The organism is Noviherbaspirillum aerium, from assembly GCF_008929045.1.
GTDB classification, from domain to species: Bacteria; Pseudomonadota; Gammaproteobacteria; order Burkholderiales; family Burkholderiaceae_D; genus Noviherbaspirillum; species Noviherbaspirillum aerium.
The window spans coordinates 1-115,343 of record NZ_VFAH01000012.1; the positions used below are offsets into that span (position 1 = coordinate 1).

A 115,343-nucleotide genomic window follows, 5' to 3' on the forward strand; every position below is an offset into this window, starting at 1 on the left:
TGCTGACCATCCCATCAACCGCATTGATGACCTGTTGCCTTGGAACGTTGCCGGCAAACTCCCGTCCTTCAACGCAAACGCATAACCCTAACGTCGCCGTCAACCACGGCTCTCAGCCGACGCTTACGGTCAATCACCTCTGGCAATTTTGTACTTTGTACTATCTATTGGCGCGTGGTGTCCGTCCCAGTAGACAGACTTGATATCGAGGCTAAACCTTGAAGTTCTCCCATAAATATGGGATGCGCAGGTGAAAGGAAACATTATTGCAAGGCTCAGGCTGCGCAGCGACGGGATGCGGAATGGACACCCCTTGCGAGTCCGGCTACAGTTACCGGTCTTCCCTTTGGGACACCAGAATTGCCGAGACTTGTATGAGCACCGAACAGGCCGCCCTTCCAGAAATTGAACTCCACGTTGTCGATGATTCGTCGAATAGGCTCAACGAGGTCGTTGCGCCATTGTGCCTAGAGATAAAGGCAGATAGCACCATCGGTTATGCGGCAATTCAAAACAACATCCCGGTTGTACGCAGCCTCACTATTACCAATTCAAGCGGTGTTCCTTATGAGAACATTGACGTTCTCATATCATGCTCGTCCGCCTTCGCCGCACCGGCAAGACTGCGGTTCGAACGGCTTGCGCCGGGGGAAAGTAGGAGGATTGCGCCTTTGGACCTCAAACCTGACCACGCGTATCTCGCGCGGTTGGACGAGTCTGAGCGAGCCACTATCTCAGCGAAGACATCCGTAGATGGAAGCGAAATTGGCGAGACCTCGCACAGCATTGATGTGCTTGCGTACGAGCAATGGGCGGGCACACGTTCGCTGCCAGAATTGCTTGCTGCATTCTGCATGCCTAATTCCAGCGTCGTCGACCAGCTGATTAGCAAAGCTTCGGCGTTACTACGGGGCACGAACGCAGATTTGCAGATAAGCGGATACCAAGCCAAAAATCGTGAAAAGGTCTGGAAGCAGATATCTGCTCTCTATAGCGCCATCATCGCCGAGAACCTGCACTACTCGAATCCGCCTGCCTCGTTCGGAAACGACGGCCAGAAGATTCGCACTCCCGAACGCATCTTGGACGGACGGGTAGGCACCTGTCTCGACCTAACCATGCTGTTTGCGTCTTGCCTTGAGCAGGCCGGCATCAATCCGGTCGTGCTTGTAAAAGAGGGGCATTCGTGGGTCGGCGCATGGTTGGTCGATACATGCTTTCCGACCGCACTGGTGGACGACGTGCAGTCTGTCCGCAAGCGCGTCAAATCGGGTGAGTTTATTGTGTTCGAAACAACAGGGGTGGCGACTGGCCAGAAGCCGTCCCTGCGGTGGGCGTGCTCGACGGGGGAAGAATATCTCAATGAAGAGACAACTTTCCTGTACGCGGTAGACATTCGCCGCGCCAGAGAAGTGCAGATTCGCCCTCTACCGTCGCGCTCAACCAAAGGCGACCAACCGGTCCAAATCGCAGACTTGGCGCCTCCAGCAATTGAGGACATGCCAACGCTGCCTCCGTTGGACCCTCTGGCAGTGCCAGCTATCGAAGTCACCGTCCCAGATACCCCAGAGGGCCGTCTCGCAAAGTGGAAGAGCAAGCTGCTCGACCTAACCTTGCGGAATAAGCTACTCAACTTCAAACCGACGAAGACTTCGTTGCGGGTCATTTGTCCGGACCCGAATGCTCTTGAAGATAGCCTTTCTGAAAGCAAGGAATTCAAGATTCGACCGTTGCCGCAACTGATGAGCGGCTCTGATACACGTGAAGCAGCCGTTTTTACAGAACGAAACGGTGCTACTCCGCTTGATGCTCTTGCAGCGGATGCTCTTGGCCGTCACGAAATCATCGTTGATGTGACTGAAGAGAGCCTCGAAGGACGACTTGTCGAAATCTTCCGAGCGGCTGGTACCGGTTTGGAGGAAGGCGGCGCGAACACGCTGTTCATGGCGTTCGGCCTCCTGCAGTGGCAAGAAGACAAGGACGCCGAAGCACAGCATCTGGCACCTATACTCCTCGTTCCTGTCACGCTGTCCCGGCAAACAGTGCGCAGCGGTTTCCGCCTTACGCGGCATGACGACGACGCCTTGGTCAACCCTACGCTCGTCCAAAAACTCTGGCAAGACTTCAACCTGAAGCTGCCATCATTTGATGTCTTACCCTCCGACGATAAGGGCATCGATGTCGGCAAAGTGCTCCAGACGTTCCGATTGCACGTGGCAGAGCTGAAAGGATGGGAGGTCAAAGACCAAGTCCATCTCGGTATTTTCTCCTTCACAAAGTACTTGATGTGGAAGGACCTCCAAGACCGGCATCAGCAATTGCAGGCGAACAGCGTTGTTTCCCATCTCATCAACAATCCAGGACAAGCATTCGCTGGAGACGATATCGGTTTCGAGCCAAGCACTCTTGACCAAACCCATCGACCACAGGACCTGTTTGCGCCGTTGCTATCTGATTCGTCGCAGCTACGCGCTATTTGCGTCGCCAGTGATGGCAAGAACCTTGTAGTCGAAGGTCCTCCCGGAACGGGTAAGAGCCAGACAATTACCAATCTTATCTCCCACCTTCTGGCGACAGGAAAAACCGTTCTGTTCGTGTCAGAGAAAATGGCGGCCTTGGAAGTTGTGCATCGCCGGCTGAATTCTCTTGGGCTTGGAGCCTTCTGCCTGGAGCTTCACTCTTCAAAAGCAAAGAAGGCCGAAGTGCTCAAGCAGCTAGGAACAGCACTTGACGCGGCGAGCTCGAAGACCGTCAAGGAATGGGAAGTCGAGGCGGAGCGGTTGGGAACGCTTCGCCAGGAACTGAATGGTGTAGCAACTGCTCTGCATCGAATCTATCCAAATGACCTAACAGTTTTTGAGGCTATCGGTACTTGCATTCAGTATGGCAGCAAGCGCCCAGCGCACCTGAGCTGGACGGACGCCAACACTCATAACCGCTCTGAACTTGAAAAATTACGCGAGACTGCGCGCCAGATGGCCGCACTTGCAAGCCAGCTTTCTGACCTTCGTACTCACCCGTTGTCGGCTATTGGACGGGGTGACTGGACCCCCAGTTGGCAACAGGAACTGTTAGACGCTGCTACGACGTTGGAAAAAGCTGTTTCTGACCTCCAGGCCGGTGCTAGTGACACGCTCAAGCTCTTCGGGTTAGATGGGTCGCTACTTTCGCTACGCGACTTCGAATCGTTCGACCGCCTTGCAGATACCCTCATCCGGGCACCAAAAGTGCCAGCGGGAGTTGCAAAGGCGGCTCACGACGAGTCCGCCCGAGCCCGACTAGGGATACTGCGTCAGCATGGCGTAGCCCGTAAGGCCGCTTGGGATTCACTGGGTGGAGCGTATCGCGAGGATGTCGTCTCTTTGAACGCCGCAGAGATAAAACTTCAGTGGGCCGAAGCCCAATCTACCTGGTGGCCGAAGAAATGGTTCGCAAAACGGTCTGTTACTTCCAGATTGCGATTATTCCGTAATGACCAGAATCGACCAGGGGAAGGCGATGTTGCGTCGTTACTGGATGCACTTACAAAGGTAAATGCAGAAGACAAAATACTGGACTCCATGGCAGGCGAGGCATCCACTCTATTGCAGGAACAATATTTGTCGTCCAAGACTGACTGGGAGGTCGTGGCCGAAAGTGCAAAGTGGGCCGAAGAATTTGCAGATGCGGTCGCCCGCATGGCAGGAAGCGACCCGGAAGCGGCGCGAAGCTTGCGGGAAAAGCTACAGCCTTTCGTTACAGAGAACCGTTCAATGCTCAAGGGAGACGGGGCCGTCGGTGCCCACCTTGTCAGGTACCTAGATAATTATCGGGATTTGTTGTCAAAAATGCAGCTTATCGTAGAGCTGGGCAGCTGCGAGCCCGGGCTTGGCCTAGACCCTGTCGCACCGGCAGTTCCTTCTCGTCTCCTAGGCATCCTTCAAGGATGGGGTCGAGCACAGCGACAGTTGCAACCTTGGTGCCTGTGGCAGAGCTCCCGTTCCAAAGCAATTGCTCAAGGACTACAGGGACTGGTCGCTGCACTTGAGGGCGATGAGGTTTCGTTGGCCGAGGTGCCTGAATATTTTGAATACAGCTACCGGAGCTGGTGGGTCAAGAAAGCAATCGACCGCGAACCCGTTTTGTGCACGTTCTCGAGCGCCGACCATGAGAGGAAGATTTCAGAGTTTCAGGCAGCAGATGCACGCTTCCAAAAACTGACGCAGCAGTATGTCGCAGCCAAGTTGGCTGGACACATCCCCTCGATGGGCCTACTTGTGCCTGGGGTAGAGTCGGAAATGGGAAAACTACGTCGCGAACTTCAGAAGCAACGCAAGCACATGCCAATCCGTCAGCTTGTGCAGAACCTGCCGACTTTGCTGCCAAAGCTAAAGCCATGTCTTCTGATGTCCCCGCTCTCCGTCGCCCAGTACCTCGACGCGGCTCATGCGCAGTTCGACGTCGTTGTATTCGATGAAGCATCCCAAATTCCGGTCTGGGATGCGGTAGGAGCCATCGCCCGCGGAAAACAGCTGATTTGCGTTGGTGACCCGAAGCAGCTGCCACCGACGAACTTCTTCAATCGCGTGGATGATTCAGGCGAGGGAGTTGGGGCAGATGACATTCAGGACTTGGAAAGCATTTTGGACGAGTGTTTGAGTATAGGCATGCCAAAGCTTGGGCTGAACTGGCACTACCGGAGCAAACATGAGAGCCTCATCACCTTCAGCAACGTAACGTACTACGACAACAGACTGGTCACGTTCCCATCGCCCGTTACCGAAGACCGGGGCGTTCATTTCGAGCATGTAAAAGGGGTGTATGACCGCGGCGGCTCACGAACGAACAGGGCTGAGGCCGATGCCATAGTAAAAGCTATCGAGAAGCATTACCTTGACCCGGCAAAGCGCCACCAGACCCTCGGCGTCGTCACGTTCAACCAAGCGCAGCAAAGTCTCATCGAAAAGCTGCTCGATGAGCGTAGGCGAGCATCCGCTCAATTGGACCAGGCAATTGCACAGGGAGGTGCCGAGCCGCTGTTCATTAAGAACCTCGAAAACGTCCAAGGTGATGAGCGGGATATTATCTATTTCTCAATCACATACGGCCCTGATGCCTCTGGCAAGGTTAGCCTCAACTTCGGACCGCTGAACCTCGAGGGCGGCCACCGCCGCCTGAACGTCGCGGTCTCGCGTGCACGTCAAGGCGTCGTCATCTTCAGTACCTTGCTACCGGAGCACATCGACCTGTCCAAAGTTCGTGCGGCTGGCGTGCGGGACTTGAAAAACTACCTCGAATTCGCAATTCGCGGCCCAAGAGCTCTTGTGGAGCAACGCATACCAACTGGGCTTGAGCCTGATAGTCCATTCGAGCGTGAAGTAATTTCTGCACTTCGTGAAAAGGGATGGGAAGTGCATCCGCAAGTCGGGGTATCCGGCTACCGGATTGATATTGGCGTCGTTGACCCTCGCGCGCCTGGCCGATACATCCTGGGCGTTGAATGCGACGGTCGAACCTATCACTCAGGTGCGACGGCTCGCGACCGCGATAGGCTGCGGCAGAATGTATTGGAAGGACTGGGCTGGAAGCTACATCGTACATGGTCCACAGACTGGTGGCTGAATCCCGAAGAGCCGATGCGCAAGCTCATTGCGAGGTTGGAGCAATTGGTTGCAGAGGAGCCCGAACTAGCCGACGCGGCTAATGAAGCCTCCATGCAAGTGCAGCCTGACAGCACGGACGGCGTAACGACAGACATCCAAGATGGTAATGCTGAGCACGTGGTCGAGGCTCAGACAGAAGAGAAGAGCGCTCTGCAGAAATACCAACCCCTTTTGCTTGAAAAGAGCAACTCTGACTTGTTCTATGAACTCGATTCAAACAGCAAGCTTAAAAAGCAACTGCTGGACATCATCAATCAGGAAGGACCAATTGCGGAACCAGTGCTGTTCCGTCGAGTATCCCGAGCATGGGACTTGGCCCGTATTGGCCGCCGCATAGAAGAGCGCCTGAAGTTGCTGGCGCCAACTCATCTTGGGCGAACGACTGATGGCGCAACGTTCTACTGGCCGGAAGGGATGGAGGCAGAGTATTGGAACGGATTTAGAGTGCCGGGAGACGATGGTGACTCTAAGCGTGCCCTGGACGAAATATGCGTGGAAGAGCTAGGCAACATTGCCATATTTGTTCTATCCCAGTATGGCAACATGCCTAAGGAAGACTTGTACCGCGCGGTTTGTAAGTTGCTCGGGATTTCAAGAGTAACAGGGGAGGCGGAAGCGCGGCTTCAGAAAATGTTTGCAAACGGACAGGCAATACAGCGAGTAACCATTGACAACGGAACTGCATCGCTACGTCGCGCATAAACTTGGCAGCGTTAATGGTTGCACTTAACGGATTGAACACGAGTCGGCAGAGATACGTTCTCTGTGGCAGCGGCAGGTATCCGTGAGCTCCTAGCAAGGTGTATCTGGCCCTCGGTACTACCATCAAGGTGGCTGGTAGCCAAGCGGCATTCCGTGCGGTGGACTTTGATGCCAATCTGGCTGTGACCCGGGCTGCTCTGGGTACTGCTGCGCGGCGCGTTGCTTTGCTGAGTGCGATGGGTCGATAGGTGCGAAAGCGCACTCGAGCATTTTATACAATTGCGTCAAGAGCGAACTTGAGGAAGCTTCGAAGGTAATAAGGTTTGACACCATAGTAATCCCGGCACTCGCTCTTGGCTGGTAACAGGGAGGCCCTTGGTCAACGACCACGCGCAGGAAAGAAGTTGGGCATGGTTGCTGGCTCAGCATTGCTTAGGCCGCTTATCCCAGCAAACCACCGTCCGATTAGAGCAGCCGACGTTGCTCGCGCAGTTCTCAAGCGGGTGCCACCGGCCCAAGGCGTCGAAATCTTGCTTTCGGGCGCAATGCAGAGCAGAAAATGACTTCTGTACTGAAGCGCACTGTAAGGCGCCTTTCGCACTTGTGAAGTCTGGCGTCTGACGCTGAATAACAGCAGTTACCAGGTGCTGCTGTCGAGTGTTCTTCCCTTCCAGTCAGTATCCTGCAATTTATGTTCTAGAAATTTATTAACTGCGGATTCTTATCATAGCGTACCGTCAATTTTCTTCTACTCTTCAAGAGCGTAAGTACCTTTTCGCTGCTGCCATTGCGGCATCAACATCTTGAGAGAGCCTATGACCGGCCTCAGCGCTGGAGTACCCCCGCGAAATATCAGCCAAATATCTATCGTTAGCTGCTTTCAGAGCATCTAAACACGTCTGCGCCTGTACACGGTTCATTGTCTTTTTGAGTTCGGCGACTTCTTCAAAAGCAAGATTAATATAAACATTCAATGATTCTTCAGATATATGACCTGTAATCTCCATCACTTTCTTTTTGAAAGCCTCAGCACTGAGCAACATCTTACGAAAATCATCTTTCTGTTCGAGCTCGTGAGCAAGGATTAGTCGAACGAATGACTTGGTAATGAACCTATGCCGCATCATATGGGGGCAACACTGTACAGAAATTTTTGCCGTTTTTGCAAGGACGCTAAATTCCTGTGTAATAGTATTTGGGACTAAACCTTTCCCGTTTTTGCAATTTATGATGAATAGACCATGTTCTTTATCATCTTTGATACCTAATGTTTCTAAATAGCGCTTTCGGGCCTTTCCATATGACTCAAGAAAATTAAGTGTAATTTCATCTATCGGAACTTCACGTTGTTTGTAGGTACTATTTCTGCTCTTAACAGTACGAAACCTCAGTTGCGGAATATAATCCTCTACACCATTCGTAAGCGCTTTTCTCCTCTCTTCTAACACTCTACGAACGTCGCTTGTTCTTAAGAGAATCAACTCCATACGTCGCAAGCCGAGGCTCTCAAAGAGTTCAAGCATTGCAAGCCGCCGTAGACGTAAAAAGTCACTTTTACCTAATTGGTCGGTAGCTCCCCTCAATAACGTAAGCTGTTCGTCTGTCGTAGGAAGGCGTATTTTGTCAGGTTCAGCGAGAGGAAAAGAAGGGTGAGTCCATTTTGTCCCGATTATGATGTTACCTCTCGGACTTCTCCTCTTATATTCAGTTTTGTAGCCCTTTATCCTAAGATTACGCCCTACAAAGAAGGGGTCATCGTAGTACTGTTCACCTACAAAATTCAAAAACTCCAACCAGACCACACCGATTTTCTCAACCTGCGTCGCATTTCTCGCATTAACTAATTCACCTTTTCGGTAAGTCTTTTCAGCTTTGAGACCACTAACCGCTAAGGCGAAATCCGCATCGATAAGCTGGATAAATCCCTTATTGTTATTCGCGCAATAACGTATCAATGGAGTAAGGTAAGCTGCATAAGTCGCAAGTGTACCGCCTCTCCCTTTGATTGAATAACCTTGGGCGTAAAGCCATTCTAAAAATAAATTAACTTCTATACACCAACTACCATTTGGCCACATGACAAACGTAAGTGACTCATTAGCCGCGTCGCAAGGCTGGCCTGTCTCCATGGTGCGGAGATATGAAACGAATTGCGAGCCGGAAAGGGAGTAGAGTTGCCTATTCATTTTCAATTATTTTTATGCGTGACTTCACTCTAGCCATAGCGACGATAGCACGCAACTCTACTTCTTCAGCAGCACAGCGTGCAACGATTGACGGTATTTTTGACTCTTTTGCGTATGACCTTGCATTTTTCATAGCTTTGAAAAGCGCCCTGGTGACATTCCAGAGGTCACCCAAAAGCAAGTCATTCTCATCTTTCAATTCACTGACGCGTAGAGCGAGAGAGGAACGTGTTACTTTCCTTGGGCGATGACTCAATTCGTGTTTTTGAAAAGCTTCAATACAAAGCTTTCGCATATCATCGAGCCACTGAAAACCTCCTGAAAATAATAGACCTGCATAGTCTTTAACAGTGTTCAATGATGATGCATTTATTCCATCCTCCGGGCGCTGCATTGCAACCATCCTATGTTGAGATTTAAGCGCTTCTTTGAGTGCGACATCGGCTATAAATAGCTTAGGGTCAAGTAGTACACCTTGAAAAAGTCTGTAGGTATGGTAGACAGAGTACAATTGTTTCAAAACATTACGAGCCAAAGTGGGAGATACTCCTCGTTTGGTCTCTATAATTTTACTACTAGCAGATTTTGGTTTACGAACCTTTTGAAGGGCGTTATTCGCTTGGTTAAAGACATGATTCAGTTCGATGAATGTTTCCGTTAAGTAGAATTCTTCCTTTTCAAACGTTTGTACATTGTGAACGTGCTTGGAACTGAGGGACGTCTGGGCTTCCACGCGGCTTATTTCATCAAAGACAGTAATCAATTGCGTATCGTCGACGTACGCTTGAGGTCTATCTACAATATCAAGGAGAATGCACAGCAGCTTCGTAATTGCATGGTTTAATTTAGTCTTAGATGTCATCGTTATCTCCCCATACTATGATTCCCAACTTACAATCAGTCTCAGTCCCGACGTTTAAGAAGACAGGTTGTATTTCAACAGAACCTTCAGCCTGAAGATTTTCAAGATAATTAACATACGTATGGAACGACTTATCATCAATTATTTCGAAAGCAGGCACCTTAAATTTATCATTTAAGAATTCATTCAGGCTCCTACATTCAGAACGCCCATCCCTAGCCATAAGAGCAACGGCAACCGACTTCATTGTGCGCAATACAGCGCCTGGGATGAACTCAGACAAATAGTTATACACTTGCTCAGGGTCAACCTGACGAAGAAACCAGCGTAACGTATCCATTCCAGCAAACGCACAACATACAAAGAAAAGCATCGCAAACGCGCGACGGAGTTGGTGTTGCCGGATGTAATATCGACGACCGTCTCTTGTAAGAGGAGCATTAATATAATCATGAAAAATGTCCAAGCAGAGATTGTAGTAAGTATAAGATTTAAAAAAACCACCACGTATGCTCGGAGTGTCAAAGAGGTTAGTGCCGGTCCCTAAGCCTTCTTTATTAAGACGGAAATGCAATTTTTGTATAGTCTTTATAACATCGACAGCGACGAGTGGTACTGGTCGCTCGTCAAGTCGTCTCAAGTCGCCATATCCAGATTTCCGGGTCAATAGGCGTAGCCAACTCTCAGTCTCGTCAAGGCAGTCTAACGGCAGGTCAGTAAGCTCGCCATTACGCGCCGCCATTAACAGTCCTACGATGAATTGCATTGCTCCATATAATGCATGGACCAATTCCATTAGACCTTGCTTATCATCCCTCATTCTCTTGTAGTAGTTTTCGCTACTACGTTTACTTTTCTTCTTCTTATTACCGTTTTCAACAACAGTCATTTGCCACCGCAGACTCCAGTACTTTACTCCTAGGATACGAGTATCGTTGGCCAGAAAAGGTAAAATCGAATTTTCGGTCGCAAATTTTTGGATAGGCGTATCCGCAGCCTTTGCCGCTTTCAACACATTTACGTAGCTTTCTAATAGGTGTTCGGCATGGGTGTAAAAGAAGGAAATCGCGTTCTTGAGCGAATTAATGACATAATCAGGCGGAACGGTTTGAAACCGGCCAGGTTCTTTCAGCTGGATAGCATCGTAAAGTCGATATGCTCCGAAATCATCAAATGACTTTTCCGGTATACCGATGCCGACTTCTGATAGTAGCTTGAATGATATTAAAGTATTTTTATATGATGAAAAATGTTGTTCAGAGATAGAATCCTGTAACCCGCCAGTTGTTACAGGTACCGCAATATGTTCTTGGAGATACTTGTCAAATGGTTCTAAGCAAAGCTCCTCTGGAATAGACTTTCTGAGAATTTTCCCGAGAAGCGTATTTGCATAGATTATCTCCGAAATCTTTCTTGTATTTATACTGAGCCGATAGGGTTTTTTGTCCGGTGTCGGGTTGTACATTCCGGAAAGGTATAACGCAGCCCGACCACGTAAAATATCTTCATCGGTAAGGCCTTTCAATGAAAAGTCAGTCGGCGGCACATGTAGGGTCCTTAAGGCCGGCTCTCGTTCTAGCGCCTTTTTGTAATCGCTATCGCAGATGTTTTTGCTTTCTTCCTTTATATAGGAAGCTAACCGTTCTTCCCATTGGTAGATTGAACTAACGATAGCATTACGCGATGCTATTTTTACTAGCAACGACTTTAGGTCAGTGCCAATTATAGAACGGAGACCATGGTCTTCGAGCCTTAGCGCTTCAGCATTAAGGAGAAAATAGTCCGTAAGTTGGAGTGCACGACGAAGTCTATCTTTGTATATAGGAATATCTGGCTTTCGTCTTCCATTGACGAGGGGATGAGTTTGGAGGCAAAGTAGATAATAAATGTCTTCAAGTAGTTGGCTATTTCGTGCTGCCGTAAGCATTTCTCCTGACGGTAACCTAATTTCGAAATCAATTACTATTGGTTCGCTATCTCCAAATTGAGCTATCATCTGTGGTGCGCCAAATGGGCTCTTAAGCCACCAACTGGAATGTCTAATATCTACTAGGCGGTCATTGGCTATGTCAGCATAGCTGTGTTGCAGATTTAGACTAATCATAGAGTATTGGCTCCATAACTGTAGAGTTGGCGTCCTCCTTCGCTGCACGCAACGCCTGGCTGATAGTGGGATTCATCCCATTCTGCTTCTCAATATACGCAACTACGTGGTCACCTAATTCAGACCAAAACATAGCAGTTGCATTTACAGTGTACTTGGCATTTTTTACCGCGTTAGAAATATTAATTAGAGCTGTTAAGTTTTCTTTGTTTGCGTTAAATACGAAATTGCCGTCGCTTCTCTCTGTCGATTGCTCACTGTTAACTTTCACTGCTGTGGAAAGCTTTGTAATATTAGGAAATGCGTTATTCACTAAAAAAGTATCAAGTTCTTCTACCGTTTCAAAACCGGTTGCCTTCATTAAAAACGGCGTGTCTTTTACTGCCTCAATCACCAAACGTAGCTGAAACGCTCGAATCCATCGATTGCGGAAGAAAGCGACAAATTCATTGGGTAAGTAGCGTGACAATAACCCAGGTAAGTGCTCCTCGTGACCAAGAGCCTTTGCCATCGCAGCTTCGCTTCGTTTTTCTATGAAAACTGTTAATGCTTTAGTTGACCTTACCGCTCGTAAGGAGAACCGATTCACGTATTTGACAGCATGCTCATGCGGCATTCCGCAATTTTCTGAGAACTGCGCCACCAATGCATTGATATTTTTTTCTTTATGATGAATTGGCGCGAAATCCCTTATGGGCATAGGTTTTCTAAAACCACTCCCAGAGATGAATAGCATTTTCCAGCCTGTGTCACCATGCTTAATCATGTACTCACGATAACTTCGTGTTACTGCCAACAGCTTCAATACAACTCGAAGTGACTTCCTGGTAAGCTTTATTCGTTGTTGTCCATGCTTTTTTCCTTTTCTGTATTTAACTCCAATAAGGTACCAGCCGTCGTTAGTTCTTCGTAGTCCAGATAGCCTTTTGTATTTATCGAATAATGTCAAGTGTTCAAGGAACGAAGGTGTAATTTGTGGATGCTCTGCAATTAACAGAGTGGCAAAGGAGAGAAGTTCTAGGCTTGTTGGCAAACCAAGCTCGTATGCAGTTTCGCGAAGACCGTATGGGTAACGCAATTGTAGATTTGGTACTTCATAAGTAGTTTGATGGCCGAAATGTTCGTAAGAAGCAGATGCGATTTCCAGATAACCTGCAACGTCAGCATCTACTAATGAACCAACTGTGTATGCATACTCAGCACTCTTCGCTTTGACACTGCCTGCAAGTGCTAATGCTTTTCGGCGGCGATGACGTTGCATAAGCAAGGCCACCTCGGTGTTCGCCCAAGTAACAGCTGTCTGTACTGATTCTGGAATGGCTTTACATAAAAATTGAAGTGCTTCGTTGTCAGAACATCCAAGAGGAACAATAACAAGTAACTCTTCTAAAGCACCAGAACTTAACGTGGAAGTGCCATCCTCGCTGGCCGTTACATTCTTTTTATCTGGACCAGGAAAAGCTCCGTATTGAGGTGCAAAAATAGATGGTGTTAGGAATTCCGTAGCTATGGATACCCACTGGTTGGCCCAGTTAGAGATTATTGTAGTTTCTAAGCACGTGCTTTTGCGCTCTTCACTATGATGAAGCCAGAAATCGTTCCAGAAATTAGTTACAAAGACTCGATTTTTAAGCGATGCTGGTGTAATTCCCGGATATGTTTCAATATAATCGGCAAGCTCTTTAATTACCGGGATTTTATCGGACCGTCGAGCTTCGTACCAACTGCTAAGTACAGTATAAAAGGCATCCGTTGTTTCTATTCCCAATTTTTCATAGATTTTGCGAAGCGGTATCCAATATAACTTCCCATGTTGGTTGAACGTGGGCCACGCACGCCAAATACTCTCTGCATGAGGCGATAACTCCATACTGTTGAATTTACGAACTAATACTGCTATTTCGCTCGGTACCGAAGTTGCGCTAAGGGGAATCTCTCTGCCGTTGAGCATTCCGGGGTTTATTGTTTTCATCAATAGTGTCCAAGTACGTGAGTACTTGTACCGTGTTGGCAGGGTCACATCAATGAAACGTGGTGAGTTAAGTGCTCCTAGCATTTCTAGATAAATTGAAATAAAGCTGCCCGACGTGAGGCTACTTAGCGTGAGGGTTTTTTCTGTCAGTTGCAAATAGCACTCGAGCGCCGTAATAAGCTGTGGATACCTTTTTTCACGGTAGTCATTATTGAGCATGCTAGCTGCGCTTCGAAAAAGCGCAACTGCTTCTTCCGTAATGTGCTGCAGAGGGTAATCTCTGTAGGGCGAGCCTATGTCAACTATAATGCTTTGTTGCTCTGCCCTGCTTAAAAACGGTATGTGCTTCATGATTTGAATCCGCTTCACAAGTACTAATATTATTAACTACCGTTAACGATAATCCAAAATCGCCCTATCTTGTTAAATAATTTTCTTACTGAAAAGTTCAGTAAATATATGAATTTAAAGAAAAATAAATTTTTTTTAAATAGGTAAAAAACATTATAGCTTCAGTAAATTCGTCCAATCACTGCAGAGCTCTATCTCATTGATATTCCTAGTGGTCTCTGTGTTTATCCTAAAGATTCGAGAATCAGTGATGACCTAATTGTGATTTTCAAAGTATTCACATTAGCAGCCGTATTTAACACTGCAACGTGTGGGTCTGTTGTGAATCTAAGACAGTTATGAAAAACGAAGTAATTTGGTTGTGAATTGGGCAACTGGCAGGTCGGACGTGACCGCATGCAGCGTGTCTGGCGTCGCGAGGGGCTCAAAGTACCGAAGAAGCACCGACCCAAGGGGCGGTTGTGGTTCGACGATGGCTCTTGTGCACGCTTGCTCCTGCAACACCGTCATCATGTCTGGAGCTATGACTTTGTGCCTCACACCACTGAAGATGGCCGCAGCCTGCGGCTGATGACGCTCGTCCACGAGTTCTTGCGCCAGTGTCTGGCCATTAAGGTAAGGTGTCGACTCAATGGCATGGACGTCATCGAAACGCTGGCTGACGCGATGCTGGAACATGGCATTCCGATGCACCTACGGTCGGTTAATGGACCAGAAATGACGGCGAAAATTGTATGTGACTGGCTGGTCAAGGTTGGGACGAAAACACTTTTCATTGAACCTTGGAGTTCCTGGGAAGATGGCTATTGTGAGTTCTTCAATGGCAAGCTGCGTGATGAGCTTTTGAATGGTGAGCTGTTCTACTGCATTAATGACGCCCAAGGCGTGATTGAGAACTGGCGTCGTCACTACAACACGCAGCGCCCGCACTTATCGCTGGGATACCGGCCGCCTGCGCCCGCCGCTTACTGAGCGGAGCCCGTCATATCTGCTCTACCTGAAAACCTGCAGTAGACTTCACCTCTCTGAAAAGAACTGGGCTGGAATATCGGTCACGTCATTTCATTAGGCACGGACTTGGCAATTATGCAATTAAGTTGCTTTCAGCCCGTTCTTTTAGGAACAGTTTTCCACTTTGCGTTCAATTAAGGCAAACTATTCTTGGTTAGGCTGTCTCTATATTTCATTGGCGACAAAATTATGCCTTTGTCGACGGCTACTTACCTGCTGAGCCAGCGGTAACAGTACCCCAGTCTGGCCGGTAAACAGTGCAAGCGAATGCGTGATGCTTCAGACTTTGGTGCTATCTCTGCACTGCCGCGTATTCTTGTTTTCGACTATCGTTTTGCCGTTCTGCCTACACGTAGCGATAGGCCGTAGCCTACCACGGTACAACAGCAGGCTATTTTGACTCTAGACACGAAAACAATCTATGGGCCATGCCATGCTGATTCACATAGTGCACCGATTTTGAGGTCTATCCCATACGGGCGATGTTTCGCTACATACCATACGGGCCGCGATTTCTATTGCTTTGTTCCGAAGCCAAGAATCACTACCCGATGTCTTCCAACTTGGCTGACTGTTATCTAGTTATGCCGGACGGTGATTCTGCGGTTCGTACTGATGGCAGATAGAGCTACCTGTGCAAATTTATTGCAATGACAATATTTAAAGATGTCAAAACATAATGGCTATACCTGACAGTTATCAAAGTATTGGGTCGATATTTTTTCAGTGACGAGCAGCATTCCACGAGGGTTCTAGTGCTGTTGACAACTTTCGCAAAAAAGCTAACCGAGGAGCTCATGGCGGTCCATGCAGCCGAGCCGGTCAGCTCCAGCACATAGAGCGGAATCAGGAAGGCCAGCGTCCATGAGCAGGTTGTCGTGGCAATGTAGGAAAGGATGAGCTTGATCATCGCGCACTCATCATGACGGGTTCGCCGATGCCGTGGCGATGTTGTACGGCGCCGCCGCATACCTGGCAATCGGGATCGCGTTCCCAGGTTTCGGCAATGCCCACCGATAGATCATCGAAGCTGAATTCCTTGAGCTTGCCGGTGAGCTGCGGCCGCTGGCAGCCGGTGAGGTACTTCACCGCCTCGCTGACGATCATGCCGGCGGTAACCGCCACCAGCGTGACAAAGGCAGGCGCTGGCCGTTCATAGGTGATGTCCTGTTCCTTGGACATGGCCGAGATCCGCCTGACGGTGCCGTTCTTTGAACGGGCCGATGTGAGCCAGCAGGCTTCGCAGCCGCTGATGCCGGGGTCGACCGAAAAGAATACCGAGCGCCGCACATCGAGGCCGCCGGAAATGAAAGGGATGCCGTGCCGTACGCAGGCGGCATTGAGCCAGTCGCCGATATAATTGGCCGGCTTGTCGGCGACGCAGATCACGATGTCATGGCCGCGAACCACGCCGGCCACATCCTCCGTCGATTGCAGGCGAAGCCTGTGCGTGCGTATCTCCATGCGGCTGTTGAATTCGAGCAGGCGCTTCTTTGCGGTCTCCACTTTTTCCGAGCCGATGTCGCTTTCCTTGTAGAGGATCTGGCGATTCAGGTTGGAGAGTTCGATTTTGTCGAAGTCGAGAATGGTGAGATGACGTATGCCCAGCGCGGCGAGATCGAACAGGATATGCGTCCCCAATCCGCCGCAGCCGAGCACGCAGACGCGCGCATCCTGCAGCTTTTCCTGGAAGGCGTACTTGTTGTCGCCGAAGGCCGCCATCGATCCGAAGAAATCCAAGTTGCGCGAGAAGCGGGTGCGGTCTTCCGCGTCCAGCGCGCTCGGCAGGCTTTCCTCCGGAACTTCCACCAGCCTGTGTTCGATGAAGTCCTTCACCGCGTTGCGTAACGCGCTTTCCTGTGCGGCGGGCTTCTGCGACAGGACATGGCCGATGAGGCCTTCGGCGTCGCGCGTGCCGTCGAGAGCGGAGGTCAGCAACCATATCGCGCCGTCGGGGTCGGGCAGTTTCGCGTATTGCCCGTTGAACTGCAGCACGACCTGTTCGGAAAGCCGATAGGGTATGACGGTGGGCTTCAATCTCAATTTCATCTCGTATCCTCGCTGCTTGAAAAACCCGGGGAAGCGTGTTCCCCGGGAACCCGAGTTACCGCTTTTCCTGCTTAGCCGACTTGATGGACGCCGGCGACCGATGCTTTTTCAAAAGTCATGATGAACTCCTTCATGAGGTGGATGATGTGCCGATGGCGCAATGCCCATCGGCCCCTGCAGTGCACAACGCGGCCGGGATGTGAGTGGAAGCTTAGCGGCGTGCCCGCAGATGCCCAGTGTTGAGTCCCGCGGAACTGAGCTGCGTCAAACACTGTGTTGTGAAAGAAAAGGAATGCACCGTCTTGTATCTAGCGGCTAGATTGACCAACGACGTATTGGAAAAATACTTAGGTGATCTGTAGGTGTTACCGGCATTCGTGGCCGATGCCATGCAAGCGCGAGAGAAAATCTTCATGCCGCGCAAGCAGTGCATGCCTTCCTGTGTATGCCAGTATCTGTACCTGCGCCATTACCGCATGTGTAGCGGCCGTCGGGAAGCGATGGGAAGTGTCGGAAAGTGATGGGGAGATGGGGAGATGGGGCAGAGGGCCTATGGCTGCATGGCAGGCATGCCGTGACATGATGCCGCCATTGACGCACTGAAACCGCTGCGGATGTCGCTGCGGGTGCGCAAACGCGGGGAAGTGCGAAGCCGGCGCGGAGCCGGCTTCGCCTGTCCGCATCAGATATCGAAGAAGACGGTTTCCTCGGGCCCCTGCAGATGGATATCGAATCGGTACACCACCTGGCCATGCTGTTCGCTGCGCTGGGCGATCAGCGTCTTGCGCCGCACTTCCCATTCGATCAGGTTGAGAACCGGATCCTTCGCATTGGCCTCGGTCTCGTCGGAGAAATACATCCGCGTATTCAGACCGATATTGATGCCGCGCGCGACGATCCACAGGTTCACATGCGGCGCCATCGGCCTGCCGTTGCGGCCGACGACGCTGCCAGGCTTGACCGTGTCGAAGGCATAGACGCCGGTCTCGAAATCCGAGCAGGCGCGTCCCCAGCCGCGGAAATCCTTGTCGAGCGGCTTTTCCTGTCGGTCGGCCGGATGGTTGTACTTGCCGGCGGCATTGGCCTGCCATATCTCGATGAGCACGTCGCGCACCGGCGTGCCGGAGCCGTCGAACACCCGGCCTTCGATGCGGATGCGCTCACCCTGCGTATCGGGGCCGGCGAGCACATTGGTGAAGTTCTTTTCAAAGATATCGAAGCCGGCGGCCTTCGGCGCCAGGCCGATGTGAACGTAGGGCCCGGCGGTCTGCGACGCGGTTTCCTTCAACTCGCTGAACTGGTTGATCTTCATTTGCCCTCTCCCTGGACGCGGTTTTCAAAGAGCGTGGCGCGGCGGCCGCGCAGCACGATGTCGAAGCGGTAGGCGAGGCTGTCGAGCTGGATGAAGGCACTGCGGTCCAGCTGCGCGATCAGGCCGCGCACCGATTCCTCGTTGCCGATCGATTGCAGGATCGGGCACTGCGCGATCAGCGGATCGCCTTCGAAGTAGAGCTGCGTGATCAGGCGCTGCGCCCAGCCGTCGCCCGAAATCGCATAGTGGATATGCGCCGGGCGCCAGTCATTGATGCGGTTGCGCCAGGGGTAGGGGCCCGGCTTGATGGTACGGTAGTAGTAGTAGCCGTTCTGGTCGGTCAGCATGCGGCCGCAGCCGCCGAAGTTGGGATCGATCGGCGCGATGTACTGGTCCTTCTTGTGACGATAGCGGCCGCCGGCATTGGCCTGCCACACTTCGACCAGCGCATTCGGCACCGGCCGGCCGAGTTCGTCGAGCACGTAGCCGTGAACGACGATGCGCTCGCCGATCGGCAGGCCGTCCTTGGCGTAGTTCATGATCAGGTCATTGTCGAGCGGGCCGAGTTCATCGGGGCTGAACTGTGGACCGGTGATCTCCGACAAGGAGTTCTGCAGCGAGATCAGGGCGTTGCGCGGCGAGCGCAGCACGCTGGTCTTGTAGCCGGGGGTGAGGGCGTCGGGATGCACGCTGCGGTCGCGCTGCATGAATTCGCCGAACTGGTCGAGCAAGCCGGGCATGAAGGGAGTCTCCTGTAGAAGGTGGAAGGCATGAGCCATGCTCAAACAACAAAACGAGCCGCCAATTTATCTCTGAATATTATTCATGTAAATTGAAAATATAACGAAAATTTCATAACATGCGGTTATGGAAAAAGACAATTTCAGGCTGCGCATCCGGCTGCGCCATATTCACTGTTTCCTCGCGATCGCCCAGGAGGGCAATCTCGGCAAGGCGGCCGAACGGCTGCGTCTCACCCAGCCGGCGATTTCCAAGACGCTGGCGGAACTGGAGGATATTGCCGGCTGCAAATTGTTCGAGCGAGACCGCCAGGGCGCGCGCCTGACGCCGCGCGGGGAAAACTTCCGCCGGCACGCGCTCGGCGTGCTGGAAGCGCTGGATGCGGTGAGTGATTCCATCGGCCTTGACCCGCGCCCGGAAGGTGCGGTGGTGAACATCGGCGTGCTGCCCAGCGTGGGCGCCGACCTGATGCCGCCCGCGCTGGCCGCATTCCGGCGCAGCCATCCGCAAGCCCGCGTCGCCATCCGCACCGCTGCCAATGCCCCGCTGCTGGACATGCTCAAGGGCGGCGAGGTCGACTTCGTCCTAGGCCGCATGGCCGATCCGCAGATGATGGTCGGCTTGTCCTTCGAGTTGCTGTATGTGGAGCCGCTTGCGCTGCTGGTGCGCGCCACGCATCCGCTGACTGCCGCAGCCGGCGTGTCGCTGGCGGATGTGGTTGCCTATCCCCTGGTGATGGCGCCGCCGGGAACGGTGCCGAGGCACCATACGGAAAGCCTGCTGCAGGCACATGCCCTGGAACTGCCCCTGCACCGCACCGAGACCATGTCGGTCTCCATCGCGCGCCAGATCGTGCTGCAGACGGAGGCGGTATGGTTTGCGCCATCGGGCACGGTGCGCGACGACCTGGCTGCCGGCACGCTGCAATCCCTGCCGGTAGGTACCAAGGGCACTGAAGAACCGGTCGGCCTGCTGCAGCGCAGCGATGCCGCGATGGGTCATGTCGCGGCGGATTTCATTCGGGTGTTGCGCGACATGGCGGCGAGCCGGCGTCCGGCATTGACCGGCCACTCCGGCTGAACATGCCCGGTATGGTGGCGGAAAATGCGGCGGTTGCCGGCGCCGAGCCCGGGCATGACAACGGATGCTCAAGCACTCAAGCACTCAAGCACTCAAGCTGTAGCCGATTTTTCGCATGCATCGATCGGCGGCGATCCTTTATTTCTCCTCGTCATGAGAAGGGGCGCAGCAATACGATCAACGCGATTTGTCCAATGCGGATTGGACGGTCCTGATTGCGCATATGATCAGAAAGTTCCATAAAAAATATACATATTTTGTACACTAATTGTCTGCAAGCGTACTGAAGCCGCGCGTCGGAAGGAAGACAATGGTTGCCATACCCGCCATGTTGAATTGGCTTCGATCTTGCCAGCCCCCTCCAGACATGTTGAAGACAGGCGAGTAAGCAAGAGCGAGGCAAACAGCAATGGTGTGGAAGCGCGTTTCGGCTTGAAGCGCTTCAAGCGCTTGAAGCAACAGACGAGGGCAAAGCAACGGCTGCCGGACGTCGGCGCCGGGGCAGCCATCGAGCAGGACTTTGTTCATTCATTGACGTCGCCGGCACGGCGCGTACCGGTAACGTTCGAATCCGAAAAGCCAAAATGAATCAACAGACATCTTCGTCCAGATACGATCCCAATCGTTTGCTCAATACCTTGATGGCGCGCCTGTCGCTCAAGAGCGACAGGGAGCTGAGCCGGACATTGCATATCTCCTACAGGCTGCTTGAAAAGATCCGCAGTGGCGCCCTCACCATCAGCCCGTCAATGCTGCTCTGGATGGCGGAATGCGCGCAAACCAGCATCGAGGAATTGCGCAGCATTCTCGGAGACAGGCGAAGCAGGGCGCGGATGAGCTTTGTAAAAGCGACGTGACATTGCGTTAGCCATGCAAGGGGCTTGATTCCCGTATCGGGCCTGTCAATCGGCTGTCCACGGTCGGCTGTGGGCTGCTGGCTACCGGCTGCTCCTCGCCGTCTTGCGACAGGCCCGTTCGCTGGGTTTCCTTGCAGCTATCCCTATTCCATTCCAACAGCCGCCAGCCTGAATGGCGGACAACGCAGAGCACACATGCACTCAGTCTCCTTGAGAGAAACAGCGACGAATCTGGTACGCAGGCCGGTCAACGGCATTGTCATCACCGCAAGCGGACGTTCTATTCCCCAACCGCCGTGGATCATTCCGGATGATCCGGCAACCACGGCTGCCTATGATCAATGGCTCATCGACCAGAGCAGGATCGAGGCGGTCGACACCGGCGAGGAATGGATGATCTGCAGGCTGGCCGGCCTGGATGCCGGCTTCATGGATCCCTCGCTCCGTCATCTGTTGAGCGACTTCCTTTTCGGCCTTCCGGAACCCGAGTTCGAAGCGCGGCACCGGACGGGTTCGTCGCCGGAGGAATAGCCGCGCGCCATGAAGGCAGCGTTGAGGATGTACGGAAACAGCCAGTCCGGAACAGGCATCGCGCGGAAAATTTCGTGCGCAAAAATTTGGCACTTCATCGAAAACCTTTTCCCAGCTTGCTGTCTTAGCAACAGAGGCCGCCAAAAAATCGATACTTGGGACGGCCAAACTTCTCATGCCTGCCCCACGTCATTGCATGTCATTACATGAGATGGCGCGGGCCTGGCATTACTTATCCTGGAGAATTGCATGTTGGCGATGAATTACCGAGGACCGTACCGCGTCCGCGCGCAGCACAAGGAAGAACCCGAGATCGAGCATCCGAATGACGCGATCATCCGCGTCACCCGCTCCTGCATCTGCGGCTCCGATCTGCACCTCTATCACGGGCTGGTGCCGGATACCCGGGTCGGCATGACCTTTGGCCACGAGTTCACCGGCATTGTCGAGGAAGTCGGGCCGTCGGTGCAGAACCTGAAGGTGGGAGATCATGTGCTCGTGCCCTTCAACATCTTCTGCGGTTCCTGCTTCTTCTGCCAGAAGGAGCTTTACAGCAACTGCCACAATACCAATCCGGAAGCCTCGGCCGTCGGCGCCATCTACGGTTACGGGCACATCACGGGAGGATATGACGGCGGGCAAGCCGAATTCGTACGCGTGCCCATGGCTGACGTCGGCCCGATGGTGATTCCCAAGGACCTGCATGTCGACGACGCGGTGCTGCTCACCGACGCCCTTCCCACCGGATATCAGGCGGCCGAGATGGGCGACATCCAAGAGGGCGACACGGTGGTCGTATTCGGGGCCGGACCGGTCGGCATCTTCGCCGCCAAATCGGCCTGGCTGATGGGAGCGGGGCGGGTGATCGTGGTCGATCATGTCGAATACCGCCTGGAGTTCGTGAAGAATTTCGCTCAGTGCGAAGTCGTCAACTTCAAGGAAGTCAACGACATGGCCGAACACATCAAGCGGATGACCGACTGGCTGGGCGCGGATGTCTGCATTGATGCGGTGGGCTGCGAAGCGGCCGGCAACGCGATGCAGCAATTGACAGGGCGCTACATGAAGCTGCAGGCCGGTTCCGCCACGGCGCTGCATTGGGCGATCAATTCGGTCCGCAAGGGCGGCAACGTATCCATCGTCGGCGTCTACGGCCCCACCTTCAACGCCGTCCCGATCGGCAATGCCATCAACAAGGGGCTGACCCTGCGCATGAACCAGGCCAGCGTCAAACGGCATCTTCCGCGGCTGATCGAGCATATCCGGGCCGGACACATCGAGCCCAGGAAGATCATCACTCATCGGGTCCCGCTTGAGGACGTGTCCGATGCCTACCACATCTTCTCCAGCAAGCTGGATAACTGCATCAAGACCATCCTGGTTCCGCCCGGCGTATCCGGCATCGGCCTGGTGCAGTAAGCGTAAATCGGACAACAATCGAGGAGCCCAGCATGGAAGAGCACGCCACGCACCAACACAGCGACTATGATGGCGATCATCGCCATCCGCCCGCAAGAAAACCGCGCGAAGCCTATGCGCACATACCCGGATGGGGAGCGGACCTGGACCACAAGAACAGGCCGGCCTATCCGATGGAGCGCACTCCGCCCCGCCTGGAGAACGTGCATTGGACTCATCCGGAGAACCAGCCCGTCAACGTCAAGGTGTACCACTCGACCGAACGTCCCGGCCTCACGCCGGTGTTCGGCACCAGCACGCCGCCGACCGGAGTGAGCGGCAAGGTCCGGGATGTCGCCTATAAACTCAGCGAGAACGATATCCGGCACTGGCTCCTGCTGTTGCTTGCGGACCGCATCAATGTCGTCGAAGGCATAGGCCAGGACCTGATGCAAGGCCATGTTCCCAACGTCTTTGCGGAGATGGGGGTGCGTGCCGAATACGAGCACAATCCGGCGGGACTGGCGCGCAAGGTGCTGATCGCCTCGGCCGTGATCGGCGCCGGTTACTACCTGCTGAAACGAAACAGGCAAAAGCGGTACGGAAGCCCGCCCCAGCTGCGCGCGCAGCAGGCCGAACTCGACTTTGACTGATTGCTGTTGCTGACCTTAGTCATGGGGGCTCCGGGATGAGCCGGCCGGCGGCGCCTCCGCCCGCCGGCTGCTGAATCAATTGGAAAGGCGAGGATCAAACGGGCTAACGTGAAGATTTTCCTGTTCAGCGCCATCCGATCCGATGCCCACGAAAACATTGCCGTCATTATCGGTGCCCGACAAACGTTGGTCGGTACGCACCTTTCTGATCTGGCTCGTCCTCGCCTGCCTGTTTCCGGGAGTGATCGGTGCCGTTGCGCTGTTCGTGCATCAGTACCGCGAAGGGCGCGCGCAGCAGGAAACAAATACGATCCAGACAGCGCGCGCGCTGGTGCAGGCCATTGACAGCCAGCTGGAAAAAAGCCGGGTGGTTGCGCAAGCGCTGTCGATCGAGGACTCCCTGCTTCGCCATGATCATGCGAAGTTTCACAAGGCGGCGCGCGAGGTGCTGGCCCTGTCCGGTATCGGTGCGAATGTGGTGCTGCGCGACAGCAAGGGACAGCAAGTCGTCAATACCGCCGTAGAGTTCGGCCAGCCATTGCCCCGGCAGCAGGTACCGCAGCAGGTGCAACGGACAATTGACACCGGCAGGCCTACGTTCTCGGATCTCTTCATCGGGGTTCCCCTCGGGCGCCCGATCATGAGCGTCAATGTCCCGGTCATGATCGATGGGCTGCCCGCCTACGTGCTGGGCGTCGGCATCCTGCCGGCGCAGTTCAACGCCGTCCTCAAGGCGCAGAATCTGCCGCCCGGCTGGATTGCGGCGGTCTTCGACAGCAGCGGCACCATTGTCGGGCGCAGCAGGGCACCCGAGCAATTCGTGGGCAACAAGGTGACCGCTCCCTTGTTCCAGGCGATCCTGAAGACGGGCGAGGGATCGATTGAGGCCACGACGCAGGAAGGCTTCGCCGTCGTGTCGGCGTATAGCCGCTCTTCCGTGACGAACTGGGGCGTGGCGATCGGCATTCCCCTCCAGTCCCTGGTCGATGCGCTGCTGGCACGTCTTGCGATACTGGCCGCCGGAGTCGCCGCGCTGTTCGGCATTGGCCTGGTGCTGGCGTGGTTCATGGGAGACAGGATTGCCTATTCGGTGCGGGCGCTGATGAAGCCCGCCGTGGCCCTGGGGCGCGGAGAGCCGCCCAATGTGCCAGAACTGCATTTCCGCGAAGCGGCGGAGGTCGGCTCGGCTATCGACCGTGCTGCCAAGCTGTTGCATCAGCGTTCGGCCGCTCTCGAGGCGCGTGAAACGGAACTGGCTCAAGCGCATGCCCACTTGCGCAATGTGATCGACAGCTCGCCCGCCCTGATCTACCTGAAAGACCTGGATGGCAATCTGCTTCTGGTGAACAGGATGTATGAACAGCTGATCGGCGCTCCGGCTTCTGCCCCTGGCGCCGAGGATGCGCCCCGGAAGGCGATGATCCGCATGCCGGCGCCTGTCCCGGCCAGGTCAAGCGGCATGGGCACGATAGACAGTGCGGACATCAGGGTGATGGAAGGTGCCGGCATCGTGCAATTCGATGAGGACATCAATACGGTGGACGGCGTCCGGCATTTCGCGGTTTCCAAGGGGCCGCTGCGGGATCCCGCGGGCCGGGTGATCGGCATCTGCGCGGCGGCTGTCGATATTACTTCCCTGAAAGTGGCGGAAGCGAAAGTCCGCGTACTGGTGGAGACACTGGAAAGGCGGGTCGAGCAGCGTACCGGAGAATTGAACCAAGCCAATGCGCGGCTGGTGGAAACGAACGCCCGCCTGCAGGACGCCAACGGCCAGCTGGAAGCCTTCAGTTATACGGTGGCGCATGACTTGCGCGCGCCGCTGCGCGGGATTCAAGGCTTCGCCGATGCGGTAAGGGAAGACTTCGAGGACAAGCTGGATGACACCGGCCGGGATTATCTGCAGCGCATCTCCAGGGCAGCCGAGCGGATGGAACGTCTGATTGATGATTTGCTGTCATTCAGCCGCCTGTCGCGCATGGAGCTCGGTCTCGGCACGGTGAGCCTTGATGACGTCTTTGCGGAAGTGCTCGCCAATCTTGCTTCGCAAATTCAAGCGAGCGGCGCGCGCGTGATGCTTGTTCCCGACCTTCCGCATGTCAGGGCCAACAAATCGGCATGCCTCCATATCTTCCAGAACCTGGTGTCGAATGCCATCAAGTTTGCGAGGCCCGATACGCCGCAGCTCATCAGGATATGGACGGAAGCGCCGAACACTGAACAAAGCCCGATGCCATTGGTCCGAATATGTATTGAAGACAATGGAATAGGCATTCCTGCCGCGCAACGGGAGCGCATCTTTAAACCGTTTGAACGCCTGCATGGCATTGACGAGTATGCGGGGACAGGAATAGGTCTTGCCGTGGTCGAAACGGCAGTCCGGCGCATGCACGGTCACTGCGGAGTCGAATCCGAAGTCGGCGCGGGGTCGTGTTTCTGGGTGGAGCTTCCTGCTGTGCATGCGGAGGACTGATGATTCATGAACGTAACATTCTTTTGGTGGAGGACGAGGAAGACGACATCATTCTGATCCGGCGCGCATTGCGAAAGGGTGGAGTCGACGCGCCGATCGACGTGATACGTGACGGCAACGATGCCATGGACTTTTTCGGCAGGGAGGGCAAATACGAATCCCTCCAGCCTGTGCCGTTTCCAACCATCATCCTGCTGGACCTGAAGCTTCCCGGCAGGACCGGCTTTGAGATTCTCGAATACCTCAAGCGCCACGACAAGCTGGCATTGCTGCCGGTGATCGTGTTCACCAATTCGGCGCATGACAACGACATCAGAAAGGCCTATGCGCTTGGAGCGAATTCCTATCTGAAGAAGCCATACACCATGGCGGCGACGACCGAGTTGTTGCGGGCGGTCAGCCACTATTGGCTGGAATGCAACCAGCGTCCTCCGGGCGCATAAAACAATAAGGGAATAGAGGTTGGCATGGCGAATGAACCGATTCATGTCCTTCTGATCGACGATAGCGACGACGACCGCATGCTGGCAAGGCGCGCCATCGCCGGCAGCTTTCCGGATGCGGTGTTTACCGAAGTCGCCACGGCATCCCAGTTCGAACAGCAGGTGGATCAGCGTTTCGACTGCGTGATCACCGACTACCGGCTCGGCTGGGGAGACGGCTTGACCAACCTGAAGCGTCTGAAGGAAAAACATCCCGGACAGCCGGTCATCATGTTTACCAATACCGGCAGCGAGGACATCTGTGCTGCGGGGATGAAAGCGGGCTTATCCGACTATATCGTCAAGCGAAAGCAGGAGTTTCCGAAGCTTCCCGCCGCGGTACACACCGCGCTGGAACTGGCCGCGGCCCGGCAGGCGCTGCAGGAGCGGGAAGCGCGCATCGAGGAACTGTTCGAACGCGAACAGGCCGCGCGGCAGGACGCCGTGCGCGCCAATCATCTGAAGGATGAATTTCTGGCGACCGTGTCCCATGAATTGCGCACCCCGTTGAGCGCGATCCTGGGATGGGCGCACATGCTGCAGCTCGGACGGCTCAGCCGGGAAAAGGAAATCGAGGCGTTCGCCGTCATCGAGCGAAACGCCCGCACCCAGGCCAAGCTGATCGACGATATCCTCGATCTGTCGCGGATCGTATCCGGCACGCTGCGGATCGATCTGAGCCCGCTGGATATGCTTGCCACGCTGCGGGCGGCGCTGGATACGGTGCAGCCTGAAGCCAATGCGAAGGCGATCATCATCACGACCCAGTTCGATCCGATGCCGCCCCAGATACGCGGAGATGCCGCCCGCATACAGCAGGTTGTATTGAACCTGCTGACCAATGCCATCAAGTTCACGCCGGCAGGCGGCACGGTCCATCTCTCGCTTGAGAGAGCCGCGTCGAATCTCCAGATCAGCGTGCGCGATAGCGGGATCGGCATCGACCCGGATTTCCTGCCTCATATATTCGATCGCTTTCGGCAGATGGATATCGGTCCGACGCGACGGCATGGCGGTCTGGGCATTGGCCTTTCCGTCGTCAAAAGCCTGGTGGAAATGCATGGCGGCTTTGTACAGGCCTTCAGCGAGGGAACCGGGAAAGGCGCGCGCTTTGTGGTGAGCTTTCCGGTAGCGGTAATGCGCGAACAGTCGCGTTCCAGAACGGAAAACAGTGAAGGCAGGGACAACTCGGCCTACGAGGTATTGAATGGCCTGCGCATCCTGGTCGTCGACGATGATCCGGACACGCTCGATATCATGCGGCATGTCCTTGAACTATATGGAGCGAATGTGACCACGGTCGGCAGCGCCAGGGAAGCGCTTCAACTTCTGGCGCAGACGAAATTCGATGTCCTGCTTTCCGATATCGGCATGCCCGACGAGGATGGCTTCAGCCTGATCAGGAAAATCAGAAGCTCGACCGGAATCAACCGCGACATTTCAGCTTCCTCGGTAACAGCCTTCGCGCGAAGCCAGGACAGGGAGAAAGCCCTGCTGTCCGGGTTCGACGCTCATCTGGTGAAGCCGGTGGAACCGGGTGAACTGATCGCCGTGGTGCTGTCGCTGGTGAAGCGCAGAATCCGCAAGCCGGGCTGAGGGCGAAATGAACGACATGGGCGAATAAAAGCGGATTGCTCATGCGTGTATGGTCGTTTCGGCCTGCCTCGGTTGCATGGCTGCATTGCTCGTCGCTGGTAGGCCCGCCGACCGGCGCTCCTCCTTGCTGTGCATTCCGAGACAAACCCATTCTTTCGTGCACTGACCTGTAATCCGCTCTAAGCTTTCGCGCGGAATCTTGCCGATCGATGTACATTGATGGACACGCAACCTGGATTGGAGGCCGGTGCATGTTTTCGCATGTTTTTGTCGGTGTGAATGACTTTGAACGGGCGCTTGCCTTTTACGATCCGCTCATGAAAGCTCTCGGCATGCGGCCTCGCTTTTGCGACCGCGAAAGGCCATGGGCAGGATGGCAGCCGGAAGCCGGGCCGCGTCCGCTTTTTCTGATCGGCAGACCGTATGACGAGCATCCCCACGAACCTGGAAACGGGCAGATGATCGCGTTTCTTGCGGAAAGCCGAAGTATCGTGGACCGTGCGCATGAACTTGCTCTGGCCAATGGCGGAGTCTCCGAAGGGCTGCCGGGGCTGAGGCCTGAGTATCACGAAAACTACTACGGGTCATACTTTCGCGACCCCGATGGCAACAAGCTTTGCGTGGCTTGCCACGCGCCCCAGGTGGAAGCCGATTCGGTTCAACACGGTTGACCCGGTACCGCGGCAGGAGCGATGCGCATGCATGGGGGCACGGGTTTGCACACCTTGCTAACGCGTGACTGTGTGACTGTGTGACTGTGTGACTGTCGCCAGTTCAGTGCGTGCTGTCGATCAGATTGATCGGATAATCCTTCTCCACGAGTGGATCAAGCGGAATGTACACGGTCAGCGTCGTGCCTTCGCCGGGGCCGCTGGTAATGCGGAACTCGCCGTTGAGCGCATGGATGCGTTCTTCCACGCCCACCAGCCCGAAGGAGTTCCCTTGCTTGCGGCGTTCGGGGGCGATGCCGATGCCGTCGTCGGTAATGCGCATGACCAGCCGCTTGTCTTCCCGATGCAGTTCAATGATCACGTGGCTTGCCTCGGCATGGCGGATCACATTGGTGAGCGATTCCTGCAGGATGCGAAACAGCGAAGTCGCGCGCGCATCGTCGAGCGTAAATTCGTTTTCATCCATCAGCAGCTCGCAGGTGATGCCGCTGCGGCGGCGGAATTCCGCCACCTGCCATTCGATGGCCGCCGTCAGGCCGAGATCGAGAACGGCCGGACGCAGATTGTTGATGATCGTGCGGACCGTCTTGACCGTGGCGTCGATGTGATTGAGCGCGCCGCGGACCTTCTCGTTGAGCCGGGGATGCGAATCGCCGGTGCGGGCGTCGAGCATCGATACATCGATGCGCAGCGCCAGCAGCGTCTGGCCGAGTTCGTCGTGGATTTCGCGGGCGATGCGCTTGCGCTCCTCCTCCTTGACGCGGTCCTGATACGCGGTCAGGTCGCGCAGCAGTTCCTGTGAGCGCTTGAGGGCTTCCACCGTATGCTTGCGGTCGGTGATATCCATGATCGTGCCGCACAGCAGTGACCGCCGGTCATCCCGGCCGAAGCGGGCGATGCTGTGCACCCAGCGCATCGATCCGTCGAGCCGCATGATCCTGTGTTCAGAATCGAATTCCTTGCCATGGCTGACCGCATGTTCAATACCCTGCCTGATGCGCTCCCTGTCGTCAGGGTGAATGCGGCGCAGGAAGTCTTCAAACCTGGGGCCCTCGCGGAAAAGGCTCACGCCGAAGATGCGATAGGTTTCCGCCGACCAGCCCATGCAGGCATTGCCCGGGTCGAGCGTCCAGCTGCCCAGCCTGGCCATCTGCTGGGCTTCGGCGAGGCTGGCTTCACTGGTGCGCAGGTCCTTGGTCATCTCGCGCGCCAGTTCCACCGCGCGCCGGCGCGCTGTCATCATGGAGTAGTAAATGGAAAACAGCAGGGTCGATGCCACCAGGCCGCCGACCAGTACGATCCAGGCCAGCGAAGTATCAAAGCCATTCAGCATCAGGGACCGCGCCGCCGTGATCTCCGCCTCCCAGACACGGGGGCCGACCGTCATCGACACGCGCTTGAGGAAAAGGTCGCCGGCTGAGGCGCGCATGCCGGATGCCTTGTCGTCACGGCGTTCGGCGCTGTCGAAAATCAGCTGCGGCGCCTGCGGTGCCGACGCGCCCGGGCGCTCGCTGGTGGTCCCGACATCGTATAGACGGATGCGCATGGTATCGAGCATTTTCTTGTCGATCGCGCCGAGCATCAGCTTGTTGATGTCAAAGCCCGCGCCTACGGAGCCATAGTAGGCGGCCCGCCGCTCCGCCACATTCCTGGTAGGCATGCCGCGCCGGTACACTGGCATGCGCATCGCCAGGCCGACATGGCTGTGCGGCCCGGAAATGCGGATCAGCCTGCCGGAAGATATCAGCTGGCCTGAATCGCGGGAGGTAGCCAGAGCGCTCGCAGCCGCCGTATTGGCAGCCATGTCGACGCCGAAAGAGACCCTATTGCTCTCCATCGGTTCGATGTAGGTAAGAATGTTGTATTCGTCACGCTCGCCGGCAGGAGTGACTGCGAATTCAGGATATCCGGTGGGCGACACGCTGGTGTCGCGCCGAACGGCGGCCTCGAACCCATCCTTTTCGGAACGAAGCAGATAACGGCTGAAATTCAGATTGGTGATGCCCGGGAAGTTGCTATCGAGCTTGAGCTCCCGGATGTAGTCGCGGAATTGATCCCGGCCGATGTTATCGGCGGTATAGAACAGGGCGGTGGTTCCGCGCAAGACATCGATATAGGAACGTACCCGGTTCTGGATGGCGAGCTGGGTATTGTCCGCGAAATACTCGAACTGCGACTGCGCCTTGTCTTCGACGATCTGGGTAACCAGGATGTGAAGCAGCAGCGAACCGGTAACCCCAAGCCACCAGGCCGGCGAGGTCAGCAGGGAAATCAAAAAACGGCGTGAGATACGCATCTTGCCCATAAAAATTCGTTCATCTGCTTGTACTGCTTTGCATTCCTGCCGATCCCCGATTCGAATGCCCGCCTGCGCCCGGCACTGCACCTGTCCTTTTGCCACTGCAATCTTTCAATACGCAGTGTACGGACATTCTTGTCCTGCCGCATCCATGAACCGCAGCAAAACCCGGACGGGACACATTCCGTTGGCATTCGGATAATGCCGGAAGCCTGTGTTTCCCCGATGCTTCGTCTTGCAAACCAGCCGCTGCACCGTTACTCCCCATAACCTAACAATATATTGTTCTACGGAAATATGGCGGGCGGAAAGTTTGAGTTGCGTCAATCCCCGTGCGCGTCTGGAAATCAGACGCAATGATATATTTTCCTTCTTGCAATTGCTCGCTTGTCAATATTTCACCATCCCGTTGCGGAAGACAGCGCCCGATCAATCTCCTTATCTCCTTGGAAGGCCGAAAAATGAATCTGCAAACGACCGATCAAAAGACCGTGGAACAAATAATCGAGGCGGTGTTTGCCCTTGATCTCGACCCGATCAAGTTCAAACTGATGGATGCCAAGGAAGGACACGGCTGGACGCGCGAGGAAGCCGACCGCCATGAACTCGAATACCGGCGTTTCCTCGCCCTCGTCGCCAAATATCCCGGGGAAGCCATTACGCCGGATACCAATGTCGACAAATTCTGGCACGGCCACATTCTGGACACCATGAAATACGCCGAGGACTGCGAGCAGGTTTTCGGCTATTTCCTTCATCATTTTCCGTACTTCGGCATGCGCGATGACGAGGATGCCGCCAACCTCGCCGAAGCCGCAGCCAAGACCCGCAGCCTGTACCAGCAGGAATTCGGCCATCTCGATGCTGTCGACGCAAGCTATTGCGCCCGGGTTGCGCAGCCCGCAAGCGCGTACTGCGCACGCGCCGCGCATGGCTTGCCTGAAGCACATCAAGCAGCTGCGGCGAATGCCGCTTCTGCGAGCAATGCCTACTGTGCCCGCGTGGCGGTGCCCGAAGTTCATCGCGCATCCTATTGCGCCCGGGTGGCTGCTCCGCAGCAGTCTTACTGCGCCCGCGTCGCCAAGCCGGATTCAGCTTACTGCGCCCGCGTTGCTGCGCCGGCCGCAGCCGATGCATCGTATTGCGCCCGCACCGCCGCGCCAACGGCAGCGCCGGCCTATCTGGCCAAGGTGATCGGCAAGGGCCGTCCGACGCTTGCATCCGGCGATACCCTTTGATGCGCTGACGCGCTGGTGCCGTGCGGACGCGCCGGCCGGGAGGCATCGCTTCCGGTCGGTACGCCGCGCACCGCAAGGATTGCAAACACCCAAACATCCAAACATCCTGATCGCCGATCAGGTCTCTTCCAGACGAAGAACGATACGATTGCGCCCCTGGTTCTTGGCCTCGTACAAGGCCAGGTCGGCGCGGCGGAGTGTCTCCGTCATGTCGGCTTCGCTTTCCCGGTACTGCGATACGCCGCCGCTGATGCTGACGGCAAGCGGACCGTCAACCGTATCGATCGTCAGTTCCGACACCGTCTTGCGCAAGCGCTCAGCCACCTGGACCGCCACTTCGGGAATGGTGTTAGGCAGCGCCATCACGAATTCCTCACCGCCGAAGCGGGCGAAGATATCGGCCTGGCGCAAGGAATCCCGGCAAGTCGAGGTGAGCATCAGCAGCACCTTGTCGCCGGTGGCATGGCCATGGGTGTCATTGATGCGCTTGAAGTGATCGACGTCGATGGTGATGACCGACAGCGGAAAATGGTGACGCCTGGCAGCGCTTACCATTCTCGGCATGGATTCGAAGAAGAAGCGGCGATTGTAGGCGCCGGTCAGCGGATCCGTGATGGCCGCAAGCCGCAATTCCTCGCTCAGTTGCTGCAGTTCGGCATGTTTCTCTTCAAGCGCGCGATGCGCCTCCTCGAGCGCCAGGCGGGAACGCTCGCGTTCCCGGATGCGATAACGCCACTGGGCCGCATACAGGAGGGAAATCGCAAGCAGCGCCAGGGTGCCGGCCGTCATGGCGGCGATACGGCGCGCGTGCAGTTCGGCGGCGTTCATCGGCACGAGAACGTGCACGGTCCATTGCGCGTTGTCGAGCATGTGCGACTTCTGATAATAAGACACTTCCTCCACGCCGCGCCCCTTCCTCGGGACCTGGGTGATGCTCACCATGCGTCCATCCCCCGCTTCGCGCCCGGCGCTCCCTGCCACCGTCATCGGCAGCGGCGGCTTCAGCACGCCTTCATACTGCCGCGAGGCCGCCAGCCGCGAGCGGGCTTGCTCAGTGAGCGCATGGAGGGAGCGGTATTTCCAGTCGGCTTGCGAGCTGAGAAATATCACCCCGTTTTCATCGGTGACAAAGACCTCGACCTCGTCGGTGGCATCATGCCAGGCCTGGTCAAGTTCGCTCATGTCGATTTTCACTACCGCCACGCCGGCCGGGACGGTGCCGGTGCGCACCGGTTCGGACAGGTAGTACCCCGGCATCAGGCTGGTGGTGCCCATGCCGTAGAAGCTGCCCCTGCCGCCCGCTATCGCTTCCTTGAAATAGGGACGGAACGCATAATTGTGGCCGATGAAGCTCTGCGGCTGATTCCAGTTGCTGGAGGCAATGACCAGTCCATTGCGATCGAGCAGGTAGATCACGGCGGACTTCGCGTTTGCATTGAGCTGTTCCAGAAACTGGTTCGCCTGTTGCGTCCGTCCGGCTTCCTGCCGGGAGCGGAACAAGTCCACCACCTGCGGATGCGAGGCAATCATCCCCGGCAGATAGCTGTACTTTTCGGTCGGCGCGAACAGCGCCGTTCTGGCCGCCGCCAGGCGCATGTCCGCCCTTGATTTGATGTCGGCGGTCTCGTGGCGCAGGCTCCATGTGTAGCTCGCATAGGCAACCAGCGCGATGACAATCGCGCAGAATGCGGCATTGCGCAAACGGACTGCAAAGTCCCGGTTCATGGCGTCGGCGCCCTTGGCTTGTCGGCTTTCATTGGCGTGTGGCGGTGCGTTGATGCGTTGATGTGCGTTGGTACGATTGCGCGGTGACGCATTGGCGCGTCACGGCTTCAGGCGGCGCGCCTCCAGTATCCCGGCTGCGCATATACGGACCTGAGCATGTCGATGAAAAAGCGGATCTTGGCCGGCAGGTGCCGCTGCTGGGGATAGACCGCCATGATGTCGTAGTTGTCGAGTGCGTATTCGTCGAGTACGGTAATCAGTTGCCCCGAAGCCAGTTCCGACTGGATTTCCCAGGTGGAGCGCCACGCCAGCCCAAGGCTTTCGCAGGCCCAGCGGTGCAGCAGTTCGCCATCGTTGCAATCCAGGCTGCCGTTGACCTTGATTGTCACCGGTTTGCCGTTCTGCTGGAAATACCAGCCGCGCTGCTGTCCGCCCTGCAGGTTGAACGCCAGGCAATTGTGGTGTTCCAGGTCTTCCAGCGTGCGCGGAATGCCGTTGCGCTCGAAATATTCAGGCGTGCCGCAGACCACCCGCCGGTTGCTGGCCAGCTTCACCGCCACGAAATTCGGATCGATCGCGCCGCCGATGCGGATGCTCAGGTCATAGCCCTCGCGCACCAGGTCGACCACGCGGTCAGTCAGGTTGAAGGAGATCTGCACATCCGGATTGGCGGCAATGAAGGCCGGCGCATGCGGCGCCACATGCTTGCGGCCGTAAGCGGCCGGCGCCGACACCACCAGATGGCCGGTGGCCTTGTGGCGGCCTTCGGCAATGATCTTTTCCGCATGGTCGAGATCGCCCAGCAGCTTGCGGCAATGGTCGAGAAAGACCGTGCCTTCCTCGGTCAGGGTCAGATGGCGCGTGGTGCGGTGCATCAGCTTGACGCCGAGACGCTTCTCCAGCGCATCGATGCGGCGGCCCAGCATGACCGGCGTGATGTTCTGTTCCAGCGCGGCACGAGCCAGGCTGCCCTTTTCAATGACGTCGACGAAGGCTTCGATCTGCTTGAACTTGTCCATGGCGGCAATAGGAAAGACGGTCTGAAGTCGCCTTGTAGTGGAAGGAGGAAATAACTGTAACTTGTAAAAGTCCTCATTATTCCATATCAGGAGTATCGAATAAAGCGATTATTTGTGTTCTTATCAAACAATATGTTCGCCTATAGACTCGGTCCATCGAATTTTGACTGTGTCCAGGAGGATGTATGGCAAGGATGACCGCAGCGGAAGCGGCGATTCACGTGTTGGAAAAGGAAGGCATTGCCCAGGCGTTCGGCGTGCCGGGCGCGGCGATCAACCCGTTCTATGCAGCATTGAAGAAGCGCGGCAGCATCAAGCATATTCTTGCGCGCCACGTGGAAGGCGCGTCGCACATGGCCGAAGGCTATACCCGCGCCAAGCCGGGCAACATCGGCCTTTGCATCGGCACTTCCGGCCCGGCCGGCACCGATATGATCACCGGACTGTATTCGGCCCAGGCGGATTCCATTCCCATCCTGTGCGTGACCGGCCAGGCGCCGCGCGCCCGCCTGTACAAGGAAGATTTCCAGGCGGTCGATATCGAATCCATCGCCAAGCCGGTGACCAAGTGGGCCGTCACCGTGCGCGAGCCGGCACTGGTGCCGCGCGTGTTCCAGCAGGCTTTCCACCTGATGCGCTCGGCGCGCCCGGGCCCGGTGCTGATCGACCTGCCGTTCGATGTGCAGATGGCCGAGATCGAGTTCGATCCCGACACTTACGAGCCGCTGCCGGTCTACAAGCCGTCCGCCACCCGCGCGCAGATCGAGAAGGCGCTGGCCATGCTCAATGCAGCCGAGCGCCCGCTGATCACCGCCGGCGGCGGCATCATCAATGCCAATGCATCGGAGCTGCTGGTGGAATTCGCCGAAGTCACCGGCGTTCCGGTCATCCCGACGCTGATGGGCTGGGGCGCGATCCCCGACGACCATCCGCTGATGGCCGGCATGGTCGGCCTGCAGACCAGCCACCGCTACGGCAATGCCACCATGCTGGAATCGGACTTCGTGCTTGGCATCGGCAACCGCTGGGCCAACCGCCATACCGGTTCCGTCGATGTCTTCACCCAGGGCCGCAAGTTCGTGCATGTCGATATCGAACCGACCCAGATCGGCCGCGTCTTCGGCCCGGATCTCGGCATCGTGTCGGATGCCGGCGCGGCGCTCAAGCTGTTCGTGGAAGTGGCGAAGGAATGGGCTGCCGCCGGCAAGCTCAAGGACCGCAAGAGCTGGGTATCGTCCTGCCAGCAGCGCAAGCGCACCCTGCTGCGCCGGACCAATTTCGACAACGCGCCGATCAAGCCGCAGCGCGTCTATGAAGAGATGAACCGCGCCTTCGGCCGCGACACCTGCTATGTCAGCACCATCGGCCTGTCGCAGATCGCCGCCGCGCAGTTCCTGCATGTCTACAAGCCGCGCCACTGGATCAACTGCGGCCAGGCGGGCCCGCTGGGCTGGACGATTCCGGCGGCGCTCGGCGTATGCGCCGCCGATCCGGACCGCCCGGTGGTGGCAATATCCGGCGACTACGACTTCCAGTTCATGATCGAGGAACTCGCGGTCGGCGCGCAATTCAACCTGCCTTACCTGCATGTGGTGGTGAACAACTCCTACCTTGGCCTGATCCGCCAGTCGCAGCGCGGCTTCGACATGGATTATTGCGTGCAGCTGGCCTTCGAGAACATCAATGCGCCGGAACTCAACGGCTACGGCGTCGACCACGTCGCCGTGGTGGAAGGGCTGGGCTGCAAGGCGATCCGCGTGACTAAGCCGCAGGATATCCAGGATGCCTTCGGCCAGGCGCGGGCATGGATGCGCCAGTACCGCGTGCCAGTGGTGGTCGAGATCATCCTCGAACGCGTGACCAATGTGTCGATGGGCACCGAGATCAACAACATCAGCGAGTTCGAAGAACTGGCGGAAAAGCCGGAGCATGCGCCGACGGCCATCGCCCTGCTGGATTGAGGAGGAGAGCAGATGACGAAGTTAGCAGCGAACCTGACGATGCTCTTCAACGAGCATCCCTTCATGGAGCGTTTCGAAGCGGCGGCGCGCGCCGGCTTCCGCGGCGTGGAGTTCCTGTTCCCGTATGCCTTCCATGCGGACCAGATCGCCGACAAGCTCAATGCCTATCAGCTCGACCTGGTCCTGCACAATCTGCCGGCGGGCAACTGGGAAGCTGGCGAGCGCGGCATCGCCTGCCATCCCGACCGTGTCAGTGAATTCCGGGAAGGCGTCGATGAAGCGATCCGCTATGCGAAGGTGCTCGGCACCAAGCAGCTCAATTGCCTGGTCGGCAAGCTGCCCCAGGGCGTGAGCCGCGAACAGGCGCGCGAGACGGTCGTGGGCAATCTGAAGTATGCGGCCGACATGCTCAAGGAGCACAAGCTGCATCTGCTGATCGAGCCGATCAACGACTTCGACATTCCCGGCTTCTTCCTGACGCGCACCCAGCAGGCGATCGACCTTATCCGCGATACCGGATCGGGCAACATCTACCTGCAGTACGACATCTATCACATGCAGCGCATGGAAGGCGAGATAGCCAACACCATCAAGGCCAACCGCGACATCATCCGTCACATCCAGCTGGCGGACAATCCGGGGCGTTTCGAGCCGGGCACCGGCGAGATCAACTACCGCTACCTGTTCAGGATGCTGGACGAGATCGGGTATGAGGGATGGATCGGCTGTGAATACAAGCCGAGGGCGGGGACGGTCGAGGGACTGGGCTGGCGTCAGGAGCACGGGGTTTGAGGGGTGAGGGCGGTTGCCTAGACAGCAGCAGGACTTGCCATCACCCTCATCCCCGGCCCTTCTCCCGCCCGCGGGAGAAGGGAGCCAAAACCTGCAACCGCTCCAGACAATCGGAGAACAAACCAATCGGGATCGGGCGCGATGCGCTTCGAATCTAAAACAAGACAATGGAGAACAACATGGCAAAAATCGGTTTCATCGGACTCGGCATCATGGGCGCGCCCATGGCAGGGCATCTGCAGGCGGGCGGCCACAAGCTCTACCTGCATGACCAGAAAAATCCCCCGTATCAGCTGATCGAAGGCGGCGCCACCGTCTGCACGTCCGGGTCGGAAGTCGCCAAGCGCGCCGACATCATCATCGTCATGGTGCCGGACACGCCGCACGTCGAAGCCGTGCTGTTCGGCGAGAACGGCGTTGCCGCCGGCCTGGAAAAGGGCAAGATCGTGGTCGACATGAGCTCGATCTCGCCGATCGCCACCAAGCAGTTCGCCAGGCGCATCAATGAACTGGGATGCGAATATCTCGACGCACCCGTTTCCGGCGGCGAAGTCGGCGCCAAGGCGGCTTCCCTGACCATCATGGTGGGCGGTTCGGAGAGCGCGTTCAACGACGTCAAGCCGCTGTTCGAACTGATGGGCAAGAACATCACGCTGGTCGGCGGCAACGGCGACGGCCAGACCACCAAGGTGGCCAACCAGATCATCGTCGCGCTCAATATCCAGGCCGTGGCCGAAGCCTTGCTGTTCGCCTCCAAGGCGGGCGCCGATCCGGCGCGCGTGCGGCAGGCGCTGATGGGCGGGTTTGCGTCGTCGCGCATTCTTGAAGTGCACGGCGAGCGCATGGTCAAGCGCACCTTCAATCCCGGCTTCCGCATCGAACTGCATCAGAAGGATTTGAACCTTGCGCTGCAGGGCGCCAAGGCGCTGGGCGTGTCGCTGCCCAATACCGCCGCCGCCCAGGAACTGATGAACGCCTGCGCCGCCAACGGCATGAGCGGCCTCGACCACTCGGCGCTGTGCCGCGCGATCGAGCTGATGTCGAACCATGAGATCGCCAAGGGCTGATTTGCGTACAATAAAGCTCGCCTTGTCCATTTCCTGAAAGCAGCCAACATGCCAGATATCAACGCCCGCCAACTCCTGCTTGACATGTATGCCGCCGCCGTCGGCGCGGTCAGTGCCGACAAATGCCTGCCCGCCTTCCTGCCTGCGCCTTCGCCGAACGGCAGGACGCTGGTGATCGGCGCCGGCAAGGGGGCGGCGGCCATGGCCAAGGCGGTCGAGGAGCACTGGCAGGGCGAGATCGGCGGCCTGGTCGTCACCCGCTACGGTCACGGCGCCGATTGCCGCAAGATCGAAGTGGTGGAGGCGGCGCACCCGGTGCCGGACGAAGCCGGCCGCCGCGCCGCCGGCCGCATGATGGAAATGGTGAAGGGCCTGAGCGAGAACGACCTGGTGCTTTGCCTGATTTCCGGCGGCGGTTCGTCCTTGCTGGCATTGCCGGGAGAGGGCATTACCCTGGAGCAGAAGCAGGCGGTCAACAAGGCGCTGCTCAAGAGCGGTGCCAACATTTCCGAAATGAACTGCGTGCGCAAGCATTTTTCCGCCATCAAGGGCGGACGCCTGGCGCTGGCCTGCGCACCGGCGCGCGTCGTCACGCTGCTGATTTCGGATGTGCCGGGCGACGACCCCGGCGTCATCGCCAGCGGCCCGACGCTGCCCGATCCGACCACCTGCGAACAGGCGCTGGCGATCCTGCGCAAGTATGCGATCGAGGTGCCGGACAACATGCTCAAGACACTGACTTCCGGCGCGGGAGAGACACCCAAGCCGGACGATCCGCGCTTCGCCCGCAACAGCCATCATGTCATCGCCACCGCGCAGCAGGCGCTGGAGGCCGCCGCCGACGTTGCCCGTGGCGCCGGCATCACGCCTTACATTCTCTCGGACGAAATGGAAGGCGAAGCGCGCGATGTCGGCATGGTGCATGCGGCGCTGGCGCGGCAGGTGGCGCTGCGCGGCCAGCCGTTCCAGAAGCCCTGCGTCATCATTTCCGGCGGCGAAACCACGGTGACGGTGTGCGGCAAGGGACGGGGAGGGCGCAATGCGGAATTCCTGCTCAGCTTCGCCGCCACGCTCAACGGCCTGCCGGATGTGCATGCGATCGCCTGCGATACCGACGGCATCGACGGTTCCGAGGACAATGCCGGCGCCGTCTATCAGCCCGATTCCGTCGCACGCGCGGAAAAGCTCGGCAAGCGCGCCCGCGCCATGCTGGACAACAACGACGGCTACGGCTTCTTCGATGCGCTCGGCGACCTTGTCGTCACCGGGCCGACGCGCACCAACGTCAATGATTTCAGGGCCGTTCTGATTCTCTGAGCTTGACCGGTCCGGCATGCGCCGGACCTTCCTTCTTGGAGCGTCTATCAAACTGCCGCTTGCCGCGTTGCACCCCCTTGCCATCGGCATTTTGATAGACGCTCTTAAGCTTTTGACCCGCCACTCCCGGTCTTCGCCGGGAGCAGGCCCTCTTTTACCCGTTTGGAAGCAACATGACCCGACGTCAACGCAAGGCAAAAATTGTCGCCACTCTCGGCCCCGCCAGTTCATCCAAGGAAGCGATACAGGCGCTGTTCGAAGCAGGCGCAGATGTGTTCCGCTTCAACTTCAGCCACGGCACGCATGAAGACCACCGCAACCGCTACGACATCGTGCGCGAAGTCGAGCGCAGCGTGGGCCGGCCGATTGCCATCCTTGCCGATCTGCAGGGGCCGAAGCTGCGCATCGGCCAGTTCGCCGAAGGACGCGTGACGCTGGCGGCGGGCGATGAATTCCGGCTCGACCGCAACCCGGCGCCGGGAAGCCGGCAGCGCGTCTGCCTGCCGCATCCGGAACTGTTCGAAGTGATCACCGCCGGCCAGTCGCTGCTGCTTGATGACGGCAAGCTGAAGCTGCAGGTACTCGATAGCGGCGGCGACGCCATCTTCACGAAGGTGGTCAACGGCGGCGTGCTGTCCGACCGCAAGGGCGTGAACGTGCCCGATGTGGTGCTGCCGATTCCCGCGCTGACCGACAAGGACAAGCGCGACCTGGAATTCGCGCTCGCGCTCGGCGTCGACTGGGTTGCGCTGTCGTTCGTGCAGCGCCCCGAGGATCTGCTGCAGGCGCGCGATTTGATACAGGGCCGAGCCGGCCTGCTGGCCAAGCTGGAAAAGCCGGCGGCGCTCGATCGGCTGGAAGACATCGTCAAGGCCTCCGACGCGGTGATGGTGGCCCGCGGCGATCTCGGCGTCGAACTGCCTCCCGAGCGCGTGCCCGGGGTGCAGAAGCGCATCCTGCGCAGCTGCAGCAGGCAAGGCAAGCCGGTGGTGATCGCCACGCAGATGCTGGAATCCATGATTTCGGCGCCGGTGCCCACCCGGGCGGAAGCCTCGGATGTGGCCACCGCCATCTATGACGGCGCCGATGCGGTGATGCTGTCGGCCGAATCGGCGAGCGGCGCCTATCCGGTGCAGGCGGTGGCGATGATGGACCGCATCATCACCGAGGTGGAACGCGATCCGCAATACCGCAGCGTGATCGATGCGCACCGCGGCGAGCCGTTGCCGACGCGGGGCGATGCGATCTGTTCGGCGCTGCGCAGCGTGACGCAGATCATCGGCGCGCAGGTCACGATTACCTACACCACTTCAGGCCATACCAGCCTGCGGGCGGCGCGCGAGCGCCCGGCGGCGCCCATCCTGAGCATCACGCCGCACCTGTCCACCGCGCGCAAACTGGCCCTGGCCTGGGGCGTGCACACGACGGTAAGCCCGGATGTGCGCAGCGTAGACGAAATGGTTGCCGCGGCATGCCGTACCGCCTTGCGCGAGCAGTTCGCGCGCCCTGGAGACCTGGTGGCGATCGCGGCGGGCATGCCGTTCGCCGAATCCGGGACCACCAACCTGCTGCGGATTGCGGAAGTATGGGAGCAGACCGTATAGCTGAAACGGCATTCTTCATGAAACTCCGGGACGGGTGTGCCGATCAAATCACGCTCGGCTCGCGCGCTGTTCACATTGCACTGGTTTTCCATTGACGATCGGACGCGCGGAGTCCTTCATGATAAAGGGAATGCCATGGCAAGCAGCCTTCTAGCCGTACTTGACGATATCGCCTATCTGCTTGACGACGTTTCCGCAATGAGCAAGCTCGCCGCGAAGAAAGTCACGGGCGTATTGTCCGATGACATTGCGGTGAATGCGAACCAGGTGTCCGGCTTCGCATCGAGCAGGGAATTGCCCGTGGTGTGGGCTGTTGCCAAGGGTTCCTTTCTCAACAAGGCCATTCTTGCGCCGCTGGCGCTTGCCATCGTGGCCTTCGCGCCGTGGGCTCTCACGCCGCTGCTGATGGCTGGCGGGGCGTTTCTCTGTTTCGAAGGCGCCGAAAAGCTGTATCACCGATGGCTGCGCGATCCGGCGGAGATCGAAGCGCGTCGCCAGGCGCTGGTCGATACGGCCGTGCATTCGCCGGCCGATATCCTTGCAATGGAAAAAGGCAAGATACGCGCGGCGATACGCACCGACGCCATTCTGAGCGGGGAAATCATCGCCGTGTCGCTGGGCACGATGCAGGGCGCGCCGCTGCTGGAGCAGGCGGCATCGCTGGCCGTCATTTCTGTCGTGATGACGGCAGGGGTGTACGGACTGGTGACAGCCATCGTCAAGCTCGACGATATCGGCATCCATCTTGCCTCCGCAAGCGGGACAGGCATCCTCAAAGCCGCCAGGCATTCATCGGGACGCATCCTGCTCCTTGGCGCTCCCTATCTGATGAAGTCGCTTTCGGTTGTCGGAACGATCGCCATGTTCCTGGTCGGCGGCGGCATCATTACCCACGGCATCCCGGCTTCGCACGACATCATCGACAGCCTTGTCCACGGTAGCAAAGCCGCAGGACTGCATGCAGGCGCGATGACCGGCGTCGCCGATGCCTTCGTTTCCCTGCTGGCGAACTTCGTTGTCGGCATCCTGGTCGGTACCGCGGTGCTTCTACTCCTGGCGCTGGTCAGGACGCTGAGCGGGCACGCCCGTCGCGGCGCATGATTAACGATCTGGCATGCTGCGCAGCAGCGAGCGGATTCCGCCGAACGGCGTTCGTCAATAACAGTCTCAGGCGGCAATCTTGTATGAAGGACGCAATCGTGCTCTTCGGTCTCCGAGAATGCTGCGCAATTCGTCGCTGCTGGTCTGTGCGCATTCCGCCATCCAGAGCAGCATCGAAGGACTGATCGTGAGATCGCGACTGCGGATCTTGTGCAGCAGCTTGGAGGAAATATTCAGTTTGCTGGAGAGTTCCTTGTCGCTGTTGAGACCCAGGCGTTGCATCAGGCTGTCGAGCAGGCGGTCGGGGTCATAGCTGGAAAACTTCTTGTCTTGTTCCATGGTTTCTAATTGTCAGTAGAGATGAGTCTGCCGCCAGTCCTCGATAAGGACCGGCCTTCCATGAAATGAACCGGTCGTTCATTCCTTGAAAATTAGAATAGGCAAAATGACAAAGGTTCGCTACCGCCGCATCAACGTCGCCTGTCGCAGATCATGGGCGTCGGGCAGGCACCGGCGGTATGTATGGAAGCATACATACCGCCGATAAACGGCAGGCCGCCGCATCCCGGATTCACCGGCTCATCTCCAACCCGCAGATGCAGGTTCGCCTTACTCGAACGGCGGCTCGTCCCACCAGGGAAAGAATGGAGGCATGTCGGCGGACACCTTGTTGGGGAAGGCCGCCGGCCGCTTTTCCAGGAAGGCGGTGACGCCTTCCCGGGCGTCGGCGGATTGGCCGCGCGCCTGGATGGAACGGCTGTCGATGCGATGCGCATGCATGGGATGCGGAGCGGCCGCCATGCGCCACAGCATCTGGCGGGTCAGGGCGACGGATACCGGTGCGGTGTTGTCGGCGATCTCGCGCGCCAGCGCCTGCGCCGCGGGCAGGAGTTCATCGGGCGCGTGCAGCGAGCGCACCAGACCGCGCGCCAGCGCTTCCTCGGCACCGAAGACCCTTCCGGTCGTGCACCACTCGAGCGCAGTCTGCATGCCGACCAGGCGCGGCAGAAACCACGACGATGCGGCTTCCAGCGTGATGCCGCGCCGTGCGAAGACGAAGCCGAAGCGCGCTTCGGTGGAGGCCAGGCGCATGTCCATGGGCAGCTGCATGGTGGCGCCGATGCCTACCGCGGGGCCGTTGATGGCGCCGATCACGGGTTTCAGGCTCTGGTAGATGCGCAGCGTATTGGTGCCGCCGCCGTCGCGGTACACATCGCCTACCTTCAGCGATTCCCGCGTGAGATCGCCGGGATTGGCCTGGCGGTCGAAGGTGGCTCCGCCGGATGACAGGTCGGCGCCGGCGCAGAATCCCCGTCCTGCACCGGTCACGATCACCACCCGAACGCTGTCGTCGGCGTCGGTCTCGTCGAACAGCGCAATGAGTTCCTCGCGCATCTTTGCGTTGTAGGCATTGAGCTTCTCGGGACGATTGAGCGTGATGGTGGCAATTCCCTTGTCCACGCTGTAGAGGGTGGTTTCCAGTGTTGGCAATGGCATGGTTGTCTCCGTGGCATGAAGGCCGAATGTGATTGAAGGCGGCTGAAGCCGGTGGCCATGCAAGCTTGCCGCCATCCGGCGGCATGGCTTTGCAAGGTCAGGGTCGGGTCAGTAGCGGTTGCAATGGCGGTGGCAGCGGCAGTGGCCGCGGTCAAGCCTTGGCTATGTGGCGCCAAGCATGGAGGCGAGACGCTGGCGTATCAAACCTTCCGCCTCGGCCATGATGCGGTCGATGAGTTCCCTGACCGTGGGAACATCGCTGATGAGGCCGGCCACCATGCCGCAGGACCACGCTCCCGCGTCCATGTCCCCTTGCTGCATGATGCGCGGATATACGCCCGCGACTTCATCAGCGATATCTTCGAATTTCAGTTCGGCGCCAAGGCTGCGCTCCTTTTCGAGCAGGCGTTCCACGGCGGCGTTGGCAAGCACGCGTTCGGTGTTGCGCAGCGGGCGCATGACAAGCCGCGTGTCCAGTTCGCTTGCCGCCACGATTGCCTGCTTGACGTTCTCATGCACCGGAGCCTCGCGCGTGGCGATGAAGCGCGTACCCATGTTCATGCCGTCGGCGCCCAGCGCCAGCGCGGCCACCAGCGATCGGCCGTCGGCCATGCCGCCGGAAGCCACGAAAGGAATGGAGAGTGCTCCGGCCGCGCGCGGCAGCAGGATGAAGTTGGGCACATCATCCTCGCCCGGATGTCCGCCGCATTCGAAACCGTCGACGCTGACGGCATCACAGCCGATCGCCTGCGCCTTGAGCGCATGGCGGACCGCGGTGCATTTATGAATCACCTTGATGCCCGCTTCCTTGAGGACCGGCAGCCACTTCTGCGGATTGTTTCCCGCCGTCTCGACGACCTTGACGCCCCCATCGACGATGGCCTTGATGTAGCCCGGATAATCCGGCGGGGTTACCGAGGGAAGGAAAGTGAGATTCACGCCAAAGGGTTTGTCCGTCATGTCCGCGCAGCGCCGTATCTCGTCGGCAAGGGCGGCGGGAGTGCGCTGGGTCAGGGCGGTGATGATGCCGAGCCCGCCGGCATTCGAGACCGCGGCGGCGAGCTGCGCATACCCCACATAGTGCATGCCGCCCTGAATGATGGGATGCTGGATGCCAAACAGTTCGGTGATTCTTGTCTTCATGTGTCTCCTCGCGAAAGCAGGTTGTCGTTATCGGCCGGCATGGAGACGGACAGTTTCGGACATCCTGTGGCGTCTCGGCGAACCGGGCTTGTTCTCGTCAGATGATATCCCAAGCCTTCAAGCCGCGTTTCTGGCAGCCGCGCCATCGGGCTCGATGGCGTCGGGCGCCGTGTGACTGCCGATCGAAGTGCGCGGTCTGCGTTTGCCCGCGGAGGTTTGAAATAGGTCAAGGATCAAACGGCGTCGTGCTGCTTGCCGGCCAGGGCTTGCGCATGTGCAAGCGGCGATGCGGTTAAAATAGCCGCTTCGTTTCCAGCCCCGCATTCTTCGGCTTCACGCCGGAAGCCCCATATCCGATATTTTCGCCAGACAAGGTTTGCCCCTCATGAAAACGCGCAACTACTTGGCCTTGATGGTTGCATTTATCCTGGTGCCGGCTCTCATTTCAGCCGGATGGGGACTCTCCCTGCTGCTCCAGAAGGAGCGCGAAGGCCAACTCAAGCTCGTCGAAGCGAAGGCCGCCGCGATCGCACTGGATATAGACCAGAAGATTGCCGACATGGAAGGCGCCTTGAGGGTGCTGTCCTACACGAACCATATGCGTACAGGCGACCTTGCCTCCTTGTACGAACTGATGAAGAACGTAAACAAGGATCCTGACTCCTATACCGTACTCTACGGTCATGACGGCAGGGTGATGATGAGTACGCTGGTCCCGTTCAGCACCTCATTGCGCAATATTTCATACGAGTGGGTGCCTGAAGCGATTGCCCGGCAAAAGGTGACCGTATCCAACCTGCGTCTGGGGAAGGTGTCCAATGCGCCCGTGGTATCCGTCAACATGCCTGTCGTTACTGATTCGGGCGCACAATACCTGATGAGCCAGGTAATCACGCCCAAGCATTTGAACATGCTGTTGAGCGCCCATGCCAATCCGAGTTCGTGGGTCCTGGGAATCGTCGGGTCGGACGGCATCAGCATTGCACGGAACCGGAACGCCGCCGCACTTGTCGGCAAGCCGGTTGCTGCGGCCTTGCAGCAGGCAATGCAGGAGCGATACAGTGGCCGGATCACCAATCTAAGCCGCGACAATATTCCGGTCTACAGCATCTTTACCCGCACCGAACGCACGAACTGGGCGGTGGCGATCGGTGTGCCGGAAGCGGAGATCGAGGCTCCCGCACGACGGGCCGCCGCGTATGGCGCGCTTGCCGCGGTATTGGTATTCGGCCTGGCGGCATTGGCATTGTTCCTGCTCGCGAGGCGCCTGACCGGCGCCTTCAACGATGCCGTGGAAGCCGCCGACGTGCTAGGCCATGGCGGCGTTCCGGAAATGAAGCCGTCATCCGTGCAGGAAGCCTATGCGCTGCAGACCGCACTGCACCACGCCGGAAGCCGCCTCGCCGCCGAGAGCATGAACAGGAAGGCGCTTGAGCAGGAAAGGGAAATCCTCCTGTGCAAGGAGCAGGAAGCCAGGCGCCTGGCGGAAGACCAGAACGCCGCCAAGGATGATTTCCTCGCGATGCTCGCGCATGAACTTCGCAATCCGCTTGCACCCATCAGCGCGGCGGCACAACTCCTCAAGCTTGCCGGCCCCGACGACAAGACCGTGCGGCGCGCCAGCGACATCATCGAGCGGCAGGTCGATCACCTGACGGAGCTCGTCGATGATCTTCTCGATGTATCCCGAGTCACGCGCGGCCTGGTCGAACTGGAGAAGAATAGGGTCGACATCAAATCGGTGCTGGGCGATGCCGTCGAACAGGCGCGTCCCTTGATCGAATCAAGGCAGCACCGGCTCAATATCCGCATGGATGCCGGCCATGCATTGGTCTTCGGCGACAGGACGCGCCTGATTCAAGTGGTGACCAATCTCTTGAACAACGCCGCCAAGTACACACCGCAAGGCGGCGAGATCCTGCTGGCCATCGATGTGACGCCGGACCGGGTACGCATCAGCGTGACGGACAATGGCATGGGCATCGAGCCGTCGCTCCTGCCTCATGTCTTTGACCTGTTCAGGCAGGGAAAGCGTACCCCGGATCGTTCGCAGGGCGGCCTGGGGCTTGGTCTGGCACTGGTCAAGAGCATCATGGCTCTGCATGGAGGCAGAGTGGAAGCCCACAGCGACGGTTTGGGCAAGGGAAGCACATTCAGCCTTGTACTTCCGCCCTATGACAGCGGCGATGTCGCCAATTTGGAGGCATCGAATTCAGGAACGGTGAAACACCCGGTCAAGGCCACGCAATTGCTGATCGTGGACGACAATGCCGACGGCGCCCGCTCGCTGGCGTCGCTGCTGGAGGCAAAAGGCCATCAAGTGCGGGTGGCAACCACTGCGCAAAGCGCCCTTGCGGCGGCGAAAGAGAAGGCGGCCCCGCTTTACATTCTCGATATCGGCCTGCCCGACATGGATGGCTATGAATTGGCGCGCCGCCTGCGCGCGCAGCCGGAAAATCAGAACGCGGTCATGGTGGCATTGACCGGATACGGGCAGGCGCATGACAAGGTGCTCTCCATGGCGGCAGGCTTCAATTACCATTTCGTCAAGCCGCTCGACCTGGCGCGACTCGATAGCATCCTGGCCGATCTTGCGGAGAGAGCCATGCTGCCGGATTGAGCAGGCGCCCGTCGCCGGCATCATGATTGACCGCCCCGCCGCTCCATGCGCCGCAGCAGATCCGACCAGCCCGGTTGTTAGCGAACGCAACGGGATCGCGTGCTGCAATTGCCGGGCTTGCCTTACAGGGTTTAATGGGATGGGCATTCCTCATGACAGGCTCAAGCGCCTCGCCGTTGCTCCAGACTGTCTGCGAGACGATGGGCTATGTTCATTTGGTTTTAATTCACTTTAATTCCGTATGAGTTTAATCCGCGACAACCGGCTTCATTCCCATCTTTATGGGATTGGCGCACAATCGATTTAAAGGAGAATGCCATTGCTGACGATGAATAATGACTTCCTGTCATGTCGGCAATGCGACAGTGAACTGGCGAAGCCTTCCTCTATTCCGAGGCCGGAGCGCGATGGTTCATTTTTCATCCCTTTATCATTGAACCGGAAATGCTCAAGAATCTGAAGATCGGCAGGCGGCTTGGACTGGCTTTTGGCATGTTGTCCCTGCTCATGGCAGCGGTCGTCGCTTTTTCCCTTGTTCGCATGGGGGCCATCCACGACGCGGTTGAATTCCAGAACAAGGTCCGGACCGAGAAACTTGAACCGCTGTATGCGGCGCGGGAGGCGCTGGCCCAAACCGGACTATCCGCCCGCAATGCGCTCGCGATTGCGGATAATGCCGAAGCGGCAAGGGAGCTCGACAAGCTCGACGCCTTCAAGGCGGTTTATCTGGAACAGCTGAAAAAAGTTGCGCCCCGGTTCCAGGGCAACCAGGATTTTGAGAAGGTGAGCGCAGGCTTGCTGGCCATGGCCGACGAACTGAACAAGGTCCGCGTGCTGCGCGGCGAGGCGACCAATGAAAAACTCGCCGCCTTCATCGCCAATGAATGCCGCCCGCTGCGCAACCGCATCGTCGAGGACATGGAAGTGCTGCTGAAGTCGGTGCAGAAGGATGTGGATGCGGCCAGCCGCTCCGCTGACGATCTTTTTGAAAAATCCATGTTGCTGGTCATTGCGGTCGGCGCCGTGCTGCTGGCCGCAACCGCGGTCGTCGGCGTGATCATCACCTCTTCGATCACCAGGCCGCTGGCACAAGCCGTCAGCGTCGCCGAGGCCGTCGCAGCCGGAGACCTCACCAGCCGCATCGAGGTGGTCTCCAGCGACGAAACCGGCCAGCTGCAGCGCGCGCTGAAACAGATGAATGAAAATCTGCTCAACATGATCGGCGCCGTCAGGGCTGGTGCGGACACCATCGCCTCCAGTTCGCAGCAGATCGCTTCCGGCAATCTCGAACTCTCCGGCCGCACCGAACAGCAGGCGGCGTCGCTGCAGGAAACCGCGTCGTCGATGGAAGAGCTGACTTCCACCGTCAAGCAGAATGCCGACAATGCGCGGCAGGCCAATCAGCTTGCCGCGTCGGCATCCAGCGTCGCGGCCAAGGGCGGCGAGGTGGTTGCACAGGTGGTGGATACCATGGAGTCCATCAATGCATCGTCCCGCAAGATCGTCGACATCATCAGCGTGATCGACGGTATCGCTTTCCAGACCAACATCCTTGCATTGAACGCGGCGGTCGAAGCCGCACGTGCCGGCGAACAGGGTCGCGGTTTCGCAGTCGTCGCTTCGGAAGTTCGCAACCTGGCCCAGCGCTCCGCCGGCGCCGCCAAGGAAATCAAGCAGCTCATCAGCGATTCGGTGGACAAGATCGACGCCGGCAGCCGACTCGTTACCGAGGCCGGCAGCACGATGGAAGACATCGTGGCGAGCGTGCAGCGGGTCACCGGCATCATGTCGGAAATCATGATGGCCACCGAACAGCAGAGCTCGGGGATCGAGCAGGTCAATTATGCCATCACGCAGATGGACAATGCCACCCAGCAGAATGCCGCGCTGGTGGAAGAGGCGGCGGGAGCATCGCAGGCCATGCAGCAGCAGGCGGCCAATCTGGCCGGCGTGGTGAGCGTATTCAAGCTGGATGGCGCACATCCGGTCCGGCCGTCGCCTGCGGGCACCTCTTCGCATGCCACCCCGTCGCCCGCTCTGCCGACGCACAAAAGGCTGCTGCCTGCACAGTCGGTATCATCTGACAGCTGGCAGGAATTCTAAGCCTGTTCACACTTCGCCCTCCCGGACGAAGTGTGAACACAGCCTAGAGCGGTTCCATCCTGGCCTGCCTGTCGGTCCCCAACAGATTGTCGCTGGCACCGCGTCGTCACGCCTTGTTCCAGCGGCAATCGGCCTCGGCCGGGCCGGAACCGTTTCAGACTCCCGCCAAATCCCGCCAAAGAGTCCAGCGGCAGGATGCCGAGCGTTATGGCAATGGCTTGTTGCATGACTTGCATCCTTGTCGAAGCGCCGTCACGGCCGCCGCCGCCGGACACGGGCAACGGCCGTCCCGGGACCGACCCGGCTTATAGCAGGTGATCCAGCAGCTCCGGGCCGAACACTTCCCGGTGCAGCCGATGCGCCGGAACGCCCGCTTCGATCAGCGCCCTCCACTGCGCCTGCATGAAGCCGATCGGGCCGCAGAGATACACATCGGTCTCTTCAAGCGGCCATGCGGGCAGCTTGCCGAACTCCATCCTTCCTTCATGGACGCCGTCAGCCTCGTCATCGGTTGACTCATAGAAGCTGACGACGCTCAGATTCGGCATGCATTTCCGGGCTGCCGCGATATCGGCGCGGTGCGCATGCAGCGCTTCGCTGCGCGCCGCGTGTCCAAAGACGACCCGCCTTGACGGATGTGCCTGCGCAATACGGTTGAGAACCGAAATCATCGGTGTGATGCCCACGCCCGCCGACAGCAGCACGACGGGTTGATCCGATTCGCTATCCGGCGTGAAGTCGCCGAAAGGATGCGAGATCGCCAGAATGCTGTTGCGCTCGATGTTGCGATGTATCCAGTTCGAGACTTCGCCGGCCGGCGCGGCGGCATCGCCTTGCTCGCGCTTGACGGAGATGCGCAGCCGATCGGATGCCGGCGCGTCGGACAGGCTGTACTGGCGCAGCTGCTGCCGCCCATTGCCGAGATCCGCGCGCACGCTCACATATTGCCCCGGCTTGAATGGCGGCACCGGCTTGCCGTCCAGCGGCTGCAGCAGGTAGGACCTGACGTCGTCCGATTCCCTGACCACCTCGATCACGCGCATGTCGCGCAGTTCGCCCGGCGATACCCCGGCATCGGCATACAGCTTCCGTTCCGTGTCGATCAGCAGCCGTGCCAGTGCGCCGTAGGCTTCGTCCCAGGCGGAGAGCAGCGGAGCGGTAGCCGCATCGCCGAGTGTTTTCTGGATCGCGCCAAGCAGATGGCGGCCGACGATGGGGTAATGCTCGGCACGAATGCCCACCGAGACGTGCTTGTGAACGATGCGGCTGACCACGGGACCAAGCGCACCCGGGTTGCCGATGTTCGCCGCATAGGCGAAGACCGCGGCGGCAAGCGAGTTCTGCTGCGCGCCGCTTGCCTGGTTTCCCATATTGAACAGATTGGTCAGTTCCGGATGCGCGGCAAACATGCTGCTGTAAAAGCTTTGCGTGATGGTGCTGCCGTGCTCGCGCAGGACGGGTACGCTGGCATCGATATATGGACGTGCTTCGGCCGAGATCATGATTTCCCCTTAAATGTACAAATGGAATGCCTATTTATTGACGCATGACGAATTCGTGGCGAACTGGTGGAATCGGGCAAGCCCAATCCAGCAGCATCGGCATCGCACGCGTCTTGCTGTCGTCGCAGCGATTCTATCAAAGTTGCATTTAAAATGCATCTTTAAATTTGCAATCTCCTTGCTACCTGTCGCGGAGCCCTGCTGATGTCATCTCCGCCATTGTCCGTGCCGGCCGAGCCCGGTTCAGGTAATCAACCGGCCGCCAGGCGTATCAGCTGCTGTGCACGCTCGGCGATCGGCGACGCGTAGCCTGCGCGCCTCACGATGCCGATTTGCCGGTCCAGTCCTTCTATCAATGCCGGCCGCATGATCACATTGCCGGGCAGCGTCTCCGGGCGTACGCCCCGGGTATTGATCATGCTGAGCAATTGCGTCTGCGAGACGATCAGGATCAGGCTGTTCAGGGTATCCGCCTCCACCACCATGCGGGGTCGCGGCAGGCCGCGCGCCGTGAGCGCCCGTTCCATCTGCGAGCGCGTCAGCTCATGCCTGCGCGTGCCTGCCCACGGATATTTCACCAGCTCCTCCAGCGGCAGCTTGCGGCGCGCGGCAAGCGGATGCGACTTGTTGAGCATCAGTGCAACCGGATCGTCATACAGGCTTTCATGTTCGAGCGGCGGCGCCACGTACTCGGGGATGGGACACACCGCGAAATCGACTTCGCGGCGGCTGACGGCATCGATCAGCGCGGCGCTGAACGCGGTCGTGAAACTGATGTGCGCGGCGGGCCGTTCCGTGATGAGCTGCGGCAGCAACGCGCGGATTGCAAAGTCGGTGGTGGCCGGCGTGACCCCCACCCGCAGCAGCCCGGCCTGGTTGCCGCCGAGATCGCGAGCCTCCTGCACGGCGTTGTCGAGGTCGCGCGATACCGCCTGCAGGCGCTGGTAGAGCGCACGGCCGGCATCGGTCAGTTCGACGCCGCGTACGGTACGGATGAGCAGCGTCACGCCCATCTTCTTTTCGAGGCGCTGGATGGCCTTGCTCAGCGCCGGCTGCGATATGCCCAGGCGTTCCGCAGTGCGTGTGAAGGTGCCGGAAGCCGCAAGCGAAAGGAAATAGTCGACGTCGTCATTCAGCATGGGCCATTCCTGCCGGTTATGGAAATTGATGCCGCAGTTATTTTACTTTATGGATGGAGGGAAGCCATAGTGCCGTTATCAGCTGGAATCCCGGCTTGTCCGCAAGAATTTCTTGCCACTGGTGCGGCCTTGATCGGAGTCCGGCCAAGGCCGCGCTGCGAAGAACGGTGCGGAATAAATAACGAAACAGGCTCGCGGCGCCATGCCGACGTTGCCATGTCAACAGGAGATCCTCATGCCGAAAGCTTTCACCCGCCGCCAGTTCCTGCAGACGAGTGCCGCCCTCGTGGCCGGTTCGGGCTTGCCCTTTCCACGCGAGGCGTTTGCGCAGGACAACTGGAACGCCGGCGAAGTCGTGCATCTGCTGCCGACCGCAAACCATGAACGCGTTCTGCTCAAGGCCTCATTCCGGCAGCCGCTGAAGGAAGCGCCGGTACTGAGCGCGGGCGGACGCGAGGTCAAGGGGCGCCGCTCGGACAGCTTCGGTCGCTTCTGGCAGTTCGATGTGAGCGGCCTGCAGGCCGACACCGCGTATGCGCTGCAGATCCTCGACAGCCGGGGAAGGGGGCTGTGCGCCCCATGGCCGCTCAAGACATTTCCCAAGCCGGATGCGACTCCGGAACGCGTACGCCTGCTGGTCTACACCTGCGCCGGCGGCGATCCGCAAGCACGCGGCCCCGGCGGCATGGAAGTGTTCCGTTCGCTCGCCATCCGTCATGCGCTGCTTGAGCGCGGACTGGCGTTCCAGCCCGATGCCATTATCGCCAACGGCGACCATGTCTATCAGGATCAGCGTACCTGGCTCGAAAGCAATCATCCGGGCATCCGTCAGGCCGCGGCTGACTTCTACAAGGATATCGGCAGGTTCGACACCAGCCTGCCGGTACTCGGCACGGACAACGAGCGCATATTGAGCACGGTGGTCGATCCGCAGATTGCGCATCTGTACGGCACCCGGTTGCGTTCCACGCCGGTGTTCTTCATGATGGACGACCACGATTACTTCGAGAACGACGAGGCGGAAGACAACTTCATTACCTTCCCGCCGGACCATTTCGACCTGAATCTCGGCCGTACCGTGCAGGACATGTATTACCCCCAGTTCCTGCCGGATGCGAGCCGTTCCGCGATGCTCCCGGGCACCGGCGCCGGCGACCGCGCCGCGGGCTTGTCGGAATGCTTCGGCACGCTGCGCTACGGCAAGCTGCTCGAAGTGCTGATGTATGACTGCGGCCGCTACATGGATCTGAAGGACCGGCATGCCGGGCTGATCCCGCCCGAGGCGGAGAAATGGCTGCTCGACCGCACGCGGCATTCCGATGTCCGCCATCTCGTGCACATGCCGTCGACGCCGTTCGGCTGGTCGGCAGGCAAGTGGCGCGAATGGTATCCGGATGTGGTGGTCTCCGACGAGATCATGGCCGAGTCGGCGAGCGCCGTTTCGCAGCGCTTCGGTGGCGTGCGCGGCAGCAATCTGAGGCTGAGCACGGAAAGGCGGAAGTACATGTGGCAGTCGGGCTGGTACCAGCAGCACCAGCGCATCGCCGGCGCTTTATCGCAGCAGCAGCGCGCGGCCATCATGATGTCGGGAGACCTGCATGCGACCGGCTGGGACCGCCTGCTCAAGAGCGGCGATCTCGACCTGCGCGCCAACCCGATTCATCTTGTCCTGAACGGGCCGCTCGGGACCGGCATGGCGGGCTGGCCCAGCGGGCCGCGCGGGCTCGGACCCGCCGCGCCCGGCGCGCTGACGCTGGAGCGCAATGCAAGGCCAATGGAGAAGAACGGCTTCAGCATCATTGATGTCACGCCGGAAAAACTGGTGTGCCATCTGTTCGCCTGGCGCGAACCCGATCCCTTCGATGCCATCCGCACGCTGCAGCCCTACGATGTCGTTGAAATCACCCGTCCGCGCACCTGACACTGGCAACCCATCATGAATCCTCATCGCTTGAACGCATCCACCGCGGCTCTCTCGGCTGCACTGGCCCTGACCACCTTGCTTGCAAGCCAGGCCGCTCCAGCCGCCGAAGCACGACCCGCCGAACCTGTGACGGCGGAGTCGAACCGCGCCTGGCTGAGCCGTCTGCCATTCTCCGACACCCAGGCATTCGAGGACGCTAGTCGCGGCTTCATTGCGGCACAGGATTCCCCGGTCATCAAGGCCGCCGACGGCCGCGTGGTATGGGACGGCGGCGCCTATGCCTTCCAGGAGGACGCGGAAGCGCCGCCTACCGTCAACCCGAGCCTGTGGCGCCAGGCGCGCCTCAACAATGCGGCGGGCCTGTTCAAGGTTGCCGACCGCCTGTACCAGATCAGGGGCATGGACCTGGCCAACATGAGCATCATCGAAGGCGATTCCGGACTGATCGTGATCGATCCCCTGCTGTCGGCGGAAACGGCACGCGCCGGCCTGGACCTCTACTACGCGCACCGCCCGCGCAAGCCGGTGGCGGCCGTTATCTATACCCATTCGCACGTCGATCATTTCGGCGGGGTCAAGGGCGTGATCGATGCGGCCGACGCGGCTTCCGGGAAGGTGAAGGTCATCGCGCCGTCCGGCTTCCTGGAAGAAGCGGTGAGCGAGAATGTCCTTGCCGGGAATGCGATGAGCCGGCGCGCGCAGTACATGTACGGATCGCTGCTGCCGAAGTCCGCGACAGGGCAGGTCGATGCCGGGCTCGGCAAGGGACTGTCGCGCGGCACCATCACCCTGATTGCGCCGAACGACAGCATCGCCGAGCCGATCGAGCGGCGCCGCATCGACGGCATTGACATCGAATTTCAGCTGACGCCGGGCACCGAGGCGCCGGCCGAGATGAATCTTTATTTTCCCCAGCTACGGGTGCTCAATATCGCGGAGAACGCGGTGCATACCCAGCATAACCTGCTGACGCTGCGCGGCGCCAAGGTGCGCGATGCGAAGACCTGGTCGTCGTATCTGGGACAAACGCTCCTGCGATACGGCCGCGATGCGCAAATCCTCATCGGCCAGCATCATTGGCCGACCTGGGGCAATGATCGCGTCAACGCCCTGCTGGGCGACCAGCGCGACATGTATGCCTATCTGAACGACCAGGCATTGCGCCTTGCCAATCACGGGCATGCGCCGATGCAGATCGCCGAGCGCCTGCAGAAGCTGCCCGAACCGCTGGCCAGCCGCTGGTATGCGCGCGACTACTACGGTTCCATCAGCCACAATGTCCGCGCGGTGTACCAGCGCTATCTCGGCTTCTACGACGGCAATCCCGCCAGCCTCAACCCGCTGCCGCCGGTGCAGGCCGCGCGCAAGACCGTTGAGTGGATGGGCGGGCCGGAGGCGGTGCTGGAAAAGGCGCGAGCGTCGTACCGGCAGGGCGATTATCGCTGGGTGGCGCAGATCGTCAATCAGCTCGTCTTTGCCGACCCGGACAACAAGGCCGCGCGAGAATTGCAGGCCGATGCGCTGGAACAGCTCGGCTATCAGTCCGAAAACAGTACCTGGCGCAATGCCTATCTCACCGGAGCGCAGGAACTGCGACACGGCGTGGCGGCCGTGCCCCGCCAGGGCACGGCATCCGCCGACCTGGTAAGGGCGCTGACGGTGCCCATGTTCTTCGACTATCTTGCGGTTCGCCTGAATGCCGACAAGGCAGCCGGAAAAACGATGTCCATCAACTGGATCTTTACCGATGTGAACGAGAGGTATGCAATGACGCTCAGCAATGCCGCATTGACTTACCTGGCCCAGGCGCAGCACGACCAGCCCGCGGTCACCGTCACCCTGGCCAAGACCGTGCTCGACGGCATCGGGTCGGCTCGGCTGTCACTCGGCGATGCGGTGAAGCAGGGTGCGGTCAAGGTGGCAGGCGATAGCGCCGCGCTCGGCGCCCTGTTCGCGATGCTCGATACGTTCTCGCCGAATTTCCCGGTCGTGACGCCGGTTGTCAACGACGCCATAGCAGCGCGGTGAAACCGGACAGAGGAAGGGGCAGGGCGTTTGGCCATGCGTTCTGAAGGAAGGTATTGGCAAGGACGCGGGGCGGCGGCAGAAAGATCTGCATGCTTCATGCACCGTAGAGTGCTTTCGCCCTAACAACACTGAAAACACCGAGGACACTGACGGCACTGGCCATGCCATATCCACGCTCCTTGGTCAGCCGGATTCCGATGTGAAAAAGAAAAGGTCCGTGTCGTTCAGACACGGACCCTATAACGTACCGAAGTACCTGAAAATCAGCTGTGGCCGCGCGCCTGGTTGCGCAGGCCCTTGACCTGATCATGGTTCTGCATCACGCCTTGGTACTGCCGTTCGACGACGGAACGGACTTCAATCGGCAAATCCTTGGCCAATGCGTTTTCATAGCTTCTTTTCGCTACATCTTCGCCGCGCTCGCATTCATTGAGGATCGATTCGTCATCCTTGCCGGTGATGGCGGACTTGATGTCCACCCAGCGGCGGTGCAAGGTGCCGGCCACGCTGGAAGAGGTTTCGGGCGAACCACCGTACTCCTCGACGATATCCTGCAGTTCGGCTGCCGCCGTGGCGCAGCGATGAGCGCGGTTGGTGAAATAGGATTTAAGCTCCGTGCTCGAAATGTCTTCGGCGCAAGTACGAAACCCCTCTTCGCCATCCTTGCAGGTTTCGATCAGGTCGTTCAGTGTGGAAATAACTTCGTTCTTGTCCATGATGGCTCCTTTTCAGTTGCGTAGAGGTGATGTCTATTAGTGCAACATTCATGCAGGCAAAATGCGTTGCATGGCTATGCACAGTGATACTTTGGCAAGGGAAAAGTTCGCATAAATGATCTCGTTGGAATGTTGAACGATGCGTGAAGGAGAAACAGTCGCAAGGCGGCCGCCTCGTATCCGCGTTTGTTTCGGTCCGCCAACGGAGTCGTCTAAGCCGATGCTTGATGAGCTTGGGGGAGGGTAAGCGATTACTGCTTGGGAGGAGGCATACGCGAGCAGAGCAAAGATTCATCCTGCGTCAATATGCAACTATGTTGCACAAAATGGAAGCTTCGTCTAGACTTGCCAGATGCAACACAGTTGCATATGCGGGCTTTGCGTAAGCCGTCATGGCACCGGGAAGTTCACTCGAAGAAATGCAAATGATTGGCGACGACCAAGGGTGCTTGATGATGCTGACTCCACAATTTGGCTGCCCGAACGAAGAAGGACGGGCCGGACGACGCCATATATTTTTTGCTCTCAAATGCAACTAAGTTGCATTGATGGCCGAAATAATTCCTGCGACGGGGAAATTCATTACGTTCGACTCAAGGCCTCGGCTCGACATACAGACACTGAAGTCGCCAGCCGTTACCCGACTTTCGGATCGGTATCCATGGTGCGGTTCAAGCTCGCACGCCATGAAGAAGATTCGTCGACCTGACAAAGCCTATTTGTATTCAACATTAAACATGGGAGAGTTCATGACACACGATAATCTGCCGTCTCGTCTTGCCTTTTTGAGTCTGGCGTGTATGGCCTTAATGGCTGGATGCGGCGGTGGCAGCGGAGGCGGCAATGCGGAGAGCCACGCGAATTCCAGCATCGATACCGCAGGAAGAATTGTTATCGCCGAGAGTGGAAGCAATGCCCTGCGCGTGCATGATCTGGACAGCGGCGGCGTAGAAGCGACCCATCAGCTGGATCATCCACCGTCCGCCCTGCATGCGAGTCCGGGTGGACGGTATGCGGTGGCCTTTCAGGGTACGCAACACCAGGTTCAGTTTGTTGATGGCGGCATATGGCAGGAAGACCATGGCGACCATCATCATGATTACAAGAATGCTTCGCGGCTGATGTCGTGGAAGCTGGCCGGTATTCGGCCATCTCATTATGATGTCCAGACAGGCAGGCAGGCCAGCATATTCTTCGATGGGGATGCCAATGCAAACCCGATCCGAACCGCCGGTATGCGCTTGATCGATGATGCCTCCATTGCAGCCGGCAGTACGTTGGCGGCCTTGAATCTGCAACAGCCAATACACGGGTTTGCGGAGCCACTCGATAACAAGCTACTCAGCGTTCATCGTGCAAGCGATGCAATTGATACGTTGCCCACGCATCTGAATCTGTATCTGCGCTCGGGTGCAACATATGCATCGCAGCGCTTGCTTTCCACACGCTGCAACAGCATGCATGGCAGCTATACGTCCGGGCCCTATACGGCGGTCGGTTGTGCCGACGGTGTACTGCTGGCCAGGCACGTCTCGGCCAATGATGTCGCCGACCAGAAGATTACTGCACCAACGCGCATCAGCACATTGGTCGGACATCCCAAGGCACCGGGGCAATTCATAGGATTCGGAAACAACGGTACCGCACCCGCACCGGTAACGACGCTTTTCTATGGCATTGACGGTGAACGAGCGGTCGCTACACCAATCACCCCGACGGGATGGGCCGCGGGAAACATTCAGCGAGCGAATGGCTTTGATCGCAGTGGCAACCGCTTCTACATACTGGATAACCATGGAACGCTACATGTCATGGCGCGCACTGGCACTACGTGGAACACGGCGGCGACGATTGCCGCGGCGGTACCCGCCATGCCGACTGCGGCTCCATGGCCAACGATTACCGCGAACGGCGCACGGGACGAAATCTACATCACCGATCCGGTCGCAAGACAATTGCTTGTACTCGATTCCCAAACCGCAGCGACGAACGCTCGCCGCGATCTTGGCTACGTCCCGTCGAATGCACTGTGAGTGGGAATTGCGCAATGAAGAAAAGCGTACTTACCGCACTGGCGGCGAGCGCCGTCGCTGGCGCACAAGCACAAGCCCAGGCACAAAGCCAAGAGAAGGGCTGGGAACTCGGCGCGGTGCTGGATGCGGCATACACCACGCGCTCGCTGGCTTTGGGACATCGCGAACAGGGCCTGGCGCTCGGCCACAGTGATGCCATCGCACGGGGGCCGCTGGGGCGGCATCTCAGTGCGCAGCTGGGCGCGGTGGCGCACCAGCATGACGGCAAGATCGAATTCGAGATGGAAGAGGCATGGGTGCAAACCCGTAGCTTGCCGGCCGGATTTCAGGCGCGCGCAGGCAGGTTTGCATCACAGATCGGCTATCTGAATGAACAGCATCCGCACGCCGACGATTTTGTGGAGCGCCCGTTGCTATACCGTGCGTTTCTGGGCGGTCACTGGTTCGATGACGGCGTCCGTCTGAACTGGACCGCGCCTGCGCCGTTCTACCTGAGCTTCGGAACCGAAGTGTTCCGCGGCCGCCAGCTGGTTCAGGAGGCCGCGTCGGCGCGCAGCCCTGGCGCTGTTACGCTGAGCATGAAAATCGGCAACGATATCGGCAGGTCGCAGAGTTGGCAGCTTGGCGCTTCTTATCTTCATAACCGCCGCGAAGCAGCCATCGAAGAGGAGCACGGGCATGGGGAAGAATCTCATGCCGGGGAAAGCGATCACGGTCATGGCCATGCGCATGCACACGGCGCGGCGCTCAGCGGCAAGAAGATGTGGCTGCTGGATGCGGCGTGGAAGTGGGCTCCGGACGGTAACAACCGGCAGCAGCAACTAAAGCTTGTCGGCGAATATGCCCGGGTGACGAAGCCCAACAGGCATGCAGGCAATTCGGACTACCACGATGCCTTGTCGCTAAGTGCGGTATGGCGGTTGTCGCAGCAATGGGAGCTGGGCGCCCGGACCGATTGGCTCAGGGCCAGGGTGCCGCATGGCGATCACTTTCACAACGGGCGACTGCGCGAGCATGCATTGATGGTTGCCTGGAAGCCCGCCCACAGCCAGGCATGGCGCCTTCAACTCACAACCCAGCCGCGTGCAGAAGAATTCGAGAACCGATCGAGCAAAACTGTACAACTTCAATACGTCTTGAGTTTCGGAGCCCATGGTGCGCATTCTTTCTAACTGGACCTTACTGCTCGCGGGCGCGGTATGCGCACCTGCGAGCGCCTTCACGGTGTTTGCCTGCGAACCCGAATGGGCTGCGCTGACACGCATACTCATGCCCGGAGCGACCATTCATGCCGCAACGCATTCCCGCCAGGACCCTCATCACATCGAGGCAAGGCCTGCACTGATCGCACAGCTGCGGGCCGCCGATCTTGCGGTCTGCACCGGTGCTTCGCTGGAAGCTGGGTGGTTGCCGGCGTTGCAGCAGCGCGCCGGGAACGCGAAGGTGCAAGATGGTTCTCAAGGCATGTTCTACGCGGCGTCGCAAGTCGAGCTGATCGATGCGCAGCCGGGCGCCGGGGGCAATCCTTTTGCCGGAGACATCCATGCCGAGGGCAACCCGCATGTGCATGCCGATCCCCGCAACCTGGTGAAGATATCGTCGGGACTTGCGGAGCGCCTTCAAAGGCTCGTTCCCGCCGAAGCGCAGCAGATTCGGCAGCGTCAGCATCAGTTCGCCACCGCCTGGAATCAGCGGATCAGCGATTGGGAGCGGCGTGCCGCGCCGCTGCGGGATAAAACGGTGGTGGCGCAACATACTACGTTTGGCTATTTATGGAAATGGCTCGGTCTGAAACAGATCGCGGATCTGGAACCGAAACCCGGGATGGCGCCGACGCCCGGCCACTTGCAGGGTCTGTTATCAACGCTTCAGGCACAGCCTCCGCTTGCGATCATCACCGCTGATTACCAGGATCCGCGGGCAGGACGCTGGCTTGTCGGCCAGCTCGGCAACAAGGCGCCGCTCGTCACCTTGCCGTCGACCGTCGAGGATGAGCGAGCTCCGGACGCGCTGGAGCAATGGTACGAACAACTTCTGCATTCACTGCTCGAGGCAAAGGCACGCTGATGGAATACTGGTTCCTGGCGCCGGCCGCCGCCTTGTTATTCGGCTTGCTCGCACTGGCGCCGCTCGGTTCCCAGGTATTGGCGCGCGGCGTGGTCTTCATCGATCTGGCTGTGGCTCAGGCCGCCGCAGCGGCAGCATTGGGCGCGACTGCCTGGCTCGACCATCCGGGGCTTATCGCCGTTCAGCTCGCCGCCGCGATGGGGGCCCTGTCCTGTGCGGGCCTGGTCGCGGTGCTGGCACGGATGTGGCCGCAGCAGCGCGAAGCCTTGATCGGCCTCACCTATGTTGCCGGGGCATGTCTTGCCATGCTTGCTGCCCGTAGCGACCCGCACGGTCGAGAGCACCTCTCCGAGCTCCTGGCTGCGGATGTGTTGTGGGCCGGATGGACGCAGGTGGCAACACTGGCAACTTGCGCGGCAGCCGTCATTTTCGTGCAGCGCAGGTGGCCCATGCTGCTCGGCAAGGATCGAATCTTCTTTCCGTGCTTTGCGCTGGTGGCGAGCATGGCGGTGCCGACATTGGGTCTGTTGCTGGTGTTCGCCTGCCTGATCGGGCCGGGCCTGTGGCTGCGGGCCGGCTTTTCAATGGCACAGTGCCTCGTGGCCGCCATGGGCGCAGCCGGACTCGGACTGCTTGCTTCATGGTGGATCGATGCGCCCAGCGGCGCCTGCGTAGCGCTCGCTCTCGCCGTATGGGGCGTGTTCAGTGCATTGTTGAGAAAAAGATCGTCGAAACAAGAAGCCGGCATCAGTGAATATGGACCGGGGCGACCGGGTTGATCCAGATCGCGATGTATGAATTCAAACCACCGCTTGCCAGAGACCGGCAGGCTGAACGGACAAGGCCAAATTGCGCCGAAAGGAAACGATGATGAATAGGCTGATTACCAGTGCTGACTATTGCGGCATGACCGCTTCCCTTCTTTGCCTCGTACATTGCGTCGGAACACCGCTGCTCCTGTTGATGTTTCCCATGATTGGATTCTCGGAGAGTGACGACTTGGTGCACCGTGCGATGGCCATTCTTGTCGTGATACCGGCCGTTCTGGCCATACTTCCAGGTTTCAGGAAACACCGTAACTGGTCGGTCCTGTTGACGGGGAGTTCCGGCCTGGCCTGTTTCATTGTTTCCGTCCTCGTTATAGGACCGCATTATGGCGAGATGGCCGAACTCGTGTTTGCAACGATCGGGGGTGTACTGTTATTCACGACTCATTACCGGAACCATCGCTTCTGCCGTTGCTGCGTGAACGAGGCCGGCCAATAGGGAGCCGGAAAGTCAAATCAAGTCGAGTTGCATGCCGAAGCACATGTTTCGGTTCAAGGAGCATAGCCAGTTCGATCAAGAGATCGAGAATATGCGCAGCCGGGAAAGCCTTATGGCGATGTTGAACCCCTGCAGGCCGGCTTTCCATGGCGACTGGGAACCGCCATTGCGCATGGAAAGAGTCGGCAGGGCGTTTCAAGCACCGGTGCGTGCCGCACTGGCGAGTTGCAGCGCGAGGCCCTGATGGCGCTCGATCAGCGAACCGGTTTCTACCGTCGTGCATAAGCCTTCCCGCACGACCACGCGACCATTGATGACGCTGTGCCAGACATTGGACGGTGTCGAAAACACCAGTGCCGCGACCGGATCGTGCAATGCGCCCGCAAAGCCGATCTGGTTCAGATTGAACATCACGATATCGGCGGACATGCCGGGCTTCAGCGCACCGATATCATCCCGGTTCAGCACCTTGGCTCCGCCCAGCGTTGCAATCTCCAGCGCCTCGCGCGCGGTCATGGCGTCGGGGCCGAAGCCTACGCGCTGCAGCAGCATTGCCTGGCGGACTTCGCCGAGCAGATGACCAGAATCATTCGATGCGGAACCATCGACGCCGAGGCCGACCGGCACGCCGGCGTCGCGCATCTTGCGCACCGGCGCAATGCCCGACGCGAGCCGCATGTTGGAACAGGGACAGTGCGCGACGCCGGTATGGCTGCGCGCGAACAGCGCGATGCCGTCGTCGTCGAGCTGGACGCAATGCGCATGCCATACGTCGTGCCCGACCCAGCCGCAGTCTTCCGCATACTGCGCGGGCGTCATGTTGAATTTCTCGCGGCTGTAGGCGATGTCGGTCTGGCTCTCGGCAAGGTGGGTATGCAGCGACACCCCATAATGGCGCGCCATCGCCGCCGATTCGCGCATCAGGTCCTTCGATACCGAAAAAGGCGAGCAGGGCGCGACCACGATGCGCTGCATCGCATGGCGGGACGAGTCATGCCAGGTTTCGATCAGGCGCTGCGTATCTATCAGAATGGCAGCCTCGTCTTCGACCACGCGGTCCGGCGGCAGGCCGCCCTTGCTCTCGCCCACGCTCATCGAGCCGCGGGCGGCGTGAAAGCGCATGCCGATGCGCTGCGCCGCCTCGATGCTGTGATCGAGCTTGCAGCCGTTCGGATAGATATACAGGTGATCGCTGCTGGTCGTGCATCCGGACAGCAGCAGTTCCGTCATCGCGGTCAGTGTTGAGACTTCCACCATTTCCGGCGTCAGATTGGCCCAGATCGGATAAAGATTCTGCAGCCAGTTGAACAGCTCGCCATTCTGCGCGCCGGGTATGACGCGCGTCAGGCTCTGGTACATGTGATGATGCGTATTCACCAGGCCGGGCAGCACAACGCAGCCTCCGGCGTCAATGACTTCATCTGCCTGCTGCGGCAGGGTGTCGGTGGTGCCGACCTGCTCGATCACGTTGCCGCGCACGAAGATGGCGCCGTCGGCGATTTCGCGGCGGGTGTCATCCATCGTCACGAGGACGCGGGCATGTTTGACGAGGAGGGTTTTGCTCATGAAATGACCTTCGCTGGATTGATGCATTCCTTGTGCTCGTGGCCGGTCATCCCCGCAACTTGGAGAAAGGAAATCCGGGCCGGTGCACGATCTGCCATGCGGCTACGAGCATGCTAGCGGAAACTTGAATGATGCACATGGGAACAGGTGAATAGACAAGCTATGCCTAGGCATATAACGGCGATCCAGGCAGGGCGGCAAAAGTGATTTGACGTGTCTATCACCCTTCTCCAGCCTATGGGAGAGGAAACGAAATACAAATGCGACAAATGCGACAAACGCGCCGGTTTTGTTTGAGGATTTCTGCTGGTTCGCTGAGTGGTGCGAACTAAAGATCTGCTGGTCGAATGGTGAACGAGCATCACGCCGCTACTGCGTCAACAATGCGCGCAAGGCGCCGGCCTGGCTGTGCTTTTCCTTGCCTCGGCATGACTTCGCCGATGTGCCTTCGACAAATTTCCAACTCGTACCGCTAGCGAGCCAGCAGCGACTTCGCCGTGGTCGAGATCAGCTCCCGCAGCCATTTGTGTTCCGGCGCCTGGTGTACGCGTTCATGCCAGAGCTGATAGAAGCGCATGGCGGGAAAGGCGATGGGCACCTTGAAGGTTTTCAGCGGCAGGTTCTTTTCATAGAAACGCATGAATTGACGACCGGTGGTCAGCACCAGGTCGCTACGCGTGAGCATGTAGGGAATCAGGCCGAAGTAGGCCGACTCGACCACCACGTTGCGATGCAGGTTCTGCTTCGCGAGGAAGGATTCGATGACGCCGAAATACCCGGCCAGCATCTGCGACGGCGCCACATGCGGCAGCGACAGGTAATCCTCGACCGTCATGTCGTCCGGTCCGGTGCGCAGCGCGTAGGCGCAATCGGCGCGCATGATGCAGGCAATTTCGTCCTCGAACAGCTTCGACATGTGCAGATGCTGCGGCGGCTCTTCCCAGTTGGCGATCACCACGTCGAGTTCGCCGTCGGACAGCAGGCGCAGATAATCGATTTCCGGACCGAGGCTGTAGATCACGACGCGGCTTTTCGGAGATTCCCGCCGGACGCTGGCGACGATATTGGGCAAGAACTGGCTGTCCAGATAATCGGGCGCGGCGATGTGAAAGGTGCGCGCCTCATGCTGGGGCGAGAACGCGGTCTTCTGGGAAAACAGCTTTTCCGTCTCGTCCAGGATCTTCTTGGCCGGCTGCAGCAGGCTTTCGCCATGCTGCGTCGGCACCATGCCGCGCGCGCCGCGCACCAGCAAGGGATCTCCGGTGAGTTCGCGCAGCTTGCGCAGGGAAGCGGAGATCGACGGTTGCGGCTGGTTCAGTTTCAGGGCGACGCGCGAGACATTCCTCTCCGACAGAAGCAGGTACAGAATGCGGATGAGATGAATATCCAAATGATCTGGCAAGCCTGACATTGCGGTCTCTATATTGAGTTCGGTATGCGAAATATACTTGATGCCGGATGCTCCGGGCTAGAAATAAGTCTATCGTGTCAACCTGTCGGCTCACACAGGATGGCGCTTATTCCGGGTATATCGCAAAGCCGTGCCTGCGCCCGTGGTTTTGATGCGCAGGCCGGTTTTCCGGGGTTGTCCGGATGGCGCGAATGTGTGGGACTCCGATGGAGTGTGAGTTGGAGGCAGGGCGACCTGCCTCCTTTTTTCTTTGCCGGCTGGGGTGGTCCGGGCGTCGGGGAGCTTGAGGGAGCCTTGATCAGGGATCGATAACCGCGGCGCAGGCGTCGGTAGGCAGCGCGGCGGCATGGCCGACGATCGGCACCATCTTGATGCCTGCGGAGGCGATCCGGCAGGGCGCGGCAAGCACGCCGCAGCCGGAAAACAGGATCGGGATAAGAAGAACGGCGAGGAGTCGAAGGCGATTCATGTTTTTCTGCCAAGCGGCGCGTGCCGCCTGCGTAATTCTGAAATGAACGGAATCGCCAATATACCGCGTCGATGCCACAAAGGAACAGGCCGGATACATGCCGGATACAATTCCGCGCCGATATGTTGCAGATCCCGTACGGGGTGGTCCCGTTTCACCCGCGCCGGTGATCCGCGCCCGAGGCGGCGTTTCCGCGCGAACCGGCGCCAGCCGTCGTTAGACCGCGCACCAGCAGACCCGCGCCGAACGAGGCATAGGTCATGAACAGCGAGGCACGCGAAAGCCGTTTCTCGAAACCCGGCCGCAACCGGCGCGGCGTCAGCCGGTAATCGACGAAACAGGCCATGGCCGCGATCATGGCGGCGCCGGCGGTCGCCTTGCCAAGACTGGAGGCGTCGGTGCGCTCCGCATGCTTTCCAAACCATTTTTCGTAGATCACCGCCCATAGCGTCACCGAGGCATGATGGATGCCGTAACCGATGACGGTATGCCGCAAGCTGGGTTCATCATGATAGGCGGCCTGTTCTCCGTAGACCCACTGGCTGGTGGCGTTGGTGGGGGCATACGGCGTGTCGGCTTCGCGCTCGCCCCGCACGCTCAGCACGGCGGTGGAAGCCGCGCTGGCGATGCTTCCCGATATCAGGCCATCCTTGAAGGCTTGTCCCCATGGTTTCACCGATGCCGCCGCTTCCATCGTTCCCATCGTTCCTCCTGGCAATCGCTGCCTGCTGCCCCATTGTCATCCTGTTGTCCGGCGCTCAATGAACTCCCTGCGATACTTGCCGGTCGTATAACTGACGCGCAAAACAGGAGCATGGTTCCCAACAATAAGGAGTCGCAATTGGTCGTACTGCTGACAGGAGCAAGCGGATTCATAGGAAGCCATCTTGCGGAAGCGTTGATCGCCGCACGGCATCAAGTCATTTGCGCAGTACGTAACCCCGATGCGCCCGATGCGCGGCACGATCCGCGCTTCAGGTATGTCGCTGCGGACTTCACCACGGACTTCAGTCCATCGGCCTGGCTGCCCCGCCTGCAGGGAGTCGATGTGGTGATCAATACCGTCGGCATCATCCGCGAACACGGCACCCAGACTTTCGACGCCATCCATGTCCGCGCGCCGAGCGCCCTCTTTGCAGCAGCCGCCCAATGCGGTGTCAGGAAGATCGTGCAGATTTCGGCGCTCGGGGCAGATGACCAGGCGCAGAGCCGCTACCACCTCAGCAAGAAGAGCGCGGATGATTTTCTCGCCGGCCTGGCGGTGCCGTCTTTCGTGGTGCAGCCTTCGCTGGTGTTCGGGCCGGGCGGAACCAGCGCCCGCCTGTTCACCGCGCTGGCCAGCCTGCCGCTGATCGCGCTTCCGGGAGGCGGGCATCAGCAGGTGCAGCCGGTGCATCTGGATGACCTGATTGCCTCCATCATGGCCCTGCTTGACGCGCCCGCAGGGCAGGGAACACGGGTGGCCATCGTGGGTCCCGAACCCATGTCTCTTCGGCAATTTCTCGGGACGCTGCGTACGGCATTGGGCTGGCGCCGTGCGCATTTCATTGCGGTGCCGATGCCGTTGGTGCGGCTGGGGGCGTCGGCCGGCCGTCTGCTACCCGGCAGTCTGCTCGATCCCGAAACCCTGCAGATGCTTGAACGCGGCAATACCGGCAGCGCGGCCCGCATCACCGAATTGCTGGGCCGGCCGCCGCGCCCGGTCCGCGATTTCATCGCATCGCAGGACAAGGCGCCGACCCGGTTGCAGGCAAAGCTGGCGTGGCTGCTGCCGGTGCTACGGGTCAGCATCGCCCTGGTGTGGATCGTGACCGGCATTGTTTCATTCGGCCTGTATCCGGTGGAGGAAAGCTATGCGCTGCTGGCGCGCACCGGCATCACCGGTGCGCTGGCGCCGCTGATGCTGTACGGTGCCGCGCTGCTCGACCTGGCGTTTGGCATCGGCACGCTGGTGCTCAAGCGGCGGCGCTGGCTGTGGCTGGCGCAGTTCGCCCTGATCGCCTTCTACACGGTCATCATCAGCTTCCGCCTGCCTGAATTCTGGCTGCATCCCTATGGCCCGCTGCTCAAGAACCTGCCCATGCTCGCCGCCATCTGGCTGCTGTTCGAGCTGGAAGAACCGACTCATGCAAAGGAGCGCTGATGGACTACGTCATTGTCAAATGGCTGCACATCCTGTCCTCGACCTTCCTGTTCGGCACCGGCATCGGCTCCGCCTTCTACCTGCTGTTCGCCACCATCTCGCGCGATGTCCGCGCCATCGCCGTGGTGACGCGCATCGTCGTGCTGGCGGACTGGCTGTTCACGTCGACCACCGTCATCATCCAGCCGCTGACCGGCTACATCCTGATGCGGATCGCAGGCTTTCCGATGACCAGCCGCTGGATCACCTGGTCGGTCATCCTTTATGTCATCGCGGTCGCATGCTGGCTGCCGGTACTATGGCTGCAGATGAAACTGAAGCAGCTGTCGCGCACCGCTGCGGACAGCAATACGCCGCTTCCGGATGCCTACTGGCGTTACTTCAAGTACTGGGTGATGCTTGGCATACCGGCCTTCTTCGCCTTTCTCGCCATCTTCTATCTCATGGTGGCCAAGCCGGCCTGACCATGGCAGCCGCAAACAAGTTGCTTTTTTCCAACTTCGCGTAACATGATGCTTGCGGGAATGGCAATGCTGTTCCCGCAGTATCCATGCACACCGAGGGAACATGAGCGACTTTCCGAAAGATATCTTTACCGAACCGTCCGATGTGGACGTCGATACCCTGAACAACCTTGGCCCCCTGCGCCACATGGCCGGCATCTGGCAAGGCACGCGCGGCCTGGACATCAAGCCCAAGGCGGACGGCCCTCGCAAGCAGGCATTCGTCGAGCGCATCGAACTGCAGCCGGTCGATCCCGTCACGAACGGCCCGCAACTCTTCTACGGCTTGCGCTATCACACGCATGTCACCAAGCCGGACCAGGTGAAGAGCTACCATGACCAGGTCGGCTATTGGCTGTGGGAGCCGGCCACCGGCACCGTGATCCAGACGCTGGCCATTCCGCGCGGCCAGATCGCGATGGCGGTCGGACACGCGAGCGCCGACGCCCGCAGCTTTGAACTGGTGGCCAGGCGCGGCGACCAGAGCTACGGCATCTGCTCCAATCCGTTCCTGGAATATGCATTCAAGACGGTCGAATACCGTATCGAGGTCAAGATCCATGCCGATGGCACCTGGGAGTATGACGAGGATACGGTGATGATGATCAAGGGACAGGAAGAGGCATTTCATCACCGCGACCGCAATGTGCTGATGCGCATTGCCGAAGCGACGCCGAATCCGCTGGCGCGCCGCTGATCCAACCCGGCGGCCTGCGGGCCGCCGGCGAAATGGTCATCGCGGCAAAATAAAAAAGGGGAGATCGTGGTCTCCCCGTTTTGCATCGGACTGCCGCAGTCCCGACATGCGGTCGTGCGGTCATTCAATCATCGGATCACCGGATCAGTCGCTTTCCAGGAAAGTCTTCAGGCGGTCTGCGCGGGATGCGTGGCGCAGCTTGTTCATCGCCTTGTTCTCGATCTGGCGGATGCGTTCGCGGGTCACGTCAAACTGCTTGCCCACTTCCTCCAGCGTCGCATCGCTGGCCATGTCGATGCCGTAGCGCATGCGCAGCACCTTGGCTTCGCGCGGCGGCAGGGAATCGAGCACGTCGCGGATCACGCTGCGCATCGATGCATGCATCGCCGCATCGGCCGGGGCCAGCGTGGTGCTGTCCTCGATGAAGTCGCCCAGCTGGGAATCGCCGTCGTCGCCCATCGGCATGTCCATCGACACCGGCTCCTTGGCGATCTTCATGATTTCGCGCAGCTTCTTCTCCGGCAGATCCATCTTGGCCGCCAGCGTCGCCAGGTCCGGCTCGGAGCCGGTTTCCATCAGGATCTGACGCGAGATGCGGTTCATCTTGTTGATCGTTTCGATCATGTGGACCGGCACGCGGATGGTACGGGCCTGGTCGGCGATGGCGCGGGTGATCGCCTGGCGGATCCACCATGTGGCATACGTCGAAAACTTGTAGCCGCGCCGGTATTCGAACTTGTCCACCGCCTTCAGCAGGCCGATATTGCCTTCCTGGATCAGGTCGAGGAACTGCAGGCCGCGGTTGACGTACTTCTTCGCGATCGAGATCACCAGACGCAGGTTGGCTTCCGTCATTTCGCGCTTGGCCTGGCGGGCGCGCATCTCGGCGGTCGTCATCTGCTTGTTGATCTTGCGCAGTTCGGCCAGCGGCACGCCGGCGGACTTTTCGAGTTCGATCAGCTTCTTCTGGTACTCCTTGACGGCCGGGCTGTTGCGACGCAGGATCGGACTGTAGGCATGCTCCTGGTCGGCTTCGCGGTCGACCCATTCGAGATCGGTCTCGTTGCCGGGGAAGCCGCTGACGAAACGCGGGCGCGGCATGCCGCACTTGTTGACCGCGATATCGAGGATCTGCCTTTCGATCTGGCGGACTTCATCGACGCGGGAACGCAGGGTGTCGCACAGCTTCTCCACCAGCTTGGCGGTGAAGCGCAAGCCGAGCAGTTCGCGCGAAATGACCTGCTGCGACTGCAGATACGCCGGCGAACCATAGCCTTCGCTGTCTCGGGCGGCGCGCATCTTGTCGAATTCCGCGGCCACGGTGTCGAATTTCAGCAGCGCCTGCCTGCGCATGTCGGCAAGCTGGGCTTCGCTCATGCTGGCCGCGGCGGTACCGCTGCTGCTTTCTTCTTCCTCGTCCTCGTCGAGATCTTCCTCGAGGTCGTCGTCCGCTTCGTCCTCATCCGACGCCGCCACGACAACCGGAGGTTCCTCGTCCGACGTGTTCAGGTCCACCAGGCTGTCGACCACATCGTCGATCGCCGCTTCCTCGTTGCGGATCCTTTCGGCCTGCGCAAGGATTTCAGCGATCGTGGTCGGGCAGGCGGAAATCGCCTGCATCATGTCCTTGAAGCCAGCCTCGATGCGACGGGCAATGTCGATCTCGCCCTGGCGGGTCAGCAGGGGCACGGATGCCATTTCCCGCATGTACATGCGGACCGGGTCGGTGGTGCGGCCGAAATCCGAGTCGACGGTCGACAGCGCGGTGGCGACTGCCGCTTCGGCGTCGTCATCGTCGTTGTTGGCGCTGGCGACATTGTCCGACAGGAGCAGCGTCTCGGCATCGGGAGCCTGTTCGTAGACGGTGATGCCCATGTCGCCCAGGGTGGCGATCAATCCCTCGATGACTTCCTGGCTGGTCGATTCCTCGGGCAGGTGGTCATAAATCTCGGCATGCGTCAGAAAGCCGCGCTCCTTGCCGGAGCGGACCAGCGCAGCAATCTGCTGACGCCGCACCGCGAGTTGTTCCTCCGTCATTCCCTCTTCAGAGCCGCGGCGGTCGCGTGCCTTGCGGGCGGCATTGATTTCCGCTCGCTCGACCGCGTTCAGCGCGGCGACTTCATCATGCTCCGGGCGGAATTCGGTGGGCCGCCGGCCACGGCGCGCAGGCACCTTGACGGACGGAAGCGTGTAGGCGGAGGTATCGATCGCGGCAACGGTGGACGGATCGACCGTGACGACAGGCGCCGGGCTCGAGGCTTTCGCCGCGGCCGGTGCTTCGGCGGCCGTCTTGCGGCGTACGACCCTTGCCTTCGGTGCGGCCGGCGTCGCGGCAGCGGGCACCGCCGCCGCCTCTTTCGCCTCTGTCGCCGCCGGTTTGCGGGCGACGGGCTCTGACGGAACAGGCGCAGACGCGGGAATCTCCGCTGCAGTCACTGCTGCCGGCTCCGGCAATTCAGCGGCTGGAGCGGCCGGCGCATTCGACGCATCGGCAGGCTTCACCGCGAGCCTGGACGCGGCCTTGCGGACGACGACCTTGACCGCGGGCGCAGGCGCCGGAGTCGCCTGGGCAGCCGGAGCATCAGGCGTATCCGATGCCAGGGGCGCAGCGGATGCCGCGCCGGCGTCGGGCGCGGCAGTAACGCTCGGCGTGATGAGTCGGGAACGCTTGGTAACCACGGTCACCGTGGTCGGTGCCTGAATTGCATCGGCGGCATGTGTGACGGTGCGGACCGAGGCCGGGTTCGTCGCGGCGTCGGTGCTACGGGGTTTGGCGGTCAGTGTCAGTGTCTTTGCAGGCTTTGTCATTGCGTAAATATTAGGCAACTAGAGTAGCATCATGAGTTGAGCGCGAAATATCGGCGCCGCTTTCGCACCGCGGAGCGACAACCACGCATAAGAGTGAAACGCGCGTTGCCGGTTCTGCCGTGCGGTCATGAAGTGCTGGCTTACATGTCGGTGTTCAGGGTAGTCAAATTGGGTGAAATCTTCGTGGTGCTGCAGCTGCATGAGGCCCGGTTCTCGACGGCGGGCTGAATGGGAGTCCAAGGCAGTCGGTGGAGCAGGGGCCGTATTATATTGGTCTTTTAAAAAATATTCACGGCGAAATATCCACAACGCAGGATCAAAACAAAAAACATCGGATCACAGAAGACTCTGGGTGGTTCCGCAGCGGAGTATTTTTTGGAAGAGATCCTCGTTTCAGAATGGAATGACTTCATCGCCTTGTCAGGCGAACTTGACGGTTGGGCATTCCGCGGCCAGCAGGATGCCCGGTGGGCGCTGCTGAGCTCACTGTCGCGCCATCTCGATGCTTTCATCCCCCGACCGTGCCACATGGCGCAGCCGCGAGGAACGGGCCATCCGCATCTTTCGCCGCAAGGCCCATAATTTTCTTCCCGACCGTCAGGTTCTCGACAACGATTTCCGCTGCCTCACCCTGATGCAGCATCACGGAGCGCCGACACGCCTGCTGGATTTCACCAAGTCACCTTTTGTCGCGGCATTCTTTGCGCTGGAGAATGCCGTCGCCGATTCCGCCGTCTTCGCACTCAATACGCCGGCGCTGTGGAATGCGACCCCGGTTGCCATTCCGGCACTGACCCGCGACGCCATCGATCCCCGCCTGGACGGGAACTTTGCGCGGTATTTCCTTCAAAACAACAGCAGCATCGTCTGGATCGGCGAGCCGGAAGAGATGGATCGCCGGCTCGTGGCCCAGTCCGGAACCATGGTGGTGCCGGGCGTCCTCGACCGGTCGCTCGACGAAATTCTTCAGGCTTACGGCTGCAAGGGGACTTTGATCAAAAAGCTTGTTCTTTCGCAAACCATGCGCGAGCAGGCAATGAAAGCCTTGTACCGGATGAACATTACCAATGCCTCGCTGTTCCCGGATCTCGACGGCCTCGCGCGTTCGATCCGCGTCGAGCTGGAAGTCGTCTGGAATACGGGCATGCCCTATGGTGCGGACGGTAACGGGAGTGCCGGAAATGGCAGCTTTTGATTTCCGATGCCCCTGCTGATGGAACGCCTTACCAAACAGAGAACAATGGAGAAGACATGACAGATACCAATACCAGCAAGGATGACCAGCTGCGCGAGGCGGCACTGGAATATCACCGCAGCCCCACCCGCGGAAAGATCGAAGTCAACGCCACCAAGGCGCTCTCCAACCAGCGCGACCTGTCGCTTGCCTATTCTCCCGGGGTGGCTTACGCCTGCGAGGAAATCGCGCGCGATCCGGCGATGGCGGCGGAATACACCTCGCGCGGCAACCTGGTGGCGGTCATAACCAATGGCACCGCGGTGCTTGGACTGGGAGACATCGGACCGCTGGCGGGCAAGCCGGTCATGGAGGGCAAGGGCTGCCTGTTCAAGAAATTCGCCGGAATCGATGTCTTCGATATCGAGCTCGCCGAGCATGATGCCGACAAGCTGGTCGATGCGATCGCGATGCTGGAGCCCACCGTGGGCGGAATCAACCTGGAAGACATCAAGGCGCCGGAATGCTTCTATATTGAAAGAAAGCTGCGCGAGCGCATGAATATTCCGGTATTCCATGACGACCAGCATGGCACGGCCATCATTTCCGCCGCCGCGCTGCTCAACGGCCTCAAGGTGGTCGGCAAGAACATCGGCGATGTGAAAATCGCGGTGTCCGGCGCCGGCGCCGCGGCGATTGCCTGCCTCGACACCATGGTGAGCCTTGGCGCACGCCGGGAAAACATTTTTGTCGCCGACTCCAAGGGCGTCATTTACCATGGCCGCGATGCCAGGATGGAGGAAAACAAGGCGCGCTACGCGCAGGAAACCGGCGCACGCAAGCTGGCCGACATTGTCGCCGGCGCCGATGTGTTCCTCGGCTGCTCGACGGCCGGCGTACTGACCGGGGACATGGTGAAAACCATGGGCGACAAGCCCATCATCCTCGCGCTGGCCAATCCGGAGCCGGAAATCCGGCCGGAAGTGGCCAGGGCGGCGCGCCCCGACTGCATTATCGCCACCGGGCGCTCGGATTATCCGAACCAGGTCAATAACGTACTGTGCTTCCCGTACATCTTCCGCGGCGCACTGGATTGCGGCGCCACCAAGATCACTGAAGAAATGAAGCTGGCCTGCGTCAAGGCCATCGCCGAACTGGCCGAGGCCGAGACCAATGATGCCGTCGCGATGGCCTATGCCGGGCAGGAGCTGAATTTCGGGCCGGAATACATCATTCCCAAGCCCTTTGACCAGCGTCTTATCGAGAAGATTGCTCCCGCCGTCGCCAAGGCCGCCGAGGAATCCGGCGTGGCTACCCGCCCGATCCGCGACCTCGACGCCTACCGGCAGCAGCTCAGCCACCTGGTGTATTACACCGGCCTGATGATGAAACCGGTTTTCTCGGCCGCCAAGGCGGCGCCGCAGCGCGTGGCTTATGCGGAAGGCGAGGAGGAACGCGTGCTGCGCGCGGCCCAGACCGTGATTGACGAAGGTTTGGCGAAACCCATCCTGATCGGCCGCCCGCATGTGATCGATATGCGCATCCGCAAGGCCGGCCTGCGGCTGCGGCCCGGCGTCGATTTCGAACTGATCGACCCCGAAAACGATCCCCGCTACCGGACCTACCACGAGGCCTATCATGAATTGCGAGGACGCTACGGCGTGACTCCCGACGTGGCCAAGGCCGCGTTGCGCCGTTCCAATACCCTGATCGGCACGATGCTGGTACACATGGGCGACGCCGACGCGCTGCTGTGCGGCACGGTAGGGCGTTTCGAAGGCCATCTGGAACATGTGCGCGACGTCATCGGCATCGCCCCGGGTGCCAGCGTGCTCGCCACGATGAATGCGCTGATGCTGGAAAAATACACGCTGTTCATTGCCGATACCTATGTCAACGACGATCCGACCGCCGAAGAACTCGCGGCGATCACCCGGCTGGCCGCCGCCGAGGTCCAGCGTTTCGGCATGCAGCCCAAGGTGGCAATGCTGTCGCATTCCATGTTCGGCTCGTCCGACCGGCCCTCCGCCCGCAAGATGCGGGCGGCGCGCGACATTCTTGCCGCTATCGCCCCGCAGCTGGATGTCGAGGGCGAACTGCAGGGGGATGCGGCGCTGGTCGAGGAGGTGCGCCGTCACTTCCTGCCAGGTACCAAGATGAGCGGAAGCGCGAATCTCTTGATCATGCCCTCGCTTGATGCCGCCAATATTGCCTTCAATCTGCTCAAGATCACGGGCGGCTACGGCGTCACTGTCGGGCCTATTCTTCTGGGTACGGCCAAGCCCGTGCACATCCTGAATCCGGCGGCGACGTCGCGCCGCATCGTCAACATGACGGCAGTGGCGGTAGCGGATGTGTCGGCCTTCAAGTCGGTGGAACACGGATAGCCGTAGCGACACGGCTGGCATGCCGGTGTGGGGGATGCAGGGCGCACGAACATTTCCATCCTCCGCACATCCAACCGGCATCAAGACAAGCAGCAAGCAGACAGTCCGGACACGCCAGCATCCTGGCGGCGTGTCCGGACTCCATCCCCGTTTTCCCTTTGGCGAATCAAACAATGAATGAACACCTGCAAAGCGTTGCCCGCTATCTCGAAGAAAACCGTCTCAAGCTGGTGACCGCGGAATCCTGCACCGCCGGCATGATCGCTTCCACTCTCGCCGATATTCCGGGCTGCGGAAGCTGGCTCGAATGCGCGTTCGTCACCTATTCGCCTCAGGCGAAAATTAGTTGCCTCGGTGTCAAGGCGGAAACCATCGAAACCTATAATCTCACTAGTGAAAACGTTGCACGCGAGATGGCAGAAGGCGCGCTGCGCATCAGCCGTGCCAATGTGGCGCTTGCGGATACGGGTGTCGCCGGGCCGGATAATGGCGACGGCGATATTCCAGCCGGCACCATCTGCTTCGCGTGGTCATTCCAGATAGACAACAAGGTCACGACGTTCACAGAGACCCGGCATTTCATGGGAGACCGCAACGGCGTGCGCCAGGCGGGAACAGAATATGCGTTGAGCCGTATCTGGCATTACCACAATGAAATGATGACGGGAAAGAATGCCGCATAAGCCTTGATGTGCCGCATCGGCCAGCAGCCCGGCTCATGTGTTCCGTCTTTTGCGCCTATGCTGGGTTTGATGCATTCCCGCCGCGGTTCTTGCGCGCGCGCCATGCGGCAAGCAGCTTGCCCGCCGTACTCCAGAAGGGGCCGTCGCCCTGTTCCGCGCGGTCCAGCAGCCAGCGGCTCGTCTCCAGGCGATAGCCGTCAAGCGCGGTGCGAAGGAATGTGCGGCCATGTGCGGCCATGCTGGCGGCGGAGCGATAGACGAGCACATGCTCATACGGCTGGAAGGCGCCCAGCAGTGCGGTCTTGTACGCATAGCGGCCATGGCCGAAATGAAAGCGCGTACAGCCGTGCCCGATCGCCGAGCAAACCATGAGATAGCAGCACAGCATCCCCAGGCGGTAATCATCATAGTCGGCGTCATGCGCATTGACCTTGGAGATGAAGCTGGCGCCGATATGAAACACGATGGCGCCGCCGACTATGCGGCCGTCGATGGTGGCAAGCCCGAGCTTGCCGCAGGCGCGCGCCAGACGGATTATTTTCTGCGTTTCCTCTTCATCAATGAAGGATGACTTGTTCTTTTGCCGCATGCGGGCGCGGTTCAATTCGATGATGGCCCGTACATGGACTTCGTCGATGTTTTCCTTGTCAATCACCTGATAGCGAAAGCCGGGAAAATCGCGCTGCAGCCGGTTACGGTGGCGCTTGATGTTTTTCCTGGTGGCGCCGCCAAGCGCGGCGAGATACCCCGCTTCATCCGCCGGCAACGGAGCAATGAAGTCTTCCGCGCACAGAAAACGCTGTCTTGGAAAGGACCGCAGTTCGCCCGCTATCTGCACCGCATGAAACCGGATCATTGCCACTCCGGAATAACGGGCGAACATGTGCGAGCAGAAGCGCTGCACTTCCACTTCCGGCAGGCGCATGCCCTCGTTGACCACATGAATCGTGGCAGCCTCGACGCGGTAAAGCAGGATCGCCGTGATGTCTCCGCTTTTTCCATTTGCGCGGGACACATAGGTATGCACGCCGTCCAGACTGTCGCAGACGCGGAAATACGCCAGGCTTGAATACAGCGCGCCGTAGAGACGCTCAAGGTGCCAGGCAGCAAAGTCCGGGATATCCTCGCTGAACACCTGCACGCTCTCGCCGCTGCACTCATCCGCAGCTGGCGATGGAAAAGTGTCATGCATGCGGTCCCGCGCTGTTGCGGCTTCGTCAAGAGCAAGACCGGCAACCAGCGCCGCGCTGCTATTATCGTGCGGGACTTCCATATCGCCTCGCGCAAAGAGTCACTTCTGCCAACATAGGTCGGACGGCAGGGCCCTGTTTGGAGATGGATCAAGGCTGAAGGTGCCACCCCGGGTTTGCCGGTGCGCTGTTGTTCGAGAGGCAGCATGCGGCATGACAGCCTGCAAACTGTGTTGTATGCCTTCGACGTTCGAACAAACGGTTACATTGAAGTCTTGAAGATGATGCCCCGGCGCAGGTAAAGTTAAATCGATCGTGAGGGAAACTTCCTTCCTCAATAACATTGATTCAGTTTTAAGGTGGGATATCAAATGCAACCAAAATTAGCCAATCGTGACGAGTCCGCATGGGAAAAAGGCGACTACGCCTATGACCTGGGTGACACATTTGAAATGGGCATCGTCAAAGCGGCACAGGAAGGCATCCGGCCTGGATCGAATGGCTATGCCGCATTCATCACCGCATTCTCGCGCCGTGTGCGCAGCAAGCAGGTCTGTCCCCGCAAGGCGGCTGCCAAGCCAGCCGACGCCTCGCAGTCCGGGTCTGCGGTCGTGCTGACGCCGGACTTCATGCGCGCGGCCTCGTAAAGATAGCTGCTGAGGGCTGGCGTGGCGGGATGCTATCGGGCCATCGGGCCGTCGTGTTTGCGGCCTTGTCCATGCGTCCATGCCGTTTCGAGCGTTTCACACGACTGGTCGCCGGCTGACGGAAGCAGAGGGCGAACCGCCGGTCGACGCTGATCGCAAGGGTGACGCCTGGTGGAATACCGAAGCCTGAATGCCGAGACGTTCATGCGGCAATTCCGGTGAGGTCATCCTGTATTCCAGGACTACAGATTTACGGATCTACAGAAGGCTATCCGGGGAGGATAAGAGAGGCGGGCACCGGCGCCGGTATCGCAGTCGGTGAAGGTGCCGGCTTGCTTGGCTCGAATTTCTTAGATACCGACCAACTTCAATTGCCTGTGATGGTTGACCGGGTCAATCTCAAGGACTTGTTTGGCGCCTGGCGCTGACCACCTGCCGAAGCGGCCTATCCGGCTTGCTGCATGTTGCGCTTGCTGTTCCACTTCTTCCGCGTGCCTGCGCTTGGGCGACAGGAACGCGGCATGACAATCTCTTGCTGCCCTTACTTGACGAGTTCGTGCAGCTTTTCCTTCACATCCTTCCATTCCTCCGCCTCCGGCAGCGGATCCTTGGTCTTGGTGATGGAAGGCCATTGGCGGGCGAGTTCGACATTGAGCTTGATGAATTGCTGCTGATCGGCCGGCACATCTTCTTCGGCATAAATCGCATTGACCGGGCATTCCGCAACGCATACGGCGCAATCGATGCACTCGTCGGGGTCGATGGCGAGAAAATTCGGGCCTTCGCGGAAGCAATCTACCGGGCATACATCTACGCAGTCGGTGTAACGGCAGCGGATGCAGGATTCGGTGACAACGTGGGTCATAACAGTCCTATCTGTAAATTTTTCTGAAACTGATCTGCTTTGAAGCTGACAAGCAACCCGCCGCAAAGCCTTGTATTTTAAGACATTCGACTGTTTCCCACAAACCGGGCTTAGATAAAATTTGAATAAGCAAATGCGGCGGGTTTCGCGGAGGATGTCCGGCGACACTTCGCGCGCCGCAGGAACGCTCATGATGTTGGCTGAAAGACAATCCGAGCCGGCGAGCCTGCAATCCTCAAATCCGCTCTATAGATCCGGCCCTCTCCAGAAGGTAGAGGGTGAGATCACCGCCCCGGAAAGTGCACCATTTTTCGGGCCGCATCAATAGAAGGATGCGCCGGGGCGAAGTCATGCGCGGATCAGTATGACTACGTAGGCCGCACGCGGCATCGCGAGGAAAGTTCCGCGCTAAAATTGCCTCCAATTAAAATCATGAACAAGGGAGACAGCAGTGCAGTCAAGATTTCTCGTGGCCTTGGCCGGCATGGCGCCACTATGGTGCCAGGCGGCCGAACTCGATGGCAGCGGCCTGTCGGCATGGTGGGGCGTGCCTTTTGCCGGATTGCTGCTATCGATAGCGCTTTGCCCTCTGCTCACTCCCGGCTTCTGGCATCATCATTTCGGTAAGGTCGCCCTGGGCTGGTCGCTTGCCTTCCTGCTTCCCTGCGCCGCCGTGTTCGGTTTCGGCACGGCTGCTGCGGGGGCGCTGCATGCGTTCGCCGGGGAATACATCCCTTTCATCATTCTCATCACTTCGCTGTTCGTGGTTGCGGGCGGCATTTGCGTGCGAGGCAATCTGCACGGCACGCCGGCGCTCAATACCGGGCTGCTGGCAATCGGGACGGTGCTGGCCAGTTTCATGGGCACGACCGGCGCGTCGATGCTGATGATCCGGCCGTTGATCCGGGCCAACGATAACCGCAAGCACGCGGCCCACATCGTAGTGTTTTTCATTTTTCTGGTGGCCAATGCCGGCGGTTCCCTGACGCCACTCGGCGATCCCCCGCTGTTCCTCGGATTCCTGAAGGGAGTGGACTTCTTCTGGACCTTCAAGCATATCTTTCCTGAAACCTTGTTCCTTTGCACGGCCTTGCTGGCCATTTTCTTTCTGCTCGACCTTTACTACTATCGGAACAAGGAAGAGGTATTGCCCGTGCAGAGCGATCCCACTCCCGATTCGCCGATCGCCTTCGAAGGCAAGGCCAATTTCATTCTGCTGGCAGCCATCGTCGGCCTGGTGCTGATGAGCGGCCTGTGGAAGCCGGGCGTGAGCTTCGCAATCTTCGGCGTCGAAGTCGAATTGCAGAACCTGGTGCGCGATGTGCTGCTGCTGGCCGTTATTGTCGTGTCCCTGCGCATTACGCCGAAGTCGGCGCGCGAAGGCAACGAGTTCGGATGGGGGCCGATCCAGGAAGTGGCAAAGCTGTTTGCCGGCATCTTCATTACCATCATTCCGGTCATTGCCATGCTGCGTGCCGGCGAGGCCGGCGCATTTTCCACTGTGGTCAGGGCAGTGACGGACAACAATGGCCAGCCTATCGACGCCATGTATTTCTGGGCTTCCGGCATCCTGTCGTCCTTCCTCGATAATGCGCCGACCTATCTGGTATTCTTCAATACGGCCGGCGGCGATCCGCAGGTCCTGATGACGACGCTGGCCAGTACCCTGGCGGCCATTTCCTGTGGTGCGGTATTCATGGGGGCCAACAGTTACATCGGCAATGCGCCCAACCTGATGGTCAAGGCGATTGCCGAGGAGCGCGGCATCCGGATGCCGTCCTTCTTTGGCTACATGGCATGGTCATGCGCCGTGCTGATTCCGCTGTTTGTTCTGATGACTTTCATTTTTTTCCGGTGACAATCGATGACTAAACCCAGGATTCTCGTAACGCGCGCCGTTTTTCCCGATGTGGTTGAAAGGCTGAAGCAGTATTTCGACGTCGAAGCCAATCCGGAAGACGCCATCTATACCAAGGCCGAGCTCATCGCGAAACTGCAGGACAAGGACGGCGTCTACACCACCCCGAGCACGGGCATGAGCGAGGATGTGATCCAGGCATGCCCCCGCCTCAAGGCAATCTGCAACATGGCTGTCGGTTTCAACAATATCGATGTGGCTGCCGCCACCCGGGCCGGCATCATGGTGACCAACACGCCCGATGTTCTCAATGAAACCACGGCGGATTTCGCCTGGGCGCTTCTCCTGTCGACTGCCAGGCGGGTCACGGAATCCGAGCATTACCTGCGCGCGGGGCAGTGGCAGAAGTGGCGCTACGATACCCTGCTGGGCATGGACATCCATGGCGCCACGCTGGGCATACTCGGCATGGGCCGCATCGGCCAGGCCATCGCCCGGCGCTCCATGGGTTTCGACATGCGCGTGATTTATCATAACCGCTCGCGTCTGGACGAGCAGCGCGAGGCGCGCGCCAACAACGCGCGGTATGTCGGCAAGGAGGAATTGCTGCGCACCGCCGACCATCTCATTCTGGCCTTGCCTTACTCGCCGGAGGTTCACCATACGATAGGCGCCGCCGAACTGGCGATGATGAAGCCGAGCGCGACGCTGATCAATATCGCACGCGGCGGCATTGTCGACGATGCCGCTCTGATCGTCGCATTGAAGGCCAACCGGCTGGCCGCGGCGGGACTCGATGTATTCGAAAACGAGCCAGCCTTCGATCCTGGCTTCCTCGATCTGTCCAATGTAGTGCTGACGCCGCATATTGCCAGCGCTTCCGAGCCGACACGCCGCGCAATGGCCGACTGCGCGGCAGCCAACCTGATTGCGGCATTGACGGGCGCGACGCCTCCCAATATCCTTAACCCCGAGGTCACATCGAAGGTTTAGAACGCATGGCGGATATCAGTATCAGGCAGCAACATTCCCTCAGTCATCAAGGGGCGAAGGCGGCTGCGCAGGAAGTTGCGGAACAAATGGCAAGGGATTTTGACATGGCGCTGCAGTGGAATGGCAATGTATTGCTGTTCGAGCGGGCCGGCGTGTCGGGTGCGTTGACGCTTCTGGAAAGGGAGGCGCTCCTGGAAATCAAGCTGGGTTTCCTGATGAAGGCGTTCGCCGCAAAGATAGAGGAAAAAGTGGCGGCAAAGATGGCAAGAGTCTTTGCCGCGGCATAAATCTCGTGGCGATCAGCCTTTCAATTCCGTAATCAGATCCACGTACTGCTGCATCGCATCGTCTCTGGACATGCCCTTCAGTGCATCCCATGCGTCGTACTTCGCGCGGCCGATCATGTCGGTGAAGCCGGGGCGGTTGCCGTCGGCATCGCCGGTACTTGCCTGCTTGTACAGTCCATACAGCTTTAGAAGAGTCATGTTATCGGGGCGTTCCGGGAGGTTCTTGGAATCGGCGACCGCTTGTTCGAACTGGTTTTGAAGGCTCATGCTTTCCTGTCTTTATCTTTAGTGGGGATATTCCGGTTGACCAGACCAATACCGTCCGGCTCTCCATGCGGCCGGAACCGGTGATGCAAAAAATATCACGGAAAAAACGCACGCCAAAGGAAAACGCTAGAGGAAAGATTCAGGATTGCGGCAAGGCGCCGCCATCGTTGTCTTTATTCTTCATCATTGCCGACAACGGCACTGCCGACCGCAACGGCGCCCTTGGCCACGGTCGTGGCCGCGCCTACCGCGGCCGAGCCCGCCGCCACGCCTACGCTGACTGCCGTGCCCGCGACGGATACTGCAGTCGTGGCGACGCTGATCACGGTGCAGCCGTTGAGCAGCAGGGCGGCGCCGGTACACAAGGCGCAAAGAATGGTTTGTTTGAATGACATGGCCGAATCCAGTAAGGACCGCGAACGCGGTCAGGGTTGTTGAAATCGCTGCAGCTTCAGTACTGTCCGGAAGACCGGGCCTGCAGGGCTACGTCATGCAGGCCGGAAAATCAGCCGCAAAGACGTGTGCGCCGGAAAACCGGGCAGCGTTTCAATTACTGGCTTCGGAGTAATGATGCTCTTGGGAAAGAGCGATCAGACGCCCAAAAGTTCCACTTCGAAAATCAGGGTGGCGTTCGGAGGAATGACGCCGCCGGCGCCGCGCGCGCCATAGCCAAGAGATGCCGGAATGATCAGCTTGCGAACGCCGCCGACCTTCATGCCCTGCACGCCTTCATCCCAGCCCTTGATGACATGGCCGGCGCCGAGCGGAAATTCGAACGGGTCGTTGCGGTCCTTGCTGGAGTCGAATTTGCGGCCTGCGCTGCCGTCGGCATTCTGCAGCCAGCCGGTGTAATGCACGGTGACGTGCTGGCCTGCCTTGGCCTCATCGCCGGAGCCGACGGTAACATCTTCATATTGCAAGCCGGAAGCGGTCATGGTGGTGGACATGTTTTTCCTTTGTCGTTTGTTCAAGAGTGCTGGGATTGTAGCAGTTGTCGGCGCGGAGCTCCGGCTGCCAGCCACGCTCAAAGCAGGGTGATCGCCTGGGCCCGGACGATGACGGATTCCTGTTGAAACCGCTGCTCCAGCTGGCGACGGTATGAGCCCCACCACGGCTCGTCCAGCGTCTCGGCCATGACTTCGTAAATGACGATGTCGTCACGCATGGTCGTGGACGCATCCTCCTTCCACAGGCCCTTTGCAGGAACCCGGGTATAGGCGGTTAATCCGTTGAAACGGCGGATCAGTTCTTCCCTGGTCTTTTCAAACGCGTCTCCCGGTTGCGGCGAGCCGGCATTGTCATACAGCGGTAAGAGAATCTGGATAAGGTGCATGGCGGTTCGTCTATTCGTCCATTTGCGCGTTTGGTGCCAAAGGTGAAAGTACGACGGCGGCGCGGCTGGAAACGTTCCGGTTTCAACTCCCGGCTGTCAACGCCGGGACCCGAACAGCCGTTACAGCGCTGCCCCGTTGCAAACTGCGGCGGCAAATAGTCAGCGTTTCATCATGCTGGTCGTTGCCGCCATCGCTGCCGTAGGAATTTTGACATGCAGGCTATGCAAGCGCTTCATGCAGGCGCAACAGGACAACGATTTTCCTTATTCAACGCGGTTGCTGCAGAGTAAAATAAAAGCCGCACTCATTCACCTTGTGGTTCCCATGCTCCGACCTATCGCCCTTGTATTATCTGCATTGCCCACCCTGTTGCTGACCGCTGCCGCGCATGCGAATGTCGTCGTGGTGCTGAACTCGCGCGATGCGAGCATCACGCTGCTCGACCAGACGACCTTCAAGGAGGTGGGAAACATCAATGTCGGCAAGGAGCCGCATCACCTGATGGCGACCCCGGACAACAAGTCCCTCATCGTCGGCAGCGCCGTCGGCAATGAACTGGTCTTCCTCGATCCGAAGACCGGGCAGATCCAGAGCCGCATGAAGGACATCATCGATCCTTACCAGATCGGTTTTTCGCCGGATCAGAAATGGTTCGTGTCCAACGCGCTGCGCCTCGATCATGTCGACATCTACACCTACAACGGCAAGGACTTGAAGCTGTCCAAGCGCCTGCCGCTAGGCAAGCTGCCCAGCCATATGGCTTTCAGCGCCGACAGCAAGACCGTATTCATCACCCAGCAGGGCAGCAATGAGGTCAGCGCCATCGATCTCGCCACCCAGACCGTCAAATGGACCATCCCCGTGGGCAAGCTGCCGGCCGGTATCGTCATGACACCGGACGACAAGCATCTCCTGGTCGGCATCATGGGCGGCGATTATGTCGAGGTCATCGACTGGCGCGCGCAGAAGACGGTGAAGAAGATCAAGGCGGGCGAGGGCGCGCACAACTTCCGCGCCATGGGCGACAAGCGCCACATATTCGTCTCTAACCGGGTGTCGAACACCATCAACATCATCGACCAGCAGACACTGGAAAACGTCGGCACCATCGATGTGCCGGGCGGCCCCGACTGCATGGAGCTGGCCGATGATGGCAAGACCCTGTGGGCCACGCTGCGCTGGGTGAAGAAGGTTGCGGTGATCGACGTCCCGTCTCGGAAAGTGGTGCGCACCATTCCGGTCGGCCGTTCTCCGCACGGCGTCTATTTCGCCAACCACGCTCCCCGGATGTAATGAAAGCATCGCTGGCCGCTGCCTGCCTTTGCGCCGCCGTCATGCCGGCGGGGCCGGCGGCTGCCCAGCATCAAGCCTGCAAGGGCACGATTTACCTTACCTTCGACACCGGCAGCCAGTCGCAGGCGCAATACATCGCCGACACGCTGTCGCGCCACAAGGTCCGCGCTACCTTCTTTCTTGCCAACGAAAAGACGGTCAACGGCGATTATTCGCTCGACCCGTCCTGGGCCGGCTACTGGAAGGCACGGGTGGCAGAAGGCCATGCGTTCGGCACCCATACCTTCGACCATGTCTATGTCCTGCGCGACCTGCCCGGCGGCAGCCTCGAAATGAAACCGCAGTTCGGCCCCGATGCGGGCAGAACGCAGGTCTGGACCGCCGGACAATACTGCGAAGAACTCAAACGCGTGGAAAAGCGCTTCGCCGAACTCACCGGCAGCGGACTCGATCCATTGTGGCGCGCGCCCGGCGGCCGGACAACGCCCGGTTTGCTGGCGGCGGGCAAGGCCTGCGGCTATACCCATGTCGGCTGGACCGACGGCCCCGGCTTTTCCGGTGACGAACTGCCCAGCGACAAATGGCCGAACGCCAGGCTGCTTGATCGATCGTTGAAGGGATTGAAGGACGGCGATATCTTCGTCGCCCATCTCGGCATATGGTCGCGCAAGGATCCCTGGGCACCGGCGGTGCTCGATCCGCTGATTACCGGCCTGAAGCAGAAAGGCTTCTGCTTCGCCACCTTGCGCGAGCATCCGGCATACCGCAAGGCACGTTGAACATTGAGTTACACTGTTCCGATAGCGACAAAACAATTTATCGCCACATACGCTGAATCATGATTCAAACCCTGGTTGAATGGTTCTCGGAGGTGCATGGCTGGCTTTTCCAGACGGTCGTGCATCCGCTGCTTTACTTCTTTTCGCTCGGCGATATCACCGAAGAGGCCTTTGACGGCACCGAATGGTTCCTGATCGGCTTGCTCGAACTGGCCTTGCTGTTCCTGATCCTGCGTCCGCTCGAATCCTGGATTCCGGTCAAGCAGGGAATCGATCCGGCGGCGCGGCGCATCGATTTCCTCTACACCTGCATCCACCGGCTCGGTGCATTCACCCTGGCCGTCTTCTTCGTGCTCGACCCGATATTCGATGCGATTGCCGGCCACCTGCGGCTGTACGGCGTGGTGCACTTCAATCTCGAAACCCTGTGGCCCGGGGTGACCGATATCCCGCTGGTCGCGTTCGTCATTTACCTGGTGGTGCTGGACTTCTTCGATTACTGGTATCACCGTTCCAGCCATCAGTTCGGCTGGTGGTGGGGCTTGCATAGCCTGCATCACAGCCAGGCCGACATGAACCTCTGGTCGGATAACCGCAACCACCTGCTCGACGATCTGATCCGTGATGTCTATATGGCCAGCATCGCGCTGGTGATCGGCGTCGAACCTTCGCAGTATCTGCTGCTGGTCGTGGTATCGCGCATGCAGCAGAGCCTGCAGCATGCGAACGTGCGTATCCATTTCGGTGCCATCGGCGAGCGTCTGCTGGTATCGCCGCGCTTCCACCGCACCCATCATGCGATCGGCGTCGGCCATGAATCCGGCGGCAGGGGCAAGCTTCGCGGTTGCAATTTCGCCGTGCTGTTTCCGGTCTGGGACATCCTGTTCGGCTCCGCCAACTTCAGCAAGGAATTTGCCATGACCGGCGTTCGCGACCAGTTGCCGCCGCCGCAGGGCAAGGGACGCGACTATGGCCGCGGCTTCTGGGCACAGCAATGGCTCGGGCTCAAGCGCATGCTGGAGTTCTCCCGAAAGAAGGCATCCTGATGCAACGGGTCCTGGTCACGTTCGGCAAGGCGCTGCTGTCGCAACTGCACTTCAGGATGCTGCTGCTGACAGTACTGCCCTTCATCGTTTCGGTGGCGCTATGGGGCGTGCTGCTGTGGCTGGGACTGCAGCCGATGATCGACTGGCTGCATGCCTATTTTGCCGACAATGGCGGCTTCCGCGTCGCCGGCGAGATGCTTGGCTGGTTCGGGCTCGGCGCGATCAACACGGTACTGGTGCCGCTGATTGCAATGTGGGTCTTGCTGCCGCTGATGATCCTGACCGCGCTGATGTTCGTCGGCGTGATGGCCATGCCCATCATCGTGCGCCACGTCGGCACACGCCACTATCCCGAGCTGGAACAGAGGAAGGGCGGTTCCGTGCTCGGCAGCCTGTGGATTGCGACGTACTCTTTCCTCATTTTTGCGTTCCTGTGGCTGGCAACCCTGCCGCTGTCGCTGTTTCCGCCGCTGACCTTCGTCGTGCAGCCCGCCTTGTGGGGCTGGCTGACCTATCGGGTGATGGCTTACGATGCGCTGTCCGAACACGCAAGCGCGGAAGAGATGAAAACGCTGCTGCGCCAGCACCGCTGGCCGCTGCTGGCCATCGGCGCGATCGCCGGCGCCATGGGCGCGGCGCCCACCTTGCTGTGGCTTGGCGGTGCGTTGTCCGTGATTTTCTTTCCCATGCTCGCCGCCGGCGCCATCTGGCTGTATGTGCTGGTGTTCGTGTTCACCGGCCTGTGGTTCGAGCATTACTGCCTCGATGCGCTTCGGCAATACCGGGCGGCGCCTGCATCGGCTCCCGTGCTGCCGCCGGCACCATCGATGAAGGATATCAACTGATGGATTGAAGCTTGACCGGTCATCGGCCGGATTGCGGCGACTGAGGCATAATGCCCTTTTGACCACAACCTATCTGCCATGGCCTTCGGACTGATCATCATCGGCGACGAAATCCTTTCCGGTAAGCGCGCCGACAAACATTTCCCCAAAGTGGTAGAGCTGCTCAATGCCCGCGGCCTGCAGCTGTCGTGGGCGGAGTATGCGGGAGACGACCGTGCGCGCATCACTTCCATCCTGGAGCGCGTCTTCGACAGTGACGACGTCGTATTTTCCTGCGGCGGCATCGGCGCCACGCCCGACGACCATACCCGGCAATGCGCCGCGGCGGCCCTGAAGATGCCGCTGGTGCTGCATCCGGAAGCCAGGCTGAAAATCGAGGAACGGATCGCCGATGTCGCGCGCGAAGCAGGCAGGGAGCCGGATTACAATGCGGCCGACAACGCGCACCGGTTGAAGATGGGAGAGTTTCCACAAGGCTCGGCGATCATTCCCAATCCCTACAACAAGATCCCAGGCTTTTCGGTAGAGCATGGCGTCGGCGGCGCGACTTACTTCGTGCCGGGCTTCCCGGTGATGGCCTGGCCGATGATTGAATGGGTGCTCGATACCAAATATTCGCATCTGTTCCAGAACGTGCCGCGCCTGGAAAAGGCGGTACTGGTGTTCGAGCAGGCCGAATCGACACTGACGCCGCTGATGGAAGCCATCGAGGCGCAATATCCGCTGGTCAAGGTGTTCAGCCTGCCGAGCGTCGGCGATGCCAATACGCGCAGGCACATCGAACTTGGCGTGAAGGGCGGCGCGCCGGACCAGGTGGAGGCGGCTTATGCAAAGATGCTGGCCGGCCTCGACGGCTTCCATGCGGAGTACCAGCCGGTTTAAGGACGGCAAGCTTCGCGACAAGGCTCGAAGGCGTGGCCGGCGCGCCTCCGGCCACGCCTTCGCCTGCATCACGACTTACATCGCCACTTAGGCGCCCGCCTTCGTCTTTACATTCGTCTTCACTTCGTCCAGCAGACCCTGCCTGCGGATGAAGTCCACCACTTTTTCAACGCCGTCGCCGCTGCGCAGATTGGTGAAGATGAATGGCCGCTCGCCGCGCATCTTCTTGGCATCGCTTGCCATGATGTCCAGGTTGGCGCCGACATAGGGTGCAAGGTCGGTCTTGTTGATGATCAGCAGATCGGAACGGGTGATGCCTGGTCCTCCCTTGCGTGGAATCTTTTCGCCGCCGGCAACGTCGATCACGTAGATCGTCAGGTCCGACAGCTCTGGGCTGAAGGTCGCGGCCAGGTTGTCGCCGCCGGACTCGACCAGAATCAGGTCCAGGTCCGGGAAGTCCGCGCTCATGCGGGCGATGGCTTCGAGGTTGATCGAGGCATCCTCGCGGATTGCGGTATGCGGGCAGCCGCCGGTTTCCACGCCCATCAGCCGCTCCGCCGGCAGGGCGTCAGCGCGCAGCAGGATTTCCATGTCTTCCTTGGTATAGATATCGTTGGTGATGACGGCCATGTCGTAATGGTCGCGCATTGCCTTGCACAGCATTTCGCACAGCGCCGTCTTGCCGGAACCGACCGGGCCGCCGATGCCGACGCGCAGGGGATTGGGGGAAGTTGTCATGTCTTGTCTCAATGTGATTCAAATATTCGGGTTGGCTCAGGAACGGTAGAGCCGGCTGTACTGCACTTCATGCTGCATCGACAGCAGCGACAGGCCGGGCGACCAGTTCGAGAGTTCGTGATCGGCCAGCTGCATTGCCTGCCGGGCCGCCATCTCCAGTTCCGGCTGCAGCGACAGCAGCAGCCGCTGCCCCGCCACCTGGCCGAGCGGTACGGACTTGACGCAGACCAGCACCTGGTTTTCGGCCCAGGAAAACAGCATGCCCAGCAGAGCCGCCTCATGCGGCACATCGAGCGCGACGGCGGCATAGGCGAGCGCGGTCGGCAGCGGCACTTCCGGCTGGGCCTGCAGGATGCTGCGCAATGCCTCGTCGCCGAGCTTCAGGTCGGTCGCCAGTTTTGCCAGCGAATAGCCCATCTGTATCGTCTCGGCGCGGAACTCGGCGGTATCGCGGGCGGCGATGAAGCGCTCGTTCCATTCCGCCACGCGCGTGGCATCCCGTGCCGAAAAGGCATCCAGCAGCCGCCACAGCACCGGCGCCTCGAATCGCGCGACGACATGGTGCAGCGTATCGATGATCCAGGTACGCGCCGTGGTTTCGTCATGCACCATGCCGTTTTCCAGCGCCGCTTCGAGTCCTTGCGAATAGCTGTAAGCGCCGATCGGCAGGGAAGGGCTGGCCAGCTGCAGCAGGTGCAGCAGTGCGGTCGCCTGCATTTCAGTTCTTGTCCGAAGGACGATGGATTTTCTGGCGCAGCGGAATCGGTGCAAGCGGATGATGATGGTCATCGCCGTGATGGTGATGGCCGCCGCCGTAGGCTCCCGACTCCGGTTCGAAGGCCGCCAGCTCTTCGGTCACTGTCGCGCCCAGGCCTTCCAGCATTTCCTTGAGCACCGCATCCTTGCGGATGCGCAGGAAGCCCTGCTGCGCATCGCCGCTCACCTGTTCCACCTGCGCCTGGGTATGGCGGTTGCCGAGATGGAAGGCGCAGCGCAAGAGATTGCGCGGCGTGTCGCATTCGACGCGGTAGGTGGCTTCCTTGGCCGCCGTGATTTTCACGATGCGGCCATCGTCGCCCTTGAGCAGGTCGCCGTTGCGCAGCACGGTGCCGCGCACCGTGAACAGCGCCACGTCCTCGCCCGAGGCCAGCTGGGCGCGCAGCCGGCTTTTCTCGCGCAGATCATAGGGAAGGATGAGTTCGCCGTCGATCTTGTCGGCCTTGTCTATTTTCGTATGGAGTGTCAGCATGGTTCATCGCCGAGCCGGCCTGGGCCGACTCGGCATAAGGTCTACAAAGGATTAAAACAGGAAATAACGCTGCGCCATCGGCAGCACCTTCGCCGGTTCGCACACCAGCAGCTCGCCGTCGGCCCGCACCTCGTAGGTCTCGGGATCGACTTCCATCCTCGGCGCAAGACCGTTATGGATCATGTCGGCCTTGCGGACATTGCGGGTATTCTTCACCGGGATCAGCGTCTTGCTGAGCTTGAGCACATCGCCGACCCCGGCATCGATCGCAGCTTGCGAAACAAAGGTGAAGGAGGTGCGCAGCGCGCCGCCGAAGGCGCCGAACATCATCCGGTAATGCACCGGCTGCGGCGTCGGAATGGAGGCGTTCGGATCGCCCATCTGCGCCGCCGCGATCATGCCGCTCTTGAGAATCATCGAAGGCTTGACGCCGAAAAAGGCCGGCTTCCACAGCACGATGTCGGCGATCTTGCCGACTTCCAGCGAACCGACCACATGCGAAATGCCATGCGTGATCGCCGGGTTGATCGTGTACTTGGCGATATAACGCCTGGCGCGGAAGTTGTCATTGCGCGAGGAGTCTTCGGCCAGCGAACCGCGCTGCACCTTCATCTTGTGCGCCGTCTGCCAAGTGCGCATGATGACTTCGCCGACGCGGCCCATCGCCTGCGAATCCGACGACATCATGGAAATCGCGCCGATGTCATGCAGGATATCTTCCGCCGCGATGGTCTCGCGCCGGATGCGCGACTCGGCAAAGGCGATGTCTTCCGCGATGGCCGGATCAAGATGATGGCAGACCATCAGCATGTCGAGATGCTCGTCCAGCGTGTTGATGGTGTAGGGCCGGGTCGGATTGGTGGACGACGGCAGCACGTTGCCCTGGCCGACCGCGGCGATGATGTCCGGCGCATGGCCGCCGCCCGCGCCTTCGGTGTGGAAAGTGTGAATCGTCCGGTCCTTGAACGCGGCCAGCGTATGTTCGAGGAATCCGCCCTCGTTCAGCGTATCGGTATGAATCGCCACCTGGATATCCATGCGGTCCGCCACCGACAGGCAGTTGTCGATGGCCGCCGGTGTCGAGCCCCAGTCCTCGTGCAGCTTGAGGCCGATCGCGCCGGCGCGGATCTGCTCTTCCAGCGGTGTCGGCAGGCTGACATTGCCCTTCCCCAGGAAGCCGAGGTTCATCGGGAAGGCATCGGCCGCCGACAGCATCGAGTGAATGTGCCAGGGACCCGGCGTGCATGTCGTCGCAGCGGTGCCAACCGCCGGGCCGGTACCGCCGCCGAGCATGGTGGTCACGCCGGACATCAGCGCTTCCTCGATCTGCTGCGGGCAGATGAAATGAATGTGCGAATCGATGCCGCCGGCGGTGACGATCATGCCTTCGCCGGCAATGATCTCGGTGGCGGCGCCGATGGCCATGGTGACGCCGGGCTGGATATCCGGGTTGCCGGCCTTGCCGATGCCGGCGATGCGGCCGTTCTTCAGGCCGATGTCGGCCTTGACGATGCCCCAGTGGTCCAGAATCAGCGCATTGGTGATGACGGTGTCCATCACATCTTTGTGATTGCGCTGCGACTGGCCCATGCCGTCGCGGATCACCTTGCCGCCGCCGAACTTCACTTCCTCGCCGTAGATCGTGAAATCCTTTTCGACTTCGATGAACAGCTCGGTATCGGCCAGCCGCACGCGGTCGCCGACGGTGGGACCGAACATTTCGGCATAGGCCTGGCGAGAGATGCTTGTCATTTGAGTTTTCCCATTACCTTGGCATTGAATCCATAGACCACGCGGTTGCCAGCCAGCGCGACCAGTTCCACCGTGCGCTGCTGCCCGGGCTCGAAGCGCACCGCGGTGCCGGCGGCGATGTTGAGGCGCATGCCGTAGGCCGCCTGGCGGTCGAACTGCAGTGCCGGGTTGACTTCAAAGAAGTGGAAGTGGGAGCCGACCTGAATCGGCCGGTCGCCGCTGTTGGCGACGGTGACGGTGACGGTGGGGCGGCCCGCGTTGAGTTCGATCTCGCCGTCCTCGATCAGCATTTCTCCAGGAATCATGGGCTCTCCTATGGAATCGGATGATGCACGGTGACGAGCTTGGTGCCGTCGGGGAAAGTGGCTTCGACCTGGATGTCGGGGATCATTTCGGCGACGCCGTCCATCACGTCATCTCGCGTCAGGATCTTCGTGCCTTCCGACATCAGTTCGGCAACGGTGCGGCCGTCGCGCGCGCCTTCCATGATGGCGGCCGTGATCAGCGCGACCGCCTCGGGATAGTTGAGCTTCAGGCCGCGCGCCTTGCGCCGTTCGGCCAGCAGGGCGGCGGTAAAGATCAGGAGTTTGTCTTTTTCTCTTGGAGTCAGCTCCATCCGTTTTCTCCTTGTGTTGATCGGGAATTGCAGGTTCTGTGATTCATGTGTTCCAGATGCGCGGCACGACAGCTTCGCGGCCGGTCAGCGCGGGCCGCAGCAGCCGCCAGGCGGCAATCATCAGTCGCCGTGCGACTTCGCTTGAATTGCCGAGGTGGCGTACCACCGTGACGGACTTCATCTGCGTGATGCCGAAGGATCCGGCGGGCGCGTCGATCTCGCGCAGTGCGGCGATCACGCTGCCGGGAAGCGGCTTGCCGACCGCGATCAAGGTGGCGCAGACGGTATGGCCTGCCAGCCCGAGCGGGCTGCTCATGGCCGTCGAGCCGGCCGCGAGGACTCCCTGTTCGAACCATACCAGCCTGCCGTCGCGGCGGATGCTGGTGCGCTGCTCGACAGTGCCGGTATTGAAGGATTCGCCGGACGCGGTGCGCCCGAAGCAAAGGATTTCGCAGCCGATATAAGTCGCGTCCTTGCCCAGCTCGACATCCTGCCTGAGCTGCACATGGGCGGCGTCGAAGAAGATGGTTTCCTGCGGCAGCCATTCCAGCGTTGCGCCGTCGCCGGCTGCAAGATTAATGTTCTGTTGCGAGACATGGCCGTTGGCCTTGTACCATTTGGCCGCGCCGGGCGTGGCCAGCAATGCGCCGGCCTGCGCGCCGACACGAGCACGGAGTTCCAGTTCATCGCCGCCGACCACGCCGCCGGGCGGATGAACCACGATCGCATGGCAGACCGCATTGCCTTCCGGGTAAAGCGGCTTCTGCACGCGCAGCGGGCCTGCATGCTCGCGTTCCACCAGCCTGGTCGTGCCGCGATCGGATTCGAACCCCAGGGACAGTCGGGCTTGCCATCGAGCATGTGTAGCAGGGGCAAGAACGGGTTCGTCGGCAATTCGTTTCATGCGCAGACTATACCGCCAAGTGCCGCTTGACGTCCTCGCCGCTCATCTGCGCCTGCGTGCCGGAAGCCACCACTTCTCCGCGCGACAGAACGACGAACTTGTCGGCCAGCTCATGCGCGAAATCGAAATACTGCTCGCACAGAAGGATGGCCATGTCGCCGCGTTCGCGCAGCATCCGGATCACGCGGCCGATGTCCTTGATGATCGACGGCTGGATGCCTTCGGTCGGCTCATCAAGGATGATGAGCTTCGGGTCGGCCAGCAGGGCGCGTGCGATGGCGAGCTGCTGCTGCTGTCCGCCGGACAGGTCGCCGCCGCGCCGGTGCAGCATGTCCTTGAGTACGGGGAAGAGCTCGAACACCTCGCCGCGTATCTTCGAAGCCTGGCGGCCCGGCTTGACCGCCATTCCCATCATCAGGTTCTCTTCCACGCTGAGCCGGGCGAAGATTTCCCGCCCCTGGGGCACGTAGGCGATACCGAGCGCGGCGCGTTCATGCGGCTTGAGCTTCGTGATGTCGCGGTTGTCGAGCTTGACGTTGCCGGTGGCGGCGGGCAGCACCCCCATCAGGCATTTGAGCAGCGTGGTCTTGCCGACGCCGTTGCGGCCGAGCAGGGCCAGGCACTGGCCCTTCTGCAGGTCGAGCGAGACGCCGCGCAGCGTATGGGAGGAGCCGTAGTATTGGTTGAGCTTTTCGACGTTGAGCATGTTATTGGTCCGGATTCCTGTGGTCGGATTATCGGGCGGGCAGCGGTCAGCGCCCGAGATAGACTTCAATGACGCGCTCGTCCGACTGCACCTGCCGCATCGTGCCTTCGGCCAGCACCGAGCCTTCATGCAGGACCGTCACCTTGCCGTCGCGCGCGATCTCGTTGACGAAGGCCATGTCGTGCTCGACCACCATGATCGAATGCTTGCCCCGCAGTTCATTGAGCAGTTCGGCGGTGCGCGCCGTCTCGGCGTCAGACATGCCGGCGACCGGTTCATCGAGCAGCACCAGCTGCGGTTCCTGGATGAGCAGCATGCCGATCTCCAGCCATTGCTTCTGGCCATGCGAGAGCAGGCCGGCGAGCCGCCGCTCCTGACCGTTCAGGCGGATCAGCTTGAGGATGTCATCGATCTTGCCCTTCTGCTCCGAGGTGAGGCGGAAGAACAGCGTCGGCTTGACCCGCTTGTCCATCTTCATCGCCAGCTCCAGGTTTTCGAACACGGTGTGCTGTTCGAACACGGTCGGGCGCTGGAACTTGCGGCCGATGCCCGCATGCGCGATCTGGTATTCCGTCATCTTCGTGAGATCCATGGTCTGGCCGAAGTAGGCGGTGCCGGACGCCGGGCGCGTCTTGCCGGTGATGACATCCATCATCGTCGTCTTGCCCGCGCCGTTCGGGCCGATGATGCAGCGCAGTTCGCCGACCGAGATGTCTAGGTTGAGCTTGTTGATTGCCTTGAAGCCGTCGAAGGACACGGTGATGTCTTCGAGATACAGGATGGCGCCGTGCGTGGTATCGACGCCTTCCCGCTTGACGCGCCCGTAGGAGGTGCCGTAGTCCGCGTGCTCGCTCTGCACATCGAGTTCGCGGTTCCTGGTCATGTCGTTCATGCGGCCTCCCGGGTTTTCTGGAACTTGCGTGTCAGGCCGACGATGCCCTGCGGCATGAAGAGCGTGACGAGAATGAAAATCAGACCAAGCGCATACAGCCACAGGTCGGGGAAGGCGGCGGTGAACCAGCTCTTGAGTCCGTTGACGGAAAAGGCGCCGATGATGGGGCCGAGCAGCGAACCGCGTCCGCCGATCGCCGCCCAGATCACCATCTCGATCGAATTGCCGGGCGACATTTCCGACGGATTGATGATGCCTACCTGGGGCACATACAGTGCGCCGGCAATGCCGCACAACACCGCCGACAGCGTCCAGACGAACAGCTTGAACCAGAGCGGGTTGTAGCCGATGAACATGAGCCGCGACTCGGAATCCCGCACGCCCTGCAGCACCCGGCCCAGCTTGGAAGTGACGATCCATCGGCACAACAGCAGTGCGCCGAACAATGCCGCCAGCGTGACCAGGTAGAGCGCCGCCTTGGTGCCCGGTTCGGTGATCGAAAAGCCGAGGATGCGCTTGAAGTCGGTAAAGCCGTTGTTGCCGCCGAAGCCGGTATTGTTGCGGAAGAACAGCAGCATGAAGGCGAAGGTCATCGCCTGGGTGATGATCGAGAAGTACACGCCCTTGATGCGGGAGCGGAAGGCGAAGTAGCCGAACACGAAGGCCAGCACGCCGGGCACCAGCACTACCAGCGCCATCGCGTACCAGAAGTTATCGGTGAACGACCAGAACCAGGGATAGGCCTTCCAGTCGAGGAAGACCATGAAGTCCGGCAGGTCGCTCTGGTAGACGCCGTCCTTGCCGATGGCGCGCATCAGGTACATGCCGTGCGCATAGCCGCCGAGCGCGAAGAACACGCCGTGGCCGAGCGACAGGATGCCGGTATAGCCCCACACCAGGTCGAGCGCCAGCGCCGCCATCGCATAGCACATGAACTTGCCGACCAGGGCCACGGTATAGCCCGATACATGCAGCGCATGGCCGGGTGCGAAGCTCAGGTTGAGAATCGGCAGCACGGCCAGCACTGCCGCGCAGACCACGATGCCTGTCCATGCAGGACGGGAGAAGAGGGAAGACGTCATTCTGCGCTCCTGCCTTTCATGGCGAACAGGCCCTGGGGCCGTTTCTGGATGAAGATGATGATGAATACCAGGATGGCGATCTTCGCCATCACCGCGCCGGCGAAGGGCTCCAGGAACTTGTTGACCTCGCCCAGGCCGAATGCCGCGATGACGGTGCCGGCCAGCTGGCCGACGCCGCCCAGCACGACCACCATGAAGGAATCGACGATATAGCCTTGACCGAGGTCGGGGCCCACATTGCCCAGCTGCGACAGCGCCACGCCGCCGAGGCCGGCGATGCCGGAACCAAGGCCGAAGGTCATCATGTCGATCTTGCCGGTCGAGACGCCGACACAATCGGCCATGCGGCGGTTTTGCGTCACGGCGCGAACGAACAGCCCGAGGCGGGTCTTGTTGAGAATGGCCCAGACCGCGACTACGACGAACATCGCGAAGAAAATGATCACGATGCGGTTGTACGACAGCACCAGCGAACCCATCACCGTCACGCCTCCCGACATCCAGGAGGGATTGGAGACTTCCACATTCTGCGCGCCGAAGATGGAGCGCACCAGCTGCATCAGCACCAGGCTGATGCCCCAGGTGCAGAGCAGGGTTTCCAGCGGACGTCCGTACAGCCAGCGGATGACGGTGCGCTCGAGCGCGATGCCGACCGCGCCGGCCACCAGAAAGGCGGCGGGCAGGGCTGCCAGCAGATAGTAGTCGACCGCGCCCGGCGCGTACTGCCGGAACATGAGCTGGCAGACATAGGTGGTATAGGCGCCGATCATCAGCAGTTCGCCGTGCGCCATGTTGATGATGCCCATCAGGCCGAAGGTGATCGCCAGGCCGAGCGCCGCCAGCAGCAGTACGCTGCCCAGCGACACGCCGTAGAACAGGTTGCCGACGAACTCGGTGCGGGTCTGCCGCGCGTTGATGGCGCTGATGGTGCCGACCGCGGCGATACGCACGGCTTCATCCGGTTCCACATAGCTGCCGTCGGCATTCTTTTCCAGCATCTGCATCAGCAGCGGCTTGAGATTGGCATCGGTGCTGCCCGAGAGCGCTTCGACCGCGGCCTTGCGGGTCGCCGCATCCGGCGATTGCAGATTGGCGGCGGCAACAACCAGTTGCAGCACCGACTTGATCTCCGGATCGGTTTCCTTTTCCAGCGCCTTGTCAATCAAGGGAAGCTGGCCGGGATCGGCATTTTTCTGCATTGCCCGGGCGGCGGCGAGGCGTTCGCCGCGATCGGCCGACAGCAGCCTGAGGCCGGACATGGCGCCTTCGATTGCGCCGCGCAGGCGGTTGTTTGCGGTAATGCCGTCGATGCCGTCCGGCGTCGGTACAGTGGCGCCGGTTTCCGGATCGAAGGCTTTGCCGTCTTCGACGACATACACGCGGCCGTCCGGCGTCGCGTAGAGATTATCGTTCTTGAGGGCGTTCAGCACCTTGACGGCGTCGTCGGTGGCAAGGACTGCAATCTTGTTGACGGCTTCGATGCGTGCGTCCGGATCGTCGCCGGCCAGGGGCTTGAGCAGGGCTGGATCGATCGCTGCCTGGGCCGTGAGCGCCGTTGCGCACAGCCATCCGATGGCAAGGATTTTTTTGAATAGATTCATTTGCGATGTCTTGGGCAAGGCGACGCGCGAAAACAATGGGCGTAAAAAAGCCGGAGCGTGAACTGGGAGCCACTCTCCGGCTCATGGTGTTCCATGACCGGCCTTCCAGCATTGGAAGGCCGGCATGCGCGGTACGGCAATTACATATTCTGCTTGGCCTCGTTACCCGCGATGTACGGGCTCCACGGCTGGGCGCGCAGCGGGCCCTTGGTCTTCCAGACCACGCTGAACTGGCCGTCCGGCTTGATCTCGCCGATCATGACCGGCTTTTGCAGGTGATGATTGGTCTTGTCCATGACCAGCTCGAATCCGGACGGCGACTTGAAGGTCTGGCCCCCCATCGCCGCGATCACCTTGTCGGTCTCGGTGGACTTGGCTTTCTCGACAGCCTGCTTCCACATGTGGATGCCGACGTAGGTGGCTTCCATCGGGTCGTTGGTGACCACGGTGTCGGCGTTCGGCAATTTCTTTTCCTTGGCATAGGCTTTCCATTGCTTGATGAAGGCATCGTTGACCGGGTTCTTGACCGACTGGAAGTAGTTCCATGCCGCCAGGTGGCCGACCAGCGGCTTGGCGTCGACGCCGCGCAGCTCTTCCTCGCCGACGGAGAATGCCACGACCGGTACGTCGGTCGCCTTCAGGCCCGCATTGCCGAGCTCCTTGTAGAAAGGCACGTTGGAGTCGCCGTTGATGGTGGAGATCACCGCGGTCTTGCCGCCGGCCGAGAATTTCTTGATGTTGGCGACGATGGTCTGGTAATCGGAATGGCCGAACGGCGTGTAGACCTCATCGATATCGGAGTCCTTGACGCCCTTCGATTTCAGGAAGGCGCGCAGGATTTTATTGGTGGTGCGCGGATATACATAGTCGGTGCCGAGCAGGACGAAGCGCTTGGCGCCGCCGCCATCCTTCGACATCAGATATTCGACCGCCGGAATCGCCTGCTGGTTGGGCGCCGCGCCTGTGTAGAACACATTCTTCTCGAGCTCCTCGCCTTCATACTGAACGGGGTAGAACAGCAGGCTGTTCAGTTCCTTGAAGACCGGCAGCACCGACTTGCGCGAGACGGATGTCCAGCAGCCGAACACCACCGCCACCTTGTCCTGGGTGATCAGCTGGCGCGCCTTTTCGGCGAACAGCGGCCAGTTGGATGCCGGGTCGACGATCACGGCTTCGAGCTTCTTGCCCATCACGCCGCCCTTGGCATTGATCTCGTCGATCGTCATCAGCGCAACATCCTTGAGCGACGTTTCGGAGATGGCCATCGTGCCTGACAGCGAATGAAGGATACCGACCTTGATGGTGTCAGCGGCAAGGGCTTGCGGCATCCATGCCGAAGCGGTAAGCATGAGGGCGCCGGCAGCGGTCGCTTTCAAGAGGGTGCGACGAGACATTGTTGCTCCTAAGAGTTTATTAGTGGGTCGATGGTGTGCGATGGCTCGCAGGCAAGCTTTAGCAGTTTGCGTGCCATGCATCCGGCCCATGATTGAAAGTTCACGGCAGCGTGTAATGCCCAATTCAAGTGCGTGCAATCGATGTCTCTCCAATGAGGCGCTCCGTTTTGGCGCCGCGGAACCTCTTATTGGTGCGGAAAATGCGACATGCGTGTGCGCAGCGCGAGAATGCGTTGATCGATCGCAGATGGAGGACGGGATTTGGTGCGCTAGAGGCGGTCCGGCGAGGCCTGTCGGAGATGGCTGAGGTGATGAATGCCAGGGACTCGTCACTGCCTAAGCTCTCGCCTTAAGGAAAAGGACGGAGTGAGGATGGAGTTGGGATCGAGATGCGCCGGCGATGACGGTTGACTGCCAAGCCTTTGCCCGCCCTCAGGTCACCGCTTGAATGCAGTCCGGACTAGGCCGACACAAGGCATGCGTTGCATCCCCCTTGCCGCGTTCGTCCCGCCAGCACGCTTCAAAACTTCATCAGTCAGGAACGGCAAGTCCTTGCGAACCGGCGGGTATTGATTTGATCAGCGCGGCTCGGACTCGGACGGGAACGTGACAACATGATCGGCGCCGAGGCGGATGCCGATTTTCTCGCCGATCGCATGATCATGATGAGAAGGGACGAGGGCCAGCAGCTGCTGACCGCTCGGGAGCTTCAGGGTATAGAGGAACTCGGCTCCGCGAAACGCCTTGCGCACGACTTCGGCCTGCATCGGACTGGCATCGTCATGCACGACATCGTCGGCCCGCAGCAGTACGTCGACGACCTGCTGGGGCTTCTCCGTAGTCGAACAGGCTTCGATGCCTTGCCAGAGCGGCAGGCTGCCGAGCTCGATATGCACTTGCTGGCGGGGCAGGTCGACCGTTCCCGGCGTAAAGACGCCCTGGCCGATGAAGTCGGCGACAAAACGGTTTTCGGGCCGGTGATACAGGTTGTAGGCATTGTCCCACTGGACAATGACGCCCTGATGCATGACGCCGATCTGGTCCGCGATGGCAAAGGCTTCATGCTGGTCGTGGGTGACCAGGACCGCCGTCGTGCCGAGTTCCTTCAGGATGTCGCGCACCTCGAGCGCGAGCCGTTCGCGCAAATCGACGTCGAGATTGGAGAAGGGTTCGTCAAGCAGCAGCAGGTCGGGCTGAGGCGCCAGCGCCCTGGCTAGTGCCACCCGTTGCTGTTGTCCGCCCGACAACTCATGGGGATACTGCCGCGCATGCGAAGTCAGGCCGACCAGCGACAGCAGGCGGTCGACGCGGCGCTTGCGCTCATCGCGCGAAAGCTTCTGCAAGCCGAAGGCGATGTTTTCCCAGACCGACAGGTGGGGAAACAGCGCATAGTCCTGGAACACCACGCCGACGCCGCGCCGCTCCGGCGCCTCGGTGAATCCGGCATGGCTCAGTTCGCGGCCGCCAAGGGAAATCCGGCCGCCAAGCAGGGATTCGAAACCGGCGATGGCCCGCAGCACGGTCGTCTTGCCGCATCCCGAAGGGCCGAGCAGGCAGCCGATCGCGCCGCGGGCAAGGGAAAATGACATGCCGTGAACGATTTCAGTGAAAGTCCGGCCGGCGGCATAGCCGACGCGGATGGAATCAATGATCAGATGAGTATCCGGCCTGGCTGCGATATTCATAATATTGCAAAGATGGAAGACGGCATTGATTATAATTCTCATTTACGTACAACGTACACCAAGCTTAGGATTTCATGCGCATTACCGCACCCCGCCGGCCCGGCTGTTGTTGCCAGGGAGGCATACATCCGCTTCTGCTCGTCTCCCTGATCATCGCCGTGCTGGTCGGCATTCCGATTTTCGGCGTCATCTCCAATCTGCTCATTCCGGGCCCCGGGTCCGAGGCCGATACTTTCCGGCATCTGTGGGCGACGGTGATGCCCGAATACCTGGCCAACAGCCTTGCCATTGCCGCGATCGTGACCGTGCTGGCGGGCATCGGCGGCGTCGGTTGCGCATGGCTGGTGGCGGTTTTCGACTTTCCGGGCAAGCGGTTCTATGAATGGACCCTGATCCTGCCGCTGGCAATGCCGGCCTATGTGGTGGCGTATGCGTACACCGATTTCCTGCAATTTGCCGGTCCGGTCCAGACCGCGCTGCGCAATGCCTTCGGCTGGCAGGCGGGAGACTACTGGTTTCCTCAGATTCGTTCCGTCGGCGGCGCCGGCATCGTTTTCGCGATGGTGCTGTACCCCTATGTCTATCTGCTGGCGCGCACCGCTTTCCTGGAACGCAGTCCACGCATGTGGGATGCCGCGCGCACGCTGGGAACCGGTCCCTGGCGCGCCTTTTTCAGGATCAGCCTGCCTCTGGCCAGGCCGGCGGCCGCTGCCGGCATCGCGCTGGCGCTGATGGAAACCCTCGCCGACTATGGCGCGGTCGCCTACTTTGGCGTGCCGACGCTGACCACCGGCATTTACAAGTCCTGGTATTCCTTTTCCGACAGGACGGCGGCCGCCCAGATCGCCGCCGTCCTGCTGATAGCGATCACCGTTCTCATGGTCATGGAGCAGAAGAGCCGCGGACGGTCGCGGTACTACGCCGTGGGTTCACGCACCCGGCTGCAGGAGTCCATGCGCCTGGGCGGCCTGCATGCCTGGCTGGCATCAGCATTCTGCGCACTGCCGGTGCTGCTGGGTTTCATCATTCCGGTTGCCATTCTGTTAAGGCTGATGCTGGGGGAGGAGACGCTTCAGCTCGGCGAAAGATACCTGGGCTGGTTCAAGAACAGTGTTCTGCTTGCGTCCATTACCGCCGTGATCGCCATCATCATCTGCGTGCTGCTGGCCTATGCGGCGCGCGTGACGAAAAGCAGCGTTCAGGCGGCATGCAACCGCATCGTCAGCATGGGCTATGCGGTACCCGGCGCGGTGATCGCCGTGGGCATCCTGATTCCACTGGCCCGGCTCGACAACTGGGCCAGCCAGCATGGCGTCGGCATTCTTCTTACCGGCAGCGTTGCGGCGCTGATCTATGCCTACCTGGTGCGTTTCCTGGCAGTGTCTTACCAGACGGTGCAGGCCGGCCTGGTCAAGATTACGCCGACCATGGATGCCAGCGCCCGGGTGCTGGGCCATGGATTGGGCTCCATGCTGTTGCGGGTGCATGCGCCGTTGCTATGGCGCAGCGTAGTGACCGCCGGCCTGCTGGTTTTCGTGGACGTGATCAAGGAATTGCCTGCGACGCTGACGATCCGGCCCTTCAATTTCGATACGCTGGCAGTCATCACTTATCAGCTGGCGGCGGATGAGCGGCTGGGCGAGGCTGCGCTTCCCGCCTTCACCATTGTCATGATCGCGCTGATTCCCGTCGGCGTGCTGGCACGCTCACTTGCCAAGTCGGCCCGGTGAATCCGCATTTGGCGGATGGGGCGGCGAGGCATTGATATTGAATGGCATCCGCAGCGAGTCGCGATGAAAAAGAAAAAGCCCCGTGACACGGGGCTTTTTCATGGCTGCAGCTGCGTGATTACTTTTTGGCGGCGCGGCTGGTGGCCTTGGCTGCGGCAGCCGCAGGCTGAGTCAACTGCGTGACTGCCTGGTTCAGGTTGGTTTCGATCGTATCGGCGGCCTGCTTGGCGGTCTTGTTGAACTGCTCATAGCCGGCGCTGGCATTGCCGACCGCGGACTTGAAGAGAGCGATCGCGTTTTCCGAACCTGCCGGCGCGTTCTTCGTCACTTCATCGATCAGGTTCAGCAGCTTGCGGCTGTTTTCTGCGATCTGCGCTTCGGCTGCCTTGCTGAATTCTGCCTGGACGTCCGATGCAATGCTTGCCAGTTGACGGCCGTAGGCAAGCGCCTTCTCGGTATTCGGCTGGCTCTGTGCCGTGGCGAGGGTCAGCCATTCCTGGGGATCTTTCACCGTCAGCAGCTGCTTGACTGCCGCGTTCGACGCTTCGATCGAGGATTTGAAGGTGGTCAGGTTGAGATCCACGACTTTTTCCAGTCCTTCGACAGTCTTGCTGGTCAGTGCGGACAGTACGGCAAGCTGGGCTTCGACGCTGGCTTTGGAGGCGGTAGAGAATTGCTCGGGAATCGCAAACATGATGGTCTCCTGGAGAGAAGTGCTTCGTTTGAAAGAAAAGACGCACTCGGATCATGTTTTGTGCGTCGCAACAATTCGCATTGTAGGGAAATTTTTTGGCGAGTCAATAACTTCTGCCGCGAAGCGCAAAAATTGGATGCTCATCTCGGAATGAAACAGCAAGGCTTGCATCAGGGGACTGCCAAGCCGGCCTTGCTTCTGCCGGCAGACGGCTTGGGTGCTAAACTGGATCGCTTTCCCTTCTGATGCATGATGCAAGAGCCCCGGTTGAAAGCCTTCTACAGCGATCATTTCGTCCTGCCCCTTCCGCCCGGGCATCGTTTCCCCATGCAGAAATACCGGCTTCTGCGCGAAAGCGTGGCAGCGTCTGTGCCGCAGGCGAGCTTCGAGGAAGCGCCGTGGACGACCGATGGCGTGCTCGCGCTGGCACATCATCCGCGCTATATAGAAAGGGTGACGCAGGGCGACCTGTCCGACAAGGAACAGAAGGCGATCGGATTTCCCTGGACACCGCAGATGGTCGAGCGCTCGCGGCGCTCGGCCGGCGCCACCATTTCAGCCTGCCGGGCCGCGTTCGGTTCCGGCGTCGCCGTCAATCTGGCCGGCGGGACCCATCATGCGTATGCCGATCACGGCGAAGGGTTCTGCATCTTCAATGATGCCGCCATCGCCGCCCGGCTCATGCAGGCGGAGCGCCGCGCACGGCGTGTCGCCATCATCGATCTCGATGTCCACCAGGGCAACGGCACGGCCTCGATACTGGCCAGCGATGAATCGGTCTTCACCTTCTCCGTTCACGGTCAGAACAATTATCCATTTACCAAGGAATCCAGCGATCTCGATATCGCGCTGCCCGACGGCGTGGGCGACGAAGACTATCTCGCCAGCCTGGGCGAAGGACTCGATACGCTGTTCGCGCGGTTCGCGCCCGATCTGATCATCTATCTCGCCGGCGCCGATCCGCACGAAGGCGACCGGCTGGGCAAGATGAAGCTGACGATGAGCGGACTCGCCGCACGCGACCGGATGGTGCTCGACCGTGCAAGGGAGCGCCGGCTGCCGGTGGCCATCGCGATGGCAGGCGGTTATGGCAAGAATATCCAAGACACGGTAGCTATCCACCTGCAGACTATTAGGATTGCCTCCACTTATGCCGGTCCTGCCGGTGCTGACCAGACTGTATCCGCCGAATGAAAGCCATCACTCCGCCGACTTCCATGGCGTCGGGCAACAACAGCCCGATGCTCTCCGCCATGCCCTTCGTGTTCGTCCTGATCTGGAGCACCGGCTTCATCGTTGCCAAGTTCGGCCTGCCTTATGCCCAACCTCTGAGTTTTCTGCTGTTGCGGTTCCTCGGCGTGCTGGCCGTCCTGCTGCCGCTGGTGCTTCTGATGCGGGCGCCCTGGCCTGTTGGTCGCGTGCGCCATATCGCCGTTGCCGGCGTGCTGGTGCAGGCGGGATATCTGGCGGGAGTATGGTGCGCTATCAAGGCCGGCATGCCGGCGGGACTGTCGGCGCTTATCGTCGGCATGCAACCCATTCTCACGGCGCTGGCTGCCCCCCTGATCGGTGAAACCGTGCGTCGGCAGCAGTGGCTCGGGCTGTGTTTCGGCATCGCCGGCGTGGGTCTGGTTGTCGCCAACAAGATTTCGCTGACGGGTCTCTCCTGGCAAAGCATAGCCCTATGCATCTTCGCGCTGCTCTCGATCACGATCGGAACGCTCTACCAGAAGCGTTATTGTCCAAATTTCGATCTGCGTACCGGCACCATCATCCAGTTTTCCGCTTCCATCGTGGTGGTGCTGCCGTTCGCCATCCTGTTCGAGCGTCTTGATCCCGGATTTTCAAGCGTGCAGTGGACGCCGCAGTTTATCGGCGCGCTGCTGTGGTCCATCCTTGCGCTTTCGATCGGCGCCATCTTCCTGCTGTTTGCACTGATACGGAAAAGCGCGGCGACACAGGTGACCAGCCTGATGTACCTGACGCCGCCGACAACGGCTGTCATGGCCTGGCTGATGTTCGGCGAGGCATTCAGCGTGACCGGCATCCTGGGAATGCTGCTTGCCGTGATCGGCGTTGCGCTTGTAGTAAAGAAGTGAGGCGGTGGCATGTCCAGGCGCGTCATTGCTCATGCCGACGGGACGCCAGCGGTCGATTGGTTTACACTTCGCATCGCTTTGCAGCACAAGCAAACGATGATCAGACCAGTGATCAGACTATAAGCATACCTGACCGAATCTTGATGGGAGACGCCGCTGATGGAGCACAACAGAAAGCCTGAGAAACCACACCCTCTGTCCCGGAAGGATTTCAGGCATTTCTTGCCAATCACCACGCGCTGGATGGACAATGACGCCTATGGCCACGTGAACAATGTCGTGTATTACAGCTGGTTCGATACCGTGGTCAATCAGTTCCTTATCTCCAATGAGGTGCTGGATATCGAGAACGGCGCGGTCATCGGCCTGGTCATCGAGACGCAATGCAATTACTTTGCGTCGGTGGCTTTTCCGGAAGAGATCACGGCCGGACTGCGGGTCGCCAAGCTGGGGAATTCCAGCGTGCGTTATGAAGTGGCCATCTTCAGGGCGGGGGAAGAGCAGGCTTCCGCACAAGGACACTTTGTCCATGTGTATGTGGACCGGACTAGCCGCAAGCCGACTCAGTTACCCGAAAATCTGCGCGCCTTGCTGCAGACGATCCAGCATGCTGTGGCGTAAACGGTAAACAGTAGACAGTGGGAAATGACAATGCAGGTTGTTACAATGACTTACCTTGTCCCGCCGGCTGGTAGTTGACAAATTGCAATTTCTTTCCTGGACTCAAGATTGCGGATAATCAAACAGTGTGAGAAATTTGTTTAAAACAATGCGCTAAGGCCTTAATTCCTTTGCTGATTTTCACTATTTTTCTAGACTGCAAGATATAATTGCGGCTTGCAAGGATCAGGGAGGAGTGCAGATGTTCAAGTCCGCGCTTGGTATTTTCATTTCATTATTCGCTTTCACCGTCGCGGCACCCGCAGTTCATGCCCAGGGTTCGGCCGCCGCAAAATCCGGTAAGAATCAAGTTTCCAAGAAAGCCGCTGCAAAAAAAACGGTTTCCAAGACTGCCGCCGTCAGGGTCAAGAAAACCGCAGCCACCGAGCGCCGCTCGGGCAAGAAAACCGTCAAGATTGCCGCCCAGTCATCCGCGCGTTCCGCCGGCGCCAATAACTCCAGGACAAAGCCGGGCTCAAGCTATCAGCGTGTCGCGTTCAGTCCGTCGCCCCCGGCCGTGCCTGCTGCGCCTCCGGTAATGACGGCGGGCGACATGGCCGGACTGCACCTGACCCAGGATCCGCTGTCGCTCAAATCCAACGCGGCGGTTGTGATCGATCAGATGACCTCCCAGGTACTGTTTGAAAAGAACGCGTCCGTGCCGCTGCCCATCGCATCGCTGACAAAGCTGATGACGGCTATGATCGTCGTCGAGGCGCGGCAAAACATGGACGAGGTCCTGGAAGTCACGACCGACGATATCGACCGCGAAAAGAACAGTACGTCGCGCCTGCGGGTGGGTTCCCATATGAGCAGGGCCAACATGCTGCACATCGCCCTGATGAGCTCGGAAAACCGTGCCGCGTCCGCGCTCGGTCGCAACTATCCCGGCGGCTTGCCTGCTTTCGTGGCGGCCATGAATACGAAGGCGAAAGCCCTCGGCATGAACGATACCCGTTATGTCGATTCAACCGGCCTGTCCAGCCATAATGTCGCAAGCGCCCGTGACTTGGCTAAGCTGGTCGTTGCTGCCTATCAGTATCCGGTCATCCGGGATTACTCTACCAATGCCCGCTATGCGGTGGACACCGGCGCCGGTCATCAGCTTCAATACATCAATTCCAATCGTCTCGTTCTGAACCCCAGCTGGGAAATTGGTCTTCAAAAGACTGGCTATATTTCCGAGGCGGGACGTTGTCTCCTGATGCAGAGCCGCATCGACGGCAGGCCGGTCATCATGGTCTTCCTCGACTCCAAGGGCAAGGATTCACGCTTGGCCGATGCCGGCCGCGTGCGCAAGTGGCTGGAATCAAGCAAGCCACAGACGCTGGTTCAGGCGTCGGCCCGCCACGGGGGATGACAACACTTCCAATGATCAACAATTGATCTAGTGCAATAACGGCTGCCGATCCCGCGCAGCCGTTTTTATTTATCTATGTTACATTGGGGTTTCTTGGCGCCAGCATATTTCTCCAATGAAATCAATGCATTGGAGAAAATTCAATACATGCTCTGCCGCAAGAAGACGATTTCGGCAGTTTTGTTCAACCTAGACGAACGGGAGCGGGAGCCGCTGCAAAATGTTGGAAAAGTCCAATCGATGCGGAAGCGGCCCGAGCAACCTTCGTTTTTTGATGTGTCCTGATTACCGGTGTTTACTCCAAAGGTCTTACTAGTCAATGATGATCCCGCGAGCCTGCTGGCCTTGGCCAGCTTGCTGACGGACCGTGAGAATTACGAAGTCATCACGGCGCGTTCGGGCGAGGAAGCATTGCGCAAGGTATTGACCCATGACTTTGCCGTTATCCTGCTTGATGTCAGCATGCCCAGCATGGATGGCTTCGAGACCGCGGAAGCGATTCATTCCCATCCGCGTTCGGCCGCAGTGCCCATCATCTTCGTTACCGCCCATTACGCCGACGAGATGAACCGCCTCAAGGGTTACCAGCGTGGCGCGGTCGATTATCTGTTTACTCCCATCATTCCGCAGATCCTGCAATCCAAGGTCGCGGTTTTCGTCGAACTGGCCAAGAAGAACCTCCAGCTGCAGCATCAGAAGAAAGAGCTGGAAAAACTCAACGAAGACTTGCAGGAACAGCGCAAACAGGACTTGCAGCACATCAACGAGCGGCGCCAGGCGGAAGAGGCGCTGCGCCAGTCGCAGGAAGAACTGCGCCAGCTGGCAAGCTACCAGGAACGCATCAAGGAAGACGAGCGCAAGCGGATTGCACGCGAGATTCATGACGAACTCGGGCAAAATCTCCTCGCCCTGCGCATCGACATCGCCATGCTGCATGCCCGCACCGGCGCGACGCACCCGAAGCTGAACAAGAAGGTGCATGGCGTGCTTGACCATATCGACAGCACGATGAAGGCAATGCGGGCCATCATCAACAACCTCCGGCCGACGGTGCTCGACCTCGGCCTGAACGCCGCCATCGAATGGCAGGTCAAGGAGTTCCAGCGGCGCACCGGCATTACCTGCGAGCTGATCATGCCGCCAACGGAACTGGTCATGGATGACGGGCGTGCGACCGCGCTGTTTCGCATCGTTCAGGAATCGCTCAACAATGTATTCCGTCATGCGCGTGCAACCAAGGCCAACATCGAGTTGACCTTGACCGAGACCAGGCTGCTGATGAAGATTTCCGATAACGGAGTCGGCATCTTCCCGGGATGCAGGCGCAAGGCGAATTCCTTTGGTCTTGTCGGCATCAAGGAGCGTGTCAGCACGCTGGGCGGTGAATTCGAGATCCACACCGGGCAGGATATCGGGACCGCGCTGAGCGTATCCATACCATTGGATGATGCAATCGGAACGGAAAGCTCCGCTACCGAAAGCAAGCTCACACCCATGCTCTTCGACCGGCGCGCCAGCGATTCACTCGATTTGAAAATCGGCCGCAAGCGTTCTCCTGCCGCACGCCGCAAAAAAGAATCCAACAACACCAACGAAGTCACCTGAGCTTGAAGCGGCCCTGCCACTCAGGGCCTCTTGATATTTATCAAGAATCCTTCTCCTGGCATCCCAGCTCGACTTATCTCGAATTGCCCATTAGCATTCTTTCGCCCAAAATATGACATTCCTTTCTTTTTGGAAAGGATGCGGTTTCTGGGTGGTGCTGTTGTTTTTTCACACGCAAAACTGGCTTGAGCAGTCTCTCTATCAGGATGCTGAACTGCGGCCCGGCCCTTTCCCTGCCCAACTGGTACGGATCATAATGATTATCTGAATACCAAGGCCATTGAGGAAAAACCGCAGTTTTCTTCGCAGCTTTCTTTTTCATCGCAGCGTATCTGCGATAACAGATTTTGATCAGAAGTGGGAGATCGTTGATGGACACCAGGACCAAGTTGACCGATGAACTGGATGCCAAGCTGCTGCTGGGCGTCCTGACCGCGCTGAAAAAGGGGGACTTCTCCACGCGCATGCCGTCGGACTTGACCGGCTTGGCAGGCAAGGTGGCAGACACGCTGAACGACATCATGGAGACCAACGAGCAGCTGACCCGGGAGATTACCGAAGTCAGCCGCGTGGTCGGGCGTGAAGGGCGTCTGACGCAGCGTGCGTCGCTCCCCAGCGTTGCGGGCGGCTGGGCAACCATTGTCAAATCCGTCAACACCCTGATCGATGACCTTGTGCATCCGACGACAGAGATGGCGCGGGTCATCGGCGCGGTCGCGAAGGGCGATCTCTCCCAGACCATGGCGCTCGATGTCGATGGCCGGCCGCTGAAGGGACAGTTCCTGCGCGCCGCCTCCACGGCGAACACGATGGTGGACCAGCTGTCATCGTTTGCGTCGGAAGTAACGCGGGTGGCGCGTGAGGTGGGTACCGAGGGCAAGCTCGGCGGCCAGGCCAACGTGCCGGGTGTCGCGGGCACCTGGAAGGACTTGACCGACTCGGTCAACTCCATGGCGGGTAACCTGACGTCGCAGGTGCGTAACATCGCGGACGTGACCACGGCGGTGGCCAACGGCGACTTGTCCAAGAAAATCACCGTGGACGTGCGCGGCGAAATCCTGCAGCTGAAAGACACGATCAACACCATGGTGGACCAGCTGCGCTCCTTCGCTTCCGAAGTGACACGGGTGGCGCGTGAGGTGGGTACCGAGGGCAAGCTCGGCGGCCAGGCTTACGTGCCGGGCGTGGGCGGAACCTGGAAGGACTTGACCGACAACGTGAACTTCATGGCGTCGAACCTGACGGGCCAGGTGCGTAACATCGCGGAAGTGACGACGGCGGTGGCGAACGGCGACCTGTCGAAAAAGATTACCGTGGACGTCAAGGGCGAGATTCTCGAATTGAAAGACACCATCAACGTGATGGTGGACCAGCTGTCATCGTTTGCGTCCGAAGTGACGCGGGTGGCGCGCGAGGTCGGTACGGAGGGGAAGCTCGGCGGTCAGGCGAAGGTTCCGGGCGTCGCGGGTACCTGGAAAGACTTGACCGACTCGGTGAACTCGATGGCGGGTAATCTGACCGCACAGGTGCGTAACATCGCGGACGTAACGACAGCGGTAGCGAACGGCGACCTGTCGAAGAAAATCACCGTGGACGTCAAGGGCGAGATCCTGGAACTGAAGAACACCATCAACGTGATGGTGGACCAGTTGAATTCCTTCGCCTCCGAAGTAACGCGGGTGGCGCGTGAAGTGGGGACCGAAGGCAAGCTCGGCGGCCAGGCCAACGTGCCGGGTGTCGCGGGCACCTGGAAGGACTTGACCGACTCGGTCAACTCGATGGCGGGTAACCTGACGTCGCAGGTGCGTAACATTGCCGACGTGACCACGGCGGTGGCCAACGGCGACCTGTCCAAGAAAATCACCGTGGACGTGCGTGGTGAGATTTTCGAATTGAAAAACACCATCAATGTGATGGTGGACCAGTTGAACTCCTTCGCGTCGGAAGTGACGCGGGTGGCGCGGGAGGTTGGCACCGAAGGCAAGCTCGGCGGCCAGGCGCAGGTGAAGGGTGTGGGCGGTACGTGGAAGGACTTGACCGACAACGTCAACTTCATGGCGTCGAACCTGACCGGCCAGGTGCGTAACATTGCGGAAGTGACGACGGCGGTGGCGCGCGGCGACTTGTCCAAGAAGATCACCGTGGACGTCAAGGGGGAAATTCTCGAATTGAAGAACACCATCAACGTGATGGTGGACCAGCTGTCATCGTTTGCGTCGGAAGTGACGCGGGTGGCGCGTGAGGTGGGTACCGAAGGCAAGCTCGGCGGCCAGGCCAACGTGCCGGGCGTTGCCGGCACCTGGAAGGACCTGACCGACTCGGTGAACTCGATGGCGGGTAACCTGACGTCGCAGGTGCGTAACATCGCGGACGTGACCACGGCGGTGGCCAACGGCGACTTGTCCAAGAAAATCACGGTGGACGTGCGCGGCGAGATCCTGCAGCTGAAAGACACGATCAACACCATGGTGGACCAGCTGCGCTCCTTCGCGTCCGAAGTGACGCGGGTGGCGCGTGAGGTCGGCACCGAAGGCCGTCTCGGCGGCCAGGCGAACGTGCCCGGCGCGTCCGGCACCTGGAAGGACTTGACCGACAACGTGAACTTCATGGCGTCGAACCTGACGGGCCAGGTGCGTAACATCGCGGAAGTGACGACGGCGGTGGCGCGCGGCGACTTGTCCAAGAAGATCACCGTGGACGTCAAGGGGGAAATTCTCGAATTGAAGAACACCATCAACGTGATGGTGGACCAGCTGTCATCGTTTGCGTCGGAAGTAACGCGGGTGGCGCGTGAGGTGGGTACCGAAGGCAAGCTCGGCGGCCAGGCGCAGGTGGAAGGCGCGGCAGGTACCTGGAAGGACTTGACCGACAACGTCAACTTCATGGCGGCCAACCTGACCGCACAGGTGCGCGGTATCGCCGGCGTGGTGACCGCGGTGGCGAACGGCGACCTGAAGAAGAAGCTGACCGTGGCGGCGCGCGGTGAAATCGCAGCGCTGGCCAACACCATCAACGAGATGACCGATACGCTGGCGGTGTTCGCCGACCAGGCCACCACCGTGGCGCGCGAGGTCGGCGTGGAGGGTAAGCTGGGCGGGCAGGCAAGCGTGCCGGGTGCCGCAGGCACCTGGAAGGACCTGACCGAGAACGTCAACCAGCTCGCGGCCAACCTCACCACGCAGGTGCGCGCGATTGCGGAAGTGGCCACCGCGGTGACCCGCGGCGACTTGTCGCGTTCGATCCAGGTGGAGGCGCGCGGCGAGGTGGCGGACCTCAAGGACAACATCAACGAGATGATCCGCAACCTGAAGGAAACGACGCAGAAGAATGCGCAGCAGGACTGGCTGAAGACCAACCTGGCGCGCTTCACCCGCCTGCTGCAGGGCCAGCGCGACCTGGCCGCGGTGACCACGCTGATCCTGTCCGAACTCGCTCCTCTGGTCAGCGCGCATCATGGGGTGTTCTACATGATGGATTCGCAGGACCAGGATGCGCGCTTGCGCATGATCGCTAGCTACGGCTATCGTTCCAGCCGCAAGCTGCCGACTTCCTTCCTGCCGGGCGAAGGCCTGGTCGGACAGTGCGCGATTGAGAAACAGCGCATCTGGCTGACCAATGTGCCGCGCGACTACATCCAGGTCTCGTCCGGCCTGGGCGCCGCGCCGCCGACCAATATCGTGGTGCTGCCCATCCTGTTCGAACAGCAGGTCAAGGCGGTCATCGAGATTGCTTCGCTCGACCGCTTCACCGAAACCCACCTGTGGTTCCTTGACCAGTTGATGGAATCGATCGGCGTGGTGTTGAACACCATCGAGGCGAACAGCCGTACCGAATCGCTGCTGACCCAGTCGCAGTCGCTGGCGCAGGAACTGCAGCAGACCAACCTGGAACTGGCGGAAAAGGCGCGCCTGCTGTCGGAGCAGAACATCGAGGTGGAACGCAAGAACCGCGAAGTGGAACAGGCCAAGCTGGCGCTCGAGGAAAAGGCGACCCAGCTTGCATTGTCTTCCAAGTACAAATCCGAGTTCCTCGCCAACATGTCGCACGAACTGCGCACGCCGCTGAACAGCCTGCTGATTCTGGCGCAGCAGCTTTCCGACAACCCCGAAGGCAATCTCAGCGCGCGCCAGGTGGAATTTGCCAAAACCATCTATGGTTCCGGCAGCGACCTGCTGACGCTGATCAACGATATCCTGGACCTGTCGAAGATCGAGTCGGGCACGGTCACGCTCGAACTCAGCGAGTATCGTTTCCGCACGCTGTCCGGCTACGTGGAGCGCACCTTCCGCCACATGGCGGAAGCCAAGCAGCTCAGCTTCTCGGTCGACCTTGCGGACGACCTGCCGGTGGCGATGATGACCGACACCACCCGACTGCAGCAGATCCTGAAAAACCTGCTTTCCAATGCCTTCAAGTTCACCTCTCATGGCCAGGTGGCCTTGCGCATCGGCCGTGTGCTGTCGGGCTGGACGCCGGACCATCCCAACCTGAACCAGGCCGATGCGGTGCTGGCCTTCTCGGTCACCGATACGGGCGTGGGCATTGCCTCGGACAAGCTGCAGCTGATCTTCGAAGCTTTCCAGCAGGCCGACGGCAGTACCGCGCGCCGCTACGGCGGCACCGGTCTCGGCCTGTCGATCAGCCGGGAACTCGCCCGCCTGCTTGGCGGTGAAATCCGGGTGGAAAGCGTGGTCGGCGTCGGCAGCACCTTTACCCTGTTCCTGCCTTACAACCGTTCGGGCTTCATCAGCCAGGAAACGCTGCAATCCACATCCTCAATGGAGATGCTGCGCACCAATACCGTTTACCTGAACTCCGATGTCAGCGACGTCGAGGAGCTGCATCCATCACAGCTCAACGTCGATCTGCCGGCATTGCCCTATGAAAGCACTTCCGATGACCGCGCGCTGATTGCGCCCGGCGATCCTTCCGTGCTGATCGTGGAAGACGATGCCCGCTTTGCCGGCATCCTGCTCGACTTCGCCCGTGAAAAGAACTTCAAGGGCATCGTCACGCACCAGGGCGATTCCGCGCTGACGCTGGCGCGCGATTACCTGCCGGCGGCGATCCTGCTCGACATCGACCTGCCGGATATCGACGGCTTCACGGTGCTCGACCGCCTCAAGCGCGATCCGAGCACGCGCCATATCCCGGTGCACGTGATGACCAACCTGAAGGAGCGCGAACGGGTACTGCGCCAGGGCGCCATCTCGTATCTGCACAAGCCGGTGAGCCGCGAGCGGCTGCAGGATGAGTTCACGCGAATCCAGCAGTTCCTCATCCGCGGCAAGCGCAGCCTGCTGGTGGTCGAGGATGACCCCTTGCAGCGCAGCATGATCGTCGACCTGGTCGGCGCCAATGATGTCCAGATCGTCGCGGTCAGCTCCGGCAAGGAGGCGCTGGAAGCACTGCATGCGAACCAGTTCGACTGCATGGTGCTCGACCTGTCGCTGCCGGATATCAACGGCGTGGAATTGCTGGACCGTATCGGTGACGATGCCAGCCTGCGCAACCTGCCGGTGGTGATCTATACCGCCAAGGAGCTGAGCCGCAAGGAAGTCACGCACCTCAAGCGTATTGCCAAGACCATCGTCGTCAAGGACGCGCGCTCGCCGGAG

Annotated in this window: 93 protein-coding genes and 1 pseudogene (1 of these 94 running past the window's edge); 50 read left to right on the top strand and 44 right to left on the bottom strand. The window is 59.4% G+C overall.

The annotated features are described in order from the left end of the window. Positions 1–374: 374 nt before the first annotated feature. A complete protein-coding gene (locus FH061_RS17290) occupies positions 375–6,344 on the top strand; it encodes a DUF3320 domain-containing protein (protein ID WP_151637088.1) in 5,970 nt (1,989 codons plus the stop codon). Positions 6,345–7,099: 755 nt separating this feature from the next. On the opposite strand, the gene FH061_RS17295 is transcribed toward FH061_RS17290, so the two are convergent. The 4 genes from FH061_RS17295 to FH061_RS17310 are packed head-to-tail and all read right to left on the bottom strand — an operon-like array spanning position 7,100 to position 13,819. Continuing rightward, on the bottom strand, positions 7,100–8,530 hold the full coding sequence (locus FH061_RS17295) for a tyrosine-type recombinase/integrase (RefSeq protein ID WP_151637089.1): 1,431 nt from the start codon (positions 8,528–8,530) through the stop codon (positions 7,100–7,102). After that, positions 8,523–9,392 carry a hypothetical protein gene (locus tag FH061_RS17300; RefSeq protein ID WP_151637090.1) on the bottom strand — a complete coding sequence of 290 codons (870 nt, stop codon included), beginning with the start codon at positions 9,390–9,392 and terminating at the stop codon, positions 8,523–8,525. The genes FH061_RS17295 and FH061_RS17300 overlap by 8 nt, the downstream gene beginning before the upstream one ends. Beyond that, positions 9,382–11,496 (bottom strand): hypothetical protein, encoded by a 2,115-nt coding sequence (locus FH061_RS17305; protein ID WP_151637091.1) that lies wholly within the window; start codon positions 11,494–11,496, stop codon positions 9,382–9,384. The genes FH061_RS17300 and FH061_RS17305 overlap by 11 nt, the downstream gene beginning before the upstream one ends. Continuing rightward, positions 11,489–13,819 (bottom strand): hypothetical protein, encoded by a 2,331-nt coding sequence (locus tag FH061_RS17310; RefSeq protein WP_151637092.1) that lies wholly within the window; start codon positions 13,817–13,819, stop codon positions 11,489–11,491. Before FH061_RS17310 ends, FH061_RS17305 begins: the two co-directional genes overlap by 8 nt. A gap of 375 nt (positions 13,820–14,194) precedes the next feature. Here FH061_RS17310 and FH061_RS17315 point away from each other — a divergent pair. After that, positions 14,195–14,785 (top strand): annotated as a pseudogene (locus FH061_RS17315) (integrase core domain-containing protein); the annotation flags it as partial. A gap of 673 nt (positions 14,786–15,458) precedes the next feature. On the opposite strand, the gene FH061_RS17320 reads toward FH061_RS17315, so the two are convergent. The 4 genes from FH061_RS17320 to pcaH form a co-directional block, all read right to left on the bottom strand. Beyond that, entirely contained in the window at positions 15,459–15,740 is a 282-nt protein-coding gene (locus FH061_RS17320) for a hypothetical protein (RefSeq protein WP_151637094.1), read from the bottom strand. After that, positions 15,737–16,879, bottom strand: coding sequence for a HesA/MoeB/ThiF family protein (locus FH061_RS17325; RefSeq protein ID WP_151637095.1), 1,143 nt, complete (start codon positions 16,877–16,879; stop codon positions 15,737–15,739). The genes FH061_RS17320 and FH061_RS17325 overlap by 4 nt, the downstream gene beginning before the upstream one ends. A 682-nt stretch (positions 16,880–17,561) precedes the next feature. Then, positions 17,562–18,191, bottom strand: a complete 630-nt coding sequence (gene pcaG, locus FH061_RS17330) for a protocatechuate 3,4-dioxygenase subunit alpha (protein WP_151637096.1) — start codon at positions 18,189–18,191, stop codon at positions 17,562–17,564. Further along, positions 18,188–18,931 (bottom strand): protocatechuate 3,4-dioxygenase subunit beta, encoded by a 744-nt coding sequence (pcaH, locus tag FH061_RS17335; RefSeq protein WP_225984713.1) that lies wholly within the window; start codon positions 18,929–18,931, stop codon positions 18,188–18,190. The genes pcaG and pcaH overlap by 4 nt, the downstream gene beginning before the upstream one ends. Before the next feature lie 127 nt (positions 18,932–19,058). Between pcaH and pcaQ the strand changes: the two genes are divergently transcribed. Then, positions 19,059–20,012 carry a pca operon transcription factor PcaQ gene (pcaQ, locus tag FH061_RS17340; RefSeq protein ID WP_151637097.1) on the top strand — a complete coding sequence of 318 codons (954 nt, stop codon included), beginning with the start codon at positions 19,059–19,061 and terminating at the stop codon, positions 20,010–20,012. Positions 20,013–20,276: 264 nt separating this feature from the next. On the opposite strand, the gene FH061_RS17345 is transcribed toward pcaQ, so the two are convergent. After that, a complete protein-coding gene (locus tag FH061_RS17345; protein ID WP_151637098.1) occupies positions 20,277–20,540 on the bottom strand; it encodes a hypothetical protein in 264 nt (87 codons plus the stop codon). Positions 20,541–20,596: 56 nt separating this feature from the next. Here FH061_RS17345 and FH061_RS17350 point away from each other — a divergent pair, with 56 nt between their 5' ends. From FH061_RS17350 to FH061_RS17385, 8 genes are all read left to right on the top strand, one after another. Then, the gene (locus tag FH061_RS17350; RefSeq protein WP_151637099.1) at positions 20,597–20,869 is read left to right on the top strand and encodes a hypothetical protein; all 273 of its coding nucleotides are present in this window, start codon (positions 20,597–20,599) and stop codon (positions 20,867–20,869) included. A gap of 195 nt (positions 20,870–21,064) precedes the next feature. Further along, positions 21,065–21,400: a hypothetical protein gene (locus tag FH061_RS17355; RefSeq protein WP_151637100.1), complete on the top strand. Its 336-nt coding sequence runs from the start codon at positions 21,065–21,067 to the stop codon at positions 21,398–21,400. Between the two features lie 249 nt (positions 21,401–21,649). Continuing rightward, positions 21,650–22,819: a zinc-dependent alcohol dehydrogenase gene (locus FH061_RS17360; RefSeq protein ID WP_151637101.1), complete on the top strand. Its 1,170-nt coding sequence runs from the start codon at positions 21,650–21,652 to the stop codon at positions 22,817–22,819. A gap of 32 nt (positions 22,820–22,851) precedes the next feature. Further along, positions 22,852–23,451, top strand: a complete 600-nt coding sequence (locus tag FH061_RS17365; RefSeq protein ID WP_192805115.1) for a hypothetical protein — start codon at positions 22,852–22,854, stop codon at positions 23,449–23,451. Positions 23,452–23,593: 142 nt separating this feature from the next. Next, positions 23,594–25,921: a sensor histidine kinase gene (locus tag FH061_RS17370; protein ID WP_151637102.1), complete on the top strand. Its 2,328-nt coding sequence runs from the start codon at positions 23,594–23,596 to the stop codon at positions 25,919–25,921. Continuing rightward, positions 25,921–26,364: a response regulator gene (locus tag FH061_RS17375; RefSeq protein ID WP_151637103.1), complete on the top strand. Its 444-nt coding sequence runs from the start codon at positions 25,921–25,923 to the stop codon at positions 26,362–26,364. The genes FH061_RS17370 and FH061_RS17375 overlap by 1 nt, the downstream gene beginning before the upstream one ends. 24 nt (positions 26,365–26,388) lie before the next feature. Then, positions 26,389–27,999: an ATP-binding response regulator gene (locus tag FH061_RS17380; RefSeq protein WP_151637104.1), complete on the top strand. Its 1,611-nt coding sequence runs from the start codon at positions 26,389–26,391 to the stop codon at positions 27,997–27,999. 251 nt (positions 28,000–28,250) lie between these two features. Further along, the gene (locus FH061_RS17385; protein WP_151637105.1) at positions 28,251–28,670 is read left to right on the top strand and encodes a VOC family protein; all 420 of its coding nucleotides are present in this window, start codon (positions 28,251–28,253) and stop codon (positions 28,668–28,670) included. A 103-nt stretch (positions 28,671–28,773) separates the two neighbouring features. Here FH061_RS17385 and FH061_RS17390 read toward each other — a convergent pair whose 3' ends face one another. Next, complete coding sequence (locus FH061_RS17390; protein WP_151637106.1) at positions 28,774–30,975, bottom strand: sensor histidine kinase; 2,202 nt, start codon at positions 30,973–30,975, stop codon at positions 28,774–28,776. Between the two features lie 455 nt (positions 30,976–31,430). Between FH061_RS17390 and FH061_RS17395 the strand changes: the two genes are divergently transcribed. Next, positions 31,431–32,207 carry a glycine-rich domain-containing protein gene (locus tag FH061_RS17395; RefSeq protein WP_151637107.1) on the top strand — a complete coding sequence of 259 codons (777 nt, stop codon included), beginning with the start codon at positions 31,431–31,433 and terminating at the stop codon, positions 32,205–32,207. A gap of 117 nt (positions 32,208–32,324) precedes the next feature. On the opposite strand, the gene FH061_RS17400 is transcribed toward FH061_RS17395, so the two are convergent. Both FH061_RS17400 and FH061_RS17405 read right to left on the bottom strand, forming a co-directional pair. Further along, positions 32,325–33,932 (bottom strand): sensor domain-containing diguanylate cyclase, encoded by a 1,608-nt coding sequence (locus FH061_RS17400; protein ID WP_151637108.1) that lies wholly within the window; start codon positions 33,930–33,932, stop codon positions 32,325–32,327. A gap of 107 nt (positions 33,933–34,039) precedes the next feature. Then, positions 34,040–34,951, bottom strand: a complete 912-nt coding sequence (locus FH061_RS17405; protein ID WP_151637109.1) for a LysR family transcriptional regulator — start codon at positions 34,949–34,951, stop codon at positions 34,040–34,042. A 185-nt stretch (positions 34,952–35,136) separates the two neighbouring features. Between FH061_RS17405 and gcl the strand changes: the two genes are divergently transcribed. From gcl to FH061_RS17435, 6 genes are all read left to right on the top strand, one after another. After that, positions 35,137–36,912 (top strand): glyoxylate carboligase, encoded by a 1,776-nt coding sequence (gene gcl / locus FH061_RS17410; RefSeq protein WP_151637110.1) that lies wholly within the window; start codon positions 35,137–35,139, stop codon positions 36,910–36,912. 12 nt (positions 36,913–36,924) lie between these two features. Continuing rightward, the gene (gene hyi, locus FH061_RS17415) at positions 36,925–37,704 is read left to right on the top strand and encodes a hydroxypyruvate isomerase (RefSeq protein ID WP_151637111.1); all 780 of its coding nucleotides are present in this window, start codon (positions 36,925–36,927) and stop codon (positions 37,702–37,704) included. Positions 37,705–37,883: 179 nt separating this feature from the next. Beyond that, on the top strand, positions 37,884–38,771 hold the full coding sequence (gene glxR / locus FH061_RS17420; protein WP_151637112.1) for a 2-hydroxy-3-oxopropionate reductase: 888 nt from the start codon (positions 37,884–37,886) through the stop codon (positions 38,769–38,771). 48 nt (positions 38,772–38,819) lie between these two features. Continuing rightward, positions 38,820–40,088 carry a glycerate kinase type-2 family protein gene (locus FH061_RS17425; protein WP_151637113.1) on the top strand — a complete coding sequence of 423 codons (1,269 nt, stop codon included), beginning with the start codon at positions 38,820–38,822 and terminating at the stop codon, positions 40,086–40,088. A gap of 173 nt (positions 40,089–40,261) precedes the next feature. Next, positions 40,262–41,692 (top strand): pyruvate kinase, encoded by a 1,431-nt coding sequence (pyk, locus tag FH061_RS17430; protein WP_151637114.1) that lies wholly within the window; start codon positions 40,262–40,264, stop codon positions 41,690–41,692. A gap of 135 nt (positions 41,693–41,827) precedes the next feature. Continuing rightward, positions 41,828–42,793: a DUF808 domain-containing protein gene (locus FH061_RS17435; RefSeq protein ID WP_151637115.1), complete on the top strand. Its 966-nt coding sequence runs from the start codon at positions 41,828–41,830 to the stop codon at positions 42,791–42,793. Positions 42,794–42,859: 66 nt separating this feature from the next. Here FH061_RS17435 and FH061_RS17440 read toward each other — a convergent pair whose 3' ends face one another. The 3 genes from FH061_RS17440 to FH061_RS17450 form a co-directional block, all read right to left on the bottom strand. Beyond that, a complete protein-coding gene (locus FH061_RS17440; RefSeq protein ID WP_151637116.1) occupies positions 42,860–43,132 on the bottom strand; it encodes a hypothetical protein in 273 nt (90 codons plus the stop codon). Positions 43,133–43,402: 270 nt separating this feature from the next. Continuing rightward, positions 43,403–44,290 (bottom strand): crotonase/enoyl-CoA hydratase family protein, encoded by an 888-nt coding sequence (locus FH061_RS17445; protein WP_151637117.1) that lies wholly within the window; start codon positions 44,288–44,290, stop codon positions 43,403–43,405. A 162-nt stretch (positions 44,291–44,452) separates the two neighbouring features. After that, positions 44,453–45,433 (bottom strand): NAD(P)H-dependent flavin oxidoreductase, encoded by a 981-nt coding sequence (locus FH061_RS17450; RefSeq protein WP_151637118.1) that lies wholly within the window; start codon positions 45,431–45,433, stop codon positions 44,453–44,455. 385 nt (positions 45,434–45,818) lie between these two features. Here FH061_RS17450 and FH061_RS17455 point away from each other — a divergent pair, with 385 nt between their 5' ends. Both FH061_RS17455 and FH061_RS31640 read left to right on the top strand, forming a co-directional pair. After that, positions 45,819–48,053, top strand: a complete 2,235-nt coding sequence (locus FH061_RS17455) for a hybrid sensor histidine kinase/response regulator (RefSeq protein ID WP_151637119.1) — start codon at positions 45,819–45,821, stop codon at positions 48,051–48,053. Between the two features lie 444 nt (positions 48,054–48,497). After that, complete coding sequence (locus tag FH061_RS31640; protein ID WP_318841026.1) at positions 48,498–50,156, top strand: methyl-accepting chemotaxis protein; 1,659 nt, start codon at positions 48,498–48,500, stop codon at positions 50,154–50,156. Between the two features lie 305 nt (positions 50,157–50,461). On the opposite strand, the gene hmpA is transcribed toward FH061_RS31640, so the two are convergent. Beyond that, complete coding sequence (hmpA, locus tag FH061_RS17465) at positions 50,462–51,658, bottom strand: NO-inducible flavohemoprotein (RefSeq protein WP_151637120.1); 1,197 nt, start codon at positions 51,656–51,658, stop codon at positions 50,462–50,464. A 251-nt stretch (positions 51,659–51,909) separates the two neighbouring features. Further along, the gene (locus tag FH061_RS17470; RefSeq protein WP_151637121.1) at positions 51,910–52,797 is read right to left on the bottom strand and encodes a LysR family transcriptional regulator; all 888 of its coding nucleotides are present in this window, start codon (positions 52,795–52,797) and stop codon (positions 51,910–51,912) included. 235 nt (positions 52,798–53,032) lie between these two features. Here FH061_RS17470 and FH061_RS17475 point away from each other — a divergent pair, with 235 nt between their 5' ends. Further along, positions 53,033–54,718 (top strand): twin-arginine translocation signal domain-containing protein, encoded by a 1,686-nt coding sequence (locus FH061_RS17475; protein WP_192805116.1) that lies wholly within the window; start codon positions 53,033–53,035, stop codon positions 54,716–54,718. 15 nt (positions 54,719–54,733) lie between these two features. Then, positions 54,734–56,749, top strand: a complete 2,016-nt coding sequence (locus FH061_RS17480; protein WP_151637123.1) for an alkyl/aryl-sulfatase — start codon at positions 54,734–54,736, stop codon at positions 56,747–56,749. 263 nt (positions 56,750–57,012) lie between these two features. Here FH061_RS17480 and FH061_RS17485 read toward each other — a convergent pair whose 3' ends face one another. Beyond that, positions 57,013–57,465 (bottom strand): ferritin-like domain-containing protein, encoded by a 453-nt coding sequence (locus tag FH061_RS17485; RefSeq protein ID WP_151637124.1) that lies wholly within the window; start codon positions 57,463–57,465, stop codon positions 57,013–57,015. Between the two features lie 686 nt (positions 57,466–58,151). On the opposite strand from FH061_RS17485, the gene FH061_RS17490 reads away from it, so the two are divergent. The 5 genes from FH061_RS17490 (at position 58,152) to FH061_RS31780 (ending at position 62,831) form a co-directional block, all read left to right on the top strand. After that, positions 58,152–59,498, top strand: a complete 1,347-nt coding sequence (locus FH061_RS17490; protein ID WP_151637125.1) for a hypothetical protein — start codon at positions 58,152–58,154, stop codon at positions 59,496–59,498. Positions 59,499–59,512: 14 nt separating this feature from the next. Then, positions 59,513–60,670: a hypothetical protein gene (locus FH061_RS17495; RefSeq protein ID WP_151637126.1), complete on the top strand. Its 1,158-nt coding sequence runs from the start codon at positions 59,513–59,515 to the stop codon at positions 60,668–60,670. Beyond that, positions 60,651–61,565, top strand: coding sequence for a metal ABC transporter solute-binding protein, Zn/Mn family (locus FH061_RS17500; RefSeq protein ID WP_151637127.1), 915 nt, complete (start codon positions 60,651–60,653; stop codon positions 61,563–61,565). Before FH061_RS17495 ends, FH061_RS17500 begins: the two co-directional genes overlap by 20 nt. Further along, entirely contained in the window at positions 61,565–62,344 is a 780-nt protein-coding gene (locus FH061_RS17505; RefSeq protein WP_151637128.1) for an ABC transporter permease family protein, read from the top strand. Before FH061_RS17500 ends, FH061_RS17505 begins: the two co-directional genes overlap by 1 nt. Positions 62,345–62,471: 127 nt before the next feature. Then, on the top strand, positions 62,472–62,831 hold the full coding sequence (locus tag FH061_RS31780; protein ID WP_225984716.1) for a MerC domain-containing protein: 360 nt from the start codon (positions 62,472–62,474) through the stop codon (positions 62,829–62,831). Positions 62,832–63,026: 195 nt separating this feature from the next. Here FH061_RS31780 and FH061_RS17515 read toward each other — a convergent pair whose 3' ends face one another. The 4 genes from FH061_RS17515 to FH061_RS17525 form a co-directional block, all read right to left on the bottom strand. Continuing rightward, on the bottom strand, positions 63,027–64,397 hold the full coding sequence (locus FH061_RS17515) for an 8-oxoguanine deaminase (RefSeq protein ID WP_151637130.1): 1,371 nt from the start codon (positions 64,395–64,397) through the stop codon (positions 63,027–63,029). Positions 64,398–64,869: 472 nt separating this feature from the next. After that, positions 64,870–65,808, bottom strand: a complete 939-nt coding sequence (locus FH061_RS17520; protein WP_151637131.1) for a LysR substrate-binding domain-containing protein — start codon at positions 65,806–65,808, stop codon at positions 64,870–64,872. Between the two features lie 298 nt (positions 65,809–66,106). Next, on the bottom strand, positions 66,107–66,277 hold the full coding sequence (locus FH061_RS30535) for a DUF6726 family protein (RefSeq protein ID WP_192805117.1): 171 nt from the start codon (positions 66,275–66,277) through the stop codon (positions 66,107–66,109). Between the two features lie 154 nt (positions 66,278–66,431). Further along, positions 66,432–66,980: a hypothetical protein gene (locus tag FH061_RS17525; RefSeq protein WP_192805118.1), complete on the bottom strand. Its 549-nt coding sequence runs from the start codon at positions 66,978–66,980 to the stop codon at positions 66,432–66,434. A gap of 111 nt (positions 66,981–67,091) precedes the next feature. On the opposite strand from FH061_RS17525, the gene FH061_RS17530 reads away from it, so the two are divergent. From FH061_RS17530 to FH061_RS17540, 3 genes are all read left to right on the top strand, one after another. Continuing rightward, on the top strand, positions 67,092–68,420 hold the full coding sequence (locus FH061_RS17530; protein ID WP_151637132.1) for an SDR family oxidoreductase: 1,329 nt from the start codon (positions 67,092–67,094) through the stop codon (positions 68,418–68,420). Further along, on the top strand, positions 68,420–68,884 hold the full coding sequence (locus tag FH061_RS17535) for a DUF2269 family protein (RefSeq protein WP_151637133.1): 465 nt from the start codon (positions 68,420–68,422) through the stop codon (positions 68,882–68,884). The genes FH061_RS17530 and FH061_RS17535 overlap by 1 nt, the downstream gene beginning before the upstream one ends. A 103-nt stretch (positions 68,885–68,987) precedes the next feature. After that, positions 68,988–69,620, top strand: a complete 633-nt coding sequence (locus FH061_RS17540) for an FABP family protein (RefSeq protein WP_151637134.1) — start codon at positions 68,988–68,990, stop codon at positions 69,618–69,620. A gap of 144 nt (positions 69,621–69,764) precedes the next feature. On the opposite strand, the gene rpoD is transcribed toward FH061_RS17540, so the two are convergent. Further along, on the bottom strand, positions 69,765–72,428 hold the full coding sequence (gene rpoD, locus FH061_RS17545) for an RNA polymerase sigma factor RpoD (protein ID WP_151637135.1): 2,664 nt from the start codon (positions 72,426–72,428) through the stop codon (positions 69,765–69,767). 93 nt (positions 72,429–72,521) lie between these two features. On the opposite strand from rpoD, the gene FH061_RS31495 reads away from it, so the two are divergent. From FH061_RS31495 to FH061_RS17560, 4 genes are all read left to right on the top strand, one after another. Next, on the top strand, positions 72,522–72,656 hold the full coding sequence (locus tag FH061_RS31495; RefSeq protein WP_264158746.1) for a hypothetical protein: 135 nt from the start codon (positions 72,522–72,524) through the stop codon (positions 72,654–72,656). A gap of 274 nt (positions 72,657–72,930) precedes the next feature. Beyond that, complete coding sequence (locus tag FH061_RS17550; protein WP_225984714.1) at positions 72,931–73,623, top strand: FRG domain-containing protein; 693 nt, start codon at positions 72,931–72,933, stop codon at positions 73,621–73,623. Between the two features lie 56 nt (positions 73,624–73,679). Beyond that, positions 73,680–75,989 carry an NADP-dependent malic enzyme gene (locus tag FH061_RS17555; RefSeq protein WP_151637136.1) on the top strand — a complete coding sequence of 770 codons (2,310 nt, stop codon included), beginning with the start codon at positions 73,680–73,682 and terminating at the stop codon, positions 75,987–75,989. Between the two features lie 173 nt (positions 75,990–76,162). Continuing rightward, entirely contained in the window at positions 76,163–76,672 is a 510-nt protein-coding gene (locus tag FH061_RS17560) for a CinA family protein (RefSeq protein ID WP_151637137.1), read from the top strand. Positions 76,673–76,727: 55 nt separating this feature from the next. Here FH061_RS17560 and FH061_RS17565 read toward each other — a convergent pair whose 3' ends face one another. Continuing rightward, positions 76,728–77,945, bottom strand: a complete 1,218-nt coding sequence (locus tag FH061_RS17565; protein ID WP_151637138.1) for a GNAT family N-acetyltransferase — start codon at positions 77,943–77,945, stop codon at positions 76,728–76,730. Positions 77,946–78,233: 288 nt separating this feature from the next. On the opposite strand from FH061_RS17565, the gene FH061_RS17570 reads away from it, so the two are divergent. After that, entirely contained in the window at positions 78,234–78,509 is a 276-nt protein-coding gene (locus FH061_RS17570; RefSeq protein WP_151637139.1) for a hypothetical protein, read from the top strand. 541 nt (positions 78,510–79,050) lie between these two features. On the opposite strand, the gene fdxA is transcribed toward FH061_RS17570, so the two are convergent. Then, positions 79,051–79,374 (bottom strand): ferredoxin FdxA, encoded by a 324-nt coding sequence (gene fdxA / locus FH061_RS17575; protein ID WP_151637221.1) that lies wholly within the window; start codon positions 79,372–79,374, stop codon positions 79,051–79,053. 484 nt (positions 79,375–79,858) lie between these two features. On the opposite strand from fdxA, the gene FH061_RS17580 reads away from it, so the two are divergent. From FH061_RS17580 to FH061_RS17590, 3 genes are read left to right on the top strand one after another with little or no spacing between them, the layout of a single operon-like run. Further along, positions 79,859–81,232, top strand: coding sequence for a sodium:proton antiporter (locus FH061_RS17580; protein WP_151637222.1), 1,374 nt, complete (start codon positions 79,859–79,861; stop codon positions 81,230–81,232). Positions 81,233–81,238: 6 nt separating this feature from the next. Continuing rightward, positions 81,239–82,225 carry a 2-hydroxyacid dehydrogenase gene (locus tag FH061_RS17585; protein ID WP_151637140.1) on the top strand — a complete coding sequence of 329 codons (987 nt, stop codon included), beginning with the start codon at positions 81,239–81,241 and terminating at the stop codon, positions 82,223–82,225. A 5-nt stretch (positions 82,226–82,230) separates the two neighbouring features. Next, on the top strand, positions 82,231–82,512 hold the full coding sequence (locus FH061_RS17590) for a polyhydroxyalkanoic acid system family protein (protein ID WP_151637141.1): 282 nt from the start codon (positions 82,231–82,233) through the stop codon (positions 82,510–82,512). Between the two features lie 12 nt (positions 82,513–82,524). On the opposite strand, the gene FH061_RS17595 is transcribed toward FH061_RS17590, so the two are convergent. The 4 genes from FH061_RS17595 to FH061_RS17610 form a co-directional block, all read right to left on the bottom strand. Further along, positions 82,525–82,779 (bottom strand): acyl-CoA-binding protein, encoded by a 255-nt coding sequence (locus FH061_RS17595; RefSeq protein ID WP_151637142.1) that lies wholly within the window; start codon positions 82,777–82,779, stop codon positions 82,525–82,527. A 173-nt stretch (positions 82,780–82,952) separates the two neighbouring features. Then, positions 82,953–83,174, bottom strand: a complete 222-nt coding sequence (locus FH061_RS30540; protein WP_192805119.1) for a hypothetical protein — start codon at positions 83,172–83,174, stop codon at positions 82,953–82,955. Between the two features lie 195 nt (positions 83,175–83,369). Continuing rightward, a complete protein-coding gene (locus FH061_RS17605) occupies positions 83,370–83,726 on the bottom strand; it encodes an FKBP-type peptidyl-prolyl cis-trans isomerase (protein WP_151637143.1) in 357 nt (118 codons plus the stop codon). A 77-nt stretch (positions 83,727–83,803) separates the two neighbouring features. After that, positions 83,804–84,112, bottom strand: a complete 309-nt coding sequence (locus FH061_RS17610) for a hypothetical protein (protein WP_151637144.1) — start codon at positions 84,110–84,112, stop codon at positions 83,804–83,806. Between the two features lie 325 nt (positions 84,113–84,437). Between FH061_RS17610 and FH061_RS17615 the strand changes: the two genes are divergently transcribed. The 5 genes from FH061_RS17615 to FH061_RS17635 all read left to right on the top strand — a co-directional run bounded on the left by FH061_RS17615 (position 84,438) and on the right by FH061_RS17635 (position 88,958). After that, complete coding sequence (locus tag FH061_RS17615; protein WP_151637145.1) at positions 84,438–85,406, top strand: YVTN family beta-propeller repeat protein; 969 nt, start codon at positions 84,438–84,440, stop codon at positions 85,404–85,406. Beyond that, positions 85,406–86,185: a polysaccharide deacetylase family protein gene (locus tag FH061_RS17620; protein WP_151637146.1), complete on the top strand. Its 780-nt coding sequence runs from the start codon at positions 85,406–85,408 to the stop codon at positions 86,183–86,185. Before FH061_RS17615 ends, FH061_RS17620 begins: the two co-directional genes overlap by 1 nt. A 59-nt stretch (positions 86,186–86,244) precedes the next feature. Continuing rightward, on the top strand, positions 86,245–87,231 hold the full coding sequence (locus FH061_RS17625) for a sterol desaturase family protein (protein ID WP_151637147.1): 987 nt from the start codon (positions 86,245–86,247) through the stop codon (positions 87,229–87,231). Beyond that, the gene (locus tag FH061_RS17630) at positions 87,231–88,076 is read left to right on the top strand and encodes an EI24 domain-containing protein (RefSeq protein WP_151637148.1); all 846 of its coding nucleotides are present in this window, start codon (positions 87,231–87,233) and stop codon (positions 88,074–88,076) included. The genes FH061_RS17625 and FH061_RS17630 overlap by 1 nt, the downstream gene beginning before the upstream one ends. 78 nt (positions 88,077–88,154) lie before the next feature. Further along, entirely contained in the window at positions 88,155–88,958 is an 804-nt protein-coding gene (locus FH061_RS17635; protein WP_151637149.1) for a competence/damage-inducible protein A, read from the top strand. An 87-nt stretch (positions 88,959–89,045) separates the two neighbouring features. Here FH061_RS17635 and ureG read toward each other — a convergent pair whose 3' ends face one another. The 13 genes from ureG to FH061_RS17700 all read right to left on the bottom strand — a co-directional run bounded on the left by ureG (position 89,046) and on the right by FH061_RS17700 (position 101,577). Then, entirely contained in the window at positions 89,046–89,696 is a 651-nt protein-coding gene (ureG, locus tag FH061_RS17640; protein ID WP_151637150.1) for an urease accessory protein UreG, read from the bottom strand. 36 nt (positions 89,697–89,732) lie between these two features. After that, positions 89,733–90,413 carry an urease accessory protein UreF gene (locus FH061_RS17645; protein ID WP_151637151.1) on the bottom strand — a complete coding sequence of 227 codons (681 nt, stop codon included), beginning with the start codon at positions 90,411–90,413 and terminating at the stop codon, positions 89,733–89,735. A gap of 1 nt (position 90,414) precedes the next feature. Continuing rightward, on the bottom strand, positions 90,415–90,945 hold the full coding sequence (gene ureE, locus FH061_RS17650) for an urease accessory protein UreE (RefSeq protein ID WP_151637152.1): 531 nt from the start codon (positions 90,943–90,945) through the stop codon (positions 90,415–90,417). A gap of 51 nt (positions 90,946–90,996) precedes the next feature. Continuing rightward, positions 90,997–92,697 carry an urease subunit alpha gene (gene ureC, locus FH061_RS17655; RefSeq protein ID WP_151637153.1) on the bottom strand — a complete coding sequence of 567 codons (1,701 nt, stop codon included), beginning with the start codon at positions 92,695–92,697 and terminating at the stop codon, positions 90,997–90,999. Next, positions 92,694–93,002: an urease subunit beta gene (locus tag FH061_RS17660; protein WP_151637154.1), complete on the bottom strand. Its 309-nt coding sequence runs from the start codon at positions 93,000–93,002 to the stop codon at positions 92,694–92,696. Before FH061_RS17660 ends, ureC begins: the two co-directional genes overlap by 4 nt. Positions 93,003–93,010: 8 nt before the next feature. Further along, positions 93,011–93,313 carry an urease subunit gamma gene (locus FH061_RS17665; protein ID WP_151637155.1) on the bottom strand — a complete coding sequence of 101 codons (303 nt, stop codon included), beginning with the start codon at positions 93,311–93,313 and terminating at the stop codon, positions 93,011–93,013. A 43-nt stretch (positions 93,314–93,356) separates the two neighbouring features. Next, complete coding sequence (locus FH061_RS17670) at positions 93,357–94,217, bottom strand: urease accessory protein UreD (protein WP_151637156.1); 861 nt, start codon at positions 94,215–94,217, stop codon at positions 93,357–93,359. A 7-nt stretch (positions 94,218–94,224) separates the two neighbouring features. Continuing rightward, positions 94,225–94,923, bottom strand: a complete 699-nt coding sequence (gene urtE, locus FH061_RS17675) for an urea ABC transporter ATP-binding subunit UrtE (RefSeq protein WP_151637157.1) — start codon at positions 94,921–94,923, stop codon at positions 94,225–94,227. A gap of 46 nt (positions 94,924–94,969) precedes the next feature. Then, a complete protein-coding gene (urtD, locus tag FH061_RS17680) occupies positions 94,970–95,806 on the bottom strand; it encodes an urea ABC transporter ATP-binding protein UrtD (RefSeq protein ID WP_151637223.1) in 837 nt (278 codons plus the stop codon). 5 nt (positions 95,807–95,811) lie between these two features. Continuing rightward, entirely contained in the window at positions 95,812–96,897 is a 1,086-nt protein-coding gene (gene urtC, locus FH061_RS17685; protein WP_151637158.1) for an urea ABC transporter permease subunit UrtC, read from the bottom strand. Next, on the bottom strand, positions 96,894–98,498 hold the full coding sequence (gene urtB / locus FH061_RS17690) for an urea ABC transporter permease subunit UrtB (protein ID WP_151637159.1): 1,605 nt from the start codon (positions 98,496–98,498) through the stop codon (positions 96,894–96,896). The genes urtC and urtB overlap by 4 nt, the downstream gene beginning before the upstream one ends. A gap of 140 nt (positions 98,499–98,638) precedes the next feature. Next, entirely contained in the window at positions 98,639–99,892 is a 1,254-nt protein-coding gene (urtA, locus tag FH061_RS17695) for an urea ABC transporter substrate-binding protein (protein WP_151637160.1), read from the bottom strand. A 578-nt stretch (positions 99,893–100,470) separates the two neighbouring features. Next, positions 100,471–101,577, bottom strand: coding sequence for an ABC transporter ATP-binding protein (locus tag FH061_RS17700; protein ID WP_151637161.1), 1,107 nt, complete (start codon positions 101,575–101,577; stop codon positions 100,471–100,473). 74 nt (positions 101,578–101,651) lie between these two features. Here FH061_RS17700 and FH061_RS17705 point away from each other — a divergent pair, with 74 nt between their 5' ends. Then, entirely contained in the window at positions 101,652–103,307 is a 1,656-nt protein-coding gene (locus tag FH061_RS17705; RefSeq protein ID WP_151637162.1) for an ABC transporter permease, read from the top strand. 118 nt (positions 103,308–103,425) lie between these two features. Here the strand turns inward: FH061_RS17705 and phaP are convergent, their stop codons facing one another. Next, complete coding sequence (phaP, locus tag FH061_RS17710; RefSeq protein ID WP_151637163.1) at positions 103,426–104,001, bottom strand: TIGR01841 family phasin; 576 nt, start codon at positions 103,999–104,001, stop codon at positions 103,426–103,428. Between the two features lie 267 nt (positions 104,002–104,268). On the opposite strand from phaP, the gene FH061_RS17715 reads away from it, so the two are divergent. The 5 genes from FH061_RS17715 (at position 104,269) to FH061_RS17735 (ending at position 109,725) form a co-directional block, all read left to right on the top strand. Next, on the top strand, positions 104,269–105,195 hold the full coding sequence (locus FH061_RS17715) for a histone deacetylase family protein (RefSeq protein WP_151637164.1): 927 nt from the start codon (positions 104,269–104,271) through the stop codon (positions 105,193–105,195). 23 nt (positions 105,196–105,218) lie between these two features. Next, positions 105,219–106,100 (top strand): DMT family transporter, encoded by an 882-nt coding sequence (locus tag FH061_RS17720; protein ID WP_151637224.1) that lies wholly within the window; start codon positions 105,219–105,221, stop codon positions 106,098–106,100. 159 nt (positions 106,101–106,259) lie between these two features. Continuing rightward, positions 106,260–106,721, top strand: coding sequence for an acyl-CoA thioesterase (locus tag FH061_RS17725; RefSeq protein ID WP_151637165.1), 462 nt, complete (start codon positions 106,260–106,262; stop codon positions 106,719–106,721). A 241-nt stretch (positions 106,722–106,962) separates the two neighbouring features. Then, entirely contained in the window at positions 106,963–108,120 is a 1,158-nt protein-coding gene (pbpG, locus tag FH061_RS17730) for a D-alanyl-D-alanine endopeptidase (RefSeq protein ID WP_151637166.1), read from the top strand. A 291-nt stretch (positions 108,121–108,411) separates the two neighbouring features. Then, positions 108,412–109,725, top strand: a complete 1,314-nt coding sequence (locus FH061_RS17735) for an ATP-binding response regulator (RefSeq protein ID WP_151637167.1) — start codon at positions 108,412–108,414, stop codon at positions 109,723–109,725. A 73-nt stretch (positions 109,726–109,798) separates the two neighbouring features. Here the strand turns inward: FH061_RS17735 and FH061_RS17740 are convergent, their stop codons facing one another. Further along, positions 109,799–110,047 (bottom strand): hypothetical protein, encoded by a 249-nt coding sequence (locus FH061_RS17740; protein WP_151637168.1) that lies wholly within the window; start codon positions 110,045–110,047, stop codon positions 109,799–109,801. Positions 110,048–110,096: 49 nt separating this feature from the next. On the opposite strand from FH061_RS17740, the gene FH061_RS17745 reads away from it, so the two are divergent. Beyond that, a protein-coding gene (locus tag FH061_RS17745; protein WP_151637169.1) for a hybrid sensor histidine kinase/response regulator crosses the window boundary here: on the top strand, positions 110,097–115,343 show its 5' portion. It continues 477 nt past the right edge of the window; 5,247 of the gene's 5,724 nt are visible here — the first part of the coding sequence; it begins with the start codon at positions 110,097–110,099; its stop codon lies off the right edge, out of view.

Coding starts and splice junctions, on each gene's coding strand:
- FH061_RS17560 (WP_151637137.1), top strand. CDS start 76,163: ATGAATGAACACCTGCAAAGCGTTGCCCGCTATCTCGAAGAAAACCGT.
- FH061_RS17605 (WP_151637143.1), bottom strand. CDS start 83,726: ATGTCCACCACCATGACCGCTTCCGGCTTGCAATATGAAGATGTTACC.
- FH061_RS17705 (WP_151637162.1), top strand. CDS start 101,652: ATGCGCATTACCGCACCCCGCCGGCCCGGCTGTTGTTGCCAGGGAGGC.
- FH061_RS17610 (WP_151637144.1), bottom strand. CDS start 84,112: ATGCACCTTATCCAGATTCTCTTACCGCTGTATGACAATGCCGGCTCG.
- FH061_RS17385 (WP_151637105.1), top strand. CDS start 28,251: ATGTTTTCGCATGTTTTTGTCGGTGTGAATGACTTTGAACGGGCGCTT.
- pbpG (WP_151637166.1), top strand. CDS start 106,963: ATGTTCAAGTCCGCGCTTGGTATTTTCATTTCATTATTCGCTTTCACC.
- urtB (WP_151637159.1), bottom strand. CDS start 98,498: ATGAATCTATTCAAAAAAATCCTTGCCATCGGATGGCTGTGCGCAACG.
- FH061_RS17660 (WP_151637154.1), bottom strand. CDS start 93,002: ATGATTCCTGGAGAAATGCTGATCGAGGACGGCGAGATCGAACTCAAC.
- urtA (WP_151637160.1), bottom strand. CDS start 99,892: ATGTCTCGTCGCACCCTCTTGAAAGCGACCGCTGCCGGCGCCCTCATG.
- FH061_RS17585 (WP_151637140.1), top strand. CDS start 81,239: ATGACTAAACCCAGGATTCTCGTAACGCGCGCCGTTTTTCCCGATGTG.
- FH061_RS17350 (WP_151637099.1), top strand. CDS start 20,597: ATGAATCAACAGACATCTTCGTCCAGATACGATCCCAATCGTTTGCTC.
- FH061_RS17290 (WP_151637088.1), top strand. CDS start 375: ATGAGCACCGAACAGGCCGCCCTTCCAGAAATTGAACTCCACGTTGTC.
- FH061_RS17475 (WP_192805116.1), top strand. CDS start 53,033: ATGCCGAAAGCTTTCACCCGCCGCCAGTTCCTGCAGACGAGTGCCGCC.
- FH061_RS17665 (WP_151637155.1), bottom strand. CDS start 93,313: ATGGAGCTGACTCCAAGAGAAAAAGACAAACTCCTGATCTTTACCGCC.
- pcaQ (WP_151637097.1), top strand. CDS start 19,059: ATGGAAAAAGACAATTTCAGGCTGCGCATCCGGCTGCGCCATATTCAC.
- glxR (WP_151637112.1), top strand. CDS start 37,884: ATGGCAAAAATCGGTTTCATCGGACTCGGCATCATGGGCGCGCCCATG.
- FH061_RS17740 (WP_151637168.1), bottom strand. CDS start 110,047: ATGAAAAAGAAAGCTGCGAAGAAAACTGCGGTTTTTCCTCAATGGCCT.
- FH061_RS17520 (WP_151637131.1), bottom strand. CDS start 65,808: ATGTCAGGCTTGCCAGATCATTTGGATATTCATCTCATCCGCATTCTG.
- FH061_RS30535 (WP_192805117.1), bottom strand. CDS start 66,277: ATGAATCGCCTTCGACTCCTCGCCGTTCTTCTTATCCCGATCCTGTTT.
- FH061_RS17425 (WP_151637113.1), top strand. CDS start 38,820: ATGCCAGATATCAACGCCCGCCAACTCCTGCTTGACATGTATGCCGCC.
- FH061_RS17485 (WP_151637124.1), bottom strand. CDS start 57,465: ATGGACAAGAACGAAGTTATTTCCACACTGAACGACCTGATCGAAACC.
- FH061_RS17595 (WP_151637142.1), bottom strand. CDS start 82,779: ATGAGCCTTCAAAACCAGTTCGAACAAGCGGTCGCCGATTCCAAGAAC.
- FH061_RS17495 (WP_151637126.1), top strand. CDS start 59,513: ATGAAGAAAAGCGTACTTACCGCACTGGCGGCGAGCGCCGTCGCTGGC.
- hmpA (WP_151637120.1), bottom strand. CDS start 51,658: ATGATCTCGGCCGAAGCACGTCCATATATCGATGCCAGCGTACCCGTC.
- gcl (WP_151637110.1), top strand. CDS start 35,137: ATGGCAAGGATGACCGCAGCGGAAGCGGCGATTCACGTGTTGGAAAAG.
- FH061_RS17570 (WP_151637139.1), top strand. CDS start 78,234: ATGCAACCAAAATTAGCCAATCGTGACGAGTCCGCATGGGAAAAAGGC.
- FH061_RS17540 (WP_151637134.1), top strand. CDS start 68,988: ATGAGCGACTTTCCGAAAGATATCTTTACCGAACCGTCCGATGTGGAC.
- FH061_RS31640 (WP_318841026.1), top strand. CDS start 48,498: ATGCTCAAGAATCTGAAGATCGGCAGGCGGCTTGGACTGGCTTTTGGC.
- FH061_RS17670 (WP_151637156.1), bottom strand. CDS start 94,217: ATGAAACGAATTGCCGACGAACCCGTTCTTGCCCCTGCTACACATGCT.
- FH061_RS17490 (WP_151637125.1), top strand. CDS start 58,152: ATGAAGAAGATTCGTCGACCTGACAAAGCCTATTTGTATTCAACATTA.
- FH061_RS17305 (WP_151637091.1), bottom strand. CDS start 11,496: ATGATTAGTCTAAATCTGCAACACAGCTATGCTGACATAGCCAATGAC.
- urtC (WP_151637158.1), bottom strand. CDS start 96,897: ATGACGTCTTCCCTCTTCTCCCGTCCTGCATGGACAGGCATCGTGGTC.
- FH061_RS17310 (WP_151637092.1), bottom strand. CDS start 13,819: ATGAAGCACATACCGTTTTTAAGCAGGGCAGAGCAACAAAGCATTATA.
- FH061_RS17300 (WP_151637090.1), bottom strand. CDS start 9,392: ATGACATCTAAGACTAAATTAAACCATGCAATTACGAAGCTGCTGTGC.
- FH061_RS17325 (WP_151637095.1), bottom strand. CDS start 16,879: ATGAAATTGAGATTGAAGCCCACCGTCATACCCTATCGGCTTTCCGAA.
- pyk (WP_151637114.1), top strand. CDS start 40,262: ATGACCCGACGTCAACGCAAGGCAAAAATTGTCGCCACTCTCGGCCCC.
- FH061_RS17380 (WP_151637104.1), top strand. CDS start 26,389: ATGGCGAATGAACCGATTCATGTCCTTCTGATCGACGATAGCGACGAC.
- FH061_RS17720 (WP_151637224.1), top strand. CDS start 105,219: ATGGCGTCGGGCAACAACAGCCCGATGCTCTCCGCCATGCCCTTCGTG.
- FH061_RS17450 (WP_151637118.1), bottom strand. CDS start 45,433: ATGAAGACAAGAATCACCGAACTGTTTGGCATCCAGCATCCCATCATT.
- FH061_RS17355 (WP_151637100.1), top strand. CDS start 21,065: ATGCACTCAGTCTCCTTGAGAGAAACAGCGACGAATCTGGTACGCAGG.
- phaP (WP_151637163.1), bottom strand. CDS start 104,001: ATGTTTGCGATTCCCGAGCAATTCTCTACCGCCTCCAAAGCCAGCGTC.
- hyi (WP_151637111.1), top strand. CDS start 36,925: ATGACGAAGTTAGCAGCGAACCTGACGATGCTCTTCAACGAGCATCCC.
- FH061_RS17580 (WP_151637222.1), top strand. CDS start 79,859: ATGGCGCCACTATGGTGCCAGGCGGCCGAACTCGATGGCAGCGGCCTG.
- FH061_RS17625 (WP_151637147.1), top strand. CDS start 86,245: ATGATTCAAACCCTGGTTGAATGGTTCTCGGAGGTGCATGGCTGGCTT.
- FH061_RS17615 (WP_151637145.1), top strand. CDS start 84,438: ATGCTCCGACCTATCGCCCTTGTATTATCTGCATTGCCCACCCTGTTG.
- FH061_RS17360 (WP_151637101.1), top strand. CDS start 21,650: ATGTTGGCGATGAATTACCGAGGACCGTACCGCGTCCGCGCGCAGCAC.
- pcaG (WP_151637096.1), bottom strand. CDS start 18,191: ATGAAGATCAACCAGTTCAGCGAGTTGAAGGAAACCGCGTCGCAGACC.
- FH061_RS17635 (WP_151637149.1), top strand. CDS start 88,155: ATGGCCTTCGGACTGATCATCATCGGCGACGAAATCCTTTCCGGTAAG.
- FH061_RS17525 (WP_192805118.1), bottom strand. CDS start 66,980: ATGGGAACGATGGAAGCGGCGGCATCGGTGAAACCATGGGGACAAGCC.
- FH061_RS17440 (WP_151637116.1), bottom strand. CDS start 43,132: ATGGAACAAGACAAGAAGTTTTCCAGCTATGACCCCGACCGCCTGCTC.
- FH061_RS17405 (WP_151637109.1), bottom strand. CDS start 34,951: ATGGACAAGTTCAAGCAGATCGAAGCCTTCGTCGACGTCATTGAAAAG.
- ureE (WP_151637152.1), bottom strand. CDS start 90,945: ATGCTGACACTCCATACGAAAATAGACAAGGCCGACAAGATCGACGGC.
- FH061_RS17400 (WP_151637108.1), bottom strand. CDS start 33,932: ATGAACCGGGACTTTGCAGTCCGTTTGCGCAATGCCGCATTCTGCGCG.
- FH061_RS17370 (WP_151637102.1), top strand. CDS start 23,594: ATGCCCACGAAAACATTGCCGTCATTATCGGTGCCCGACAAACGTTGG.
- FH061_RS17365 (WP_192805115.1), top strand. CDS start 22,852: ATGGAAGAGCACGCCACGCACCAACACAGCGACTATGATGGCGATCAT.
- FH061_RS17455 (WP_151637119.1), top strand. CDS start 45,819: ATGAAAACGCGCAACTACTTGGCCTTGATGGTTGCATTTATCCTGGTG.
- rpoD (WP_151637135.1), bottom strand. CDS start 72,428: ATGACAAAGCCTGCAAAGACACTGACACTGACCGCCAAACCCCGTAGC.
- FH061_RS17500 (WP_151637127.1), top strand. CDS start 60,651: ATGGTGCGCATTCTTTCTAACTGGACCTTACTGCTCGCGGGCGCGGTA.
- FH061_RS17630 (WP_151637148.1), top strand. CDS start 87,231: ATGCAACGGGTCCTGGTCACGTTCGGCAAGGCGCTGCTGTCGCAACTG.
- FH061_RS17395 (WP_151637107.1), top strand. CDS start 31,431: ATGAATCTGCAAACGACCGATCAAAAGACCGTGGAACAAATAATCGAG.
- FH061_RS17505 (WP_151637128.1), top strand. CDS start 61,565: ATGGAATACTGGTTCCTGGCGCCGGCCGCCGCCTTGTTATTCGGCTTG.
- FH061_RS17515 (WP_151637130.1), bottom strand. CDS start 64,397: ATGAGCAAAACCCTCCTCGTCAAACATGCCCGCGTCCTCGTGACGATG.
- FH061_RS17320 (WP_151637094.1), bottom strand. CDS start 15,740: ATGATCAAGCTCATCCTTTCCTACATTGCCACGACAACCTGCTCATGG.
- fdxA (WP_151637221.1), bottom strand. CDS start 79,374: ATGACCCACGTTGTCACCGAATCCTGCATCCGCTGCCGTTACACCGAC.
- FH061_RS17645 (WP_151637151.1), bottom strand. CDS start 90,413: ATGCAGGCGACCGCACTGCTGCACCTGCTGCAGCTGGCCAGCCCTTCC.
- FH061_RS17620 (WP_151637146.1), top strand. CDS start 85,406: ATGAAAGCATCGCTGGCCGCTGCCTGCCTTTGCGCCGCCGTCATGCCG.
- pcaH (WP_225984713.1), bottom strand. CDS start 18,931: ATGCCCGGCTTGCTCGACCAGTTCGGCGAATTCATGCAGCGCGACCGC.
- FH061_RS17480 (WP_151637123.1), top strand. CDS start 54,734: ATGAATCCTCATCGCTTGAACGCATCCACCGCGGCTCTCTCGGCTGCA.
- ureC (WP_151637153.1), bottom strand. CDS start 92,697: ATGACAAGCATCTCTCGCCAGGCCTATGCCGAAATGTTCGGTCCCACC.
- FH061_RS17445 (WP_151637117.1), bottom strand. CDS start 44,290: ATGCCATTGCCAACACTGGAAACCACCCTCTACAGCGTGGACAAGGGA.
- FH061_RS31780 (WP_225984716.1), top strand. CDS start 62,472: ATGACCGCTTCCCTTCTTTGCCTCGTACATTGCGTCGGAACACCGCTG.
- ureG (WP_151637150.1), bottom strand. CDS start 89,696: ATGACAACTTCCCCCAATCCCCTGCGCGTCGGCATCGGCGGCCCGGTC.
- urtE (WP_151637157.1), bottom strand. CDS start 94,923: ATGCTCAACGTCGAAAAGCTCAACCAATACTACGGCTCCTCCCATACG.
- FH061_RS17470 (WP_151637121.1), bottom strand. CDS start 52,797: ATGCTGAATGACGACGTCGACTATTTCCTTTCGCTTGCGGCTTCCGGC.
- FH061_RS17530 (WP_151637132.1), top strand. CDS start 67,092: ATGGTTCCCAACAATAAGGAGTCGCAATTGGTCGTACTGCTGACAGGA.
- FH061_RS17390 (WP_151637106.1), bottom strand. CDS start 30,975: ATGGGCAAGATGCGTATCTCACGCCGTTTTTTGATTTCCCTGCTGACC.
- FH061_RS17550 (WP_225984714.1), top strand. CDS start 72,931: ATGCTTTCATCCCCCGACCGTGCCACATGGCGCAGCCGCGAGGAACGG.
- FH061_RS17375 (WP_151637103.1), top strand. CDS start 25,921: ATGATTCATGAACGTAACATTCTTTTGGTGGAGGACGAGGAAGACGAC.
- FH061_RS17700 (WP_151637161.1), bottom strand. CDS start 101,577: ATGAATATCGCAGCCAGGCCGGATACTCATCTGATCATTGATTCCATC.
- FH061_RS17565 (WP_151637138.1), bottom strand. CDS start 77,945: ATGGAAGTCCCGCACGATAATAGCAGCGCGGCGCTGGTTGCCGGTCTT.
- FH061_RS30540 (WP_192805119.1), bottom strand. CDS start 83,174: ATGTCATTCAAACAAACCATTCTTTGCGCCTTGTGTACCGGCGCCGCC.
- FH061_RS17295 (WP_151637089.1), bottom strand. CDS start 8,530: ATGAATAGGCAACTCTACTCCCTTTCCGGCTCGCAATTCGTTTCATAT.
- FH061_RS17590 (WP_151637141.1), top strand. CDS start 82,231: ATGGCGGATATCAGTATCAGGCAGCAACATTCCCTCAGTCATCAAGGG.
- FH061_RS17535 (WP_151637133.1), top strand. CDS start 68,420: ATGGACTACGTCATTGTCAAATGGCTGCACATCCTGTCCTCGACCTTC.
- urtD (WP_151637223.1), bottom strand. CDS start 95,806: ATGACCAGGAACCGCGAACTCGATGTGCAGAGCGAGCACGCGGACTAC.
- FH061_RS17435 (WP_151637115.1), top strand. CDS start 41,828: ATGGCAAGCAGCCTTCTAGCCGTACTTGACGATATCGCCTATCTGCTT.
- FH061_RS17555 (WP_151637136.1), top strand. CDS start 73,680: ATGACAGATACCAATACCAGCAAGGATGACCAGCTGCGCGAGGCGGCA.
- FH061_RS17725 (WP_151637165.1), top strand. CDS start 106,260: ATGGAGCACAACAGAAAGCCTGAGAAACCACACCCTCTGTCCCGGAAG.
- FH061_RS17345 (WP_151637098.1), bottom strand. CDS start 20,540: ATGAACAAAGTCCTGCTCGATGGCTGCCCCGGCGCCGACGTCCGGCAG.